Source organism: Anaeromicropila populeti (assembly GCF_900112775.1).
In the GTDB taxonomy this organism is placed as follows: domain Bacteria; phylum Bacillota; class Clostridia; order Lachnospirales; family Lachnospiraceae; genus Anaeromicropila_A; species Anaeromicropila_A populeti.
Genome location: NZ_FOYZ01000007.1, coordinates 49,445 through 164,787, shown reverse-complemented (window position 1 = coordinate 164,787; position 115,343 = coordinate 49,445). Strand labels below are relative to the sequence as shown.

The 115,343-nt window shown below is 37.0% G+C and carries 89 protein-coding genes, 2 tRNA genes and 1 pseudogene (1 of these 92 cut by a window edge); 75 read left to right on the top strand and 17 right to left on the bottom strand.

What is annotated here, in order from left to right:
- The 13 genes from BM305_RS10450 to asd form a co-directional block, all read left to right on the top strand.
- A protein-coding gene (locus BM305_RS10450) for an efflux RND transporter permease subunit (RefSeq protein ID WP_092560650.1) crosses the window boundary here: on the top strand, positions 1 to 1,087 show its final stretch. It extends 2,912 nt beyond the left edge of the window; only the last 1,087 of its 3,999 coding nucleotides appear in the window; its start codon lies beyond the left edge, outside the window; its stop codon occupies positions 1,085 to 1,087.
- Positions 1,080 to 1,739, top strand: a complete 660-nt coding sequence (locus BM305_RS10445) for a TetR/AcrR family transcriptional regulator (RefSeq protein ID WP_177214680.1) — start codon at positions 1,080 to 1,082, stop codon at positions 1,737 to 1,739. Before BM305_RS10450 ends, BM305_RS10445 begins: the two co-directional genes overlap by 8 nt.
- A gap of 67 nt (positions 1,740 to 1,806) precedes the next feature.
- The gene (locus BM305_RS10440) at positions 1,807 to 2,235 is read left to right on the top strand and encodes an NfeD family protein (RefSeq protein ID WP_092560648.1); all 429 of its coding nucleotides are present in this window, start codon (positions 1,807 to 1,809) and stop codon (positions 2,233 to 2,235) included.
- A 17-nt stretch (positions 2,236 to 2,252) separates the two neighbouring features.
- Positions 2,253 to 3,185, top strand: a complete 933-nt coding sequence (locus tag BM305_RS10435; protein ID WP_092560647.1) for an SPFH domain-containing protein — start codon at positions 2,253 to 2,255, stop codon at positions 3,183 to 3,185.
- Positions 3,186 to 3,370: 185 nt separating this feature from the next.
- Positions 3,371 to 4,306 (top strand): ornithine carbamoyltransferase, encoded by a 936-nt coding sequence (gene argF / locus BM305_RS10430; protein WP_092560646.1) that lies wholly within the window; start codon positions 3,371 to 3,373, stop codon positions 4,304 to 4,306.
- Between the two features lie 90 nt (positions 4,307 to 4,396).
- On the top strand, positions 4,397 to 5,761 hold the full coding sequence (locus BM305_RS10425) for a citrate/2-methylcitrate synthase (RefSeq protein WP_092560645.1): 1,365 nt from the start codon (positions 4,397 to 4,399) through the stop codon (positions 5,759 to 5,761).
- A 35-nt stretch (positions 5,762 to 5,796) separates the two neighbouring features.
- The gene (locus tag BM305_RS10420) at positions 5,797 to 6,777 is read left to right on the top strand and encodes a biotin--[acetyl-CoA-carboxylase] ligase (RefSeq protein ID WP_092560644.1); all 981 of its coding nucleotides are present in this window, start codon (positions 5,797 to 5,799) and stop codon (positions 6,775 to 6,777) included.
- 15 nt (positions 6,778 to 6,792) lie between these two features.
- Complete coding sequence (locus BM305_RS10415) at positions 6,793 to 7,146, top strand: DUF6145 family protein (protein WP_092560643.1); 354 nt, start codon at positions 6,793 to 6,795, stop codon at positions 7,144 to 7,146.
- A gap of 1 nt (position 7,147) precedes the next feature.
- Complete coding sequence (locus tag BM305_RS10410; RefSeq protein WP_092560642.1) at positions 7,148 to 7,459, top strand: Dabb family protein; 312 nt, start codon at positions 7,148 to 7,150, stop codon at positions 7,457 to 7,459.
- 48 nt (positions 7,460 to 7,507) lie between these two features.
- Complete coding sequence (locus tag BM305_RS10405) at positions 7,508 to 8,275, top strand: type III pantothenate kinase (RefSeq protein WP_092560641.1); 768 nt, start codon at positions 7,508 to 7,510, stop codon at positions 8,273 to 8,275.
- Positions 8,276 to 8,280: 5 nt separating this feature from the next.
- Entirely contained in the window at positions 8,281 to 9,261 is a 981-nt protein-coding gene (gene dusB, locus BM305_RS10400) for a tRNA dihydrouridine synthase DusB (protein ID WP_092560640.1), read from the top strand.
- Between the two features lie 47 nt (positions 9,262 to 9,308).
- Entirely contained in the window at positions 9,309 to 10,544 is a 1,236-nt protein-coding gene (locus BM305_RS10395) for a 6-phosphofructokinase (protein WP_092560702.1), read from the top strand.
- Between the two features lie 232 nt (positions 10,545 to 10,776).
- Entirely contained in the window at positions 10,777 to 11,862 is a 1,086-nt protein-coding gene (gene asd, locus BM305_RS10390; protein ID WP_092560639.1) for an aspartate-semialdehyde dehydrogenase, read from the top strand.
- Positions 11,863 to 11,934: 72 nt separating this feature from the next.
- On the opposite strand, the gene BM305_RS10385 is transcribed toward asd, so the two are convergent.
- The 4 genes from BM305_RS10385 to BM305_RS10370 all read right to left on the bottom strand — a co-directional run bounded on the left by BM305_RS10385 (position 11,935) and on the right by BM305_RS10370 (position 16,225).
- On the bottom strand, positions 11,935 to 12,720 hold the full coding sequence (locus tag BM305_RS10385) for a hypothetical protein (RefSeq protein WP_092560638.1): 786 nt from the start codon (positions 12,718 to 12,720) through the stop codon (positions 11,935 to 11,937).
- A gap of 195 nt (positions 12,721 to 12,915) precedes the next feature.
- A complete protein-coding gene (locus BM305_RS10380) occupies positions 12,916 to 14,181 on the bottom strand; it encodes an ammonium transporter (RefSeq protein WP_177214679.1) in 1,266 nt (421 codons plus the stop codon).
- A 158-nt stretch (positions 14,182 to 14,339) separates the two neighbouring features.
- On the bottom strand, positions 14,340 to 14,678 hold the full coding sequence (locus tag BM305_RS10375) for a P-II family nitrogen regulator (protein ID WP_092560637.1): 339 nt from the start codon (positions 14,676 to 14,678) through the stop codon (positions 14,340 to 14,342).
- Positions 14,679 to 14,917: 239 nt separating this feature from the next.
- Positions 14,918 to 16,225 (bottom strand): uracil-xanthine permease family protein, encoded by a 1,308-nt coding sequence (locus BM305_RS10370; RefSeq protein WP_092560636.1) that lies wholly within the window; start codon positions 16,223 to 16,225, stop codon positions 14,918 to 14,920.
- 303 nt (positions 16,226 to 16,528) lie between these two features.
- Between BM305_RS10370 and BM305_RS10365 the strand changes: the two genes are divergently transcribed.
- The 6 genes from BM305_RS10365 (at position 16,529) to BM305_RS10340 (ending at position 28,086) form a co-directional block, all read left to right on the top strand.
- Positions 16,529 to 18,967: a glycoside hydrolase family 94 protein gene (locus BM305_RS10365; protein WP_092560635.1), complete on the top strand. Its 2,439-nt coding sequence runs from the start codon at positions 16,529 to 16,531 to the stop codon at positions 18,965 to 18,967.
- Between the two features lie 199 nt (positions 18,968 to 19,166).
- Positions 19,167 to 23,420 carry a glycosyl hydrolase gene (locus BM305_RS10360; RefSeq protein WP_092560634.1) on the top strand — a complete coding sequence of 1,418 codons (4,254 nt, stop codon included), beginning with the start codon at positions 19,167 to 19,169 and terminating at the stop codon, positions 23,418 to 23,420.
- A 201-nt stretch (positions 23,421 to 23,621) separates the two neighbouring features.
- A complete protein-coding gene (locus BM305_RS10355; RefSeq protein WP_092560633.1) occupies positions 23,622 to 24,845 on the top strand; it encodes an ATP-binding protein in 1,224 nt (407 codons plus the stop codon).
- Positions 24,846 to 24,873: 28 nt separating this feature from the next.
- Positions 24,874 to 25,854 carry an aromatic acid exporter family protein gene (locus BM305_RS10350; RefSeq protein WP_177214678.1) on the top strand — a complete coding sequence of 327 codons (981 nt, stop codon included), beginning with the start codon at positions 24,874 to 24,876 and terminating at the stop codon, positions 25,852 to 25,854.
- Between the two features lie 94 nt (positions 25,855 to 25,948).
- Positions 25,949 to 27,352 carry an AAA family ATPase gene (locus tag BM305_RS10345; protein ID WP_092560631.1) on the top strand — a complete coding sequence of 468 codons (1,404 nt, stop codon included), beginning with the start codon at positions 25,949 to 25,951 and terminating at the stop codon, positions 27,350 to 27,352.
- A complete protein-coding gene (locus tag BM305_RS10340) occupies positions 27,349 to 28,086 on the top strand; it encodes a hypothetical protein (RefSeq protein ID WP_092560630.1) in 738 nt (245 codons plus the stop codon). Before BM305_RS10345 ends, BM305_RS10340 begins: the two co-directional genes overlap by 4 nt.
- A 97-nt stretch (positions 28,087 to 28,183) precedes the next feature.
- Here BM305_RS10340 and BM305_RS10335 read toward each other — a convergent pair whose 3' ends face one another.
- A complete protein-coding gene (locus tag BM305_RS10335; RefSeq protein ID WP_092560629.1) occupies positions 28,184 to 29,791 on the bottom strand; it encodes a CTP synthase in 1,608 nt (535 codons plus the stop codon).
- A 195-nt stretch (positions 29,792 to 29,986) separates the two neighbouring features.
- On the opposite strand from BM305_RS10335, the gene ftsH reads away from it, so the two are divergent.
- The 9 genes from ftsH to BM305_RS10290 all read left to right on the top strand — a co-directional run bounded on the left by ftsH (position 29,987) and on the right by BM305_RS10290 (position 39,788).
- A complete protein-coding gene (gene ftsH / locus BM305_RS10330) occupies positions 29,987 to 31,876 on the top strand; it encodes an ATP-dependent zinc metalloprotease FtsH (protein WP_092560628.1) in 1,890 nt (629 codons plus the stop codon).
- 76 nt (positions 31,877 to 31,952) lie between these two features.
- Positions 31,953 to 32,753, top strand: a complete 801-nt coding sequence (locus tag BM305_RS10325; protein WP_092560627.1) for a Cof-type HAD-IIB family hydrolase — start codon at positions 31,953 to 31,955, stop codon at positions 32,751 to 32,753.
- A 28-nt stretch (positions 32,754 to 32,781) separates the two neighbouring features.
- Positions 32,782 to 34,656, top strand: coding sequence for an excinuclease ABC subunit UvrC (gene uvrC, locus BM305_RS10320; protein ID WP_092560626.1), 1,875 nt, complete (start codon positions 32,782 to 32,784; stop codon positions 34,654 to 34,656).
- A gap of 92 nt (positions 34,657 to 34,748) precedes the next feature.
- Complete coding sequence (hprK, locus tag BM305_RS10315; protein ID WP_092560625.1) at positions 34,749 to 35,675, top strand: HPr(Ser) kinase/phosphatase; 927 nt, start codon at positions 34,749 to 34,751, stop codon at positions 35,673 to 35,675.
- Between the two features lie 32 nt (positions 35,676 to 35,707).
- Entirely contained in the window at positions 35,708 to 36,649 is a 942-nt protein-coding gene (locus BM305_RS10310) for an ROK family glucokinase (RefSeq protein WP_092560624.1), read from the top strand.
- Positions 36,650 to 36,704: 55 nt separating this feature from the next.
- The gene (gene murB, locus BM305_RS10305; protein WP_092560623.1) at positions 36,705 to 37,640 is read left to right on the top strand and encodes a UDP-N-acetylmuramate dehydrogenase; all 936 of its coding nucleotides are present in this window, start codon (positions 36,705 to 36,707) and stop codon (positions 37,638 to 37,640) included.
- A 26-nt stretch (positions 37,641 to 37,666) separates the two neighbouring features.
- A complete protein-coding gene (gene rapZ / locus BM305_RS10300) occupies positions 37,667 to 38,572 on the top strand; it encodes an RNase adapter RapZ (RefSeq protein ID WP_092560622.1) in 906 nt (301 codons plus the stop codon).
- Positions 38,573 to 38,574: 2 nt separating this feature from the next.
- Entirely contained in the window at positions 38,575 to 39,528 is a 954-nt protein-coding gene (whiA, locus tag BM305_RS10295; RefSeq protein WP_092560621.1) for a DNA-binding protein WhiA, read from the top strand.
- 5 nt (positions 39,529 to 39,533) lie between these two features.
- Entirely contained in the window at positions 39,534 to 39,788 is a 255-nt protein-coding gene (locus BM305_RS10290) for an HPr family phosphocarrier protein (RefSeq protein WP_092560620.1), read from the top strand.
- A gap of 75 nt (positions 39,789 to 39,863) precedes the next feature.
- On the opposite strand, the gene BM305_RS10285 is transcribed toward BM305_RS10290, so the two are convergent.
- A complete protein-coding gene (locus tag BM305_RS10285) occupies positions 39,864 to 40,745 on the bottom strand; it encodes a hypothetical protein (RefSeq protein ID WP_092560619.1) in 882 nt (293 codons plus the stop codon).
- A gap of 223 nt (positions 40,746 to 40,968) precedes the next feature.
- Between BM305_RS10285 and BM305_RS10280 the strand changes: the two genes are divergently transcribed.
- The 4 genes from BM305_RS10280 (at position 40,969) to BM305_RS10265 (ending at position 48,012) form a co-directional block, all read left to right on the top strand.
- Positions 40,969 to 41,583 (top strand): CpXC domain-containing protein, encoded by a 615-nt coding sequence (locus BM305_RS10280; protein WP_177214677.1) that lies wholly within the window; start codon positions 40,969 to 40,971, stop codon positions 41,581 to 41,583.
- Between the two features lie 46 nt (positions 41,584 to 41,629).
- Complete coding sequence (locus BM305_RS10275; RefSeq protein ID WP_092560617.1) at positions 41,630 to 45,112, top strand: DNA polymerase III subunit alpha; 3,483 nt, start codon at positions 41,630 to 41,632, stop codon at positions 45,110 to 45,112.
- A gap of 111 nt (positions 45,113 to 45,223) precedes the next feature.
- A complete protein-coding gene (gene pfkA / locus BM305_RS10270; RefSeq protein ID WP_092560616.1) occupies positions 45,224 to 46,198 on the top strand; it encodes a 6-phosphofructokinase in 975 nt (324 codons plus the stop codon).
- A gap of 80 nt (positions 46,199 to 46,278) precedes the next feature.
- Complete coding sequence (locus BM305_RS10265; RefSeq protein WP_092560615.1) at positions 46,279 to 48,012, top strand: ABC transporter ATP-binding protein; 1,734 nt, start codon at positions 46,279 to 46,281, stop codon at positions 48,010 to 48,012.
- Positions 48,013 to 48,070: 58 nt separating this feature from the next.
- Here the strand turns inward: BM305_RS10265 and BM305_RS10260 are convergent, their stop codons facing one another.
- From BM305_RS10260 to BM305_RS10245, 4 genes are all read right to left on the bottom strand, one after another.
- On the bottom strand, positions 48,071 to 48,634 hold the full coding sequence (locus tag BM305_RS10260) for a hypothetical protein (RefSeq protein ID WP_092560614.1): 564 nt from the start codon (positions 48,632 to 48,634) through the stop codon (positions 48,071 to 48,073).
- Positions 48,635 to 48,740: 106 nt separating this feature from the next.
- Positions 48,741 to 49,079: a P-II family nitrogen regulator gene (locus tag BM305_RS10255; protein WP_092560613.1), complete on the bottom strand. Its 339-nt coding sequence runs from the start codon at positions 49,077 to 49,079 to the stop codon at positions 48,741 to 48,743.
- Positions 49,080 to 49,109: 30 nt separating this feature from the next.
- Positions 49,110 to 50,351, bottom strand: a complete 1,242-nt coding sequence (locus BM305_RS10250; RefSeq protein ID WP_334292821.1) for an ammonium transporter — start codon at positions 50,349 to 50,351, stop codon at positions 49,110 to 49,112.
- 129 nt (positions 50,352 to 50,480) lie between these two features.
- Complete coding sequence (locus tag BM305_RS10245; RefSeq protein ID WP_092560611.1) at positions 50,481 to 51,917, bottom strand: L,D-transpeptidase family protein; 1,437 nt, start codon at positions 51,915 to 51,917, stop codon at positions 50,481 to 50,483.
- Between the two features lie 576 nt (positions 51,918 to 52,493).
- Here BM305_RS10245 and trpE point away from each other — a divergent pair.
- The 6 genes from trpE to trpA are packed head-to-tail and all read left to right on the top strand — an operon-like array spanning position 52,494 to position 57,960.
- Positions 52,494 to 53,912, top strand: coding sequence for an anthranilate synthase component I (trpE, locus tag BM305_RS10240; protein ID WP_092560610.1), 1,419 nt, complete (start codon positions 52,494 to 52,496; stop codon positions 53,910 to 53,912).
- Positions 53,913 to 53,928: 16 nt separating this feature from the next.
- Positions 53,929 to 54,498, top strand: a complete 570-nt coding sequence (locus BM305_RS10235) for an anthranilate synthase component II (RefSeq protein WP_092560609.1) — start codon at positions 53,929 to 53,931, stop codon at positions 54,496 to 54,498.
- A 14-nt stretch (positions 54,499 to 54,512) separates the two neighbouring features.
- Positions 54,513 to 55,319 carry an indole-3-glycerol phosphate synthase TrpC gene (gene trpC / locus BM305_RS10230; RefSeq protein WP_092560608.1) on the top strand — a complete coding sequence of 269 codons (807 nt, stop codon included), beginning with the start codon at positions 54,513 to 54,515 and terminating at the stop codon, positions 55,317 to 55,319.
- Entirely contained in the window at positions 55,303 to 55,938 is a 636-nt protein-coding gene (locus BM305_RS10225) for a phosphoribosylanthranilate isomerase (RefSeq protein WP_207649477.1), read from the top strand. Before trpC ends, BM305_RS10225 begins: the two co-directional genes overlap by 17 nt.
- Before the next feature lie 24 nt (positions 55,939 to 55,962).
- A complete protein-coding gene (trpB, locus tag BM305_RS10220) occupies positions 55,963 to 57,150 on the top strand; it encodes a tryptophan synthase subunit beta (RefSeq protein ID WP_092560607.1) in 1,188 nt (395 codons plus the stop codon).
- A gap of 21 nt (positions 57,151 to 57,171) precedes the next feature.
- A complete protein-coding gene (trpA, locus tag BM305_RS10215) occupies positions 57,172 to 57,960 on the top strand; it encodes a tryptophan synthase subunit alpha (RefSeq protein WP_092560606.1) in 789 nt (262 codons plus the stop codon).
- A 91-nt stretch (positions 57,961 to 58,051) separates the two neighbouring features.
- Here trpA and fabV read toward each other — a convergent pair whose 3' ends face one another.
- Positions 58,052 to 59,218 (bottom strand): enoyl-ACP reductase FabV, encoded by a 1,167-nt coding sequence (fabV, locus tag BM305_RS10210; RefSeq protein ID WP_092560605.1) that lies wholly within the window; start codon positions 59,216 to 59,218, stop codon positions 58,052 to 58,054.
- 281 nt (positions 59,219 to 59,499) lie between these two features.
- Here fabV and BM305_RS10205 point away from each other — a divergent pair, with 281 nt between their 5' ends.
- The 8 genes from BM305_RS10205 to rplT all read left to right on the top strand — a co-directional run bounded on the left by BM305_RS10205 (position 59,500) and on the right by rplT (position 67,309).
- On the top strand, positions 59,500 to 60,681 hold the full coding sequence (locus BM305_RS10205; protein ID WP_092560604.1) for a glycosyltransferase family 4 protein: 1,182 nt from the start codon (positions 59,500 to 59,502) through the stop codon (positions 60,679 to 60,681).
- The gene (locus BM305_RS10200) at positions 60,674 to 61,453 is read left to right on the top strand and encodes a YdcF family protein (protein ID WP_092560603.1); all 780 of its coding nucleotides are present in this window, start codon (positions 60,674 to 60,676) and stop codon (positions 61,451 to 61,453) included. The genes BM305_RS10205 and BM305_RS10200 overlap by 8 nt, the downstream gene beginning before the upstream one ends.
- Before the next feature lie 50 nt (positions 61,454 to 61,503).
- Positions 61,504 to 62,958 (top strand): LCP family protein, encoded by a 1,455-nt coding sequence (locus tag BM305_RS10195; RefSeq protein ID WP_092560602.1) that lies wholly within the window; start codon positions 61,504 to 61,506, stop codon positions 62,956 to 62,958.
- Between the two features lie 13 nt (positions 62,959 to 62,971).
- Complete coding sequence (locus BM305_RS10190; protein WP_092560601.1) at positions 62,972 to 63,469, top strand: GNAT family N-acetyltransferase; 498 nt, start codon at positions 62,972 to 62,974, stop codon at positions 63,467 to 63,469.
- A 402-nt stretch (positions 63,470 to 63,871) separates the two neighbouring features.
- Entirely contained in the window at positions 63,872 to 65,830 is a 1,959-nt protein-coding gene (thrS, locus tag BM305_RS10185; protein WP_092560600.1) for a threonine--tRNA ligase, read from the top strand.
- 360 nt (positions 65,831 to 66,190) lie between these two features.
- Positions 66,191 to 66,685: a translation initiation factor IF-3 gene (gene infC / locus BM305_RS10180; RefSeq protein ID WP_092560599.1), complete on the top strand. Its 495-nt coding sequence runs from the start codon at positions 66,191 to 66,193 to the stop codon at positions 66,683 to 66,685.
- Between the two features lie 43 nt (positions 66,686 to 66,728).
- The gene (gene rpmI, locus BM305_RS10175; protein WP_092560598.1) at positions 66,729 to 66,926 is read left to right on the top strand and encodes a 50S ribosomal protein L35; all 198 of its coding nucleotides are present in this window, start codon (positions 66,729 to 66,731) and stop codon (positions 66,924 to 66,926) included.
- A gap of 26 nt (positions 66,927 to 66,952) precedes the next feature.
- Positions 66,953 to 67,309 (top strand): 50S ribosomal protein L20, encoded by a 357-nt coding sequence (gene rplT, locus BM305_RS10170; protein ID WP_092560597.1) that lies wholly within the window; start codon positions 66,953 to 66,955, stop codon positions 67,307 to 67,309.
- 59 nt (positions 67,310 to 67,368) lie between these two features.
- Here rplT and BM305_RS10165 read toward each other — a convergent pair whose 3' ends face one another.
- Positions 67,369 to 67,587, bottom strand: a complete 219-nt coding sequence (locus BM305_RS10165; protein WP_092560596.1) for a hypothetical protein — start codon at positions 67,585 to 67,587, stop codon at positions 67,369 to 67,371.
- Between the two features lie 163 nt (positions 67,588 to 67,750).
- Here BM305_RS10165 and BM305_RS10160 point away from each other — a divergent pair.
- A tRNA-Asn gene (locus tag BM305_RS10160) sits at positions 67,751 to 67,822 on the top strand.
- A 151-nt stretch (positions 67,823 to 67,973) separates the two neighbouring features.
- A complete protein-coding gene (locus tag BM305_RS10155; protein ID WP_092560595.1) occupies positions 67,974 to 69,458 on the top strand; it encodes an FAD-dependent oxidoreductase in 1,485 nt (494 codons plus the stop codon).
- Positions 69,459 to 69,500: 42 nt separating this feature from the next.
- On the opposite strand, the gene BM305_RS10150 is transcribed toward BM305_RS10155, so the two are convergent.
- Positions 69,501 to 70,139: a leucine-rich repeat domain-containing protein gene (locus BM305_RS10150; protein ID WP_092560594.1), complete on the bottom strand. Its 639-nt coding sequence runs from the start codon at positions 70,137 to 70,139 to the stop codon at positions 69,501 to 69,503.
- A 220-nt stretch (positions 70,140 to 70,359) separates the two neighbouring features.
- Between BM305_RS10150 and BM305_RS10145 the strand changes: the two genes are divergently transcribed.
- A tRNA-Leu gene (locus tag BM305_RS10145) sits at positions 70,360 to 70,444 on the top strand.
- A 305-nt stretch (positions 70,445 to 70,749) separates the two neighbouring features.
- Entirely contained in the window at positions 70,750 to 71,205 is a 456-nt protein-coding gene (locus tag BM305_RS10140; RefSeq protein ID WP_092560593.1) for a GNAT family N-acetyltransferase, read from the top strand.
- A gap of 248 nt (positions 71,206 to 71,453) precedes the next feature.
- On the opposite strand, the gene BM305_RS19100 is transcribed toward BM305_RS10140, so the two are convergent.
- On the bottom strand, positions 71,454 to 71,603 hold the full coding sequence (locus tag BM305_RS19100; RefSeq protein ID WP_177214676.1) for a hypothetical protein: 150 nt from the start codon (positions 71,601 to 71,603) through the stop codon (positions 71,454 to 71,456).
- An 85-nt stretch (positions 71,604 to 71,688) separates the two neighbouring features.
- Positions 71,689 to 71,859 carry a DUF6774 domain-containing protein gene (locus tag BM305_RS19095; protein WP_177214675.1) on the bottom strand — a complete coding sequence of 57 codons (171 nt, stop codon included), beginning with the start codon at positions 71,857 to 71,859 and terminating at the stop codon, positions 71,689 to 71,691.
- 159 nt (positions 71,860 to 72,018) lie between these two features.
- Between BM305_RS19095 and BM305_RS10135 the strand changes: the two genes are divergently transcribed.
- The 9 genes from BM305_RS10135 (at position 72,019) to BM305_RS10100 (ending at position 93,118) form a co-directional block, all read left to right on the top strand.
- Positions 72,019 to 72,396, top strand: a complete 378-nt coding sequence (locus BM305_RS10135) for a hypothetical protein (RefSeq protein WP_092560592.1) — start codon at positions 72,019 to 72,021, stop codon at positions 72,394 to 72,396.
- A gap of 28 nt (positions 72,397 to 72,424) precedes the next feature.
- On the top strand, positions 72,425 to 75,310 hold the full coding sequence (locus BM305_RS10130; protein WP_092560591.1) for a flagellin N-terminal helical domain-containing protein: 2,886 nt from the start codon (positions 72,425 to 72,427) through the stop codon (positions 75,308 to 75,310).
- Positions 75,311 to 75,538: 228 nt separating this feature from the next.
- On the top strand, positions 75,539 to 75,709 hold the full coding sequence (locus BM305_RS19090) for a hypothetical protein (protein WP_177214674.1): 171 nt from the start codon (positions 75,539 to 75,541) through the stop codon (positions 75,707 to 75,709).
- A 17-nt stretch (positions 75,710 to 75,726) separates the two neighbouring features.
- Entirely contained in the window at positions 75,727 to 83,505 is a 7,779-nt protein-coding gene (locus BM305_RS10125) for a non-ribosomal peptide synthetase (protein ID WP_092560590.1), read from the top strand.
- On the top strand, positions 83,502 to 89,012 hold the full coding sequence (locus BM305_RS10120; protein WP_092560589.1) for a non-ribosomal peptide synthetase: 5,511 nt from the start codon (positions 83,502 to 83,504) through the stop codon (positions 89,010 to 89,012). The genes BM305_RS10125 and BM305_RS10120 overlap by 4 nt, the downstream gene beginning before the upstream one ends.
- A complete protein-coding gene (locus tag BM305_RS10115) occupies positions 89,009 to 89,962 on the top strand; it encodes a thioesterase domain-containing protein (RefSeq protein ID WP_092560588.1) in 954 nt (317 codons plus the stop codon). The genes BM305_RS10120 and BM305_RS10115 overlap by 4 nt, the downstream gene beginning before the upstream one ends.
- Complete coding sequence (locus tag BM305_RS10110; RefSeq protein WP_092560587.1) at positions 89,959 to 91,083, top strand: saccharopine dehydrogenase NADP-binding domain-containing protein; 1,125 nt, start codon at positions 89,959 to 89,961, stop codon at positions 91,081 to 91,083. Before BM305_RS10115 ends, BM305_RS10110 begins: the two co-directional genes overlap by 4 nt.
- A complete protein-coding gene (locus tag BM305_RS10105) occupies positions 91,080 to 92,174 on the top strand; it encodes a Gfo/Idh/MocA family oxidoreductase (RefSeq protein ID WP_092560586.1) in 1,095 nt (364 codons plus the stop codon). Before BM305_RS10110 ends, BM305_RS10105 begins: the two co-directional genes overlap by 4 nt.
- Positions 92,175 to 92,224: 50 nt before the next feature.
- Positions 92,225 to 93,118 (top strand): Fic family protein, encoded by an 894-nt coding sequence (locus BM305_RS10100; RefSeq protein ID WP_092560585.1) that lies wholly within the window; start codon positions 92,225 to 92,227, stop codon positions 93,116 to 93,118.
- A 34-nt stretch (positions 93,119 to 93,152) separates the two neighbouring features.
- On the opposite strand, the gene BM305_RS18795 is transcribed toward BM305_RS10100, so the two are convergent.
- Entirely contained in the window at positions 93,153 to 93,272 is a 120-nt protein-coding gene (locus BM305_RS18795; protein ID WP_143099159.1) for an AraC family transcriptional regulator, read from the bottom strand.
- 366 nt (positions 93,273 to 93,638) lie between these two features.
- Between BM305_RS18795 and BM305_RS10095 the strand changes: the two genes are divergently transcribed.
- The 3 genes and pseudogenes from BM305_RS10095 to BM305_RS10085 all read left to right on the top strand — a co-directional run bounded on the left by BM305_RS10095 (position 93,639) and on the right by BM305_RS10085 (position 97,831).
- Positions 93,639 to 94,658: a virulence RhuM family protein gene (locus BM305_RS10095; protein WP_092560699.1), complete on the top strand. Its 1,020-nt coding sequence runs from the start codon at positions 93,639 to 93,641 to the stop codon at positions 94,656 to 94,658.
- A gap of 51 nt (positions 94,659 to 94,709) precedes the next feature.
- A pseudogene (locus BM305_RS10090) lies at positions 94,710 to 94,859 on the top strand (M48 metallopeptidase family protein); the annotation flags it as partial.
- 209 nt (positions 94,860 to 95,068) lie between these two features.
- Positions 95,069 to 97,831 (top strand): reverse transcriptase domain-containing protein, encoded by a 2,763-nt coding sequence (locus BM305_RS10085; RefSeq protein WP_177214673.1) that lies wholly within the window; start codon positions 95,069 to 95,071, stop codon positions 97,829 to 97,831.
- Positions 97,832 to 97,886: 55 nt separating this feature from the next.
- Here BM305_RS10085 and BM305_RS10080 read toward each other — a convergent pair whose 3' ends face one another.
- The gene (locus tag BM305_RS10080; protein WP_092560582.1) at positions 97,887 to 98,867 is read right to left on the bottom strand and encodes a helix-turn-helix domain-containing protein; all 981 of its coding nucleotides are present in this window, start codon (positions 98,865 to 98,867) and stop codon (positions 97,887 to 97,889) included.
- A 213-nt stretch (positions 98,868 to 99,080) separates the two neighbouring features.
- Here BM305_RS10080 and BM305_RS10075 point away from each other — a divergent pair, with 213 nt between their 5' ends.
- From BM305_RS10075 to BM305_RS10015, 13 genes are all read left to right on the top strand, one after another.
- Positions 99,081 to 99,692: an MptD family putative ECF transporter S component gene (locus tag BM305_RS10075; protein WP_092560581.1), complete on the top strand. Its 612-nt coding sequence runs from the start codon at positions 99,081 to 99,083 to the stop codon at positions 99,690 to 99,692.
- 10 nt (positions 99,693 to 99,702) lie between these two features.
- Positions 99,703 to 100,407 (top strand): energy-coupling factor transporter transmembrane component T, encoded by a 705-nt coding sequence (locus tag BM305_RS10070; RefSeq protein WP_092560580.1) that lies wholly within the window; start codon positions 99,703 to 99,705, stop codon positions 100,405 to 100,407.
- Between the two features lie 15 nt (positions 100,408 to 100,422).
- On the top strand, positions 100,423 to 101,880 hold the full coding sequence (locus tag BM305_RS10065; RefSeq protein WP_092560579.1) for an ABC transporter ATP-binding protein: 1,458 nt from the start codon (positions 100,423 to 100,425) through the stop codon (positions 101,878 to 101,880).
- 14 nt (positions 101,881 to 101,894) lie between these two features.
- The gene (locus BM305_RS10060) at positions 101,895 to 102,896 is read left to right on the top strand and encodes a helix-turn-helix domain-containing protein (protein ID WP_092560578.1); all 1,002 of its coding nucleotides are present in this window, start codon (positions 101,895 to 101,897) and stop codon (positions 102,894 to 102,896) included.
- Positions 102,897 to 102,930: 34 nt separating this feature from the next.
- Positions 102,931 to 104,697, top strand: a complete 1,767-nt coding sequence (locus tag BM305_RS10055; protein WP_092560577.1) for an ABC transporter ATP-binding protein — start codon at positions 102,931 to 102,933, stop codon at positions 104,695 to 104,697.
- The gene (locus BM305_RS10050) at positions 104,687 to 106,396 is read left to right on the top strand and encodes an ABC transporter ATP-binding protein (protein ID WP_092560576.1); all 1,710 of its coding nucleotides are present in this window, start codon (positions 104,687 to 104,689) and stop codon (positions 106,394 to 106,396) included. The genes BM305_RS10055 and BM305_RS10050 overlap by 11 nt, the downstream gene beginning before the upstream one ends.
- A gap of 70 nt (positions 106,397 to 106,466) precedes the next feature.
- Positions 106,467 to 107,681: an FprA family A-type flavoprotein gene (locus BM305_RS10045; RefSeq protein WP_092560575.1), complete on the top strand. Its 1,215-nt coding sequence runs from the start codon at positions 106,467 to 106,469 to the stop codon at positions 107,679 to 107,681.
- 34 nt (positions 107,682 to 107,715) lie between these two features.
- Positions 107,716 to 107,877, top strand: coding sequence for a rubredoxin (gene rd, locus BM305_RS10040; protein WP_092560698.1), 162 nt, complete (start codon positions 107,716 to 107,718; stop codon positions 107,875 to 107,877).
- Between the two features lie 37 nt (positions 107,878 to 107,914).
- On the top strand, positions 107,915 to 108,523 hold the full coding sequence (locus BM305_RS10035; protein WP_092560574.1) for a flavin reductase: 609 nt from the start codon (positions 107,915 to 107,917) through the stop codon (positions 108,521 to 108,523).
- A gap of 31 nt (positions 108,524 to 108,554) precedes the next feature.
- Positions 108,555 to 109,094 carry a rubrerythrin gene (gene rbr / locus BM305_RS10030; RefSeq protein ID WP_092560573.1) on the top strand — a complete coding sequence of 180 codons (540 nt, stop codon included), beginning with the start codon at positions 108,555 to 108,557 and terminating at the stop codon, positions 109,092 to 109,094.
- A gap of 211 nt (positions 109,095 to 109,305) precedes the next feature.
- Positions 109,306 to 112,230, top strand: coding sequence for a salicylate synthase (locus tag BM305_RS10025; RefSeq protein WP_092560572.1), 2,925 nt, complete (start codon positions 109,306 to 109,308; stop codon positions 112,228 to 112,230).
- A 103-nt stretch (positions 112,231 to 112,333) separates the two neighbouring features.
- Positions 112,334 to 113,473, top strand: a complete 1,140-nt coding sequence (locus tag BM305_RS10020) for a C40 family peptidase (RefSeq protein ID WP_177214672.1) — start codon at positions 112,334 to 112,336, stop codon at positions 113,471 to 113,473.
- 350 nt (positions 113,474 to 113,823) lie between these two features.
- The coding region (locus BM305_RS10015; protein WP_092560570.1) for a glycosyl hydrolase at positions 113,824 to 115,343 on the top strand (1,520 nt) is incomplete at its 3' end.

Sequence of the window (115,343 nt, the reverse complement as noted above, 5' to 3'; positions counted from 1 at the left end):
ACTTCGTAGTATTGCAGAGGATGTGGCGGCAAAGCTGGCTACTATTAAAGGAACAGCAGATGTCAGCAGTGGATTAGAGGAGCCTGCGCCAGAACTTAGAATCGTGATTAACAAAGAAAAGGCAATGTTGAAAGGTTTGACAGTTGCACAGGCATATATGGAAATCCAGACAATGCTGGCAGATAGTGCGGAAGCAACGACCTTGAGTGTTGACGGAAACTCCTATTCTGTACTTGTAGATACGGATTTATCAAAAGAATTGGTTCGAGACGACATCCGTACCCATGAATTTGAAGTAACTGATGCTAAAGGAGAAAAGAAACTGGTAAAACTAAAGGATATTGCAGAAATTACGGATACTGTAGGATTTTCAGAAATTAACAGGGCTTCCCAGCAGAGGTATATTACAGTTTCTGCTGAAATAGCGGAAGGATATAATGTGGGGCTGGTTTCCAGAGAGGTTACAAAGGCATTTAAGGATTATAAAGTGCCATCAGGCTATGAAATAGAGTACAATGGTGAAAACGAAAATATTAATGATTCCCTGGGAGAACTGGGGAAAATGCTGTTGCTGGCAGTTGCTTTTATTTATTTAATAATGGTTGCCCAATTCCAGTCCTTAGGATCACCTTTTATTGTGTTATTTACTATTCCACTGGCATTTACAGGCGGATTCCTGGGCTTATGGATGACAGGAAATGAAATAAGTGTAATTGGTATGATTGGTTTCGTAATGCTTTCTGGTATTATTGTAAACAATGGTATTGTGTTAGTAGATTATACAAATCAGCTTAGACAAGAGGGGATTACAAAAAAAGAAGCTATTGTGGAAGCTTGTGTAACACGAATGCGTCCGGTACTAATGACAGCGCTTACTACAATTCTAGGTCTTTCTACAATGGCTGTGGGTGTAGGAATGGGCTCGGACATGATGCAGCCTATTGCAATTGTTACAATAGGGGGGCTGCTTTATGGAACAATAACAACATTGTTTGTAATTCCGGTGCTATATGATATCTTAAACAGAAAAGAGATGAAGGTTCTTCGTGAGCAGGATTTAGTATTATTGGAGGATGAAGATGAGTAAATCAGGTGAAATAGAAAATGCTCTGTATAATTTGCAGCAAAATTTACCTCCCAAAGTATTTATGATATTTGACGGTGTAATTGAAGTGTGTAATAAAAGACAGGATATAAAAAGTATTACCGTTGCAGAAATTGCCCAGGCCGCAGGAGTAGGAAAAGGAACGGTTTATGAGTATTTTGATACGAAAGAGGATCTTATCATTAAAGCGCTGACATATGATTTGATTGTAGGTCTGGAAAAATTACGTAAAGTAATTATAAATGGAGAATCTTTTCGCAATAAAATCGATTGTGGACTTAACTGGATTAAGGAAAACTTTGAAAAAAGATATGTACTGTTTCAGGCGGCATATCAGAACGGATACCGAAAAAAGGAACCCCAGGAGATTGGCAAATTATTTAAAATAGAGCTGGAAGGGCAGGTTTTAGAGTGTGGAGCGTATCAGGATATCATTGATAATGTAATGGAAGCAGGAATTGCAGAAAAGTTAATTCAAAAACCTGTAAATAAATTCATAAGTGACTCTGCTGTATTATATATTGTAATAAGCTATTCTAATTTTTTGCTCAATAAAGAAAAATATGCAGATACTACAGATGAAATGACAAAAAATTTTTTGTTTCATGCTTTTGTAAGAATATTAAATGAATAATTTGCTTGTAATAACTAATTATATGAAGTAAAATAAGGGTAGCATTTAAAAGATATGGGGTGATTATATGTATCTTTATATTTGGCTGATTGCACTAGCCGTCTTTATTATAGTTGAAATAGCAACACTTGGGCTGGCAACAGTGTGGTTTGCCTGTGGAGCATTGGCTGCAGTTGTTGTTACTCTTTTGGGAGGTAATATTTATGTACAGCTAATGGTGTTTATAGTTGTTTCCCTTGCTTCTCTGTTAACAGTAAGACCTTATGTAGCACGAAAGTTTAATTTAAAAAGGACAAAAACCAATGTAATGAGTCTGATAGGGCAGGATGCAAAGGTGACGGAGGATATAGACAATTTTGCTGAGAAGGGTGCCGCTATGATAAATGGGCTTGAATGGACAGCACGTTCTGAGACAAATCAGGTTATATCTACTGGAAGTAAGGTTGAGGTTGTTAAAGTAGAAGGTGTTAAATTAATTGTAAAAGTTAAAAAATAAATAAAGGAGGAAAAAATATGCCAGGAGCAGCATTAGTATCAGGTATTATTATTGCAGTAGTTATTTTACTTCTTATTACATCCTGTGTTAAGATTGTGCCACAGGCACACGCGTATATACTAGAGCGATTAGGAGGATATCAGGCAACTTGGGATGTGGGTATTCACTGGAAATGGCCTTTTGTAGACCGGGTATCTAAAAGGGTTTTATTGAAAGAGCAAGTAGTGGATTTTCCACCGCAGCCAGTTATTACAAAGGATAATGTAACCATGAGAATAGATACTGTTATTTATTTTCAAATTACGGATCCAAAGCTTTATACCTATGGGGTAGAGAATCCTATTATGGCAATTGAGAATCTGACAGCTACTACTTTAAGAAATATTATTGGTGACTTAGAGTTAGATGAAACATTAACATCCAGAGAGATTATTAATACAAAAATGAGAGTTTCTCTTGATACAGCAACAGATCCATGGGGAATTAAAGTGAACAGGGTTGAACTTAAAAATATTATTCCACCAGCTGCGATTCAAGATGCAATGGAGAAGCAGATGAAGGCAGAAAGAGAACGAAGAGAATCTATTTTGATTGCAGAAGGTGAGAAAAAGTCTACCGTATTGGTAGCAGAGGGTAAGAAACAATCCGCTATTTTGGAAGCAGAAGCAGAAAAAGAAGCAGCTATTCTTCGAGCAGAGGCAAAGAAAGAAGCCATGATTCGAGAGGCGGAGGGTGAAGCTGAGGCGATTTTAAAGGTTCAGCAGGCAAAAGCAGAGGGTATCCGTTATCTGAATGATGCTAATCCAGCCAAAGGTGTAATAGAATTAAAAGCTTTGGAGGCATTTGCAAAGGCAGCAGATGGAAAAGCAACCAAAATTATTATTCCTTCTGAAATTCAGGGGATGGTTGGTTTAGTTAAGTCACTTACTGAAGTTGGAAAGGATGACTAAGGTAAGCATAACTTGAGAATGCTTAGGTAAGGTACCTACTCTTAACGAAGTAGGTATCTTTTATGTTATAGATATTTAATAATATTTATTGGGCCTTATTTTTTAGTTTCACTTGACGAAATAATAAATTCAGAGTATTGTATAAATAGTATCATTATTGAATAAATATACAAGGAGTGGTATATATGAATTTAAAAGGCCGTAGTTTTTTAACCTTAAAGGATTTTACATCTGAAGAGATTGGGTATTTATTAGAGTTGGCAGCAGATTTAAAAGATAAGAAAAAGCATGGAATTACTGGAAACAGTTTAAAAGGGAAAAATATTGCATTAATTTTTGAAAAACCATCCACTAGAACGAGATGTTCTTTTACGGTTGGCTGTGTAGATGAAGGAGGATATCCAGAATATCTGGGAACCAACGATATACAATTAGGACATAAGGAAAGTGTTGAAGATACTGCGAGAGTTCTAGGAAGAATGTTTGACGGAATACAATTCAGAGGATTTAAGCAGGAGACAGTTGAGAAGCTTGCAAAATACAGTAAGGTTCCCGTGTGGAATGGTTTGACAGATGAGTATCATCCTACTCAGATTCTAGCAGATTTTCTAACTCTTAAGGAGCAGTTTGGAAAACTAGAAGGATTGAAATTAGTTTTTGTAGGAGATGGAAGAAATAACATGGCTAACAGTCTGATGATTGGTGCGTCCAAGCTGGGAATTGATTTTACAATCCTTGCTCCAGAGGCATTATGGCCATCAAATGAATTAGTTGCTCAATGTAAAGAGTATGCATTACAGTGGAATAGTAAAATAACAGTAACCAAGGATTTGCTTGCAGTAAAGGATGCAGATGCTATTTACACAGATGTCTGGTGCTCCATGGGAGAAGAAGACAAGGCAGCGGAGAGAATAGCAATGCTGAAGCCATACCAGGTAAATAAAGAGTTGTTTGAAATGACTGGTAAGGAAAGTACAGTTTTACTTCATTGTCTGCCAGCCGTAAAAGGGTATGAGGTTACAGAAGAGTTGTTTGAGAAGTTTGCAGATGTGATTTTTGACGAAGCTGAAAATCGGATGCATACAATTAAAGCGGTAATGGTAGCTACGTTAGGAAATTAAACTTTTGCTATGAGTAGTGTATCCCATGAAAAATCCGTGAACGGGAGTAATTTTGGAACTGGAAATCACCTATTTTGAAAGGAGAACTATATGTTACATGGCAGTGAAAAAAATTTAGAATTAATTAAGAAATATTCAGAACAGTGTATAACAAAATTTCATATTGATCCAGAACTTTATACGAAGTATGAGGTAAAGCGTGGACTTCGGGATATTAATGGAAAGGCTGTACTTGCAGGTCTTACAGATATTTCTGAGATACGTTCTTATACAATTGTAGATAGTGAAGTGGTTCCTTGCGAAGGAAAGCTCTTCTATCATGGAATTGATATAGAAGAAATTGTAGATGGATTTATAAAGGAAGATCGTTTTGGATTTGAAGAAACGTCGTATCTTCTGCTTTTCGGGAAATTACCAAATAAAGAAGAATTAGCAGTTTTTGAAGAATTATTGGCGGAATATCGGGAAGAGCTTCCTACCAGTTTTGTGCGTGATGTTATTATGAAAGCACCAAGTAAGGACATGATGAATACTTTGGCAAGAGGTGTGCTGACGCTTTATGCTTATGATGATGCCGCTGATGATACAAGTGTTGAAAATGTACTGAACCAGTGTCTGCATTTGATTGCATTATTTCCATTATTATCAGTATATGGTTATCAAGCGTATAGTCATTATCACGATGGAAATAGTTTGTTTATTCATGCTCCAATGAAGGAGTATTCCACTGCGGAGAATATTCTTCATATGCTGCGTCCTGACAGCAGCTTTACACCGCTGGAGGCAAAGATTCTTGATTTAGCTCTTGTTTTACACGCGGAGCATGGAGGTGGTAATAATTCAACCTTTACCACTCATGTGGTATCTTCGTCAGGGACAGATACGTATTCCGTTGTAGCAGCATCTCTTGGTTCCTTAAAAGGACCAAAGCATGGTGGTGCTAATATCAAAGTTGTTAAGATGTTTGAAGATATGAAGACTACAATAAAAAACTGGGAAGATGAAGATGAGGTAAAACAATACCTGTCCGATTTGTTAAATAAAAAGGCTTTTGATCATGCAGGGTTAATCTATGGCATGGGTCATGCAGTATACTCTATTTCCGATCCAAGAGCAAATGTTTTTAAAAAGTTTGTGGAAACTCTATCAAAGGAAAAAGGAATGGATCAGGAATTTGGACTTTATTCTATGGTAGAAAGACTGGCACCAGAGGTCATTGCCAAGGAACGTAAGATTTATAAGGGTGTTAGTGCAAATGTAGACTTTTATAGTGGATTTGTATATAATATGCTTGGTCTTCCAACAGAATTATTTACTCCGATTTTTGCAATTGCAAGAATTTCTGGATGGTCTGCCCATAGATTAGAGGAATTAATCAATGCAGGTAAAATAATCAGACCAGGATATAAGAGTGTAGCAAAGCATAAGAGTTATACAGGATTAGATGAAAGATAGATTCTATTTTATGTGGAAAGGCTATGTAAAGACGTATGAAAGAAAAAATTCTAAAGATGTTAACCAACACACAGGAATCAGTATCAGGACAACAGTTGTCTGACAGCCTGGGAGTTTCGAGAACTGCTGTCTGGAAGGTAATCAATCAGCTAAAGGCAGAGGGATATCAGATAGAGGCAGTTCCTAACAGAGGCTATAAAATTATAGAGTATCCGGATTTGATTACAGCTGAGGCTGTGAAATCATTACTTCAGACAAAAATATTTGGAAAAGAAGTACGTTTTTATGATGAAATAGATTCAACTAACATGGAAGCAAGACGCCATGCTGAAGCTCATGAGAGCCACGGCATGGTTATTCTTGCTGAGCAGCAAAATGCGGGAAAAGGAAGGCGTGGAAGGAATTGGGTTTCTCCTAAAGGAACAGGAATTTGGATGTCATTAATTTTAAAGCCGGAATTTGCTCCTGAGAAGGCATCCATGCTGACTCTGCTTGGTGCATTAGCTGGAGCAGAGGCAATTAAAGATTGTACAGGCTTAGACTGTAGGATTAAGTGGCCCAATGATTTAGTCGTGAATGGAAAAAAAGTATGTGGGATACTAACAGAAATGAGTTCTGAGATTGATTACATTCACTATGTTATAATCGGAATGGGGATTAATGTAAATGCAGATTTTTTTCCAGATGATATTTGTCATGTGGCAACTTCGTTAAAGCTTGAAGGCAAGCAAAATTATATGAGAAACCAGATTGCTGCAAAGATATTATTCTATTTGGAAAAACACTATGAAAAATTTTGTAATTATGGGGATTTGAGGGATTTTGTAAAAGAATACAATTTATTATTGATCAATAGAGGAAAAGAAGTTAAAATAATAGACAGCAATCATACATTTACTGGGGAAGCACTGGGAATTGATTCTGAAGGAAGGCTTTTGGTAAAGGATGCAGCAGGTCAGATTACAGAAGTGATGTCAGGCGAAGTGTCCGTAAGAGGATTATATGGATATGTGTAGGAAAGGGAACCAGCTATGAGTGATAACAGTAAGATATTATGTGCATCCAGCGCATATGAAGAGAAATTCTATTTAAATGAAGCATATGCAGGGCTGCCTGCCGCTATACAGGAAGAATTGAAAATAATGTGTGTTATGTTTACTTCAGATGTTGGTGGGATTTTAACCATGGAATTTGACGCGGAGGGAACACTAATCTTGTCTGTTACAGCAGATGAAGGTGACTTGTTATATGATGAAATTGGAAGTGGGTTAAAGATAAAGGAACTTCAGCGGACAAAGAGTGAATTTTTTGAAGCCCTTGAACTTTACTATAAAGCATTTATTTTGAAACAAGATATTACAGAAGTCCATAGAGAGGAGAAATAATATGGTTAGACATGTGGTTTTGTTTGAGTTTATGAAAGAAAGTGAAGGCAAATCTGCTATTGAAAACGCAGTAAAGGCAAAGGACAAGTTATTAGCACTGAAGGATAAGATTGATTGTCTGAAACGTATGGAAGTAGGGATTAATGACGGAGAGGCAGATGCTACAAATTATACGTTATGCTTGGTGTGTGACTTTGAAACCATAGATGATTTGCAGGTATATCAGAATCATCCGGAACACTTGGAGGTTGCAGCTTTTATAGCTAAGGTTAAGTTAAGCAGAGCCTGTGTAGATTATGAAGTGAATGAATAAATATAAGATATGGAATCAGGATAAGAAATAAGTAGAGGATGAAATGGTATGATACTTACTATTGACATAGGGAATACAAATATTACGTTTGGAATGTTTGAAGGCGAGAACCTGATTGGAACATTCCGTATGACAACAGATATACCCAGAACATCAGATGAATATGGAATTTTCATATGCGAAGCTTTAAAAGTAAAAGGATTAACATCAAAGGTTGAAGGAGTTGTTATTTCCAGCGTAGTTCCCAATATTATGTATTCCTTTGAAAGTGGGATAAAAAAATATTTAGGCGTAAACCCAGTAAAGGTTGGGGTTGGAACAAAGACAGGACTTCGAATTGTTACAGCACATCCTTCTGAAATAGGAGCAGACAGAATTGTGGATGCAGTTGCTGCGTATGAGATATATGGCGGACCAATTTTAGTGATTGATTATGGAACGGCAACCACCTACGATATTATTTCAGCAGATGGTGCGTTTTTGGCGGGTGTGACCAGTCCAGGAATTAAAATATCAGCCAATGCTCTTTGGAGAGAGACGGCAAAGCTTCCAGAGATTGAAATCAAGAAGCCAGAGTCCATTTTGGCTAAGGAGACTATAACAAGTATGCAGGCTGGATTAGTATATGGTTATATTGGACAGACAGAATATATTATCCGTAAGGTGAAAGAAGAGCTTGGACTGGAATATATGAAAGTAGTTGCTACAGGTGGTTTGGGTAAAATTATTGCAGATGAAACAGATGCAATTGAGATTTATGACCCAGATTTAACATTACATGGACTAAAAATAATTTATGATAAAAATAAAAGGTAATGACAATGAGTTTTAAGATTGGAAATGTGAATATTAATGGAACTTTAGTTCTTGGACCAATGGCAGGAGTAACAGACCTGCCATATCGTTTGTTATGCAAAGAAATGGGTGCTGACTTAATTTACACGGAGATGGTCAGTGCAAAAGGGATTTACTATAATAATAAAAATACTGGATTGCTGTTAGAGGTAGAGGAAAAGGAAAGACCTGTTGCATTGCAGTTTTTTGGAGCAGATCCAGATATAATGGGATCTATGGCGGCAAAAATAGAAGAACGTAATTTTGATATACTAGATATTAATATGGGCTGTCCAGTTCCTAAGGTTGTGAACAATGGAGAAGGTTCTGCACTTTTGAAAAACCACCAACTGGCTGGAAAGATTGTTTCTTCTGTCACCAAAGCCATTGAAAAGCCTGTTACCGTAAAAATACGAATTGGATTTGGAGAAAAGGACTGTAAAATTGTGGATTTGGCAAAGCGTCTAGAGGATAGCGGAGCGAAAGCAATTGGGGTGCATGGACGTACCAGGGAACAATACTATAGCGGAAAAGCGGACTGGGACAGTATTGCTGCGGTAAAAGAGGCGGTGTCAGTACCTGTGATTGGAAATGGAGATGTGGTGACTCCGGAGGATGCAAAGGCAATGCTAGAGCATACAGGATGTGACGGAGTTATGATTGCACGAGGAGCAAGGGGAAATCCGTGGATTTTTCAGCAAATAAAGCATTACTTTAAAACAGGAGAGCATCTGCAAAGACCGGATGGGAAGCAAGTGGTAGATATGATTTTGCGCCACGGGAAGTTGCAAGCAGAATTCAAAGGGGAATATGTAGGAATCAGAGAAATGCGTAAGCATGTGGCATGGTATACATCAGGATATAAAAATTCGGCAAAACTAAGAAGTAAAGTGAATGAGATTGAGACTTATGAGGATTTACAAGTGCTTATGAAAGCATTTTTGGATATGCAGATGGAATGGGATTAAGAAGTAAAAATGGATGTGTTATAAAGAGTGTAATGGAGGAAATGATAATGGAAGAAAGAAACCTGTTAGTTGGACAGTCTGGAGGACCTACGGTAGCAATAAATTCCAGTCTGGCAGGGGTAATTAGTTGTGCATTAAAAAGGGATGAAATTCATAAGATCTATGGGGCAAGAAACGGAATTAGCGGTTTACTTAAGGAAGAACTGGTTGAGCTTTCCCAGGTTTTTAAGGGAGAAGAAGGACTAGATCAGTTGAAGTATACACCGTCTATGTATTTGGGATCATGTCGTCATAAATTGAAACCATTTGATCAGGATCAGGAGACCTATCACAAAATTTTTCAGCTTTTTTTAAAGTATAATATTAAGTATTTTCTTTATATTGGTGGGAATGATAGTATGGATACGGTTGATAAGTTGTCCTGCTATGCAGAAAGCCAGAACTATGATATTAAAATTATGGGAATTCCAAAAACCATTGATAATGACTTAATGGAAATTGATCATACACCAGGGTTTGGATCAGCTGCTAAGTTTATTGCAACTTCAATTTTAGAGATGGCACATGATACCTCTATTTATAATATGGAAAGTGTGCTAATTGTTGAAATAATGGGACGTAATGCAGGCTGGCTGACTGCTGCCAGTGTGCTTGCAAGAACCACCTACAGCAGTGCACCTCACCTGATATATTTGCCAGAGTATTCATTTTCTACTGCTAGATTTGTGCAGGATGTGAAAGAACAGCTAAAGCAGAGGAAACAGGTAATTGTTGCAGTATCAGAGGGGATTAAAGATAAGGAGGGGATTTATATATCATCCCGCTCTATGGATCAGGATCAATTTGGCCATGTGATGCTTAGTGGGACAGGAAAATATTTGGAAAACCTAATTAAGGATACAATTGGATGCAAGGTGCGTTCCATTGAATTAAATGTATTACAGCGCTGTGCAAGTCATTTATCTTCAGAGACAGATCTTTCAGAAGCATTTCTACTAGGTGAAAAGGGTGTTTCCTTTGTTTTGGAAGGGAAAAACAGTCAGATGGTGACGATGAAAAGAGTTTCAAGTCAGCCATATGCCATCGAAATTGATACGGTGGCAGTGAATCAGGTTGCAAATTTTGAGCGAAAAATTCCGTTGAAATGGATTTCAGAAGATGGAAATAATGTGACAGAGGAAATGAGAGAATATTTAATGCCATTAATTGTTGGAGAAACAAAAATACCGTATTTAAATGGAATCCCACAATATATTTTTTGTAAGGAAAAATCAGAAATATAAAATAAAAGATTTAGTCGAAATATACAAAATCATTGTGTTATACTATATGACCTTATTCAAATGTAACAAAATTTAAGTTTTATGTATTTTTTATTTGCTTTTTTTAATAAAACAAGGTAATATACTTAACAGAAAGACAAATGTTCGCGAGAGAAAAACACATAAATATATTTGTTTGTAAACTGTTTATGGTTGACCGGAACGCAAAATTTTATGAGAAAGAGGTAGAATGATGAGTGACAAGTTAAGAGTTGGTATTTTAGGTGCAACTGGTATGGTAGGACAGCGTTTTATAGCGCTACTTGAGAATCACCCATGGTTTGAAGTTGTGACTCTTGCTGCAAGTCCAAGAAGTGCAGGAAAGACTTATGAAGAAGCGGTGGGAGACCGTTGGAAGATGACAACACCTATGCCAGAAGCGGTTAAAAAGATGGTTGTAAAAAATGTGAATGAAGTAGAAGCTGTTTGTGAAACAGTTGATTTTGTTTTTAGTGCAGTAGATATGACAAAGGATGAGATTAAGGCAATTGAAGAGGCTTATGCAAAAGCAGAAACACCTGTTGTTTCAAATAACAGTGCTCATAGATGGACACCAGACGTTCCAATGATTATACCAGAGGTAAATCCACAGCACAATGAGGTTATTCCTTATCAGAAGAAGCGTCTTGGAACAACAAGAGGATTTATTGCAGTAAAGCCTAATTGTTCTATTCAAAGTTATACACCAGCATTGGATGCATTAAAGGAATATGGTCCAAAGGTTGTGGTAGCAACAACTTATCAGGCAATTTCAGGAGCTGGAAAGAATTTTAAGGACTGGCCAGAGATGGAAGGTAATATTATTCCATTTATTGGTGGGGAAGAAGAAAAAAGTGAGCAGGAACCATTAAGAATCTGGGGACACATTGAAGACGGTGTTATTGTAAAAGCAGACGGACCTGTTATTACAACACAATGTATTCGTGTACCTGTTTTAAATGGCCATACAGCCGCTGTATTTGTAAGCTTTGAAAAGAAGCCTTCTAAGGAAGCTATCATTGAAGCATGGAAGAATTATAAGGGCTTACCACAAGAACTAGAACTTCCAAGTGCTCCAAAGCAGTTTCTTCACTATTTTGAAGAAGATAATCGCCCACAGGTGGCATTGGATGTGGATTATGAAAATGGTTTTGGTGTAACATTAGGACGACTTAGAGAAGATTCTGTATATGACTATAAGTTTATTGGTTTATCTCATAATACAGTGAGAGGGGCAGCAGGCGGTGCAGTGCTGTGCGCAGAATTACTAAAAGCTCAGGGATATATTTCTAAAAAATAATGAATAAAAAATAAAACCACAGTTAAATAAGACTGTGGTTTTTTCTTAGTGTGCAGGTTCTGTTAAGTCATTTTAATCTTCTGTTAAATCAAATAAATATCTTAAATATGCAATGGTGTTCTCCACATGCTGTGAGTTATAAGCAATTCCAATAACCGGATTTTCCACATAAGGAGAAAGAGACTGGTATTTTTCACATTTGGATAAATCAATTCCCATAATAAATTCTGTATCGGCATAATCTTCTACTGTTCCAGTTACAAAATACTCAGATAAAGCACTTTTTAAGTCTTCTGGTAAAATCACATCTAAGTCCTTAAATATGCCATTGTACGACATTGCAGCAAATTCCTCTGCTCCTACCGTAATGGTGTCTACTTGTTCAGCATACATATAAGTAGTAAGTTTTTCTTCACCAGAAAGAGCGGTTGAGTTATTGGTAAAATTAAAGTTATCATCAATTGTCACCCTCTGCTTTTTAGTGGAAATGTTCAAATACTCGCTAAATGCTGTTTCCAATTCCTTTAATTTTTCATCATCAATATCATCGTATAAAACAGCTCCATAATATACAGTGTCAATTTGTGGTCCAAACGTTTCCCATAGAACGTTACATAGAAAAGCAACGGCTATAACAGTGACAATTACTTTCAGTAAATAATAATCTTTAAAATACTGCCATTTTTGAGAACGATTCAATTCGTTCCATTTTTGCTTTTCTGAAACGGGTACATTACGCCTGGTATAGATGTCTGCGTCATCCTCTAAAGCAGTAGGCTTTTTAGAACTGTCCGGACTAGTCAGATCCTGCACTTCTGGTTTAGTATTCGTTGGTTCACTTGTACTATTTTTTGTCATTACCTTCTCATCCTTTATCTATCTTACATAAATACTTTAGTGAATAGTTTATCACATTTTAAAGTTTTATGAAATATAATTATTCTAAAAAAACTATAAAACAAAAGAATCCTTGTCAGACACAAGGATTCTTTTGTTAGATTAATTAAGGGTATTACAAAATATATGTCAAGTCATTAAGACTTATGAAACAACTTATTTTGAAGGGAAGTCAGTATATGCGGAACAACCATGTTCGTGAATATCAAGACCATCTTCTTCCTCTTGTGCGCTTACACGTAAGCCAATTGTCTTATTTATAATAGTAAAGATAATAAATGCAGCAACAAGGGTATAAGCACCAACAGAAGCAACACCAGCTAATTGTTTTAAGAATAATTCGCCACCGCCGTAGAATATACCTAAGCCAACTTCTTCACTTGTGGAGAAGAAACCTACTAATAAAGTTCCGATAATACCACAAGCCCAGTGAACACCAGTTGCACCAACAGGGTCATCAATTTTTAATACTTTATCTACGAATTCAATTACAAACACTACTGAAATACCACAAATCAGACCAATAGCAATTGCGCCCCAGTAGGAAACCACATCACAGCCAGCAGTAATACCAACAAGACCTGCAAGAGAACCGTTTAATGTCATGGAAACATCAGGTTTTCCATAACGAACCCATGTTAAAATTAATGTAGCAAGAGTTGCAGCAACAGCAGCTAAGTTTGTTGTCATGGCAATATCACCAAGTGTTGTTGTAGCAGCAGTTGTAGAACCACAGTTAAATCCAAACCAGCAGAACCATAAGATAAATACACCTAAAGCACCAATTGGAAGGTTGTGTCCTGGAATAGCCTGAGGCACTCCGTCTTTGTATTTTCCAATTCTAGGTCCAAGAATTTTGGCACCAACTAAGGCACACCATCCACCAAGAGCATGAACTGCTGTAGAACCAGCAAAATCATGGAAACCTAATTGGGATAACCATCCACCACCCCAAATCCAGTGACCTGTAATAGGGTAAATAAATACAGAGATGCATGCACTATATACGAGATAAGCTGAAAACTTAGTTCTTTCTGCCATGGAACCAGAAACGATAGTAGCAGCAGTTGCACAAAATACTGTTTGGAAAATCATATATACACCAATTGGCAATCCGTTAAACATACCAGCTTCATCAGCCAGTGAGGTTGGATTAAAGAATCCAGAACCACCAAGAAAACCACCTATAGAGTCACCAAACATTAAGCTAAACCCAATCATAAAGAAGAAAAGAGAACCCATAACAAAGTCCATCATGTTTTTCATAATAATGTTACCAGCATTTTTGGCCCTTGTAAAACCAGCCTCTACCATTGCGAAACCAGCCTGCATAAAGTATACTAAAACGGCAGCAAGCATAGTCCACACTATATTAATTAATAACGGCATATCTGCCAATGTCTGAAGATCTAAATTTTCCATAAAAAGTCCTCCTTTAGTTGTTATTTCCTAAAATTATTATGTTGATGTGTAACAAAAAAACGGAGCATAATGTTTGTGCAAACTGACAATCCATTATCTCCGTTGATAATTATTAAATAATTATATGATAATTTATATAAAATGATATTCGCAATTTTTTATAGAGCTTCTGTACCACGTTCGCCTGTACGAATACGAACAGCATCTTCTAAGTCATAAATAAAGATTTTTCCATCACCATAATTACCAGTGTTTATTTCATTCACAACTTTTGTAACAATTGTTTCAGCAATTGGGTTGTCAACAACTGTTTCAACTTTTACTTTTGGCAAGAGATTTACATTATATTCAGCACCTCTATATACTTGTTTATACCCTTTCTGATTACCATAACCCATAATATTGGTAATCATAATACCATTCGCCTTGCATTCATCTAAAATCATTTTTAGATCTTCAAGCTTTTCAGGCTTAATAATAATTTCGAGCTTTTTCATAAATATTACCTCCTCCTAGAATACTTTTTTTGTGATAAACTGGTAGAGAAACCAAAAGCACGAAGCAGCTTTTTGTGTCTCGTTATAAAAAAAAGACGCTTCCTCTTCAAGAAACGTCTTTGCTTTTGATGGTTCTATTATACATGAAATTCATTCAATGTCAATTAAAAAATTAAAAAAAATTATTCTTTCAATAAAAATAACAAATAGATTACTTAAGAAAATAAAATATTTGTGCATTATAACTGGTTCGTTTCTGCTGATTGAAATACATAATCGTTTCCAGGTAAAATAGCATTTAGTATGATTCCAGACAAGGCAGCAATAGCTAAACCAGACAGTGTGATAGTAACATCGAAAACTTGAAAACTAATACCGCCGACTTGGCTGAAACCTAATGCACAGACAAGAATTACTGCTGAAATAATTAAATTTCTGCTATTTGTATAATCCACCTTATTATCCACTATATTTCTGATTCCCACCGCAGAAATCATACCATAAAGGATCAGGGAAACACCTCCAATAATTGCAGTTGGAATAGAACGGATTAATTCACTGACAACTGGTGAGAAAGATAGAAGAATAGCAAAAACGGCAGCTATCTGCATAACCAATGGATCATAAACCTTAGTTAGGGCAAGTACACCAGTATTTTCGCCATAGGTAGTATTGGCAGGTCCCCCAAACAGGGCTGAAATACTGGTAGCCAGTCCGTCACCTAACAAGGTTCGGTGAAGACCTGGTTTTTCAATATAGTTTTTTCCTGTAGTAGCACCAATAGCTGAAATATCTCCAATGTGTTCCATCATAGTTGCCAAAGCAATAGGAACTATGGTAATAATTGCACTAATGTCAAATTTGGCAAACTGATTCATATGAAGTGGAAGGGCAATAAAATCTGCACTTTTTAAACTGGTAAAATCCACCTGGCGCATTAGCAGGGCAGCTAGATAAGAGATAAGTATCCCAAGCATAATAGGTACAATTTTTACCATTCCTTTTCCCCATATGTTACATATGATAATCACCACTAGAGCAATAATAGCAAGAGGCCAGTTTTTTTGACAGCTTGCAATGGCAGTTGGCGCTAAAATCAAACCGATGGAAATGATAATAGGTCCTGTGACAACAGGAGGGAAGAAACGCATTACTTTTTTAACTCCAAAAAGTTTAATAAATGCACTTAAAACTACATATACCAGTCCGGCCATAAATACACCCCCGCAAGCATAAGGAAGCATCTCGGTATTAGGAAGTTTGTCGTCAATTAATGGAGCAACCGCAGCATAGCCGCCAAGAAAAGCAAAAGAGGAACCTAAGAAAGCAGGAACCTTTCCTTTTGTAATTAAATGAAACAACAGAGTTCCGGCACCAGCCATAAATAAAGTGGTGGAAACACTAAGACCTGTGATAAGAGGAACCAGCACAGTAGCCCCAAACATAGCAAAAGCATGCTGTAAGCCTAAAATAAGAATTCGGGATACACCAAGCTTTTTAACGTCGAAGATAGGTTCTTCGCCAATTTTCATAGTTTTTTCTTTCATTAAGTAAGCCTCCAAAATCGTTTGTATAGTATGGTTTCCAATTTTTATAATGGTATAATGAAAAAAGAAATTTGTCAAGCAATTGAAAATAAACCAGAATGTTTCGAAAAGGGTTTAGTAAGAGTTTTAAATAAAAACTATAAAACTTGAACAACTATTTTTTTGCAAAATAGTCATAAATACTAATTGAAAATGGAATACAGGTATTATATAATATAGTTAATATAAATCACGAACAATTTTTTTCTCTAATATTTCCGAAAGTTTTCGTGGATACAATTTTTATTTTAAAGGAGAATAACAATGAAGTTTGGATATTTTGATGATGTTCGTAAAGAGTACGTAATTACGACTCCTACTACACCTTATCCTTGGATTAATTACTTAGGTTCTCAAGAGTTTTTTTCATTAATTTCAAACACTGCTGGTGGATATTCCTTTTACAAGGATGCGAAGTTAAGAAGAATCACTCGTTTTCGTTATAACAATGTTCCTTTAGACTTAGGCGGAGGACGTTACTATTATCTATATGACGAAGGGGATTTCTGGTCACCTGGTTTTTCACCTGCCAAGAAAGAACTTGATTCTTATGAATGCCGTCATGGTATGGGTTACACTATTATTAAGGGAAAGAGAAATGATGTTTCCACAGAAGTGACTTTTTTTGTACCTATGGATTTTAATGGTGAGGTGCATAAAGTTATTGTTAAAAATGAAGGTGAAAGTAAGAAGAATTTGAAATTATTTTCGTTTTTAGAGTGGTGCTTGTGGAATGCAGATGATGACGATCGTAACTTTCAAAGAAACTTTAGTACAGGTGAAGTAGAGGTAAAGGGTTCTGTTATTTATCATAAAACAGAATACAAAGAGAGAAGAAATCACTATGCATTTTTCTCTGTAAATGCCCCAATTGCAGGATTTGATTCCGATCGTGAAAGTTTTATTGGAACATATGGCGGATTTGATGCGCCAAAGGCAGTAGTAGCAGGTCAGTCAACTAACTCGGTAGCAGATGGCTGGTCACCATGTGCATCCCATTCAGTTGAAATTTCCCTGGAGCCAGGTGAAACAAAGGAACTTGTATTTATTTTAGGTTATGTAGAAAACCCAGTTGAGGACAAGTGGGAATCAAAAGGAGTTATTAATAAGAAGAAAGCAGAAGAGATGATTGCAAAATATGCAACAGTTGCTGATGCGGACAAAGGACTAGCAGAGTTAAAAGAAAGCTGGGAAAAATTACTGTCTAAATACATTTTAGAATCTGAGGATGATAAATTAAACAGACAGGTAAATATCTGGAACCAGTATCAATGTATGGTTACATTTAATTTATCCAGAAGTGCTTCTTATTTTGAATCAGGTGTAGGAAGGGGTATGGGCTTCCGCGATTCTAATCAGGATATTCTTGGATTTGTACATCAGATTCCAGATCGTGCAAGAGAGAGAATTATTGATTTGGCATCAACACAACTAGAAAGTGGTGGGGCATATCATCAATATCAGCCATTAACAAAACGTGGTAATGATGCAATTGGTGGTAATTTTAATGATGATCCACTTTGGCTTATTCTTGCAGTAGTTGCTTATGTGAAAGAAACAGGAGATTATAGTATTTTAGATGTTATGACTCCGTTTGACAATGATATGAGTAAGGCAACTCCACTTGCAGACCACTTAAAGAGATCATTTGATCATGTAATTAATAATCTGGGACCTCACGGCTTACCATTAATTGGACGAGCAGACTGGAACGATTGTTTAAATCTGAATTGTTTCTCAACTGAACCAGGGGAGTCCTTCCAGACAACAACTAGTAAGGATGGCAAGGTTGCAGAATCTGTTATGATTGCTGGTATGTTCACATACATTGGTGAGTTATACGCAAGATTGATGGAGAAAATCGGAAAACAGGAAGAGGCTGATCGTGCAGACAGCGAGGTTGCTAAGATGCGTCAGGTTATCATGAAGGACGGATGGGATGGCAAATGGTTTATTCGTGCTTATGATGATTTTGGTAAAAAAATTGGTAGTGATGAATGCGAAGAAGGAAAGATTTTTATTGAATCTCAAGGTTTCTGTGTAATGGGCAGCTGTGGTATAGAAGATGGAAAAGCCATTGAAGCATTAGATTCTGTAGAAGAAAAATTGGGTACAAAGTATGGATTGGTATTGAATAATCCTGCTTTTACAAAGTATGTTGTAGAATATGGTGAGATTTCTACTTATCCAGCAGGTTATAAAGAAAATGCAGGTATTTTCTGCCATAACAATGCTTGGATTATGTGTGCAGAAGCAGTAGTCGGACGCGGAGATAAGGCATTTGACTATTATACAAGAATTGCTCCAGCATATTTGGAAGATGTAAGTGATGTTCACAGAACAGAACCTTATGTATATCCACAAATGGTAGCTGGTAAAGATGCGAAGCGTTTTGGTGAGGCTAAAAATTCATGGCTGACAGGTACAGCGTCTTGGAACTTTATTGCCATTTCACAGTTCATTTTAGGAATTCAGCCAGATTATGATGGGTTGATGGTAAATCCAGCAATTCCTAAGGATTGGAATGGCTTTAAGGTAACAAGAGAATTTCGAGGGGATGTATTTAAAATAGAGATTCAAAATCCTAATCATGTTTCAAAAGGAGTTGTGAAAATGATTGTGGATGGTTCTGAGGTTGCAGGTAATGTTATTCCAGTTGTGGGAGACGGAAAAGAACATTCAGTAACAGTTATCATGGGATAATTAAATCAGAACAATGTAAAAAGAGCAGTTGTGATAAGACTTTGGAGGGTCTTATGTGACTGCTCTTTTTCTATAATTTCATAATACCATATTTTTGTTTACATAATGGTAAAACAGATAGGAAAGTATAATATTTTATGCTATGATTAAATGGTGCTAGGTATGCATACTTTTATCAAATTGAAAGGAAGGGAATTAAATGGTTAAATTGAGAAAAGGAGTTAAGAGGGGCTTGACCATTGCACTTTCTACGGCAATGGTTGTTCAGGGAACACAATATGCAGTGTGGAAAAATGCATATAAGGTATTAGCGGCAGAGACAGCATATTATACGTGCGGTTTTGATAACTACACAGGAGCGGTGTCTGTCAATGATAATATGATGCTGGCTGGAGAAGCCGCATTCACTAGTTCAACAGAATGGGGAACAGATAGTGTAGGATTTTCTTTGTCAACAGATAATCTGGGAGCAATTACCCTGGAGAAAAATGCGACAATGAAAGTTGATGTGATTTTACCAGCAGATGCAGCATTTCAGGGTACACTCAAGGTGCAGGGTGTAGCACAGATAGGCGATTCCTGGGTATGGACTCAATGCGATTTGATTCCGGAACTGACCTGGGATTCCTTTACGGACATGGGAGATGGATATTGTAAAGCAACTGTAACATTTCCATTTAGCCAGGCAACCTGCTATGGAGCTGATGAAGCAGTCAGCTATGCAGATTATACAGGGGGACAAAACATTCAAAAAGTTGTTTTAAACTTTATTGGATATGCATGTGATTTGAATTCAAATCTATATATAGATGATTTGGAATTTTCTGCGGAAGTTACACAAGAAGCAGATACATATTTTACATATAATTTTGACGGATATGATGGAGCATCTGAAGTAGCTGGAGATATGGCACTTTCAGCAGATGCAGCATTCACAAGTGCAACAGACTGGGGTGTGGATCAGATTTCCCATGAGTTATCAACGCCTTTTGCTGGTGTAACCTTAAAAAAGGGTTCTGACTATACATTTGATGTAATAGTGCCAGCGGATGCAGCATTTGAAGGAGTTATAAAGGCTCAGGGAGTATTCAAATTAGGTGATTCCTGGATGTGGACACAATGTGATGTAATACCAGAGCTTTCATGGAGCAGCTTTACAGACATGGGTAATGGCTACTGCAAAGCAACGGTTACATTTCCATTTAGCCAAGCGACCTGCTATGGAGCAGACGGATCATGCAGTATTGCTGATTACGACGGTTCTATGGAAATCAAATCCGCAGTAATTAATTTAATTGGTTACGCATGTAACTTAAATGGAACAGTTGCTATTGACAATCTTGCACTTACAGCTGAAAGTCAGCCAGAGGTTCCAGAGGTTGAGGACTTTGTACTAACGATGGATGATGTTTCTGGATTTACGGCAGGCAGCACTTCAGATGCATATTGCTATACGGGTACAATTTCTCTTGATCCAAGGACAATAGATGGAAATAATTTATTAGGTGTAGCATTGGACTATAGAGAAAATGTTACAGAGAGTTGGAGCGAACCTAAAATATTTTATAATTTTTCCAGTCCGCTGGATATGACAGGCTATAATCAGATTGTGATGGATGTTTATTATGATGAAGCAGCTAAGACTACAGGTTCTATGGCAATAAAATTATTCGCAAGCTGTTCCAATGGAGAGTCAATTGACCAAAATGCAAAAATTGAAGATACCGGAGTAATTGTGAATGGGTTTAAGAAGGGAAAAGTAACAATTGACCTGGTAGGTACAGAAGGAACGATTAGCAACTTTGTTCTGGGGATCGTTGGACAGAGTACTGACTATTATGGAAGTGTTTTATTAGATAATATTACATTTAAGCAGACAAAAGAGTCCGATGGATATGTAGATGCTACATTAACGGCTAGGACAGATGAGGCAGCGGTTCAGGTTACGGCAAATACCGTTACAGCAAATGGAGAAACTGTTTCCGTAAGTCCTTCTGTAAACCTGGCAGATGATAAAGCAGAAGATTATGTGGCTCAATTATATGCGTATTTGCAGGCGTATGGGGATACTTCCAGCGTAATGTTCGGCCACCAAAATGATACTAACAATAAAGCAGGAACAAAGGGCGCTGATTTTACGAGTTCTGATGTAAAAGACATTACAGGTTCCATTTCAGGTGTTGTGGGAGTTGATGCGTTATCTTTAACAGGAGCTGAATTAGGAAGCTGGGATATGACACAGAGTGAGCGTGTTGCATTGTGTGCACAATCTACTCGTGAGGCAGTCAATCAAGGTGCTATTATTACGTTATCAGCTCATATGCCAAACTTCAAGCTGATTAAAGACAGAGTGGAAAATCATGTAGAAGGATCTACCAATCAAAATGAAGTTGGATATTTATCAGATGGTTCTTATAATTTGTCAGGATATTCACCAAATACGCTAACAGGCAATGTTGTAGAAAATATTATGCCTGGTGGAGAGTATAATAAATATTATACAGCATACTTAGATTTAATAGCGGAGTATGCACAGGAATTGGCAAAGGATGATATTGCTGTTTTGTTCAGACCATTCCACGAAAACACAGGTGCATGGTTCTGGTGGGGCTCATCTTCTTGTGATGAAGAGGCATATAAACAACTATACCGCTATACAGTGGATTATCTGAGAGATACAAAAGAAGTTCATAACTTCCTTTATGTATATGGACCAAGCAGTGAAGCACAGTCAACAGCAGAGTATGAAGCTAGATATCCGGGGGATGATTATGTTGATATGGTCGGTTTTGATATGTACCATCAGAATCCAACTATGGATGACAGTTATTTCGCAAACTTTGCAAACGAACTTGATATAGTGGAAACCTTTGCTGTTGCACATAATAAATTGTTTGCCGTAACGGAAACAGGTGTGGCAAATGGCGAAGGAACTGCACTATTAAAATCAGGTAATCAGGTAATGGACTGGTATCAAAAGGTATTAGCAGCAGTCAAGGACACAAAAGCAAGCTATTTCCTTGTTTGGGCAAACTTTGGAGTGAACAGTGGTTTCTACACACCATTTGTAGTTTCGAAAGATGGTGATACACTGCATGGACATGAGATGTTGGACAGCTTTATTGATTTTTATAATCAGGACAGCACTGTGTTTGCAAAGCAGACAGGAGACTATAAACAAATTGAAACATCAATTGAACAGGATGATGTCAGTGGGTATATCATTTCTCCTTACTCTGGTAACAACGTAGATGATATAGATGGAACGACAGGTTATGAATTAAAAGCTCATATTGATGCTGCATTTACAGGTGTACCAGCCGCTACAGATGTACAGTTCAAAATTACCGCAGATAACACAGATGACATTATTGTAAATGCTGGGGCTGATGTACTGACTCAATTAAGTGCAGAAACAGGATTATACGAGACAACAGATGAGACAGTAAATGTTTCATACCAATTACCAGCAGAAGTAATTGCCCAGATGCCACATGCATTAGGAACAATTGAACTGTTGGTGAAGGGTGAGGTTGTTTCTGTAGTAAATGCAAAATTTAATATGCCTGAAATTGTGGAATCACCACTTTCTGTAGATAGTTTTGAATCATATTATGGATATAATGAGCAGATGAAGAGTGTATGGACACCACAAAAGGGTGCTGGAAATGTAAGTAATCCAATACTGACAAGTGAAGCAGGTACGTTTAAGGAAAGTGATGGAGAATTTGGTATTGCATTTAACTATACATTAGTAGAAAATGGGTATGCAGGAATGACAAGAACTCTTGGTACTTCTTGGGCAGATGCTAATGCAATTCAGTTCTGGACACTTCCAGATGGTAAAAACCAGAAGACTGTCATTCAAATCACAAGTGGAGGCAATGTATTTGAAGTATATTTGAATCTTTATGATGAGTATAAAGATTGTACATCACCTATTCTGGTTACAATACCATTTAGCGAATTTGTTGGCCGTGATGATAAAAATGCTGTATTTGATCCATCCTCCATTGACGGATTTGGTTTATGGGTAAATGCAGTTCCTAATGAAAATATTACTTTTCCATTGCAATCTACCATTTATTATGATGATATTACTGCGGTAAATACGGATGTAACAGAAATTACATTTGACATTCAAAAACCAAAGTTTACAATCAGCGCTTCCTATTCATCTGACTGGGGTGATGGTTGTGTCGTATCCGTTACCATTACAAATGTAAGTGGTGAAGACATTACTAATGGATGGACTGCTGCATTTGACTATAATCGACAAATAAGTGGAATATGGTGTGCTAATCTTGTTAGTCAGGATGCCAGTCATTATGTTATTTCAAATCCAGACTGGAATAAAGTTATTCGAGATGGAGAATCTGTTACATTTGGATTTCAGGCAGGAGCAGGAACTGCAAATGAACCAATCTTGAATGCGGTAGTAGCTGCAAAATAAACTGAATTAAAAATAATTTTTAGTATAAAATAAAAAGAGGAGGCTCTTTGCTGTAGGATAATAAAATTTAAATTTTGTATTCTTATGGCAGGGAGCTTTTTGAAAAAGTGCTAAAATTATTTTTGGTATTTGCTTTTAAGGTAGAATAGAATAAATGAAAATGTTCTATTATAACTATATAACATCATCAGGAGGATCGACATGATTCAGAGACCACATTATATGGACCTATTAGAAAAGCATTTTGACTCGCCACTTGTAAAGATGCTGGTTGGTATTAAGAGAACGGGAAAAAGCAGTGTTTTGGCACTTCTGGCAGACAGATTACAAGCAGGAGGAATTTTGCCAGATCATATTATTTCAATTAATTTTGAGGCTGACATTCAGTATATGGACAAAGACGCAGAAAGTCTGTTTCAGTATCTGATAAACAAGGCAGAGGAGCAGGAAGAAAAATACTATTTTTTATTAGATGAAATTCAGGAAGTTGAAGATTGGGAAAATGCTGTTTTTAGGCTTCAGGAAAATATAGATTGTGAGATATATGTAACACGTTCGACGGGGCAAATGAGGGTGTTGGAAGAATGGAGGGATAAATATGTGGAGATTCCGATTTATCCATTTTGTTTTTGGGAATATCTTGAATATTTAGAAGTGGACTGTGGGGAAAAGTACTGTGATTCAGATATGTTTTATGATTTATTTTTAAGATTTTTAAAGTATGGAGGGTTTCCAGGAGTTCATTGGATGAGTTCGGATGAAGAGTTAGTAAGCCAGCATTTAAAAGGTATTTATGCATATGTCATGTTAAAGGATGTAATTCAGAGAAACAAAATTCGGGATGCTGTTTTAATGGAAGAGATTGTCCGGTATCTGGTGCAGAATATCGGCAAAACAATGTCTGTGAAGAGTATTTGTGACTTTATGAAAAGTCAGGGGAAGAAGCTGGGAATGGATACGGTATACAGCTATGTAAAGGTACTGGAAGAAAGCTTTCTGTTTTATAAGGCCCCCAGATATGATATTAAGGGAGAACGGGTTTTGGAAACATTGGAAAGATATTTCTTGTGTGATGCAGGAATCAGTTATGGGGTTTTAGGATATCAGATATTGACAAGAGAAGCGCTACTTGAAAATGCAGTCTATTTAGAACTATTGCGGCGAGGATATAAGGTTTATGTTGGAAAATTTAATGCAAAGGAAATTGACTTTGTAGCAATGAAAGAAATGGAAAGAATTTATATACAAGTTGTGGATTTGCTGGATAGTGAAACAACAGTGGAAAAAGAACTGGCATCGTTAAAAGCTATTCGTGATAATTTTGTAAAACTGGTAATTTCCTTTGACAAAGAGCTTACTTTTAAAGTTGAGGGAATCAAATGGATAAACGCAGTTGATTTTTTAATGAATACTAATGATATGTGAAACAGAGTCAGATACACAAGGGGGAAGCATGATAAAGTATTTTAAGTTTCTAAAAATAGCAGTAGGGGCAACTTTAAGTATTCTGATTGCATATAAATGTAATTTGATATTTGCCCCATCGGCAGGGATCATAACACTTCTGACAATTCAGGATACAAAGAAGGAAACAATTTATCTTGTGCTAAAAAGAATGGGCGCCTTTCTCATCATGCTATTTCTTTGCAGCATTATTTTTTATGTGTTTGGATATCAAGGTGTTTCATTTGGAATTTTTATATTTCTCTTTATTCTTATATGTGATGTATTGAACGTACAGGATGCAATTGCAATGAATGCTGTTCTTGCCACGCATTTTCTGGCACAGGGCAATATGAAGGCTTCACTGATACAAAATGAGGTGGGGCTTCTTTTGGTTGGTGCAGGAATGGGTGTTATTCTTAATCTTTATAATCCAAGAAATATAAAAGATATCAGAAGAAGTCAAATGGAAATTGAAACAGCTTTTAAAGCTATTTTAGATAGAATGGCATTTTATGTGTTGCAGGTTGATAAAGGTAACTATACCGATGACTGCTTTATCCCATTGGAAAGGCTGATTCATACTGCAACAAAAAAGGCATTTGAAAATATGAATAACCATTTTTTTGCCGATACCAAATATTTTATTGAATATATGGAAATGCGGAAAAAACAAGTAGACATTTTGAAAAATATATATCAGCATATTTTAATGCTATCGGGTGTTCCATTGCAGGCAGAGGGAATCGCCCTTCTTCTGAAGCACATTGCAGAAAGTTTACACGAATCTAATAATGCGGCTGCTTTATTAGATGAACTGGCAAAGCTAAAAGCCTTTTATAAGCAAGATGAACTGCCAAAGAGCAGGATGGAATTTGAAAGCAGGGCAGTGCTGTTTCAAATATTGGCAGATTTAGAGCAGTTTTTAAGGAGAAAGAAGGAGTTTGTGGAACAATTAACAGAGAAGGAAAAAGAATGCTATTGGGGGTAATGTGAACAAAGTGTTAATTTTTTTAACAAATTCATGTTGTTTTCGTATAATAAAGTGATATAATAGTATTGGTTAAAATATTGGAGGTAGTATAATGGAAAGCAATTTTGTCAGATTACAAAAAATAAGTATAAATAATATAAAAAATGTTACAAATGGTACAATTGTTTTATCCAAATACAGCAAGAACAACGAATATAAAGGAGAAAATAGTATATTAGGAATATATGGACAAAATGGCTCAGGAAAAACGGCAGTTGTAGATGTTATGTATATGCTTAAAAATATTCTTGTGGGAGATACGTTACCACCTAATACCTATAAATATATAAAAAGTAGTAAAAATGAAGCGAGATTAGGATTTTGGTTTTACGTGGAAAGAGGAAGTGATAAGTATAATATAGAGTATTCTTTTGCAATTAAAAAGGAAGATAATAAAAGAATTGTTTTAACAGAAGAAAAGCTCTATGGTGCAGTCTGTAAAAGTGGTATATGGAAATCAAACAAAAAGATTTTGAGTTATGATGAAGATGATAGAGAGTTAGTTTTTAGACAAAAAGAGATAACGGATCTTTTAAAGTCTGATTTAGATAATTTTGTTCGTGTAAAGATGGCACAAGAGTTAGCCAATATATATGATGACAAAACAGGAATATCTCACAATAAATCTATTATATTTTCAAAAATTGTGGGAGAAGTATTTTCTAAAATAATAGAGTTGAAAGAAGTTTATGAGATAATAAATAGCCTAGTAGACTATGCAACTAAAGATTTAATTGTAATTCAAAATGAGGATCTGGGTTTAATAGATCTGAATTTATCTAAAATGGTATTTCATTTAAATATGAAAAAGGAATCTAGTCAATTAGTAGGGCAGTTATCAATAGATATTGAAAAAAAAGCTATTTTGTCCAAAGAGTTATTCATTGTATTTGAAAAAGTTGTTAATCAGACGAATGCAGTTATCAGTGCCTTAATTCCAGATTTAGTTTTACAAGTAAGTAATGTGGAAAATAAACTTTTGGATAATGGAGAGCCTGGCGTTAGCTTTGAACTTGCAACAAAAAGAAATGGAAGTCTAATACCTTTAGAATGTGAATCGGCTGGTATTAAGAAACTTATTTCAGTATGCAATGCAATAATAGCTTGTTATAATAGAGCATCTGTTTGTTTAATAATAGATGAATTGGATTCGGGTATTTTTGAATATTTATTAGGACAATTAATAGAAATAATGCAGGAATCAGCTCAAGGACAAATGATTTTTACTTCACATAATTTAAGACCATTAGAGGTATTGGACAACGAATCGTTAATATTTACAACAACAGATTCAGAAAATTGTTATGGTGGACTTAAATATATTAAAAATACTCAAAATAAAAGGTTATCATATTTAAGGGAAATCTATCTGGGAACAGAAGAACATTTTTACAAATCTACAAGTCAAGCAAAAATTAAACGAGCATTTAGAAAGTCTGGGAGGAATGAGGATTGAGGGAAAAGAAAATAGTTCTTTTTTTAGTGGAAGGAAAATCAGATGTAGAAGCTTTGGAGACTATTTTTGAAGTTATTTTTGAACATGAAAGGATTAAATTTGAAATAATAAAAACAGATATAACAGCAGACGAGAATATTGGGAAAAATAATATTGACTCAGTTATAATTAGCAAAATTGACAAGTTTTTAGAAAAGAATCCACAAGTAACGGCAAGTGATATTTTGCAGATCATTCAGCTAACAGATATGGATGGTGCTGGGGTTGCACCAGAAAAGGTATTAAAATCAAAGAATCAGGTAACGAGTTATACTTTGGACTTTATTTATGCAAAAGATAGAAATCGGATGATTGCTCGAAATATAAGAAAAAGAGATATTTTATCCTTTTTAATAAAAAAGACTTATATTATTAAGCAAATACCAAATAAAGAGAATGATGGTATAGTGTACAAATTAAATTATAGAATATATTACTTTTCCAGAAATTTGGAGCATGTTCTATATAATATAGTTGAGGAAGTTGATAAAAATAGAAAAGTACAGCTAGCAGAGCAGTTTTCAGATCAGTATATAGATAGAGAAAAGGAATTTATACTTTATATAAATAATCCAGAGATAAAGGTTTCTGGTGATTATGTGGCAACATGGAAATTTATAATGCAGGGTTGCCATTCGTTACATAGGAAAACAAATGTAGGGCTTATTTTTAAAGAATTCATATATGATGAATAAGTTGTTATGCTAATTTGTAATAGTAAAGAAACACACTTCAAACTAAAAATAAGGCTGCCATTTCATCTGGCAACCTTGTATTTTTAACATTCTAATTCTATTTTTCCATATGTTCAATGGAAGCACCAATAAATCCTTTAAACAGTGGATGTGGACGGTTAGGTCTGGACTTAAATTCTGGATGAGCCTGTGTGGCTACAAACCATGGGTGAGAGGATATTTCACACATCTCAACGATTCTGCCATTAGGAGACAGTCCAGATAACGTTAAACCACCTTTTTCTAAATCTTCACGATAATAATTATTTACCTCATAACGGTGTCTGTGGCGCTCAAATATTTCTTTTTTACCATATACTTCAAATGCCTTTGTACCTTCTTCCAGTATACATGGATAAGAACCTAGTCTTAAAGTACCACCAATATCTTCAATACCATCCTGTTCAGGCATTAAATGAATGACTGGGTGAGTTGTGCCAGGATCTAATTCAGCACTGTGTGCATCACGAAAACCAATTACATTCCTTGAAAATTCAACAATAGCAAGCTGCATTCCAAGGCAAAGTCCAAGATATGGAATTTTATTCTCACGGGCATATTGTATGGCTAATATTTTACCATCAATTCCCCTGTCACCAAATCCTCCAGGAACAAGAATACCATGAACATCCTGAAGAATAGAAGCAGCATTTTCAGCTGTTACTGTTTCAGAAGGAATCCATTTAATATTTACACTTGCATTATGAGCTACTGCACCATGCTTTAAAGATTCAACGACACTGATATAAGCATCATGTAATTGTGTATATTTACCAACAAGGGCAATTGTAACTTCTTTTTCAGGGTTCTTCAAAGCATGTACCATGTCCTCCCATTCGGCTAAATCAGGAGCAGGACAGTCTAGTTGCAGACATTCACATGCAATATCAGCTAAATGCTCCTGTTCCATGGCGAGTGGAGCTTCATATAAAGTTTCAACATCTAAATTTTGAATCACATGGTTAGAAGGCACATTACAGAATAAAGCAATTTTGTCTTTAATTCCTTGTGATAATCCTACCTCAGTACGGCAAACAATAATATCAGGCTGAATTCCCATTCCTTGAAGTTCTTTTACACTGGCTTGTGTTGGTTTTGTTTTGATTTCACCAGAAGCTTTTAAATATGGAATTAAAGTAACATGAATTAAAATAACATTTTTATGACCAACATCATGCTGAAACTGGCGAATAGATTCTAAAAATGGCTGGCTTTCAATATCACCAACTGTACCACCAACTTCGATAATTGCTATCTGGGTATCTTTACAGCCATCATTGCGATAAAAACGGCTTTTAATTTCATTCGTAATATGGGGGATTACTTGAACTGTACCACCACCAAAGTCACCTCTTCGTTCTTTAGACAAAACGGACCAGTAAATCTTACCTGTTGTAACATTGGACTGCTTGGTTAAGCTTTCATCAATAAAACGTTCATAATGGCCAAGATCTAAATCAGTTTCCGCACCATCATCCGTAACAAATACTTCTCCATGCTGTATTGGATTCATGGTACCAGGATCAATATTAATGTAAGGGTCAAATTTTTGCATCGTTACATTGTAACCACGCATTTTCAGTAATCGTCCTAATGAAGCAGCAGTGATACCTTTTCCTAATCCAGAAACTACGCCACCTGTTACAAAGACATATTTCACAGACATTTCTTTTCCTCCTTGGCTGTTTACCTATCTATAGTTATAATGGCTCTTTGTCAACATTAACTGTTCCATTATAACTCTTTGAAAATAAAAAATCTACCCATAAAAAATAAAAATTTTAGACAAAGTTAAGATAATAGCATATTGATTTATGGTAAAACTACCTTTATAATGGGTTTAGCGCAAAGGAGGTCGAATATGAATAACGGAAGCAATATAAATAGGAATACCAATAATAAAAATAATAATGACAAGAATAACAAGAACAGCAGAATGGGGATTTTTTTAGGCCTTATTATTACGTTATTAACCATTGTAGGGATTTCTTATATAAATGATCAAATCGAAAAGGAACGTTATGTTGAGGTGGAATATAGTGAGTTCCTCGATATGATAGATAAGGAAGAGATAAAGTCAGTTGTATTTGAGAGCAATCGAATTTTAATCAATCCAAAGAAGCAGGCAGAAAGTGCGTTTGGATTTGAAAAAACGTATTATACGGGAATAATTGGATTGGACAGAGAGGTTATTGCTAAGCTGGAAGAAAAAAATATTACGTTCCGTGCAGAGGTTCAAGATACGGGAACCAGTATCTTGGAATTTGTATTAGTGTATATTTTTCCAATAGCAATGCTTTGGGGAGTAGCATGGTTTTTATTCCGTATGGTTTCCAAAAGCAGCAGCGGAGTGATGGGAGTTGGCAAAAGCAATGCCAAGATTTATGTAGAAAAAGAAACAGGTGTTACTTTCAAAGACGTTGCTGGGCAGGATGAAGCAAAAGATTCGATAACTGAGCTGGTTGATTTTTTGCATAATCCAGGGAAATACACCAAAATAGGCGCGAAGCTGCCAAAAGGTGCATTGTTAGTTGGACCTCCTGGAACAGGTAAGACATTATTAGCAAAAGCAGTTGCTGGAGAAGCTAATGTGCCATTTTTTTCCTTATCAGGATCAAGCTTTGTTGAAATGTTTGTTGGTGTAGGTGCTTCTAGAGTAAGGGATTTATTTAAACAGGCACAGCAAATGGCACCTTGTATCGTTTTTATTGACGAAATCGATGCAATAGGAAAGAGCAGAGATTCCCATTCCGGAGGAGGAAATGATGAGAGAGAGCAGACATTAAACCAGTTATTAGCTGAAATGGATGGCTTTGATTCTTCAAAAGGTCTGGTTATTTTAGCAGCAACAAATCGTCCAGAGGTTTTAGATAAAGCATTATTGCGTCCGGGTCGATTTGACAGAAGAGTAATTGTAGATCGTCCTGATTTAAAGGGAAGGGTTGAAATACTGAAGGTACATGCAAAAAATGTATCGATGGATGATACCGTAGACTTAGATGCAATTGCTCTGGCAACATCAGGAGCGGTGGGCTCTGATTTGGCAAATATGATTAATGAAGCAGCGATTATGGCAGTAAAAGGCGGTAGAATGGCTGTATCACAAAACGATTTATTTGAAGCAGTAGAAGTTGTAATTGCTGGTAAAGAAAAGAAAGACAGAATATTGAGCAAAAAGGAAAAAGAAATTGTTGCCTATCATGAAGTGGGTCATGCATTAGTAACAGCTCTCCAGAAGGATACAGAGCCTGTTCAGAAGATTACAATTGTACCTAGAACAATGGGAACTTTAGGATATGTAATGCAGGCACCTGAGGAGGAGAAGTACTTAAAATCAAAAGAAGAAATGATGGCGGAAATCACCACCTTTTGTGCAGGAAGGGCAGCAGAAGAAATTAAATTTCATTCCGTCACAAGTGGGGCATCTAATGATATTGAAAGAGCAACTGCAATAGCCAGGGCTATGATAACCCATTATGGTATGTCAGAGAAGTTTGGTTTAGTTAGCTTAGAATCAATTGAAAGCAAGTACTTAGATGGCAGATCGGTTCGTACATGCAGTGAAGAAACTGCTACGGAAATAGATAAGGAAGTAATGCGCATTATTAATGAATGCTATGGTGAGGCAAAAAGAATGATCCTGGAAAATACAGAGGCTTTGGATAGAATTGCAGAGTACCTGTATGAGAAGGAAACTATTACAGGAAAACAATTTATGGAAATATTTAAGGGAATCAAAGAGGTAGATTGATTTGAGTAAAAAAGACCGTGCAATTGTGCGGTCTTTATTCTCGATCAACAGTGTTTTAAGAAAAGGAGAGATAAGGATGGCATACGAGATTTTAGTACTAGATATTGACGGAACATTGACAACATCTGAAAAGAAAGTTTCGGAAAGGACATTAAATGCGATTTTTCAGATTCAGGAGAGAGGACACAGAGTTGTACTGGCTTCTGGAAGACCTACACCAGGTATTCTGAATCTTGCAAAAATGTTAAAGCTGGATGAATACGGGGGTTTTATTCTGGCATATAATGGAGCAAAGGTATTAGATTGCAAATCAGGAAAAACTATATATGAAAAGACATTGCCAATGGAACTGTTACCAGAATTGTTTGAGGCAGCAAAGGAATACAAAGTAGGAATGCTGACCTATGACACAGAAGGAGTGATAGGATTTCATGTGGATGAATACATTGAATTGGAAGGGCGAATTAACCATCTATCAGTGAAAAGTGTGGACAACCTCATTAGCCACGTAGATAGCCCGGTAAATAAATGTATTATGACAGGGGATGGAATGTATCTGGCAGAGGTAGAAAAGAAAATGAAAGAGAGATTTGGTGACCGACTGAGCATTTTCCGTTCTGAGCCGTTTTTTTTGGAGATTATGCCAATGAATATTGATAAAGCCTATTCGTTAGAGCGGCTTTTGGAGCACCTGGGAATGACAAAAGAACAGATGATTAGCTGTGGAGACGGATTTAATGATTTGACAATGATTCAATATGCAGGTATGGGTGTGGCAATGGGAAATGCACAAGAAATTGTTAAGGAAGCAGCAGATTATATTACATTAACCAATGATAACGATGGAGTTGCCCATGTAATAGAAAAATTTATGTAAGATAAAATGAGCTGGCGGAGGATAGCAAATGTTTGATTTGGAAGAAGAATTGAAAAAACTGCCCAATAGTCCAGGGGTTTATCTAATGCATGATAAGCAAGATCAGATTATTTATGTTGGAAAAGCGGTCAACTTAAAAAACCGGGTACGCCAGTATTTTCAAGCAGGCCGGAATGTCACATCAAAAATTGAGCAGATGATTTCATTAATTGATCATTTTGAATATATTGTAACAGACTCTGAGTTGGAGGCACTGGTATTAGAATGCAATTTAATTAAGGAACACAGTCCCAAATATAACACGATGCTAAAGGACGGAAAGGGATATCCCTTTATAAAAGTTACTTTAGGAGAAGCTTATCCGAGAATTATGCTTGCTTATGAGATTGAGCGGACAAAAAAGGAAGAACGGAATAAGGTGAAGTATTTTGGACCATATACAAGCATGACTGCCGTAAAGGATATTATCGAACTAATCCGGAAAATATTCTGTGTCCGGACCTGCTCAAGAAATCTACCAAAAGATATTGGGAAGCAACGGCCTTGTCTATATTACGATATCCACCAATGCAAGGCTCCTTGTGCCGGGTATATCAGCAAGGAAGAGTATCGGAAAAATTTTGGTCAGGTACTGGATTTTTTGAATGGAAACTTTGGTGAAATATTGTCCATGCTGGAAGAGAAGATGAAAAATGCTTCTGAAAGAATGGAATATGAAGAAGCCGCAGAGTATCGTGATTTAATCAATAGTGTCAGACATATTGCTCAAAGGCAGAAGATTACAAGTTCTGAACTGGCAGATCGGGATATGGTAGGACTAGCAAGGACAAAAGATGAGGCAGTAGTGCAGGTTTTTTTTATTCGAAGTGGAAAATTAATAGGCAGAGAGCATTTCTATTTTAAAAATATTTCTGGAGAAACAAATGTAGAAATAATTACTGCTTTTATCAAACAGTTTTATGCAGGAACTCCGTATATTCCCAGGGAACTTTATATTCAAGAAGAGATTGAGGAAGGAGAGTTGCTGGCAGACTGGCTTACCACAAAAAAAGGGCAGAAGGTATTGATTAAGGTTCCTAAAAAAGGGGAGAAAGAACGGCTTGTTGAGCTGGCTATCAAGAATGCATCTATTGTTTTGCAAAAGGATGCAGAACGTATACAGAGAGAAGAGGCTAAAACAAAAGGAGCGTTAAAGCAGCTTGGAGACATATTGAACCTGATAGGATTAAATAGAATAGAATCCTTTGATATTTCCAATACAAATGGTTTTGAATCTGTTGGATCTATGGTGGTTTTTGAGAATGGAAAACCCAAAAGGGCAGATTACCGGAAGTTTAAGATTAAATCTGTAAAAGGACCAGATGATTATGCCAGTATGTATGAAGTTCTGACTCGCCGTCTGGCGCACGGTATTCGTGAGCGGGAAGAGTTAAGAAGGAATCATAAGGATGAATCATTAGGAAGTTTTACTAAGTTTCCAGAGCTCATACTTATGGATGGCGGAAGGGGTCAAGTAAATATTGCATTAAAGGTGTTAGATGAATTAAAATTAAATATTCCGGTTTGTGGTATGGTAAAGGATGATAACCATAGAACCAGAGGATTGTATTATAATAATGTTGAATTATCTATTACAGAAAATAGTGAAGTATTTCGATTAATCACCAGAATACAAGATGAAACTCATCGGTTCGCCATTGAATATCACCGCTCTTTACGGGGGAAAGCACAAGTAAAATCGGTGCTGGACGAAATCGAGGGTGTGGGAGAGGTACGCAGAAAAGCACTTCTAAGATATTTTAAATCAGTAGAGAAAATTCGGGAGGCTACGGTTTCGGAGCTGGCGGAAGTTCCATCCATGAACGAACAGGTGGCACAAAAGGTGTATCAGTTTTTTCACTAGATAAGTTCCTGTTATTGCGCAGCAAAAGGACATATGTTAGAATGGCTAAAGATGGATTTATAGAATGTATCAAGAAAGGAAGGATTTTATATATGTCATATACAGTTGATTTATCAAAAGTAATTGAAAAAATGAATTTGGAAAATTGTACTCCTGAGGTTGATATAGACGAAATTAAAGTATCACAATCTGATGTCAACAGACCTGCCTTACAGCTGGCTGGTTTTTTTGATTATTTTGATGCTAACCGGATTCAAATAATCGGTCAGGTTGAGTATACTTATATGCAGAAAATGGATAAAGACCATGGTGTAGCTATGATGGAACGAATTATGCAAGCAAAGGTTCCCTGCATAGTTATGTGTCGAAATTTAGACATTTCCCCTGAATTTGTAGAATTAAGTACCCGGTATGGTGTGCCTATTTTTAAAACCAGTAAGACAACCTCGTCCTTCATGGCAGAAGTAATCAGATGGCTGAAAGTTGAACTGGCTCCTCGAATATCCATTCATGGAGTATTGGTGGATGTATACGGAGAAGGATTACTAATCATGGGGGAAAGTGGAATTGGTAAAAGTGAGGCAGCATTGGAATTAATTAAACGTGGTCACCGTTTGGTTTCGGATGATGTTGTGGAGATAAAAAAAGTAAGCGATGAAACATTGATTGGTACTGCACCAGATATTACACGTCATTTTATTGAGTTGAGGGGTATTGGAATTATTGATGTAAAGACACTTTTTGGTGTGGAAAGTGTAAAAAATATTCAATCGATAGATTTAGTCATTAAGCTGGAGGAATGGAATAAGGAACAGGAATATGACCGTCTGGGACTAGAAGAGCAGTATACAGAATTTTTGGGAAATAAAGTAGTGTGTCATTCTATTCCTATTCGCCCAGGGCGTAATTTAGCCGTTATCTGTGAGTCCGCAGCAGTTAACTACAGACAGAAAAAGATGGGTTATAATGCAGCCAGAGAGCTTTATAACAGAGTAACAAATAACATAATGAAAAAATAAATAGAACGGTAGGTTTAGAAAGGTGGATTCGTATGGGAAAATACTGCATGGGAGTTGACGTAGGAGGTACTACAGTTAAAATTGGTTTATTTGATACAGAAGGCAATTTACAAGATAATTGGGAAATTGTTACTAGAAAGGATGAAGGAGGCTCCTATATTTTAAGTGATATTGCTGCCTCTCTTTTAGAAAAGTGGAATACCATGGGCATTCAGAAGGAAGATATAATTGGTATAGGTATTGGAATTCCAGGACCAATCAAAGAGGATGGTACAGTATTGAAATGTGCTAATCTTGGATGGGGAGTCTTTAATGTAGCAGATGAGGTGAGGAATCTGACAGGTATTGACAATGTAAAAGTTGGAAATGATGCAAATGTTGCTGCACTTGGAGAAATGTGGAAAGGCGGCGGAAAAGGTTACCAGGACATTGTAATGATTACATTAGGCACAGGAGTTGGTGGTGGTGTAATTATTGGTGGGAAAATTTTGACTGGGTCAAAGGGCGCTGCTGGAGAAATTGGACATATTACTGTTAATTATCAAGAAGAAGATACTTGTGGCTGTGGGAAACGAGGCTGTTTAGAGCAGTTTGCATCGGCAACTGGTATTGTGAAAGAAGCAAAACGTCTGTTAATTACTTCAGAAAAGCCATCTATGCTCCGAGAGGTTCAATATTTGTCAGCAAAGGCAATATTCGATTGTGCAAAAGAGGGTGATGAATTAGCAAATGTTCTTGTAGAACAATTAGGTTATTACCTTGGAATGGCTGCTTCTCATATTGCAGCAGTTGTAGATCCAGATGCCTTTGTCATTGGTGGCGGTGTATCCAGAGCAGGTGAAATCCTAACAACTGTTGTTAAAAAATATTATGAGCAGAACACAATGTTTGCATTAAAAAATAAAGAATTTCTTTTGGCAAAATTGGAAAATGACGCAGGCATTTTTGGTTGTGCAAAAATGGTGCTTGAATAAATATAGAATCATAGCATATATTAGGCTTATAAATGAATCATAGAAGAGGTAAAAAGTGTATCAGGAATTTGAAACAAAGTTGTCCCAGGTGATAGGAAAAAGTCAAATCAAAAAGGGCGAACCGTTATCAAAACACACGACGTTTAAAATAGGAGGACCTGCTGATTATTTTATTTCTCCCGAAAAGGAAGAATCGCTTAGTGAATTGATAAAAGTCTGTAATGAATATGAGATTCCTTTTTATGTAATTGGAAATGGGAGCAATCTGTTAGTTGGAGATAATGGCTTTCGTGGTGTAATAATCGAAATGCAGAATCAGTTTAGCAAGATTCAGATAGAACCATGGGAGGGAGCAACGAAAAGAATTACAGCTGGAGCTGGTATTATGTTGTCAAAGCTTTCTGGTGAAGCTGCTAGAAATGCTCTTACTGGGCTTGAGTTTGCAGCAGGTATACCTGGAACTCTTGGAGGAGCAGTTGCAATGAATGCAGGCGCTTATGATGGAGAAATAAAGGACTGTATTGTGAGTGCAAAAGTTATGACAAGACAAGGTGAGATACTAGTTTTAACCAGAGAACAGTTGGAACTGTCTTATAGGAAAAGCATCATTCAAAAGGAAGGCTACATTGTAATAGAGGCAGTTTTTTCTCTTAAAAATGGATATGAGTCAGCTATACGACAGAAGATGCAGGATTTTAATCAAAGACGTCGGGAAAAGCAGCCACTGGAATACCCTAGTGCAGGAAGTACTTTTAAGAGGCCAGAGGGGAATTTTGCGGGCAAGTTAATTATGGACGCAGGACTAAAAGGATTTCGAGTGGGAGATATGATGATATCGGATAAGCACTGTGGTTTTATGATTAACGTTGGCAATGGAACAGCTTATGATGCAGTGCAATTAATGAACAAGGTAGATATAATTGTATATGAGAAATTTGGTGTTCACTTAGAGCCAGAAGTAAGGTTAATTGGTGAATTTATAGAAAATTAGGTGTTGCAGAGAAGGTGAAACAAAGGATGAGGTTTGTCATAGTGTCGGGCATGTCTGGCGCGGGAAAAAGTTCAGTCTTAAAAATGTTAGAGGATGCAGGGTACTTTTGTGTAGATAATCTTCCTATTCCACTGATTCCAGTGTTGACAAAGCTGACAATTGGCGGAAGGAAAGAAGAGCAGGATGGGATGGCAATAGCGGAAGGACTACATGGAAAAGCTATATCTAAAGCAGCTCTTGGTGTGGATATCCGCAGCGGACAGGCATTAGAGGAATTGGACGAAATATTAAATCAATTAAAACAATTTGAAGTTAAGCCAGAAATTCTGTTTCTAGACTGTAATACAGAGGTACTGGTGAAACGTTATAAAGAAACAAGAAGAACGCATCCATTAATAAGTGCTGGAAGAATTGATGCAGGGATTGAACTGGAAAGAGAGAAGCTTGAGTTTTTAAAAACAAGAGCAGATTATATTATTGATACAAGCAGAATGTTGGTTCGCGATTTGAAAACAGAGATAGATAAAATTTTTGTAAAAGGCGAATCGTATCAGAACTTTTTTATCTCTATTGTTTCATTTGGCTTTAAGTACGGAATTCTGCAAGATGCAGATCTTGTATTTGATGTGAGATTTTTACCAAATCCTTATTATGTACCAGAATTAAAAAGAAAAACAGGTCAGGAGCAAGATGTATACGATTTTGTAATGAAATCAGAGCAAGCAGAGGTTTTTTTAAGCAAACTAGAGGATATGCTGAAGTTTCTTATTCCAAGTTATATTTTGGAAGGGAAGAACCAGCTAGTAGTTGGAATAGGCTGTACTGGTGGAAAACATCGTTCTGTTACAATTGCAAGAGCGATTGGTGATAAACTAGGTGAATATGGTTATGGGCTTAAGGTAGAACATAGAGATATTGCAAAGGATGTTTAGAAATGTCATTTTCGTTAAAGGTTAAAGAAGAAATATCAAGAGAAGTTCCTAGTGCCAGACATTGTTGTATAGCAGAGTTAGCTGCAATTATCAGTTTTTCTGGTGAGATTACAAATAGTAATACTGGAGGACATCAGATAAAAATTACAACAGAGAACTTGACAGTTGCTAGAAAATATTTTATTTTATTAAAGAATACATTTCATGTAAAAGCAGAGATTTCAGTAAAAAGAAATGTGGCATTAAGGAAAAATAACAGTTATTGTGTACTGGTAAGAACAAAGGCTGATGTTGAAAAAATACTTCTTGCTACAAAGCTGGTGGATGATTCAATCCGTGTATCAGAATCATTATTACCAAGTGTTCTGGTTGCTCAAAATACCTGCTGTAAGCGGGCATTTATCCGGGGTGCTTTTTTGGCATCAGGTTCAATCAGTGATCCTGCCAAGACTTATCATTTTGAAATAGTAACTATGTCTCCTGATAAAGCGGCAATGCTTAGTGAAATGATTCATTTTTTTGAAATTGACTCGAAAATTGTTGTAAGAAAGAAGTATTTTGTGGTATATATAAAAGAGGGGTCACAAATTGTTGATTTGTTGAATATCATGGAAGCACATGTGGCTCTTATGGACTTGGAAAATGTTAGAATTTTAAAGGAAATGCGTAACTCCATAAATCGTAAGGTAAATTGTGAAACAGCAAATATCAATAAAACAGTAATTGCAGCAACAAAGCAGATTGAGGACATTATATTTATACGTGATACCATTGGATTGAGTGAGTTGACAGAAGGACTTGAGGATGTGGCAACATTACGCATTGAACGTCCTGACATGTCATTAAAGGAATTAGGTGCAATGCTGAATCCACCTATAGGGAAGTCAGGTGTTAATCATAGGTTAAGAAAAATCAGTAAAATTGCTGATAGTTTGAGGGAACAGAAGGAGGAATAGGAAGTATGGTTACAAAGAAAATTACGATTAAGATTCCAACTGGTTTAGAAGCCAGACCAGTTGCAATACTTGTTCAAGTTGCCAGTCAATATGAAAGTGCTATTTATGTAGAATGTGAAGAAAAAAAGGTGAATGCTAAAAGTATTATGGGAATGATGAGTTTAGGCTTAGCAGCAGGTGAAGAAGTGATAGTTTCAGCATCTGGGGCAGATGAAGAAGAAGCCATGGAGAATATTGAGAAATATTTAAGCAGCAAATAGTAATCGGCTATGGTAAGTTAAAAAAGTCATCCAATAAAATACGGGATGACTTTTTTCGTTCATAGGGTATGTAAGTTAATCTGCATAGCAAAGTCCGTTAAAGCAGTCACCACCACTTACTTCGGTTCCATCCACAACCAGATTATTGGTATCAGAGCCTATTCTAATATATCCACTCTTTCTATCCACTAAGGTAGTAACATAGATCCAGTCAGAATCATCAGAAGCCGAAAACATTACAATTTCGCCAGGCTGTATGTCAAATGCAATGGATTGGTCATACCTTGATTTTGAAACAGGAATCTCAATATTAGCAGAAACCATTGTACCGACAGGATACATGCCTTTAGGTACTTCGGAAAAACCGATATACTCAAAATCACGCGTATCAGATGTCTGAAACATGGTGATGACATAGGTCGCTCTATGAAACCATGTCTGTAAGGTATTCCCACGTACAGTAGTAGAAAAAGTGTTATCTGAATTAATCTCAAATACGTCAGGAAGTCCTGCACAAACTCCGAGATAGGTAAGAACATGACCTATATAGCTATAAATATAGGTGGCATCATCGTTGCTGGGACCATATTCACCAATTAAAACAAATAAATCTTTACCGTATAAATTAGCAAGAAATATTTTTCCAGTCAGACCATAGCATGAGTTATCCAGAGTGTAATCACCTACAGTAAGAGAATAGCTTTCTTCGTCATCAGCTGGGACAAGAAGTTCAATGGTTTCGTCCTTGGAATCACCATCCAAATCTACAGAACTGCCTGAGGGAATCTCTACGATTTCACCTTGTAATGCTCTTTGGCGAAAGTCAGAGCCTTTGGATTCTGGTGTGGCAGACGGGGTACTGGAGGTGGGTGTAGTTTCGGCGTTTTTTTGTGGTGAACATCCAAATAGACAACATGAAATTAGAATTAAAAATAAAATATACGTTATTTTTCTCATAATATCCTCTCTTTCCTAAATTAATATATATAATTCAAAGTAACATATATGATAAAATAAAGTAATAAATATTTCTGACTAATATATTAAAAAAATCTTAACACGCAGGAGAACAGGCTTGCGATTTTACAAAAGATACACAGAAGAATTGACAGTAAAGTGTAAAAGGGATATGATTTTAGTACGAATAGTAAATGATAGCATGATAAATAAGAGGATAATTATGGATAATAAAGAGGAAATTGTACTAGTCTGCTCACAATGTGGCAGAAAAGAAGAATACAGTATCGTACATCGAATAGAACCAGTTCAAAAGGAAAAGGTGAAGGATATGTCCATTTTTCAGTGGAAATGTCCCCAGTGTGGAAAGGTTCAAAAACTGGTGTATCCCTGCTTTTATGTGGACAAGGATAAAAAGATTATTGTCCTTCTTCAGGGGCAGGGTGTGGAAACCATGCTGGATGAATCAGACTGGAAGCTGGATGGATATACAAAACGTATTTGCAGAACAATAGAAGAATTTTCAGAGAAAATTCGAGTTTTAGATTTAAGATTACAGGATAAAATAATAGAAATATTAAAACTGCTGTTATTTGCGCAGATTCATTTAAAGGAACCAGAACTGACGGACATCTTTTTCTATCAGATAGCAGAAGACGGCAGCTTTGAATTTACCATCAGGAAGGGAGATAGACCGGATGGCATAGCGGTTTCAGGGAAAATATATGAGGAGTTATGTGAAACAATTCCTGAGTATATAGATGAAGAGGAGATCGGGTTCTGCTGTATTGATTTGGACTGGGCAGGTTCTCAGATTGTAAAGGATCGGATTCAGTAAGTAAGCAAGGTAATGATATAATGAGATAAGAGAAAGGGGAACCGATATGAATTTCACACATTTACACGTACATACTGAGTACAGTCTGCTAGATGGTTCAAGTAAAATAAAGGAACTGATAACCCGCACGAAAGAGATTGGTATGGACAGCATTGCCATTACCGATCATGGTGTAATGTACGGTGTAATTGATTTTTATAAGGCAGCGAAAGCAGAAGGAATTAATCCTATTATTGGATGTGAAGTTTACGTGGCTCCAAATTCTCGTTTTGACCGTGAAGCAGGGCAAAGTGAAACAAGGTATAATCATCTTGTTCTTCTGGCAGAAAATAATCAAGGCTATAGCAATCTTATGAAAATTGTTTCAAAAGGTTTTACAGAGGGTTTTTATTATAAACCGCGAGTTGATTATGAGGTACTGGAACAATACCATGAAGGCATTATTGCTTTAAGTGCCTGTTTAGCTGGAGCAGTAGCAACCCAGCTGAGAAAAGGATTTTATGAAGAAGGGAAAAAAGAGGCAGTCCGGCTGAACAATTTATTTGGAGAGAATAATTTTTTCCTTGAACTACAAGATCATGGATTATCGGAACAGCAGGTGGTGAATCAGCAGTTAATACGTATGAGCCAGGAAACGGGAATAGGACTGGTTGCTACAAATGATATTCATTATATTTACGATAAAGATATGACACCCCACGATATTTTATTGTGCATTCAGACGCAGAAAAAGGTTTCAGATGAAAACAGGATGAAATATGAGGGTGGACAATTTTATTTAAAATCACCAGAGGAAATGCTGGAATTATTTCCATATGCAAAGGAAGCACTGGAGAACACATGGAAAATTTCCAGTAGATGTCATGTAGAAATTGAATTTGGTAATTATAAGCTTCCAAAATTTGATGTGCCAGAGGGCTATACAGCTTGGGAGTATTTAAGGAAGCAGTGTTTTGAGGGACTTTCCAGGCGTTATCAGAATCCAGATCATATACTAACAGAAAGACTGGAGTACGAATTAGAAACGATTCATAGTATGGGATTTGTGGATTATTTTCTTATTGTGTGGGACTTTATAAAGTATGCTAAGGATCATGGTATAATGGTAGGTCCAGGAAGAGGCTCCGCTGCGGGTAGTATTGTATCCTATTGCCTGGAAATTACGGATATTGACCCGATACGTTACAATCTTTTGTTTGAACGTTTTCTAAACCCTGAGCGGCTTACAATGCCAGATATCGATATTGACTTTTGTTTTGAAAGAAGGCAAGAGGTGATTGATTATGTAGTGCAAAAATATGGAAGTGACCGGGTGGTTCAAATTGTAACCTTTGGAACCATGGCAGCAAAGGCGGTAATTCGAGATGTAGGCAGAGCATTGGATTTGCCATATGCATATGTAGATTCGATTGCCAAAATGATTCCAACGGAGTTAGGAATTACAATTGAAAAAGCATTAAAGATAAATAAGGAATTAAAGCAGCTATATGATCAAGAAGACGAAGCAAAATATTTGATTGATATGTCTATGCGTTTAGAAGGGCTGCCACGTCATACTTCTATGCATGCAGCAGGAGTTGTAATCAGCAAAGAAGCAGTAGATGAATATGTACCTTTATCAAGAGCATCGGATAATACAATTACAACCCAGTTTACCATGACAACACTGGAAGAATTGGGACTTTTAAAAATGGATTTTCTTGGACTCAGAACTTTAACTGTTATTCAAAATGCAGTAAGGCTGATTAACAGAAAAATGCTGACTGACGGAAAAGAACTATCAGTTTATAATATTAATTATGATGACAAAAAGGTATTTGAACTGATTGGAACAGGCAGGACAGAAGGAATATTCCAGCTGGAAAGTGCAGGAATGAAAAGCTTTATGAAGGAGCTAAAGCCAGAAAGTATTGAAGACATTATAGCGGGTATTTCTTTATATCGTCCAGGTCCAATGGACTTTATACCAAAGTACATTAAAGGAAAAAACCAACAGGATACCATTGCTTATGATTGCCCAGAACTGGAGCCAATCTTATCGCCTACCTATGGCTGTATTGTTTATCAAGAACAGGTTATGCAGATTGTCCGGGATTTAGCGGGCTACAGTTATGGTAGAAGTGATTTGGTTCGTCGTGCTATGTCAAAGAAAAAAGCTTCTGTTATGGCGAAGGAACGTCAGAATTTTGTTTATGGAAATGAAGCAGAAGGTGTATTAGGCTGTGTAGTAAATGGAATATCAGAGGAAGTAGCTAACCGGATTTTCGATGAAATGACAGATTTTGCAAAATATGCATTTAATAAGTCTCATGCAGCAGCATATGCAGTAGTGTCTTATCAGACGGCATATCTAAAATATTATTTTCCAGTTGAATATATGGCGGCTCTTATGACTTCTGTAATCGATAATACCAGCAAGGTTTCTGAGTATATACTAACCTGCCGTCAGATGGGGATTCCCATTTTGCCGCCTGATATTAATGAAGGAGAAGCAGTTTTTTCCGTTTCAGGGAATGCAATCCGTTATGGCTTATCGGCAATCAAAGGTCTTGGGAAACCAGTAATTCATGCTATTGTAGAGGAGCGGGAGCAGAATGGTAAATTCACTTCATTAAAAGATGTAGTACTGCGTTTGTCAGGAAAAGAAGTGAATAAGAGGACAATGGAGAATTTTATTAAGGCAGGTGCACTGGATAGTTTAGAAGGAACTAGAAAGCAGAAGATGCAGGTGTATGTTCAGGTAATTGATTCTGTAAACCAGGAGAAGAAAAGCAGTATGACAGGCCAGATTTCCTTGTTTGATTTTGTAGGGAAGGAAGATGGTTTTGAAAATGAAATTGCTTTTCCTGATGTAGGAGAGTTTGAAAGGGAACAATTGCTTGCATTTGAAAAAGAAGTTTTAGGAATCTATGTAAGTGGACATCCGCTGGAAAAGTATGAAAGTGTGTGGACAAAAAATATAACGAAAACATCTGCCGATTTTGCTTTAGATGAAACGGGATATGTTAAAGTTCAGGACGGCAGTTTTGAAACAATTGGAGGTATGATGGTCTCCAAGACAATTAAGTCTACTAGAGATAATAATATGATGGCATTTGTTATGATAGAAGATTTGTTTGGAGCTGTTGAAGTAATATTGTTTCCAAGAGTATATGAAAAGTATAAAGAATATCTGACAGAGGATGAAAAGCTTTTTATAAAAGGGAAGGTTACAGTAGAAGAAGATAAGCCAGCCAAATTAATCGGACAGAAAATAATGAGGTTTGCCCAGATTCCCAAGGAAGTATGGATTCAATTTAAAAATAAGCAGGAATTTTTAGATAACGAGTACCATCTGTTGCAGATATTAAAACAGTTTCCAGGCAGTGAAGAGGTAATGATTTATTGCCGTGAGGAAAAAATTAAGAAGAAATTACCATTGCAATACGGCATTACTGTTGAAAATCAAGTACTGGATAGATTAAAAAATGACTTTTTTGACGAAAATATAAAAGTTGTTGAAAAGAGTATTGAAAATAATACAATTTAGAGGTAAAATGGTAAATGATTAATTTTTGCAGGGCATGTATTGTGATAAGTGAATTTTTTAACAATGATTTACTTATTTTTTACTATATATAATTCGTGTGGAGGTATAAAAATGACAAAGGAAATAAATACAATAGGTGTTTTGACAAGTGGTGGAGATGCACCAGGTATGAATGCAGCGATTCGTGCAGTTGTAAGAACAGCATTAGCGAATGGAAAAAAGGTGAAGGGTATCCGCAGAGGCTATAGTGGTCTGTTAGAAGAAGATATTTTCGATATGGACGCATATAGTGTGGCTGATATTATTGGAAGAGGCGGTACTATTCTTTACACAGCAAGATGTGCTGAATTCAGAACTGAGGAAGGGCAGAAAAAGGGTGCAGAAATCTGTGAAAAACACGGTATTGATGGATTAGTTGTAATTGGTGGAGATGGTTCCTTTCAAGGTGCCAGAAAACTGGCTAATTTAGGTATTAACACCATTGGCCTTCCAGGAACAATTGACCTTGACATTGCCTGTACGGAATATACCATTGGCTTTGACACAGCTGTTAATACAGCGATGGAAGCAATTGATAAAATCCGTGACACGTCTACTTCACATGAAAGATGTAGTGTTATTGAGGTAATGGGAAGAAATGCAGGATATATTGCATTATGGTGCGGTATAGCAAATGGAGCAGAGCAGATTTTAATTACCGAGCGATATGATTTCGACGAGCAGGCAATTATCAATAATATTATTGAAAAAAGAAATAAAGGAAAGAAGCACTATATTATTGTAAATGCGGAAGGAATTGGACGATCCGAAGAACTTGCGAAAAAGGTAGAAGCTGCTACAGGTATGGAAGCAAGAGCTACCATTATTGGACATATTCAGCGTGGCGGAAGTCCAACGTGTAAGGACAGGGTATATGCCTCTATGATGGGAGCAAGAGCAGTAGATTTATTATGTCAAGGTGCCTCAAACAGAGTGGTTGGATATAAAGAAGGCAGTTTTGTAGACTTTGATATTCAAGAAGCACTTTCAATGACAAAGGATATTGATCAGTACATGTATGATATGTCTAGGAAGTTATCTAGATAATTATTTTCTGAAGATAATGTGAGGGTCTATGACAGAGTAATATCTGTTGTAGGCCTTGTTTTTACTTGAAAGGATGAAAAATGAATAATAGAACAAAGAAGTTTTTTTCTTTTTATAAGCCATATATGGGATTGTTCCTATTAGATATGTTTTGTGCATTCATTGTGGCAGGCATAACATTAGTAAACCCATTAATTATTCGATATATTACCAATACAGTATTACCTGACTATAACAGTAATGACGCTGTTACCATCATAGCCAGGCTGGGACTGATTATGCTTGGACTTGCCGTAATTCAATTTGTCTGTAATTATTTTGTTACCTATAAAGGCCATATGATGGGTGCTTATATGGAATATGACATGAGAAATGAGTTATTTGAGCACTATCAAAAGTTGTCATTTAATTTCTATGATAATCAAAAGACAGGCCAGCTTATGTCAAGAATAACAAATGACTTATTTGATATTACAGAACTATGCCATCATGGACCAGAAGATGTAGTGATATCCTTTATCAAAATAACAGGCGCCTTTGTTATTTTATTAAATGTAAATCCGTGGCTTACACTGGTTGTATTTGCATTTATTCCTATTATGGTTTTGTTTGCAATGTTTATTCGAAAAAAGATGCATGCGGCCTTTAAGAGAAACAGAGAACGGGTAGCAGAAATAAATGCACAGGTAGAGGATAACTTATCAGGAATAAGGGTGGTGAAATCTTTTGCAAACGAAGAACTGGAAATAGAACATTTCAAAATGGGTAATGACAGATTTGTTAATAGTAAGAGAAGCAGTTATTTAAATATGGCAAATTTTCATGCAGGACTTGGTTTTTTTATTTCATTATTAAATATTGCTGTTATTATTGGAGGGGCTGCGTTCATTAGCAAGGATACCATTAACATGGCGGATTTGATTACATTTTTACTATATATTAATAACCTGATTGAACCAGTCCAAAAGTTAATAAATTTTACAGAACAATTTCAAAATGGAATTACGGGATTTAACCGGTTTATGGATATACTGGAGATTGAGCCTGATATTATAGATAGTAAGGGTGCCATCGAGTTAGTTAATCCCAAAGGGGATATTGAGTTTTCAGACGTAGCTTTTAAATATCAGGATACTATAAATGAAGTGTTCCGAAATATTAACTTAAAGGTAAAAGCAGGAGAATACATGGCTTTGGTTGGTTCTTCCGGTGTAGGAAAAACAACCATGTGCAGTTTAATTCCCAGATTTTACGAGACTACATCAGGTGAGATTAAAATAGATGGAATAAATATTCGGGATATTCAATTAAAATCACTAAGAAAAAATATAGGTGTTGTGCAGCAAGATGTTTATTTGTTTGCAGGTACTGTAATAGATAATATACGATATGGAAAGCTAGAAGCAACCAGGGAGCAGGTAATCGAGGCTGCAAAGAATGCCAATGCCCATGATTTTATAATGGAACTGCCAGATGGATATGATACGTATATAGGACAAAGGGGAATTAAGCTTTCAGGGGGCCAGAAGCAGCGCCTTAGTATCGCCAGGGTATTTTTAAAAGATCCGTCTATTCTGATTTTTGACGAAGCAACCTCTGCATTAGATAATGAAAGTGAAAAAATTGTTCAGGAGTCTTTAGAAAAGTTAGCTAAAAATAGAACGACGTTTGTGATAGCACATAGGTTAACCACAATACGTAATGCAAAACATATTATTGTATTGACCGAAGATGGAATTAAGGAGCAGGGAACACATGAAGAACTGCTGAAAAAAGGTGGCATTTACAGCAAACTATATACCATGACAAAATAGAATGACTTTTATTTTAAAGCAAGAAGACAGATTCAGCTTGACTGAATCTGTCTTCTTATTACATACTTGCTATATTCTCTTTATCTTGTTCTGTGCTGTCTGAAATCTCTTCGTCTAAGTCTATTACGGTAACATTTGTATCCTCTTCTGAATTTTTAACATGTGAAATGATGTCTTTTGCGCCATCTTTTACATCATAAGCAATTTTAGAAGCAGAATCCTTAACTTCGTCGGCAATAATAGAAGCAGAAATCCTCACATCATTTGCAATAATAGAGGCCGAATCTTTTACCTCGTCGGCAATTTTAGAGGCAGATTCTTTTACATCTCCAGCCACCTGGGAAGCTGCCTCTTTCACATTATCTGCTACTTGAGAAGCAGTTTCCTTCACATTATCCAAATTCAACGTAACATATTCTCTTTCAGCAGAAGCATTTGAAGAGTTTTTGTCTGAATCATTTGAGAGATTAGGATGTTCACCAAATTCATTATCATCGAAATCGTCAAAATCATCAAAATCAGTATCATTCCTTTTATGACCATTTTTCATAAAGTAATATATGCTGCCAGCAACAGCAACAAGAGAAAAAGCGGTAAATAGAAACTTAATGATTTTTTTCATGTACTCTACTTCCTTTCTATAATAATTATATCCTCAATTACCTATTATAATTCTACATAGAAAAAAATAAAAGTCAAACTTTTTTGAAAGTACATGATAAAAAATGTTACAGTGCTTTGTCACCGTGTTCTTTTGTACGGATTCTAATGCAGTCCAATACATCGGATATAAAAATCTTACCATCACCATACTCACCAGTTTCAGCAACAGAGGTGATAGTTTCAATAATTTCAGCTAGCCGCTCATCTGGTACAACAATACGAATTTCAACTTTGGATAAAGTATTCAGCATTATGGTATTTCCCTGAATGGATTCTGTAAATCCCATCTGCTTTCCGCAGCCAAGTACCTGATTAATAGTAAGACCGTTGAATTCCCTTTGAAGCAATGCTGTCTTTAATGGCTCCAGTTTCTCAGGACGAATGATGGCTTCAATTTTTTTCATGTAATCACCTTCTTTTCAATTTTTATTAGTTTAATCTAAACCTGTAAAAGCAGGGTATGCAGATTCACTGTGTTCTGTAATATCAAGTCCCTGTGCTTCTTCTTCAGGAGTAACACGAATACTCATAAATTTTTTCATAATAAATAGAATAACAAAGGTTGCAGCGCCTGCAAAAACCATAGTAATAACAATACTTATAATTTGTGCAACAAATAGCTTGGTTTCTCCAAAGAACAGACCATCCCATTTCGCTGTGCTGTTAATGGATCTCTGTGCAAATATGCCAGTTGCAATACCGCCCCAGACACCGCCGATTCCATGACATCCAAAAGCATCAAGTGCGTCATCATATCCAAACTTTTCCTTTATCTTTGTCATAGTAAAATAGCAGATCGGGCTGACTAATGCACCAATAATCATGGAAGCCCAAATGGATACAAACCCAGCACCTGGTGTAATTGCTACAAGACCAACAACTGCGCCTGTAGCTGTACCTAAAGCAGTAGGCTTTCCATGTATAATTCTTTCTAGAAGCATCCATGAAAGCATGGCTGTTGCTGCTGAAGTATTTGTAGTAAGAATGGCATGAACTGCTAAACCGTCTGCTGCTAAAGCACTTCCGCCATTAAATCCGAACCAGCCAAACCATAGAAGACCAGCACCGAGAATCACAAATGGAATGTTATGTGGCTTATAGGATACCATTCCGAATCCGCGTCTCTTTCCAAGCATAATACATGCAACAAGCCCTGAAATACCAGAACTGATATGCACTACGTTTCCGCCGGCAAAATCAATACAATTTAACTCTCTTATAAATCCACCATCGCCCCACACCATATGTGCTAAAGGATAGTATACAATGATAGACCATGCAGTGATAAAAATGAACAGTGCAGAAAACTTCATTCTTCCTGCTACAGCACCACATATAAGAGCAGGTGTGATAATAGCAAACATCATTTGAAATACAGCAAATAGGCTTTCTGGAAGTGTACTGGAGTAAGCAGGATTTGGTTCGGCACCAACTCCGTTAAAAAAAGCATTGCTTAAACTGCCAATGAATCCACCGTGATCGGTTCCAAAGGATAACGAATACCCAAACGCTACCCAGAGAATAGAGCCAACTCCGCAAATAAAGAAACAGGACATTAAGGTGTTCAAAGTATTTTTTCTTCTTTCCAGTCCAGAATAAAATAATGCTAATCCTGGAGTCATAAGAAAGACAAATGCTGAGCACATTATAATAAATGCGCTGTTTGCTAAACTAATTTCCATGATAATACATTCCCTTCTTAGGTTCTTTTTGTAAACAAAAAAAGGCGAATAACTTTATGTTATTAAAACATAATGGGTTATCGCCTTCGATATAACAAAAGTATACATATTTTTTCGGAAATGTCAATTATTTTTTTTGTTACTTAAATTACTTGTATTTTCTTCAGCAGTTTTTTTAATCAATTTACCGTTGTAGCAAACGACAGGAGTTCCCTTTTCAATGTTTTCAAATACAATCTTTGCAACCTTGGGAGGGAGGTTAACACAGCCGTGGGAGCCTTTTGTCTTATAAATGTCCCCGCCAAATTCATTACGCCAGCTGGCATCATGCATTCCAACATTGTAGTAAAAAGGCATCCAGTATTTTACTGCGGAACTATAATCCTCACCAACTAAAGTAGCCTCTCGTTCTTTGTAAGTAATCTGGTAAATTCCAGTTGGAGTACCTAGATTTTTGCTAATATTACCACTGACCAAATCGGAATCAATGACAAGGTTGCCTTCTTTATATACCCAAAGGTGCTGATTGGTAAGGTCAATCTCAACATAGCTGTTGCCAATATCGTTGGTTGCCCGTGAAACAGCCACTTGCTGATAGACAGGTTCTCTGGTTACACTTTTACCTTCTTTAATAATTTCAACAATAGCTTCTGTTTCCTGAGCTCGATTAATTAGCCACCCATAATCTCCGCCGCTGACTGTAAGCTGACTATTGTCATGAGCAATAAATTCTCTTTTTGAGCCAAAAGTATTATAGGTACGGGCAAGATAGTCTACATATTCCCTGACCTTCTCAAGGCTGAAATCCACATCAAAATCAGAGGTAACGTACATCCAGTCTTTAATAAAAACGCGGTCAAGTATTTCACTGCGGTCATCAAAGTCATAGGTAATTACCACATTCAGATAAGTGTTTAGTTTTTTGGTAAGCTGAAGTAACACAGGAGAATTCTGGGTATACTTTGGTACAGCATAAATATCAAGTTCCTCAAGAGATAAATGTTCTGCGCCGTCTTCCACAGCCTGTTTTACGCTTTGATATAAGGCATTCTCGGTAATGTAAGCACCAGTTTCCTCTGGAATGATAGTATACTCGGTGTCATTATAGTTAATATAAGCATCAACAGGTGGTATATTGTTTTTTTCCTGAAGAAAAACTAAATGATTCACCAAATCTGATAATAAGTCAGAATCATAGCCAGCTTCAATATGCATTTCCAGGTCATTCATTCCAAATAAGGCAATGGGCCACTTAAAAGGATTTTGGGTTTCCATAAGTCTTTCAATGGTTCCATCTGGTATATAATGATAATCAATATCTTCGGCACTTATGTAGTCGATCAGTCCATTCCGCCCTTCTATTGTAAGTTGATAAGTCTGAACAGTTTCATTAATGCTCCGTTCAACCTCATCAGCAGTTTTTCCACAGTAATTCACACCATTAATGACAGAACCAAAATAAAACCGTTCTTTGAAAAATAAGCTAATGCTAAAATAAATCACTAGAAAAATTAATATTATGCAAGTGATAATAATAATACGTTTTCTCTTTTTGTACACGCTATCTCCTCATTTCTAATACTGTCGTTTTAAGTATATCATTAGATTGCGTAATGTGCCAGTGATATTTTTATTAATAAAAGTAATTGACATACAAATAAAAGAATGATATCATTAAGTCAATAAAGATGAATAGAAAATCAGCGATCAAAAGTAGTACTTTCAGAAGGTACATTGCAGAGAGCCGGGAGGGTGGAAACCGGTATGGAAGTCTGTCAGGAATGGGTTTGGGAGATGCCAGGTGAACCGTGTAGAGCGTAAGTAGCTGTGGCCGTGTCCTCACGTTATAGAGGTAGATATCGATTTTTTCTGTATCGAAAAAGTTATCATATGAATTGGTGGCAGGTATTTTCCGGTTTGGAGAATACTTTTTTTGTGCTTTTTTATAGAATGCAGTTTAATTAACTAGAACTGCTGGGATAAAGAGCCAGTTCGTGATAGAAAGCAGGGTGGCACCACGATACGTTCGTCCCTAATAGTCTGTGTTATGCAGTCTATTAGGGACTTTTTTGTTTGTGGCAAAGTGTGTGTGTGGAACACACGATTTCTAATTGATTGAGAAAGAGAGGAGTTACTATGAGAAAATTAAGAGCATATCGAAAAACAGTCAGTATTGTAAACGAAACAACGATTGGGTTATATGAAGGATTTGTAGGAAACAAACTAGGTTTTTTACTAGAAAGTTACGATAAAAATAATGGCCGATACTCTATTTTTGGAAAAGAGCCAGCTGAAATCATTCATTCGGAAGGAAATCAGCTTGTAATTGAAAAGAGAGATGGCACAAAAGAAGTGAAGGAAGGAAATCCATTTCTTTTGTTGAAGGAATATTACAGCAATTTTCAGGTAACAAAAGATGATGGAGAACTAGCATTTATAGGCGGATTAGTTGGTAATATGGGTTATGATTTTGTACGTTATACAGAGGATATTCCAGATGATAATAGCGATGAGATTGGAATTGAAACGATTTATTTAATGTATACAAAAGAATTTTTTGTAATCGATCATGTGGCAGAAACATTGACAGCAGTCGTTTTGGAGGAGGATTCTGAAGCAGGAAGAGAGCTGGGGATGTCAATGGCTAAGGAACTTGTGGAAGCAGTAACGGAGGGTTATGAAGAAGTTAAACAGAAAGCGCAGACAGCACTGAGACTGGATGGGAAAATTATTAAAAAATCAGACACACTTGAAGAATACAGTCAAAAAGTGGAGAAGATAAAAGAGTATATTATCGAAGGACATATTTTTCAGACAGTACTTTCCCAAAGGTGGACAATCGAAACAGAACAAGAAGGATTTATTCTATATAAAGCGTTGAGGGAGCTGAACCCTTCTCCATATCTCTATTATTTCAATTTTGGCGGTTTTGAAGTCATTGGCAGTTCTCCTGAAATGTTAGTGAAGCAGCTGGAGAATAAGGTGTATACCTGTCCGATTGCAGGAACAAGAAAAAGAGGTGCAAATCCAGAAGAGGATGAACTTTTAAAGGATGATTTATTATCAGATGCAAAAGAAAGAGCTGAGCATGTTATGCTTGTAGATTTAGCAAGAAATGATATGGGACGTATTTCAGAGTTTGGAACAGTAAAAGTCACCCAGTTTATGAATGTGCAGAATTATTCCCATGTAATGCATATTGTGTCACTGGTCGAGGGAAGAAAAAAAGGCGAAAGCCATCCGTTGGATTTAGTTGCATCATTTCTGCCAGCTGGTACATTAAGTGGGGCACCAAAAATACGTGCAATGGAAATTATTGATGAACTTGAAAATACAAGACGTGGTTTATATGGCGGAGCAACAGGCTATTTATCCTTTGATGGAAATATGGATTTTTGCATCACAATACGAACTATGATAAAAAAAGGAAAAAATGTTTATTTACAGGCTGGAGCAGGGATTGTATTAGATTCTGTTCCACAGAATGAATACAATGAGTGCTGCAACAAGGTTATGGCACTTGCCAAAACACTGGTAACAGAAGATAATTTATAAGAAATGGGGGAAAAGCATGATTTTACTAATTGATAACTATGATTCTTTTACTTATAATTTATATCAATATATTGGAACCTTTGAACCAGACATTAAGGTTGTCCGGAATGATAAAATAACCATTGAAGAAATAGCAGACCTGGAGCCAGATCGGATTGTATTATCACCTGGACCAAAGAGCCCAAACGAAGCCGGAATTTGTATGGAGGTAGTAAAGGAATTCTATAATAAAATACCAATTATGGGAATTTGCCTCGGACATCAGTGTATTGGTGCAGCTTTTGGTGCGACGGTTTCTTATGCAAAAAGGGTGCTTCATGGAAAACAGTCCACAATTCATCATGATGGAGGCAGTATTTTTCAAGGGATTACCTCCCCAATTAAAATAGCAAGATATCATTCCCTGGCAGTTTTGGAAGATACATTGCCGGAGAGCCTGAATGTTATGGCAAAAACAGAGGATGGTGAGATTATGGCAATGCGTCATAAGGACTTTCCAGTTGTAGGGCTGCAATTTCATCCAGAGTCTATTTATACAGAGCATGGCAAAAGAATCGTAGAGAATTTTGTAAATGGCAGAATATAAGGTGAGGTGAAATTATGATTCTAGATGTAATTGTGGAAGATAAAAAAAAGCGTTTGGTACAGCATAAGGAAAAGATTGATGAGAAACAGATGAAGCAGCTTGCAATAAACACGAACAGAAAATCAATTTCTTTTCATAAGGCACTGGCAAAGAATGGGCTATCTATTATTGGTGAATTTAAAAAGGCATCACCAAGTATGGGAGTGATTGACAATAAATTGGATCTGACCGATCGGATTGACCAGTATAACCAGTCTGTAGATGCTATATCCTGTTTGACTGAGGAAGATCATTTCATGGGAAGTGTGGAGTACTTAAAGGAAATTCGTCAAATCTCCAGCCTTCCGATTATCCGTAAGGATTTTATTATTGATCCCTATCAGATTTATGAAGCAAAAGTAATTGGTGCCGATGCAGTTCTTTTAATTGCAGCTATTTTAACAGATGATCAAATGAAAGAGTTGTATGAACTTTCTAACCAGTTAGAATTAGATGTGTTGTTAGAGGTACATGATGAAGAGGAAATGCGAAGAGCGGTTTCTCTTGGTGCAAAAATTATTGGAATAAACAACCGGAATCTAAAAGATTTTACTATTACACTGGAAACAACAAAGAGACTTTCCCAACTTCTTAGTGAGGAATGTCAGGGAAACAGGCCAGTGCTGGTTTCGGAGAGTGGTGTTACGACAGCAGAAGACATTGAGTTTTTGAAAAAGTGTGATGTCAACGCACTGCTGATTGGCAGAGCATTTATGGAGGCGTTAAATCCAAAAGAGCTGGCATCTGAATGGAAGAATATTTATAATGGCGGGAGGTGTTAATCTGGAACCTCAAATTAAAATTTGTGGACTGGTAAATGACGAAGATGCTAGGCTGCTTGTAAAATATAAAATACAATATGCAGGTTTTGTGTTGTTTTATCCAAAAAGTAAGAGATGTGTTTCCATAGACCAGGCAAGGGAAATTATGAAGAATTTATCTCCTGAAATAAAGACGGTAGCGGTAACAGTAAGTCCTGCAAAGTCACAGATAGAAGAGATAGAACGAGCTGGCTTTGATTTGATTCAGATACATGGAACTATGGATATGGAAGGGCTGGAACATAGCTCTATTCCAATTTTACGTGCAGTTAATGTGGATACGCAAATCCAGATGGAAAAGTTTACAAAGCATATTGAGGATAAAATCAGCGGTTATGTGTTTGATGGAAAAAATCCAGGGAATGGAGAAAAATTCGACTGGGCATTACTTGATACAATTGTAAAACATAATAAAAAAATAATGCTGGCAGGTGGATTAAATGCGGATAATGTAAGAAGGGCCATTGAGACAGCATCACCGGATATTGTAGATGTCAGTTCAGGAGTTGAGAAGGATTGTGGTATTGGAAAAGAAGAAAGCAAAATAAAAGCATTTGTGAAAGCAGTCAGAAATCAATGAAAATAGATAGGAAGGTGTGAAAAAATGAGTAAATATTATGGCGAATTTGGTGGACAGTATGTGGCTGAATCACTAATGAACACATTGGAGGAACTAGATAAGGCGTTTGAAGAAGCAATTCAGGATCCAGAATTTTGGAAGGAATTTGATTATTACATGAAAGAGTATGTTGGAAGGGAGACGCCGTTATATTTTGCAAGCCGGCTGACCGAAAAATATGGACCAAAGATTTATTTAAAACGTGAAGATTTAAATCATACTGGTGCCCACAAGATTAATAATGTAATAGGTCAGATTTTATTAGCAAAGAGAATGGGAAAGAAAAAAGTAATTGCTGAAACGGGTGCAGGACAACATGGCGTAGCGACAGCAACAGGTGCAGCACTTTTTGATTTGGAATGTAAAGTATATATGGGTGAAGAGGACATAAGCCGTCAGGCACTCAATGTGTTGAGGATGGAAATGCTGGGTTCCCGTGTATTAAGTGTATCTTCCGGAAGTAAAACATTAAAAGATGCCACGAATGAGGCAATTCGTACCTGGGCTAAGGAAGCAGAAGATACCTTCTACGTAATCGGATCGGCAGTGGGACCTTATCCATATCCTAAAATTGTAAAAACCTTTCAAAGTATTATCAGCAAGGAGTCTAAGAAACAGATTTTAGAGAAGGAAGGAAGGCTTCCAGATTCCGTTATGGCGTGTGTGGGAGGTGGATCTAATTCCATTGGTATGTTTGCGGAGTTTATTGAGGATAAGGATGTAGAATTAGTTGGAGTAGAAGCAGCAGGACTTGGAATCGAAACAGGAAAGCATGCCAGTGCAATGGCTCTTGGTATTCCTGGAACATTACATGGAATGAGATCCTACTTGTTACAGGACGAGGACGGAAATGTGGAGCTGGCACATTCTATTTCAGCAGGATTAGATTATCCAGGTGTTGGACCAGAGCATGCTTATTTAAGAGACAGTGGAAGGGCAAGATATGTGTCAATTACAGATGATGAGGCGATGGAGGCATTGTTAGAATTATGTAAGCTGGAAGGTATTATTCCAGCAATCGAAAGTGCCCATGCATTAGCACATTGTTTTAAACAGGCAAAAGAAATGAAAAAGGATCAAATTATTGTGGTATGCTTATCAGGACGTGGAGATAAGGACTGTCATACCATACAAGAATATTTGACAGGCAATAAAGAAGCATTGAATAAATAAGAAATCTGGGAGGTGTGAAGAATGAATCGAATTGAAGCAAAATTAGCAGAGTTGAAATCAAAGAAGGAAAAAGCATTTATCACGTATATGACGGCAGGGCTTCCAGACATGGAAGGCTGTCAGAAAATTATTAAGGCACAAGAGGAAGCTGGAACTGATATTTTAGAATTAGGAATACCGTTTTCTGATCCAGTTGCAGATGGACCTGTTATTCAAGATGCGTCCTATCGCTCCATTTTAAAGGGAACCAATTTGACAAAAGTTTTTGATATGGTAAAGGAATTGAGAAACAGTTGTGAAATACCTATTGTATTTATGATGTATTATAATACAATACTACATTATGGAGTAGAAAAATTTGTAAACACCTGTTCGGAAATAGGGATAGACGGATTGATTATTCCGGATCTTCCATTTGAGGAACAAGGTGAGTTGAAACAGTATCTTGGAGATGAAAAAAGTCCAGTTTTAATTCAGCTTGTATCGCCAGTTTCCAAAGAAAGAGTTCCCATGCTTTTAAAGGATGCAAGAGGATTTGTTTACTGTGTTTCTTCTATGGGTGTTACTGGTCAAGCAAGTGGATTTCATAAAAATGTAGAAAATTATTTGGCAGAAGTTAAAAATCAGTCAGATATTCCAGTTATGATGGGATTTGGTATAAAAACTGCAAAGGATGTGGAAAATGTAAAACATACAATTGATGGTTGCATTGTAGGTTCTCATTTTATCCAGTTGATGGAAGATGCGGAATATAATATTGAGAAAATTAAAAATTATATTATAGAATTTAAAAAACAACTTAATGAGTAGATGTAAATGGAAAATCGCCTTCATTCGAAGGCGATTTTATAAAATATAATAAATTTGATAGGTTGGAAAGCAATATAAACTATGATGTCAGTTACATCATAGGCACATCCTGGGAGTAATCAATGTTTTCTAAATAAAATCCAAACATATTGTAAAAATCATCCCAATACCCAGTAGTGTCACCTAGTTCTTTTAAATTATCAGAACATACAATATCCCAGTTCCGTTTTACTTCTTCTTGAACGTCCAAACTCATTTCATAATCATCCATACGGATTAATCTATTATTATCAAGTATAATACCGTCATTTCCAAATATTTTTTCCTGGAACATACGCTGCATTTGTTCAATACAGCCTTCATGTAATCCCTTAGCTTTCATTACCTTGTATAAAAGGGCAATGTATAAAGGTACAATAGGGATTGCAGAGCTTGCTTGAGTAACAAGAGCTTTGTTCACAGAAACATATGCCTGAATACCGGTTTCTTGAAATTCTTTTGTAATTTCTTCAGCAGTTTTATGCAAGTGCCTCTTTGCCATACCAATCGTCCCATTAAAATAAATAGGATGTGTTACTTCTGGGCCAATATAACTATAAGCAATAGTAAGAGCGCCAGGTGCTAACACGCCAGCAGAAGATAAAGCAGTAATCCAGTCCTTCCAGTCCTCTCCACCCATAACCTTTTGTGTTGCAAGTACTTCCTCTTCAGAAGCAGGGTTAATGGTAACCTGATAAATGGTATCGTCAACTAAATTCCAGGATTTATTCGTATAGCTTTCAGAAGTTGTCTTTAAAGTTGAATGATATGTAACGCCGTCTGGAGCTGTTCTCCTTGGAGCTGCAATACTATATATCACCATATCAACTTGCCCAAGATCTTTACGAATTATATCAATTGCTTCCTGTTTCACATTAGGAGCAAAAGCATCGTTGTTAATTGTTCTAGCATACAAACCTTCTGCTGATGCCATAGATTCCAATGCTGCTGTGTTATACCAGCCAGGTGTAGCAGTTCGTTTTTCAGTTGCTGGCTTTTCAAACATAATACCAAGAGTTGAAGCCTGACATCCAAAAGCAGCAGTAATACGGGAAGACAAACCATATCCAGTAGAACAGCCGATTACAAGAACATTTTTAGGCCCTGCTATCTTTGAGTGTTCTTTTACATACTGTATTTGTCTGCTCACATTTTCTGCACAGCCAAGTGGATGAGCTGTAGTACATATAAAGCCTTTCACTTTAGGTTCTATAATCATCTTATTAACCTCACGCATATTTAATAATTGCAAACACAATATGCCAATTGGTGCTTGCGGCCAATTGGAAAATGCCATATAACCATATAAAACAGTATTTCTTTGGTTATCAAAATATATTTTATCACATAATTTATTTTAACACAACTCATATTCAAAAAAACTTAATAAAACTTTCTAGAATAACTACTTTACATTTTTTTAAAAATCTTCTATAGTATAGAAAGAGATAAAAAGGGTAGAAAGGGATATTTTGTTATATAATAGGAGAGACGAAGAAAATGAATATTGGTTTGTTTACTGATACCTACTATCCAGAACTGAATGGCGTAGCTGTATCCGTTTATGTATTAAAAAATGAACTGGAGAAGGCAGGGCATAATGTTTATGTATTTACAACCACCACTCCAGATGCGCCAGAAGCAGAAGAAAATGTATACAGGGTTCATAGCCTGCCGTGTATTTTAATAACAGAACGTAGAGTCGGGTTATTTTATCAGCATAAAATAGCATCTAAAATTAAGAAACTGGACTTAGATATTATTCATACACATACAGAATTTTCTCTTGGGATATTTGGACGTATTATGGCAAAGGAATTAAAACTTCCTCTTGTACATACATATCATACAATCTATGAGGACTATACGCACTATGTAGTGAAAAATAAATTATTGGCTCAGCGAGCAAGGGCATTTGCGAGAGTATTTACAAAGGCCTGCTGCAACACAGTAGAGCAGGTGATTGTTCCAACTCAGAAGGTGGAAGAACTTTTGCGGAATTACCATGTGAAAAGAAGAATTTCTATTGTACCTACAGGTATTGATTTAAGTAATTTTTGTAAAAATAAGTATTCAGAAGAAGTGATAAGACAGCTAAAAGCGGAATTAGGTATCCAGCTGGATGAAAAGATTATTTTATATATTGGGCGGATTTCCAAGGAGAAAAATCTGGAGGAATTATTAGCGTATATACCAGAGTATTTTAATAATAGAGAAAATGTTAAATTTGTAATTGTGGGAAATGGTCCCGAGATGGAGGCGGTTCAGGAACTGGTTGGAAATTATGAATGCAGGGAACGAATTTTGTTCCTTGGAGAAAGACCTTATGATGAAATTGTTAAATATTATGAATTGGGAGATGTATTTGTAAGTGCATCCACCAGTGAAACCCAGGGACTGACATTTATTGAAGCAATGGCAGTGGGATTGCCTGTGCTTGCAAGAAAAGATGAGTGTTTAGAAGGAATATTAAAGGATGGAGAGAATGGATACTTTTTTGAAGAAAAGAAAGAATTTTTGCAGGCATTAGATCATATTCTCTTTTCAGAAAACCAGTCTCAATTTGAAAATAATGCAGTTGTGACGGCTGAAAGATTTTCAACGAAACAGTATGCCGAAAGCATATTGTCTGTATATGGAGATGTATTGAAAAAAGAGCAGGTGTTTATTGGAAATGAATAAAAGAAGGTGCTTTAAGAACTTGAATATAATTAGTTTTCTATTTGGATTACTGGGAATTATTTCTTTTTTCTATTTTATTATTATTATTAGTTACGCAGGAATAAAAGCAGATTTTGCATTGTTTTGGGTGCTTTTGGGAAGTATGTGTTTTGTGGTAATGGGTATTCTAATGGTATTAAAGAAAGAACAGGTAATGGTACCGAAGCCTTTATTATACGGTGCGGAATTATTTATTTTGGCAGGATTAGCACTGTTTTTGTTTATTGAGGCTGTAATTATTTCAAGTGCCAGAAGTAAACCTAGTGAAAATGCAGATTATATGATTGTTTTGGGGGCACAAGTAAAAGGAAAAAGAGTTTCCAAAGCATTAAAATACAGATTGGATACTGCTATTGAGTATTTGGAGAAAAATGAGTTGACGAAGGTAATTGTTTCTGGTGGACAGGGTGAAGGAGAAGATATTTCAGAGGCCGAGGCAATGTTTCGATATTTGGTACAGAACGGGATTAGCCCAGAAAGAATTATAAAAGAAGATAAATCTAAAAATACGTACGAGAATATAACATTTAGCAAAGTATTTATTGAACCAGAAAAAACGACGATTATTGTAACAAATAGTTTTCATGTTTACCGAGGAATGGCACTTGCAAAAAAACAGAATTTTGGTACAATAGAGGGGTTGAATGCTCCGACAGACAAAATTCTATGTATTCATTATTATGTCAGAGAGGCGGTAGCAGTAGTGAAGGATAAGTTAGTAAGAAACATTTAATGTCAGACAGGGAAGGTTATGTTTGATGGAAAACATAGGTTGGTGCAGATATGGATGAAAAGAAAATGAAGGAAGATGACTGGCTGTCAGAGGTAAATTCAGATATTGCCAAGCAGGTAAGAGAAAACATGGTAAGAAACGAGAATGGTGATAATCTGGATAAGAAGGAAGAGAAAGAAGTAAAGGTAGAAGACAGCACTACAGGAGAAGTACGCTTTTTAGTTGGGCCGTTTGGGGATTCTGCTCAGGATATTCAGGAAGAAGAGCTTGAGGAGGATAATCTTTCAGAAGCAGAAAAGGTATCAGAAGGAAAAGATGAAAACCTTCAAGAAGAGGATGAGCCTTTTGAGGAATCAAAACCACCTAAAAAGAAGATGGGAAAAGGAATTAAGATTTTAATTGGCATATTTTCGTTTGTTTTGCTTTTGACAGCAGGGGCGGCGGTATTGGCAAATCATATGATAAATCGGATCAATTATGAAGATCCAACGCAGGTAACGCAGCAGCCGTCGGATTTGTCAGAGGAAGAGCTGGCTTTGAAACCTACTCCTACACCTCAGGTATTTCAGCCAGAGGTTGAGGATGAAGTAATAAACGTTTTACTAATTGGAGAAGAAGCTATGAACGATACCGTAGGACGATCCGACTCGATGATGATTGCTACAATTAATACGGCTCAGAAATCATTAAAGCTTACTTCGCTTATGCGAGATATTTATGTGGAGATTCCAGGTTATGCAAATAATAAGCTGAATGCTGCTTTTCATAACGGTGGGGGCGTTTTGCTAACAGAAACAGTGGAGCAGAATTTTGGAGTACAAATTGACGGATATATAAGAGTTGATTATTCGAATTTTGAAAATATTATTGATAAACTTGGTGGTGTTGAAATTGAACTTACGAATAATGAAGCTTATTATTTAAACACAACCAATTATATTTCAGATCCAGCTAATCGGTATGTAAAAGCTGGGCTTCAAACATTAAATGGTAATCAGGCACTGGGGTACTGCCGTGTCCGATATAGAACTACTTCAAATGGTGAGAGGGATGATTTCGGAAGAACTTATCGTCAGCGTGCGGTTCTTACGGCTATTTTTAATAAATATAAAACTAAAAATGTGGTTGAAATGGTGTCTATTGCCAATGATATGCTGGAATGTTTTACAACAAACCTAACTAAGACAGAGATTATTGAATATGTTAAGACAGTTGCAACTTTGGGAACGACAGAGCTGGAAACACTAAGAATTCCGTTGGATGATGCCTATTATGGAGAGTCTTATAATTGTGGTTCCGTTTTGGTCATGGATCAGGAAAAGAATATTGCAGCTTTGCGAGAGTTCCTTTATGGAGAAAAAGTAGCTGCTACAATGGAAGAAGATGAGTCTTCAGGACAGGCTCAGATGCAGGAAGTAGATGAGGTAAGTGAAGAAGACGAAACAACTGATCTATATGTAGCAAAAAGAGTAGATGAGTTAAGTCTAAGAGGGAGCACAGAGTAGGGAAGGCGAGGATATGGATATTATTTTTAAACCAGTTATTTTAGAGGACGAGATAAATAAGCTGGCAGAGATTGCAAACGAAGTGTGGCATGAGTTTTTTGTGTGTATTCTGTCTAAGGAACAGATTGATTATATGGTTGAAAAATTTCAGTCTGTTGCTGCAATCACAGATCAGATTCAAAATCAGGGGTACCAGTATTTTATATTTGAGGCAGAAGGGGAACAGATTGGATATACTGGTATTAAGAAGGAGGATAATAAACTTTTCTTAAGTAAGCTTTATTTGCGCAAGGATTTTCGTGGGAAAGGTTTTGCCAGAAAAGCATTTTCATTTTTGCAGAGAACAAGTGTAGAAATGGGCATGGAAGCAATCTGGCTGACAGTAAATAAATATAATGAGCACACCATTTCAGTTTATCAAAAATTAGGGTTTGAAATAATACGACAACAGGTTGCAGACATTGGAAGTGGTTTTGTAATGGATGATTATGTAATGGAAGTGGTATTGTAAGAGAAATGATTGGTATATTGACAAATGAGTTTAGGGTGATATAATGAACTTATGAAATAATAACACGTTGAAGAGAAGAGTAGGATGTGAAACAATACAGAGAGAGGCATAGCTGGTGTAAGTGCCTTATTGGGAAGCATTTGAAAACTACCTCTGAGTGGCCCTAATCCGGTCCGATGATTCCGTTATAATCAGAGAGCATGAATCAGAGTGAAGATTTCTGAGAGTGCTTGAAAATGAGAGCCCAGCTTATTTATAAATGATTATAAAGTTAAGTGGGAACAAGGGTGGAACCGCGACTATAACTATATAGCTCGTCCCTTTCGAAGAAAAGTCGAAGGGAACGGGCTTTTTTTCGATGTCTTAATACGTTCCTGAAAAATTGGAAGGGAGCAAAAAGAAATGAAGATTACTTTAAAAGACGGTTCTTTTAAAGAGTATGAGAACCCAATGTCAGTTTATGAAATTGCAAAAGATATTAGTGAAGGTCTTGCAAGGATGGCAACTGCCGGCGAAATGAACGGAGAGGTTGTAGATTTAAGGACGATGGTAGAGAAAGACTGTGAGTTAAGCATTTTGACATTTAATGATGATGCAGGTAAGGCAGCGTATCGTCATACCACTTCACATGTATTGGCAGAGGCAGTAAAGAGGTTATATCCCGAAGCAAAACTTGCCATTGGACCATCTATTGACACTGGTTTCTACTATGATTTTGACTGTGAATCATTTGACAGGGCAGCATTAGACAAAATAGAAGCAGAAATGAAGAAAATTATTAAGGAAGGTGCTGAGTTAGAGAGATTTACCCTTCCAAGGCAGGAAGCAATCCAGTTTATGAAAGATAGAAACGAACCATACAAGGTAGAACTGATTGAAGATTTGCCAGAGGATTCTGTAATTTCCTTTTACAAGCAAGGAGAATTTGTAGATTTATGTGCAGGCCCTCATTTATTAAGTACAAAAGGAATTAAGGCTATTAAGTTGATTTCTTCTTCTGGTGCTTATTGGAGAGGCAGTGAGAAAAATAAAATGCTGACTCGCGTTTATGGAACAGCATTTACAAAAAAGGCAGATCTGGATGCGTACCTGGAATATTTGGAAGATGTGAAAAAGCGGGATCACAATAAGCTGGGACGTGAAATGGAAATTTTTACAACGGTAGATGTGATTGGCCAGGGACTTCCTTTGATTATGCCAAAGGGTGCTAAGATTATGCAGACTCTTCAAAGATGGATTGAGGACGAAGAAGAAAGAAGAGGTTATGTAAGAACTAAAACTCCGTATATGGCAAAAAGTGACTTATATAAAATATCTGGACATTGGGATCACTACAAGGAAGGCATGTTTGTTTTCGGAGAAGAAGAAAAGGATAAAGAGGTTTATGCACTTCGTCCAATGACATGTCCATTTCAGTATTATATTTATAAAGCAAGCCAGAAAAGTTATCGTGATTTGCCAATCCGCTACGGTGAAACTTCTACTTTGTTCCGAAACGAAGAATCAGGCGAAATGCATGGACTCACTCGTGTTCGTCAGTTTACCATTACAGAGGCTCATATTATTATGACACCAGAACAGATTAGTGATGAGTTTAAAGGCTGTGTAGACTTGGCAATGTATTGCCTGAAGACACTAGGTCTGCATGAAGATGTAACTTACAGATTGTCAAAGTGGGATCCAAATAATACAGAAAAATATATCGGCTCTCCAGAGTATTGGGAGCTGAGTCAGGGAATGATGCGTGAATTCTTAAATGAGCTGGGAATTCCTTTTGTAGAAGCAGAAGGAGAAGCAGCTTTTTACGGTCCTAAGTTAGATATCCAGGCGAAAAATGTATATGGAAAAGAAGATACCATGATTACCATTCAGTTGGATCTTGCGCTGGCAGAACAATTTGATATGTATTATGTGGATGCTTCAGGAGAAAAGAAACGTCCATTTATTATTCATAGAACTAGTATGGGCTGCTATGAAAGAACCCTGGCATGGCTGATTGAAAAATATGCCGGATTGCTTCCAACATGGCTTTGTCCGGAACAGGTCAGAGTGCTGCCTATTTCTGAAAAATATCATGAGTACGCAGAAAAAGTAGAAGCAAAGCTGAAGGAAAATGGTGTTCTTTGTACGGTAGATGAAAGAGCAGAGAAAATCGGTTATAAGATTCGTGAAACTAGATTGGATCGTGTTCCTTATATGCTGGTTGTGGGGCAAAAGGAAGAGGAAGAAGGATTGGTTTCTGTCAGAAGCCGTTATTTGGGAGATGAAGGACAAAAGCCATTGGATCAGTTTATTGATGAAATTTGTAAGGAAATTCGTACCAGAGAAATTCGTGAAATTGAAGTGAAGGAAGAAAAATAAAAAGAGGGTTGACAGGTGCTCTGTTTCATGTTAGACTATTCATGTTGTGAAAATAAGAAGCAGAGTATCCACTCTCACCTTAGCGTTAAGAAGAACGACTTGGGTTATAATACAAGATGATGATGTTGGTATGACATTGTCTGCTAGCATATCTTTGATAAATGTGTGAACTTGTAACGTGGATGGCTTATGCTGTTCACGTTTTTTTATGTGACAGGAAATTGCTCCGCATTTCTTATCACATAAAAAAGCACCCTAAAAAACAGGGTGCAGGATGATGCACACGTGTGGAACACACACTTTGTTATGTAGCAATTAAATTTTAAAACCTTATGGAGGTGCAGGACTATTAGCGAATTAATGATTAATGAGCAGATCAGGGATAAGGAGATACGTCTGATTGGCGAAGAAGGCGAACAATTAGGAATTATGTCATCCAAGGATGCAATGAAACTGGCAAAAGAAGCAAATCTTGACTTGGTAAAGATTGCTCCACAAGCAAAACCACCCGTTTGTAAGATAATTGATTACGGTAAATACCGTTATGAATTGGCGAGAAAAGAAAAAGAAGCTAAAAAGAAGCAGAAAACAACCGATGTAAAAGAAATTCGTCTTTCTCCGAATATTGATGAAAATGACCTAAGCACAAAGGCAAATCAGGCTAGAAAGTTTTTAACTAAGGGAGATAAGGTTAAAGTAACACTTCGTTTCCGTGGTAGAGAGATGGCTCATATGGGCATGAGCAGGCAGATTCTGGATAAGTTTTTTGAACGTGTTGAGGATGTTGCAATGGTTGAGAAGCCGGCAAAGCTAGAAGGAAGAAGTATGATAATGTTTTTAACAGAAAAACGTTAACATAAATAGATTAGTAGTTTGGATTCAGTAAGGAGGAAATACTATGCCAAAATTAAAAACAAAAAGAGCGGCTGCAAAGCGCTTTAAAGTAACAGGAACTGGAAAATTAAAAAGAAGTAAGGCTTATAAGAGACATATCTTAACTAAAAAATCTTCTAAGACAAAGAGAAATTTAAGAAAAGCTGGTTTAGTTGATTCAACAAATGTTAAGACAATGAAGAAAGTATTACCATATCTATAATTTTGGTGATAAGGAGGGAATAAAAGATGGCAAGAATTAAAGGCGGTATGAACGCAAAAAAGAAACACAATAGAGTTTTAAAACTGGCTAAAGGTTATAGAGGAGCTAGATCAAAGCAATATAGAGTAGCAAAACAATCTGTTATGAGAGCATTAACAGAATCTTTTGCAGGTAGAAAGCAAAGAAAAAGACAATTTAGAAGATTATGGATTGCTCGTATCAATGCTGCTGCAAGAATGAATGGCCTTTCTTATAGCAAATTTATGTATGGTTTAAAATTAGCTAATATTGATATCAACAGAAAGATTTTAGCTGAGATGGCTATTAGCGATCCAACAGGCTTTAGTGAATTAACAGAAATTGCAAAGTCAAAAATTGCTTAGTTATAATAGAAGATAGAAAAAGTATTGCTTACCAGTGGCAGGCAATACTTTTTCTATTCTTATGAATTAAAATTATCCGAATCATCAGAGGATGCAGAATCACCTTTGCTGGAGAGTGGGTTATTTCTTTCTGCAAAGTAAGCATTGTTATTTGGATTTATTCCACTTGGAATGAAATGATCCGGTATACTGTTTTTTGGTCCATTGTGAATGGAGTCCTTTGAAGTGGATGGTGGTAGAGGTTTTTGGGTGTTTTGTTTGTTCTGAGCTGAATTCATAAAGTACCTCTTTTCATTTAATTATTACATAGAAGTGTCTTACAGGCACTAATTATGCAATACTAGTATGGTTGATTTTTGTAATTAGTATGCTTAAGTGAAGTAATATTTTATGGAATAGGTCTTGACATTTCAATAAAATGGTATTAAAATATCGATGTATTCCTCGATAGCTCAATGGTAGAGCACACGGCTGTTAACCGTGGGGTTGTTGGTTCGAGCCCAACTCGGGGAGTTTTTTAATGTGATTAGTTAATTCTTCTTTTTAAATCTGTAGTTGTAGGAACTTCTTTATTACTTTTTGGAAAAATCGTATAAAATCCATGAATAGCAAAATACATTTTTTAAAATACTAAAATATTATTGGCATTAAAAGGAGCAGGAAAATGGGTAATAGTATTTGGGAGGAACATATAAATTATAAAAAAAGAGGAAGTCTTTCCTATAACCTGAATACAGGTATAGTAGTAGTTGGAGGCGGATTGACGGGCATCTTGGCAGCATATTATTTACAGAAGGCAGGAGAAAAGGTTGTTGTATTAGAAGCTGAACAGATTGGAGGTGGCATTACCAAACACACGACAGCTAAGGTTACGGCTGCTCATAATCTGATTTATGACTATTTGATTCAGAAGTTTGGTTATCGAAAAGCAAAGCAGTATGCCGAGTCAAATATGAATGCAGTAAAAGAATATGCTCAACTAATTAAGGAGAAAGATATTTGCTGCGATATGGAACAAACCTCAAATTATGTATATACCCGCACTAATAACAAGATGATATACAAAGAATATGAAGCAATGCAAAAACTAAGTATGCCAGTAAACTTTACAGCAGATTTAGATTTGCCATTTTCAGTAGAGGGTGCCGTCGAGTTACCTAATCAGCTGCAAATACATCCTCTAAAATTTATTAATGCCATCGCAGAGGAACTGACAATATATGAAAATACAAAGGTCGTAAATTTTCTAAAGGATAATCTGCTTGAAGTGTATTCTTCGGATCGAAATAAATTGTTTCAAGTCTCAGGAAAGGATATTATTATGGCAACTCATTATCCAGTTCTCAATATACCAGGATTTTATTTTCTGAAAATGCATCAAGAAAGAGGTTATGTGTTAGGAATTCGTGAGACAAATGGAATTCAGAAGGGGATGTATATTGATGAGTCTAAGACTGGTTTTTCGTTTCGGAGGTATGGAGATTATATTTTGCTTGGAGGCTCTTGCCACAGAACGGGAGAAAATGAAGCAGGGGGCGCATATGAAAAGTTGTTTCAAGCTGCAAAATATTGGTATCCCCAAGGTGAAGCAGAGTATCAGTGGTCAAACCAGGATTGTATGTCATTGGACAGAGTCCCTTATATAGGAAGGTATTCAAATCTAACAAAGCATTTATATGTTGCAACAGGTTTTAATAAGTGGGGGATGAGTACGGCAATGCTTGCAGCACAGTATTTAAGGGAGCATATCGTAGGAAAAGAAAGAGGAAATTCGGTTTTTTCACCTAGACGACATTCCACAACTGCTGTTTCAGGACTGGAAAAGGAGATTAAAACAGTAACCAAAAACTTATGTCTGCAATTATTTTGCCTGCCCAAGAGAGCTACAGAGGATATAGGGATGGGATGCGGAGGAATTGTGACGTATAAAAATCAAAAAGTTGGTGTCTATAAGGATTATGATGGAACAGTATACAGCGTAGATACAAAGTGTCCTCACTTGGGCTGCATGCTTTCATGGAATCCAGATGAGTTATCATGGGACTGTCCCTGCCATGGTTCAAGGTTTGATTATAGAGGTCAGCTTATAGATAATCCCAGCGTAGTTAATACAGCTGTTTGCCAGGTGCATAAAAAAAATTCAGGGTAATATTCTGCGAACAAAATAGTACCCTGTAGTAAACAAAAATAATTAATGAGTCTGCTTTAGAAACTCTTCTTTTGGAATTTCAACTCCATCAATTGAAAGCAGGTCCAGTTCTTTTAACGTTCTGGTGATGGAATAATCAGTAATAGAATTATCTTCAAAATATAATTCTTTTAAATTGGTGAAATTTTGTAAAGGGGTAATGTCTTTTATACAGGTATGGGCAATTTCTAAGCAGGTCAGTGAGTTCAAATCTTTTAAAAAATCTATGTTATGAAACGATCTGCCAGAAAGGCTCAAGTCTTCCAATTTTGGAAGCAAAGAGAGAAATTCCAGGTTTTTAAAACAGGTGTTTTCAAGAGCCAATGTTTTTATATCAGGCAGATTTAATGGGGCAGCTTCATTATATGTACAGTTTGCCAATGATAATATTTCTAATTTGGAAAGGCACTTTAAGGAACTGTCATCTTTTAATTGAAAAAACCATCCTTTGGTACTGAAAATATAACATATTGTAATATTAGGGAAAAATTCTAAATCTTTTAATGACAGCTCCGTTTGTTTGACATCAATAAATAATGCCCGGATTTTTTCTAAGTCACTGGGGGTTAAGGGTAGTAATAGTTTGTGTGCGGCTCGTCTTGCGGCTTTTTTTATGCACTTTTCTTGAAAATGAACAGCCAATTTTATCCCTCCCTTGTTTAGCAACACATATGCAGTATACAGTACTTATCATACTAAAAAGAACAGTGTTTCGCAAGTAAAATCATATAAATTAAGTAATAAAGTTACGCAATTTTTGGGACTTTTTGAAGAAAACACAACATGGAAAATTTATTTTTTTGGTTGACATTTTCTTAAGATAATGATAGTATAATTAAGCATGATATTTCTTATTAAGTGAGCAGTCGTGGCGGAATTGGCATACGCGCTAGACTAAGGATCTAGTCTGGGTTAACTGGGTACGGGTTCAAGTCCCGTCGACTGCATGATATGGGAAAAAGGAATCAAACTCTCGGGGTTGGTTCTTTTTTTATGTGATAGTCGGCAAAAGCTATACGGTGCATGCTCTAACAGAATAATGTTTATTTTTGATTTTATAAGCTTGCGGTAAAAATTCATTCCTACAAGACAAATTTCTTTTCTGTTTTTTCGGTATTTTAAAGGATGTATTCCGTAAAGAGATGAAAAAGCTCTTGTAAAAACTTCATGTGATTCAAAGTTAGCATCCATTATCAGACTATAAATTTTATAGATGAGTTAATAAAAAACTAAACTTATCGGGAGGAATATTATGAGTATATACTTTGAATTGGCAAATGAAAATGATACGAATAAAATTATCAATGTTCAAAATCAGAGCTTCTATGACGATTATATCAAGTATGGAGAATGTCCAGCGTATAATGAAACAGAACAGGCTATGTTAAATCATATTCAAGAAGCAAGAGTATATAAAATACTTCGGGACAAAGAAATAATTGGAGACATTATTATTAGAAAAAGAGAGAACAACAACTTTTATCTTAGGGTATTAAGTGTTATTCCTGAATTCCAAAATTTAGGAGTCGGGCAAATGGCTTTAAAGTTTATTGAAAATGAATTTCCAGAAGCGTCTGAGTGGGAATTAATAACTCCATTCAAAAGTTATCGAAATCATCATTTCTATGAGAAAATGGGCTATGTAAAGATAGAAGAATATAGGCATTCAGATATTTTGACAATGTATAGATATAAGAAAAAGTGTTAAATCAAATAGGTATGTATTAATAGGAAGAAACTACAGTCTTAGGAGAATGCCCGTTTACTAATGCTGTGTGTCTTTTCTGTGGACGTAAAAAGCACCCTAAAAAACAGGGTGCAGGATGATGCGCACTTTTGGGGAAGAAATATTGTGGCTAATGGACAGCCACACACCCAAGGCGCTGCAAAGTATGTGTTCCATATAGTTGATTAAAATCACGAGAGTGTGTGGAATACACACTGTGTTTGAATTCTTTATTTAAATTTATGACCAGTGGAAGAAGAAGTATCACCACTTACAGAATTATTTGTAGAAGTATTCTTTTCAGTATTATTAATGACAGAATTTCCATTGCCCTTTCCTGAATTATTCTTATTCCCTGTGCTTGTTTGTTTTTTACTCATAATTGGCCTCCTTGTACAAAAATATTTTTACAAAGGTATTGTTAATAGAATTGACTAGAAGTATTCTTTGAATCAGATGCAGAAATTAAATTTCTGCATCTGATTCACAAATTTCTTTCTGTGTCAGTATTGTTGCCAGAGTATCGCCAAGCTGGGTTATTGCAGCAGCCAGAATAGCAACTTCTTCTTCGGTATAGCATTTTGAAATAGCGCAGGCAAGTGCTGTAATAAAAGTAACAAGTTCACATGAATTCATATCTAGCCACCTCCTTATAATACTATGAGAGTTGTTTGGAATTAAGTATATAAAGTTGTTACAGTTTTAATAAAAGAATATAGTAGCGGTATAAGATTTATAGAATAATAAGTCGATATATAAAGATAGAATCCAGATTGCAGGAAGAGAGGTAAAGAGATGGGTGAAATGTACAATGCAAATTGTTCTTGTGGGTTGGATATGACCTTTTCCATAGGAGAAGGACTAAATGCACATAATCGAAACTTTATTAATAAGTTGTTGAAAAAACAGGATGTCGAAACATTTAATGAGGCGTATGAAAGTGGTTTTGTAAAGCTTTTTAAAGTAGAAAATGTGCCATATTTGTGTGAAGACTGCAAGCGTTTTGGGACTACTTTTCGATTTACCTATGAATTACATTCAGGAGAAACAATTCAGCTTGTCGGAAAATGCAGCATGTGTAATAAGCCAGTTCGGATTTTAACAAAAGATACCATGCTTTGTCCACGTTGTGGACAAAAAATAAATATGGAGGAAGTTGGTCATTGGGACTAACTTATATACACATGGAGGTGTAAAATAAGTGGTTATTCAACATAATTTATCGGCAATGAATAGTGGCAGGCAAGTAGGGATAACAGCTGGCCAGCAACAGAAGTGTATTAGTAAATTGTCATCAGGTTATCGGATTAATCAAGCAGCGGATAATGCAGCAGGTTTATCCATATCTGAAAAGATGCGCGCCCAGATTCGGGGGCTGGATCGGGCATCCCAGAATATGCAAGACAGCATATCACTAATACAGACAGCGGAAGGTGCTTTGTCAGAGGTACAGAGCGTAGTACAAAGAATTCGGGAATTATCAGTACAGGCCTCTAATGATACAAACGTAACGGCAGACAGAACATCTATTCAAGATGAAATAACAGAACTTGTCGGCGAAGTAACTAGAATTTCAGAGCAGACAGAATTTAATGGAATGAAGCTTTTAAATGGCAATTTAGAAGCGAGTACGACTGCTGCTACCCCATTGGTTTCTTTGGCAAATCATCCTGAAGCATATAATTTGACACTGGCAGAAGCAGTGGATTCCATTGGAGAAAATGAAGTAGGACTGATTTTTACAGAGGAAAGCGATTATGTTACAACCCAGACCAATGCTGGAAGTAGTACATCAACAGCATATGGAACGGATATTATGGATACCTTGGAAACAGAAATTGTGCCACAGGCAGTACAGTCTCTTCTGGATACCTATTCAGGTGCACTGGGCTATTTAGCAGGGTCATCTGTTGGAATTGGATTAAAGCTGTATTCAGATACTACATCGACGTTAGCATACGTTTCTTGTGGAGCAACTGTAGGTGGTTCTGGTTCTACTTTATCATTTACATTAGCGGTAAATGTAAATTCGTTGAATTTTACTGCTGGGGAGTTAACAGATGACAGCAGAGAAGATCTGGAAGCTACCATTGCACATGAAATGGTACATGCATTCATGGATGAATCGGTGACAGCAGGTATGTTGGGGTATAATGGAAGTACATTTGTAACTGCATATCCAACATGGTTTAAGGAAGGTATGGCTCAGACAGCCTCAGGAGGTTCAGACTGGGTTAAATATGGATTAGGTATTACCGCTGCGGCTACAGATGCACAAATTCAGTCTGCATTCAGTGGGTTAACCACTAATACAAACGAAGCCAATTATGCAACAGGATATCTAGCGTGTATGTATCTGGGATATTTGGCAGGGGGAGGCGGAACCGTAAATGCTTCTACCATTGCAGCAGGTGATGATAAAATATTGCAATCCCTAGTGAGTGGTAAGTCATTGGATCAGACCATTGCGGATTATACCAAGTATTCAGGGTATACAGACTTTACAACAAATCTGCAAAATGATACGGAAGCGTACGATTTTGTCAGAAATTTAATGTCAGCAATAGGGACAGGCAGAGGCAGTATTATTACAGGAAATCTGGCAGAAACCAATATACTGGCAGATGCTTCAATTACAGATTTGGCTTTATTTAAATTGAACACCACTAATGATAGGGTGAAAAACCTATATCCTTCAGAAGTAAATGTGTTTTCAGGAGGTGCTACTACAGCAAGTGGTACAAAAGCAGTTGCCGAGGCGCCAGAAGCACCACCAGTGGGAGGAACCTCTGGACCGTCTAGTACAATAATAAATTTATCGGATTTATCCAATGTGGACTTTGCAAATATAAATGGGATTGAATATGATGCAGGAACCAACACAATTACCATCACAGGAGATGGTACATTTGCATTTACGGGAAGTAATGCGGGAACCAATGTTGTTGTAAATTCTGGCGTAAAGGCAAAGATAAGTGCTGAAAACATACAATGTCAGGAAATTATTTTAAATGCAGGTTCTACACTAACCTTGAGTGGAAATGCAGCAGCCAACCAAATATCTGGGGCAGGAACGCTGGTGAATACGGGAACTGCTAACATGAATATGCAGGGAATTAACGTAGTAAACAGCGGAACTATTACAGGTGATATTAATAGTACGGGAACAAATGGAATCAGTAATACAGGAACTATAAACGGAAATGCAGGCTGCGAAAGTGGCGGGGTGATAGAAAACTGGGGGAAAATCACAGGAACCAGTACGGGGAATGTAAAACATTATGCAAGCAGTTTTACAAGAAATATTATTCCGCCGTCAAAGGTAAGTGTAGGAGAAAACCTACAAGGCGGTGATGCACTTACTTCTACGGTTAGCGTAAATTACAATGGAACCAGCACAACTTTGACAGGTACCTGGGTTGTTACGGATAAGGATGGAAATGTTGTGGCAGATCCAGCCAGTATAACGATGCAGGAAGGAGACTCTTATTCCTATGCGTTAACATTTGATGGTTCTCCCTATGATATTTGTTTTGAAGCAAATACAAAGTCAGCACTAACGGAAGTTAGTATGGCACAGACACCAGATGGCGGGACGATTTCAGGCACAGGAGGGCAGCTTACTTATATTTATACGGTGTCACCTAATACAGTATCTGGCGGTCCCACAGCAGGAGGCGGAAGTGCAGCACAGGGAGGACTGAATTTGCAGATAGGTGCAAATCAGGGGCAGACAATGAACCTGAGCATTGAGGGCATGTCCTCCGCAGACTTGGGGCTGGATAAGGTTAAGACAGATACATTTCAAAATGCTCAGACCTCTATTACCCTTTGTGACAATGCAAATAAAAAGGTTTCCGAGGTGCGTTCCAGACTGGGGGCATATCAGAACCGGCTGGAACATGCGATTTCCAATACCGATAATACACATGAGAACCTTCAGGCGGCAGAAAGCAGAATACGGGATTTGGATATAGAACATGAAATGGTGCAGTATTCAATAAAGAGTATTTTACTTCAAAGTGGGCAAAGTATGCTTGCCCAGGCAAATCAGCAGGCAAACAGCATATTAAGTATATTACAATAAAATGAGAATGCCAGTTCAACGAGGACTGGCATTTTGCTGTATTCTTTCAATTCAAACTTTTAATTTGTTTTTCTAAAGGACATTCAAACAAGAATATTTCTCAATAAAAGTTACTGGTATTTTCTATCATGTATTCCATTGATTTAACTAAAATAAAAATGCAATAATATACAGTATAGAGTTAGCTGCAACTAACTAGTTGCAGTATTTTGAAAGGAGTTTGTAAAATTGGAATTTTCAGAAAATAATAAATCCAGTATGTGGATAATGGGAAAAGAAAAAGAGTACGCTAATGTTAATCTTATTTGTTTTCCTTTTTCAGGAGGGCATTTTTTTATAAAGGAGCAGGAAAAATTTGTTTTACAGGAAGTTTTACATATTTTATCAGAGTACAACTAGAAAAGAAAGGAATAAAAATGAATAGCAAAAATAAGGATGTAGTGTTTGAATATGAGCAAATAAAGGAGCAGATTAAGAGTGCACTATCGGTTTCAAGGGAATTTGCCGATAATCAAAATTTGCTTGAGCTGGGACTAAATTCGTTGCAGATCATGCGACTGGTAAGTAAGTGGAGAAAGGCAGGAGCAAAGGTTACATTTGCCCAGCTCATTGAAATGCCAACATTAGAAAACTGGTGCAGGCTAATAAATGAAAATCTCAGTAAAACATCGAAGGTTAAGAAGCCAGAACAAGAAAAGGAAGAGGATGAATACAAGCCATTTCCGTTAACAGATGTACAATATGCTTACTGGGTAGGAAGGAGAGACGATCAACCACTAGGTGGTGGTGGCTGCCATGCATATATTGAGTTTGATGGGGTAAAAGTAGAACCAGAAAAGTTAAAAGAGGCATGGAATCTATTGAGAAAGCATCATAAAATGTTGAGAATGAAGGTTCTTGAGGATGGACAGCAGGAAATTATGGAACAGACTTACTCAGAAGATATCAAGATCCATAATTTAAAAAATAAGAAAAAGGATGAGTTAGAAAAAGAATTAACGGACATACGAGAAAGCCTGTCACATAGACGTTTACAGGTGGAAATTGGCCAAGTGGCTGGGCTTGCGCTTAGTCTGCTTCCAGAAGAAAAAACAAGAATACACTTTGATATTGATTTGTTAGTGGCAGATGTGCAGAGCTTTCAAATTGTACTAAGGGATTTGACATCTGTATATGCAGGAAAGGAACTGTCGGAAGAATCAAAAAACTGGAACTTTGCAGAGTATTTGAAAAAACAAAAAGAGGAGGAAAAAGCAATTGTAGAAGGTGCAAAAGAATACTGGAGCAAAAGAATTTCCAGTCTGCCTATGGCACCTGAATTACCATTAAGTAAGCAGCCAGATAAAATAAAACGTCCTGTATTTCATAGAAGAATTACCTATTTAAACAGAGCAGAGTGGGAAGTTTTTCAAAATCATGCAGCAAGACATCAAGTGACGCCAGCAATGGTTTTACTGACCGCATATACTAAAGTATTAGAAAGATGGAGTTCAAATAAGCACTTTTTAATTAATATCCCGTTATTTAACCGGAATACTGATATAAAAGGAATGGAAGACGTAGTGGCGGATTTCACTACTTTGCTGTTACTGGAGGTAGATTGTAGAGAAGACAATACATTTGAGCAGATGTTGTACAAAATAAAGACGCAGTTTTATCAGGATATGGCTCATTCTTCCTATTCGGGGGTGCAGGTTCAGAGAGATATGGCAAAAATCCATGGAGGCCAGCAAAGCTTTGCACCTGTAGTATTTGCTTGTAATCTTGGAATGCCACTGATTAATGAAGAATTCAAAAATGTCTTAGGGAATTTTACCTATATGATTTCCCAGACACCTCAGGTTTGGATTGACTTTCAGACTTATGAAAGTGAAGACGGATTAATGCTTACCTGGGACGTTGTGGAAGAATTATTTCCAGAATATTTAATTGATGACATGTTTTCAGCATTTGAACGGCTGTTGCATTGGCTGGTTCAAGATAAGAGTGATTGGAGCAAGCAATACGATCTGCTTCCAGAGGCACAAAGAATTCGAAAGGAAAGGGAACGAGAAATAACACTGCCTTCCACATTAAGCTGCATTCATGAAGATTTTTTAGAAAATGCCTATAAGTATCCATCTGATGTAGCACTCATTGATAGTAAGGATGGAGCAAAAATATCTTATGGTGATTTGGAAAATAAAGTAAGTTCGTTAGCGGCATTTTTATTGAAACAGAACATTACAAACGGGGAAGCTGTGGCAATCAGCCTTCCAGCAGGGGTTCATCAGATTATTGCAGTACTGGGTACTTTGGCGGTGGGGAATTACTATATTCCAGTTAGTATACAACAGCCTTCTGACCGCAGACAGATAATTCATAATAAATTGAACATTCAATATGTTATTACAGATAGAGAGCATGGGCAAAAAATAGAGTGGCCAGATAATACAACCCTTCTTTATATAGAAGAAGCTCTTACATACAGTAGAACAGAAGAGTACCCAGACGTATCACCATTGTCTACCGCATATATTATATTAACATCAGGTTCCACAGGAGAGCCAAAAGGAGTAGAAATTAGTCATTTTGGGGCATGGAATACAATCAAGGATGTCAACCAGAAGTATCAGGTAAGTCATAAGGATCGTCTGCTAGCCGTATCTTCGTTGGATTTTGACTTATCCGTATATGATGTATTTGGCTGTCTTGGGGCTGGAGGAACACTTGTATTGCTGCCAGAGGAGGAACGAAAAAATGCAGGCTACTGGCTTCAGCAGATAAAGAAATATGAAGTTACTATATGGAATTCTGTTCCAGTTCTTTTGGACATGCTTCTGATTGCAGCAGAGGGAGAGAAAAACACCAGACTGCCTCTCAAAACAGTGATGTTGTCAGGAGACTGGATTGGACTAGATATACCAGAACGATTGGCAAATCTGACAGATAAGTGCCAGTTGGCTGCAATGGGGGGAGCAACAGAAGCATCTATCTGGTCAAATTATTTTACTGTTACTCTGCCACTTCCAGAAAACTGGGTTTCTATTCCTTATGGCAAACCATTATCCAATCAAGCATACAGGGTGGTGGATGATTTGGGAAGAGATTGTCCAGATTGGGTAAAAGGAGAACTCTGGATAGGTGGTGCTGGTGTGGCAAAAGGATATTTTGGGGACGAAATCCTTACACAACAGCGATTTGTAGTGGAGCATAATATCCGATGGTATAAGACAGGAGATATGGGGAGATTCTGGGCTGACGGTAACATGGAATTTCTTGGACGAAAGGATTATCAAGTAAAAATCAGAGGACACAGAATTGAATTAGGAGAAATCGAAGCAGCCATGAGACAGCATCCAGAGGTGCGTGAGGCGGTTGCAGTAGTGTCGGGAGATGATCAGGAAAATAAATATTTATCTGCATTTTTCGTACCAGAAGAAAAGGTAAACTCCACTTTATTTAAGCAGACAGAGGAAAATTCCGAGGAAACAGACAGAGTATGGGAACTAGTATGTCCAACGGAAGAAAAAATAGAGGAAGTTCTGGCGTGTGAAAAAGTACCAGTCGAGGACGCAGAAGCCTATTATAGCTATGCAGAAAGCATGTGTGTACAGCTTATGCATTCCACATTAATGGAATTAGGTGCCTTTGGCGAATTGGGAGAAATTTTATCAGCAGAAGGTATAGTAAAAAGGTGTGGAATAGACAAAAAATATAGCGGACTGGTGAAGCAGTGGCTGGATAGTCTGGCAAATGCCCAGATTCTTATTCCACAGGGGCAGGGGAAATATAGCTATAATCAGACCGATGAAAACAACGCAAAACAATGGAATAACCAGAGAGGAGAATTGATAACCTATTTTGAAAAAATCAGAGAAAAAAGCTGTGGCTTATTAAGAGGAGAAATTAATCCATTAGGGTTATTTTATGACAGGCATTTAAAAATAGCACCAACAAACCTTTTGGAAATTCTGCCAGGAAGCTTGTATGAAAATAAAATGTTACAGAATATGCTGGCTGCTGCCGTAAAAGCAAAAGGAAAAATCAGAATTCTGGAAATCGGAACGAGAAACAATACGGTTACAAAGTCGCTGTTAAGCTGTCTTCCAAAGGGAGAAATAGAATATACTTACATAGATCATTCTTTGTTTTTTATAGAAGAGGCAAAGGAAGAATTACAGGAATATTCATTTGTTCAGTACAGCTTGCTGGATTTGGAAAAAGACTTACACCAACAGGGCTTTGAACAGAATCAATACGACTGCATTCTTGGAATAAACTCTTTACATAGATGTAAAAACATAAATAAGGCAGTGGAACAGACAGCATCCCTGCTGGCTCCAGAAGGTTTGCTGTTTGTCGCCGAGCTTACGAGAAACAACAGTTTGCAAAAAATTACAGCAGGATTTCTGGAAGAGGAATGGAAGCCACTGTTATCAGAAGCAGACTGGATGGATAAATTAGAAAATGCAGGTTTTACTAATGTGACGGATGTTTTAGCACTTACAGAGAAAGCTGCCGCATACGGAAGACACCTTTTCATAGGACAAATAAAAAAACGATTAGATGTGGTAGAGGCAGAAAGCTTCATATCCTTTTTAAAGAATAAACTGCCAGAATATATGATACCAAAAATATATCATGCTCTAAAGAAAATACCAGTTACTGCAAATGGAAAAGTTGACAGAAAATCTCTTCAGGGCAGTCATAACAATAAGACTACAGTAAGAAGCAGGGTGCTGCCAGAAACGGATATTGAAAAAGCGTTGGCAAGGCAGTGGAAGGAATTGTTCGGAAGAGAAAGCATCGGCTTATACGACAATTATTTTGAACTGGGCGGTGATTCTTTAGTTGCCACAAAACTTCTTACAAGGGTCAGAAATGAATTTCAGGTGGAGATTTCTCTGGGGGCTATTTTTGAAAAACCTACCATAAAAGAATTGGCAGTCATAATTGAGAATGCAAAACTGGAAAAAGAAACTTTAAAGAAAAGAACTGCTAAGTTACCAAAAGTAATTCCAGAACCGCAAAATGAAAATCTTCCATTTCCATTGACAGAGGTTCAGTATGCATACTGGATTGGCAGAAGTGGAGTGTATGACTTGGGAAATGTGTCAACCCACTGTTATTTTGAACTGGACGGAGAAAATCTGGACTTGGATAAATTAAATGAGGCATGGCAAAGACTGATTCTCCACCATGGAATGATGAGAGCCATTATACTGCCAGATGGAACACAGAAGATTCTGAAAGAGGTACCAGAATACCGTATTGAAGTTATGGATATCAGAGGGGAGAAACAAACGGTTACAGAGAAAAGGTTAAAAGAAAAGCGTGAGAAAATGTCTCATCAGATGCTGTCTGCCGGGGAATGGCCGCTATTTGATATAAAGGCTTCCTGCTATGGTGAAAACAAAACCCGTCTGCATATCAGCTTTGACAATCTGGTCTTTGATGGGTGGAGTATGTTCCATGTTTTAAACGAATGGACAAGGCTGTATCGAAATGAACAGGAGGAATTAATTCCGTTGGAGCTGTCTTTTCGGGATTATGTCATTGCCTTAGAAAAAATGAAAGAAAGCAAATGGTATCAACAAGATGAGGAATATTGGTTTAGCAGACTGGATACACTTCCAGCGGCTCCGGAATTACCATTGGCAAAGGAGCCATCTACTCTTCAAAACCAGAAGTTCCACCGCAGAACAGGAAGATTATCAAAAAACCAGTGGGAAAAACTTAAAATGCGTGCCAAAGCCCTCGGAATAACACCATCAGGAATTTTATTGTCAGCCTATGCAGAGGTGCTTGGCATGTGGAGTAAAAATCAGCATTTTACAATTAACCTGACACAATTTACCCGAGTACCATTGCATTCAGAGGTAAATCGTTTGGTTGGAGATTTTACCACATTAACTTTACTAGAAGTTGACCAGAAAAAGGGAGAAACTTTTCAACAGCGTGCCAAGAATATTCAGCATCAGATATGGAGAGATATGGAACATCCGTATGTGGGAGGCGTGCAAATTCAACGGCAATTGGCAAAAAGAGAAAGCACTGGGGCAGGAGTAACAATGCCTGTAGTCTTTACAAGTGGGTTGGGAATTCACCAGTGGAAGGAAAATGCATGGCCTGGAGAACTGGTATACAACATTTCTCAGACACCACAGGTTTGGTTAGATCATCAGGTGATTGAACAAGAAGAAGAGTTGGTATTAATGTGGGATTCGGTAGATGAATTGTTTTATCCTGGAGTATTAGATGAAATGTTTAAAGCGTATAACTGCCTGTTGGAAAAGCTGTCTCAGGAGGAAGATGTATGGAAATCACCACAGTCTTGTCTGATCTCCGCTCCAATAAGCAGGGAGCGTCTGGAAGTAAATGAGACAGGTGAAGAAATCAGCAATGAGACGCTAGATGGGTTATTTTTGAAGGCTGTACGAAAATATCCAGAGAAAGCGGCGGTAATTTGTGGAGAAAGAATCCTAACGTATCAGGAAGTACTGGACAGGGCATATGAGATTAGCAGTCTGTTAAAAGAAAAGGGTGTCAGCCAAAATTCCCTGGTTGCCATCATTATGGAAAAGGGCTGGGAGCAAGTAGTGGCTGCAATGGGAATTTTACTTTCTGGAGCAGCGTATTTACCAGTGGATGCAAGAAATCCACAGGAAAGAAAAACAAAATTATTAGAGGACAGTGGGGCAACGGTTATTTTATCGCAATCCTGGTTAAAAGAAAAGGATGTGTTAGGAGAAGGCTTTTCATATATTTATGTAGATCAGATGGAAGGGGAACCAACAGCCGTACAGGAAATAAGAGCCAGTAATGAACCAGAAAATTTAGCATATGTAATTTATACATCAGGAACTACAGGAATGCCAAAGGGAGTCATGATAAGCCACAGAGGTGCAGTTAATACCATTTTAGATATAAACAGGCGTTTTCTCATAGGCACTGAAGACAGGGCACTGGCATTGTCCAATTTAAATTTTGATCTGTCTGTATATGATGTGTTTGGTATGTTGTCAGCAGGGGCAGCCACTGTAATACCTAAGGAAGAGGAAGTAAAAAATCCAGTATCCTGGAAGCAGTACCTAAGAGAGAAAGGGATTACCATCTGGAATACAGTCCCTGCCTTTATGCAGATTATGACCGATTATCTGATGGACACTGAGGGAATTGAGAAAACAGATTTACGATTAGTGCTATTAAGCGGTGACTGGATACCCGTTGATTTACCAGAGAAAATCAAAACGTATTTTGATAAAGCCAGGGTGATCAGTTTGGGAGGGGCCACGGAGGCTTCTATTTGGTCCAACTATTTTGAAGTTCAGAAAGTAGGCAAGAAATGGATAAGTATTCCGTATGGATATCCACTGACTAACCAGAGGTTTTACATTCTCAATTCACTGATGGAGGATTGTCCTGACTGGGTAACAGGAGAACTTTACATTGGAGGAGCCGGATTGGCAAAAGGATACTGGAAGGATGCTGCTATGACAAATCAAAAATTTGTAATCAGCCCAAAAACAGGTGAGCCGTTATATCGTACGGGAGACTTGGGACGTTACTGGCAAGATGGAACAATAGAGTTTTTAGGAAGAGAGGATTCTCAGGTGAAAATCAGGGGACACCGTATTGAGCTTGGAGAAATTGAAGCAGTCCTGCGTGAGCATCCAGCTATTCAAAATGTAGTCGTTGTTGCTGAACAAGAGAGACTTACTCTGTCCGCTGCTGTTACGATAAAAGATCAAGAATTAAAAGAATCCTTTGCAGATGGAGAGGAACTAAAGCAGTATTTACAAAAGCATCTGCCTGATTATTTTGTACCAGGAAAAATTTGCGTCTGGGATGAAATACCACTAAGTGCTAATGGAAAAATAGATAAAAAACCAGTGATAAAGCTTTTGGCAGAAGAAGAAAAGGAGCATGTAAACTATGTAGGGCCGCAGGATGAGCTGGAAAAAAGCATTGCAGAAATATGGGCAGAGGTTCTAGGTGTAGAAAAGGTGTCCAGGGAAGATGATTTCTTTTTACTGGGAGGCGATAGCCTGAGAGCAATGCGGGTAATTGGACTGCTGGATAGTAAAATGATTTTAAAGGGAAGAATTTCTATAAAGGAATTATTTGAGTACTCCAGATTTTCTGCACTGGCAGAAGAAATTAAAAAAATACAGTGGGAAGAAGATACCGATACAGAGGAGGGAATACTGTGATAATAGAAAAGATAATTGAGAAATATAGTGATTTGGGTGTTCAGTTCTGGAGTGAAAATGGGCAGCTGCGATTTCGGGCACCTGGGGGAGTAATGACCCAGGAGAGAAAGAAGGAACTTGGAGAATACAAGGAAAAGTTAATAGAATATTATGAAAAGCAGAATGCAAAAACCCCAACAGCAGATAAAGAAAATCAATACCAGCCCTTTGAGCTGACAGACATTCAGACTGCTTATTTAGTGGGGCGGAACAGTGTATATGAACATGGTAATGTAGGCTGTCACGCTTATGTGGAACTGACAATGCCTGTAATGGAGAAGGAGCGGCTAGAAACAGCCTGGCATCAGGTAATCAAACGCCATGATATGTTAAGAGCCATTGTAAGAAAAGAGGGGTATCAGCAGGTACTAGAAGAAGTAACTTTGCCTGAACTTGACTATCATGATCTAAAGGGATGTAGTGGAGAGGAAGTAGAAGCAGGAATAGAGGGGGTACGGAATCAACTCTCCCATAAGCAGTATCAGCCCGATCAGTGGCCGCTGTTTGACTTTGTTTTAACTACAACGGATCAAGAAAGTATTCTGCATTTTTCAATTGATATGTTGGTTGCAGATTTTGTCAGTATTAATATTATGTTAAACGAATTGGATCATTTTTATTATGAGCCAGAAACAGAATTACCAGAGCTGGAAATTTCCTTTCGTGATTTCATGCTGTTTCAGGAGGAACTAAAAGCAAGACCTTCTAATAAAATAAAACTAGAAAAGGATAGACAGTATTGGATGGAACGAATAGATCAACTTCCAGAGGGACCAGAACTGCCTGTAATAGAAAAGCCAGACAAAAAAGAGGTGCGATTTGTCCAATATAAAACCTGCCTGGAAAAAGAAAAATGGAGTGTTTTATGTGAGAATGCAAAGAAACTGAAAGTAACTCCTTCTGTTGTGATTTTGGCAGCGTATGCAGAAACAATTGGAAGGTGGTCAAAAATAAGTGAGTTTTCCATGAACTTAACTATCTTAAACCGTCCTGAGTTACATAATCAAATCAATTCTATAATTGGTGATTTTACAATGGTAGATGTGTTGGAAATTTCACCTGAAAAAGGCCAAACCTTTATCCAACAGGTAAAGGCAATACAAGAGCGATTGTGGAGTGATTTGGAGCATAGAGAGTTTTCTGGTATAGAGCTTCTTCGAGAAATGACTAGGCAGCGAAATAAAAATATCATAATTCCTGTTGTATATACAAGTACAATTGGTGTAAACGATAAGAATAAAAAGTATATGAGGGATGCAGAGCTTACTTATAAAATAAGCCAGACACCCCAAGTGTGGATTGATTGTCAAGCACTGGAGCAGGATGGAAGTTTACTGGTTAACTGGGATGTGAGGGAAGGAGTTTTTCCAGATGGAATGATAGAAGCAGCTTTTTCAGCTTTTGCAAAGGCTATTGAGGAGCTTGCATCAAACCAGGCATTATGGGAAAACAGATATGTGGTAGAGCTTCCAGAGCAGGTTCTTAAAATCAGAAAACAGGTAAATGATACAGCATGTCCCCTTTCAAAGGGATTGCTTCAGGATGGTTTCTTAAATCAGCTCAGACAACATCCTAACGCATATGCACTGATTAGTAAAGAGAACTCTTATACGTATAGAGAACTTGGAGATTATGCAGGAACGATTCAAAAGGCGCTATATAAGGCAGGGTGTCAAAAAGGTGATGTTACAGCAGTGATTCTGGAAAAGGGTGTATGGCAGATAGGAGCCATTTTGGGAATTCTGGTGGCAGGAGGAGTCTATCTTCCCATTGACGTATCACAGCCACGGGAGAGAACCCAGGGGATTATAAAGGAGTCTGGGGCGAAGTATGTGATAACAAATAAAGAGAGAGAAGGTGGTGTAACAGATACAGCAAGCTACATTTATGTGGAGCAGCTAGAGAAAAAAGAGGGAATAGAGTGGAATCGAGAAAAGACAGAACGATCAGAACCCGCATATGTAATTTATACATCAGGAAGCACAGGAAAACCTAAGGGAGTAGTCATTTCTCATGGGGCAGCATGGAATACAATAGAAGATATCAATCAGAAATTTCATATTAAAGAAAAAGATAAGGTGTTTGGATTGGCAAGCTGTGCATTTGATTTATCGGTCTATGATATTTTCGGTACGTTTCTGGCAGGTGCCACACTGGTGCTGCCAGATGAAGAACTTCGGAGAGTGCCAGGGCACTGGCTGGAACTGGTGTTAAAACATCAAGTCACTGTCTGGAATTCAGTTCCAGTTCAGATGCAGATGCTTATCAATTGTATGGAGGATAAGGCAGTAGAAAAAAAGCTTCCTTTCAAAGTGATTCTGCTTTCAGGAGACTGGATACCAGTTCCATTAGCAAGGACAATCCGAGAAAAGTATCCCGATACAGTTTTGATTAGTTTAGGAGGTGCAACGGAAGCCGCTATTTGGTCAATTTATCATAGCGTAGACAAAGTATCGGATAACGACAAAAGTATACCGTATGGGAAGCCAATAGCGAATCAACAGTTTTATATTTTAAATGAGCAGGGAAAATCTTGCCCAGACTGGGTCACTGGACACCTGTATATTGGAGGTGAGGGACTGGCATTAGGATATTTGCATGATGAGGATTTGACCAACTCTAAATTTATATATCATCCAGACACAAAGGAAAGGTTATACGATACAGGAGATATGGGACGATACTGGCCAGATGGAACAATTGAATTCTTAGGACGAGAGGATACACAGGTAAAAATACGGGGGCATCGAATCGAGATTAGTGAGATTGAAAGTGTATTGCAGAATCACCCAGATGTATCTATGGCAGCAGTTATGAAATATGGAAGTAGTCCTTTGGATTATAAGCTGGCTGGTTTTGTGCAGACCCAGAATCAACAGGAGCCAGATTATTATAGAGTAAATGATCAGGAGATTGTTCAGGTATGTAATCAGGCAATAGAAGAAAAGACAGCAAAAATAGAACCGTTTTTGCTAACAGAGTGGTTTCGTCTGGCAGACCAGACTACACTTTTAGATATCATGAGTACATTTTATGAAGCAGGACTTTTCACAAGCAGTACGGATCAGCATAGTGTATCAGAAATAATTAATACCATGCATATTATTCCTAAATATCATCAGCTTTTAAAAAGATGGTTAAAAGCACTTTGTGAAGATGGTTTTTTGAAAAAAGATGCAGCAACAGATTACTATGCTCTAGTGAGCCAGCCATATACAAAGGAACAGGCATTGGAAAGCCAGAGGGAATGGAGAAAGGTAGAAGATAAGCTGCAATATGGAGAAACATTGTTTCATTATATGAGGCAGTCCAGTGATCTATTGCCAGAGTTGCTAAATGGAGAGAAGGATCCTTTGGATTTGTTCTTCCCAAAAGGAAAGCTGGATGTAGCATTAGCCGCCTATCAAAATAATTTGGTCAATCATTGTTTAAATACGGTTGTTAAGGAAGGTCTTTTATGTTTTGTCAGACAGCAGCAGAAAGCAAAGGAAGACGGCCACCCAGTCAGAATATTAGAGGTGGGTGCTGGAGTAGGTGGAACCAGTGCAGAATTAATTCCGGCACTTGATAACAGTAAGGTAGAATATCATTTTACAGATATCTCAACCTTCTTCTTAAATGAAGCCAGAAACCGCTACGAAAAGTATCCGTGGGTAAGCTATGGTTTATATGACATTAATGAGGATAACTGGAAACAAGGTTTTACGTCCTCGTCCTGGGATGTGATTATTTGCGCCAATGTTCTGCATAATTCAAAAAATGCGCCTTCTGTACTGGAATCCTTAAAGGAACTGGTTGTACCAGGGGGAATGCTAATGATGATTGAAGCAACAGGAGACAATCATGCACTGTTAACCTCTATGGAGTTTAAAGATGGACTGCATGGCTTTACGGATTTGAGAGCAGGCAGTGATCAGGTGTTTATGGGAAGAGAACAGTGGGGCAGAATGTTTGCAGATGCGGGCATGGACTTGATTTATAGCTATCCTTGCCACAATGATAGTTTGGAGGCAGCAGGACAGGCTGTTTATATCAATAGATTAAATAAGGAAAAAGTGTCCTTAGAAGCAGATACACTAAAAACCTATCTTCAGTCTAAACTGCCCGAATATATGATTCCTGGAAGAATAGAAATTCTTTCAAAGCTTCCGCTAACTGAAAACGGAAAGGTGGACAGAAAAAGACTGCAAGAACGATTGGATAACACTCTTACGGATACCGTTATTTTGTCAGAACCGCCTAAGGATCAGCTGGAAGAAAGGATTGCAGACATCTGGTCAGAAATTCTGAATTTTAAAACGATAAATCGTAATGACAACTTTTTTGAAATTGGTGGAGACTCTCTATTAGTTGCACAGGTAGTTGCTAAAATGCAGAAAACATTAGAAGAGGCAAAATCAATGCTATGGGATAAGCTGATGCTGGAAATGCTGAAAACACCAACAGTTGCTGAAATTGCTGAAAAATTCAGGAATGGGAATACGGAAATTGAGGATACAGAGAAAAGTAAGGCGGAGAGAAAAAATCCACTTGTTATTTTCGCAGAGGGAAATACAGAGAAAAATGCTATGAAGGTTCTATTTCCAGGGGGAATTGGAACGCTTACTCAGTTTAATAACATTTTACCATACCTGTTAAATGATCCAGATAGAACAGAAACCATTGGAGGCTTTCAAATCGTGGAAGAGGAACAATGTTTAGAGGTGCCTTCTGAAACCTTTATTAGAAGTCTGGGACAGCAGTATGCGGAAATTCTTTTAGAAAAGAAAGCATCTTCTTATGAATTAATAGGATATTGTTTTGGGGGATTAGTAGCAGTGGAAACGGCTAGAAATTTACTAGAAGCAGGTGCTGAGGTAAAACAGGTTATTACAATTGATACCCTTCCCAACGAAACAATGCTGGATAGTGAAGTGCTAATGGAAAAATCCTTTAGCCAGTTTATTGGAGCAGATGCTTACCAAGCAGGACATGTAATAGAGGATAAACTGTTAAAGGAGGCGTTAGAGGAAATATCAGCAAAGCAAAAAGGATGGATTTCAACAGAAGCCATATGTTCTTTGACAGGCAGTTTGAAACCGGTAGCAGACTGTTATCAAAAGCTTTCTGAAAAGGAACACGAGGAACGGTTACAGGAGCTTGTGAAAACGGTAGATAAAATAAATGGAAAGGTATCCGAAACGGAGCTGAAAAACTTCGAGTTGCTGTATGATGTATTTCGCCATATATCAAAGGCAGTGTGGGAGTATACACCAGAGCCATTTGCAGGAGATGTCACAATCTTAAGCTGTAAGGACAGAGAAACGTCCTTCTTGCCTGAAATGAAAGAAAGAAGTGAAGATTTTCTGGGAAAAATGATTTTGGGAGATTTTAAGGTGATTGAAATTGAGGGAAATCACGCAACTTGTATTATGCCGCCTAATGTGGAAGGGTTGGTACAAATTTTAATGGGAGGAAAAGCGATATGAAGAAGGAGTCCTTTGTAGTTTTAGCAGAGGGAAAAAATTCATCTGAAAAAATGCAGGTGCTTTTTCCAGGAGGAATCGGTACATTGACTCAGTTTCAGCCACTACTTTCGATTTTGGAAAATCGTTTTGGCAGAGAGGAAGCAATAGCAGGCTTTCAAATAACAGATTACCCTGCATTTCTGGAGGAACCAGCAGAGCAGCTGATTGCAAATCTAGGACAAAAGTATGCAAAAGTGTTGCTTGAGAAGGAAGCCACATCTTATGAGTTAATTGGATATTGTTTTGGTGGTCTGGCAGCTATGGAGTGTGCCAGAAGACTAAAGGATGCAGGTAAAATGGTCAAACAAGTCATTACAATTGATACACTTCCAAATGAAACAATGCTAGACAGTGATTTGTTAATGGAACGTTCCCTTGGGCTTTTTCTAGGGTCAGATGCATACCAAGCTGGTCATACCGTTGGAGAGGAATTATTACGAGAAGCATTAGTGGATTTATCAGAGAAAAATCATGGCTTTATTACAACAGAAGCATTATGTGCTTTGAGAGAACCATTTGAGGAGGTTTCTGCCTGTTACAGAAAACTGGCAGAAAAATCACACGAAGAACGGTTAAAAGGATTAATGTTGACAGCTGCCACTTCTACAGGAAAAATTTCGGAGGAGGAATTACAGCAGATGGAACTAATGTTTCGGATTTTCAAGCATACAGCAAGAGCAGTATGGGAATATCAGCCTTGTGTTTACAATGGCGACGCATTGGTATTAAGCTGTGCAGATAAAACAACTTCTTTTTTGCCACCTATGAAAATAACAACAGAAGCATACATACGAAGTATGACAACAAGTAACTTTGTTGTTAGGACAGTGGAAGGAAATCATGGAACCTGTGTGATTCCGCCATATGTAAGTTCCCTGGCAGATGCTATTATGGGAGGAAGTAAGTTATGAGCAGTCCAGTAGTAGGCGTAGTAGGCTGTGGTGGTGCTGTAGGAAGACTTGTTTGTGAAAAGCTAAGTAAATCCTATTTTGTTCGGGGAGGGCAAAGAAGAAAGCTGGATGCAGTTGGCAAACATATTTCCTATGTGCAGGTTGATTTGTATGACAAAGAGTCGTTGAAAGCATTTTGCAAGGGATGTACTGTAATTGTAAATTGTGCAGGTCCCACCTATATGATAGGAGGTCTTGTGGCAGCAGTAGCCCAGAAGGCAGGAGCTGGTTATGTAGATGCCTTTGGTGCAGACTTTCTAGAAGCACAGCTCAAGCAGATGGAAATAGATGATAAGGGAAAATTTATTATTTCAGCGGGAAGTCTTCCAGGACTTTCCGGCCTGCTTCCTATTTGGCTGTCCAAACAAGGGTTTGATGCGGTGGAGAGTATGAGGGCATACTCGGGGGGAAGAGAGGCAGGAAGTAAAAATGGATGTGCGGATATCATTCTCAGCTCAATTGGAGGCTTTGGAATTCCAGATGCTTACTGGAATCAGGGACAAATTGTACGGGAAAAGATGGATAGAAACGAAAAAGAGTTTATACCAGGTTTTCCTGAAACGGTTTACAAACAAAGGTATTTTACACAGGAAATTACTCGGGTGGCTCATAGATTAGGGTTGAAAGAAGCCCAGTGGTTCAATGTAATGACAGATAAATGGATCAATGAGCTGATTTTGAAGGCGTGTGCCAGTCAAATGGTGGATTATTCAGAGTACAATCTGGAAAAAAGTGTTCAAGAAATAAATGAGGCAGCCGAAAAAGCGATAAAGGGAAAAGCAACATGGTACTCCATCATGATTGAAATGTATGGAACAGTAAATGGAAGGCAGATTGGAAAGCGGGTTGTAGTCCGAAGCAAGGATAGTATAGGAATTAGTGCTATGGTTGCAGTTTGTGCAGCAGAGGCTCTTGTTAAAAATGCTCTGGAAAATGGAACGCTCTGGGCATTTGAAATGTTAAATCCAGTTGAAGTGGTGAAAAGATTACAAGAGGAAAAGGTAATAACCAGTTTGGAGCTGATGGACATACCATTTGATGCAGAAAGTATGGAGGAAGCAGCAGAGGAAGGGGTATTATGATAAGAAACGAAAAACCATTAAGAGTCATTGTATGTGGAACTCAGTTTGGCAGGGTATATTTAAAAGGACTGGAAAGGCTAAAGGGCAAATATAAATTAGTTGGAATTTTTTCCAGAGGCAGTCAACAGGCAGTCAATTGTGCAAAACAATATAACGTTCCTCTGTTTACAGACATCAGCCAAATAACAAAAGAAGAAGTGGATATTGCTTGTGTGGTTATTCGTTCTACAGTTGTAGGAGGACAAGGTACAAAAATTGCCTCTCAACTTTTAGCAAAAGGAATTCATGTGATACAAGAGCATCCTGTACATTATAATGATTTAGTAAATTGTCTGAAAATTGCCAGAGAGTCTGGGTGTCACTATAAAATTAATACTTTTTATAAAGATATTGAGACAGGTCGCAATTTTATTTTGGCGGCCCGCAAAATTCTGGCGAAAAGCAAGCCTCTCTATATTGATGCGGCATGTAGTGTGCATGTACTGTTTCCGTTAATTGATATACTAGGCTTGGCAGTAGGTGGATTCCGTCCATGGTCTTTTCAAAAAGCAAGCATTTATTCGGAGGAGGATATGTTTTGCTCCTTGACAGGAAAAATAAAAGGGATTTCCACCAGCCTGCGGGTATTAAATCAAATTAATACAGAAGAGCCTGATAACAACACACATTTTCTGCACCGCATTATATTGGGAACAGATGCAGGAAGTCTTATGATGACAGATTCCCATGGTTCTGTAATCTGGAATCTTCGTATGCATGTTCCTCATAGTGCAGATGGAACACTGGATTTGTACGGGGAGGGTCGTATTTTGGACATTCCAGTGGCAGAATCGGTTATGCCTGTGAAGGAACTGACCTACCGTGATGTGTTTCAAACTGTTTGGGCAGAAGGTATTGAACATTCTTTACATGATTTTGGAGTGAAAATTGTCGAGAATCAAAAGGATAGTGCCTTGGCCCAGCATCAGCTTACGGCGTGCCAGGTATGGGGAGACATTGGTGAATTAATTGGATCGGCTCGTTCGGTAACGGAAAAGTACGTCATGCCTAGAAGGTTAAAGGAGTATGATAATGATATTGTTCCGAAATAATTGTTATTATTCCGATAAAGTGGTATAATACTGATATTGGAGGGATCATTATGTTTATGACTGTCAAACAAGCTTCTGAAAAATGGGGCATTTCGGATAGAAGAATAAGAACATTGTGTTCTGAGGGGAAAATACAAGGAGCATATCAAGAGGGGCGAGGGTGGAAAATCCCTATTGATGCTGTAAAACCTCCAGATGGAAGATATAAGTCAGCTGAAAGCCAACTTGATATGTTAGATAGGAAGAAAAAAGAACTTGACAGCAGACGTCCTTTGACTGAGGGCGAAGTGGAAAGGTTTACAGAACAGTTTGTTGTTGAATACATCTACAACTCAAATGCTATTGAGGGAAATACCCTTACACTTCGGGAAACAGCTATAGTTCTCAGAGGACTAACGATTGACAAAAAGCCACTTAAAGACCATATGGAAGCTGTCGGTCATAAGGAAGCCTTTGAATTTGTGAGCGAGCTTGTTAAGGAAAATGTACCAATAAGCGAAAGTATTATAAAACAGATTCACTTTCTTGTACTTGCAGATAAGAAAGATGATAGAGGTGTATATCGTCGTGTGCCAGTTCTCATCATGGGGGCAAAGCACGAACCTGTACAGCCTTATCTAATTGCACCGAAAATGGAACAGCTGCTGATTGATTATGCAGACAGCAAGGAGCATATTGTAACCAAGCTTGCTCGTTTTCATATTGAATTTGAGGGTATACATCCTTTTATTGACGGAAACGGAAGAACGGGACGTCTGCTTGTCAATCTTGAACTGATGAAGGCAGGTTTTCCTCCTATTGATATAAAATTCACCGACCGAATAGCATATTATAACGCTTTTGATGAATACCATACCAAGCATACTCTTTCGGTTATGGAAAAGATGTTTACAGGATATATCAATGAGCGTTTGGATCTGTATTTACAGATGCTTCATGATTAATGCGAACTGCATTAGAACTGGATAAATTATGAACTCAAAAACAATTCCCAGAACTGCTGGACAGCTTCCGATATTCCATTGGAAGCTGTCCAGTATTTTTGCGGAATAATTCTGAAAACCGGCTGGCACTAGTATAGCCGATGAACTGGGCAATCTGGCTTTATTTACAACGCAAGAAACAGCTTCACCACCTTGTCTTTAGCACTAGTTCCCACAAATCATATGTAGAATGTCGAAAGTTGATTGCCAATATGACAGTTTAGAGATATAATAATTGTAGTAAGGAAATCCAAATATTGGAGAGAAAATAAACATTGTAATCAGTACGCTTGCTGAAGCTAGTGAACTAAAAGGTGTAATTGATGTTGCTGATTTCAATAGTGATGTTTTGGGAACAGAGAAAGAAGCAGTTGATAAACTAACAGGGTTAGTTGCAATTTTTGAAAAACCTGAGCTGAATTTTGAAAAGAACAATGCAGGAATTATTAACGGGAAGGATTCGATTATTATAGGAGGGCGTATGGGAAATATAGAAAAATATAAAGCAGAAATATTACTCTATAGCTTGGACAATAGCAATGTGTATGTGGATGTTTATTTCAAAGATGAAACATTTTGGTTAACGCAGAAATCTATGGCAGAACTTTTTGATTGTTCTACGGACAATATTTCCTTACACTTGAAAAATATTTATAAAGAGGAAGAATTAGAAAAAAATTCAACTACCGAGAAATTCTCGGTAGTTCGAAAAGAAGGCAATCGAAATGTAAACAGAGAATTAGAATTTTATAGTTTGGATGCGATTATTGCAGTTGGGTACCGTGTGAATTCAAAAAAAGCAACACGTTTTCGCCAGTGGTCAACCAAAACTTTAAAAGAATATATTCAAAAAGGTTTTGTTTTAAATGATGAAATGCTGAAAAATGGTAAGCCGTTTGGCAAAGATTACTTTGATGAATTATTGGAAAAAATCAGAGAAATTCGTGCAAGTGAACGACGGGCTTATCAGAAAATTGCAGATATATTTGAACAGTGCAGCTATGACTATGATAAAAATAGTAATCTAACCAAAGAATTCTATGCCTTTGTTCAAAACAAACTGCATTATGCAATTACAGGAAAAACAGCAGCGGAACTCATTAGTGAAAGAGTAGATGCAGAACATCCAACTATGGGATTAACTACATGGAAAGATGCTCCTGATGGAAAGATTTTAAAGCGTGATGTGATTGTTGCCAAGAATTATTTGAATGAAAAAGAAATAAAAAAATTAAACCGTCTAGTGACTATGTTTATAGACTATGCTGAGTTAATGGCAGAAGATGAAGAATTAATGAGTATGCAGGATTGGCTAAATGAAACGGACAACTTCTTAAAAAATAACCGAAGAAATGTACTAGAAGGGAAGGGTGCGATATCGCATAAAGATGCATTGCAAAAAGTAGATGACGCATATCAGATTTTTCGAGTGAGGCAAGATAAAGAGTATATATCGGAATTTGACAAAGACATGGAAAAGTACTTAAAAGGTAAGGAGTAGAAGGGAGTTACTTATGAGTATTGGGGAAGTGGAAAAGAAAAGACACCAGAATGTTTGAATTATGTAATCGTTCATGAGCTAGTTCATCTATATGTAAAAAATCATAATGATGAGTTTAGGGCATATATGGATCAGTTTTATTCAAATTGGAAGGTAGTAAAGAAACAATTGAATGAACAGATGTTAGATTGGATGGAGTAGAGGTGAAACAGATGTTTGATAATTTGCAAAATGTACGTTATATGGTGGAAGGCTCTTACAAAAAACTCAAATCATATTATTATTATGATAAGACATTGTTGTATATAAAAATGAATATAGTTGAATTTGAAGCAGATGAGAAATTTAAAGATAAATTGGAAATGTTAGCGAAGAACTTATTCGAGGACAACCGCGAGTATTTTGAAGAATTGAAAAAGCAGGTAAAATTTTGTGTTTTGCCGAAAACATTTAAGAGTATTAACAGCGATACAGGGCTTATACGTGGAAATGTAGATAAGAATAAAAAAATTTCCAAGGTGAATTTTACAATAGAGTTACCTGTGGAATTGTTAATTCTAGATTTAATGTGGACTCTATTTGTAAAAAAAATATATACAGAACACCAGGGAGATTTCATCTATTCTCATGCAGGTCAATTTAAAAAAGGGGTTTTTAACAAGGAAGAGGATTTGATTGCAGGAATAGATTTTAAATCTAATCGTTGTTTCGAACCTTACTTTCAATGTTATACAAAGTGGAGAAATAAAGCAATAGATTCAGCCATGGAAACATGTAAAAATGAAAATACGGTTATGATTAGCTTAGATTTGAAAAGCTTTTATTATTATATAGACTTTGATTTTAGAGATTTTGCTAAATTATTTAATAATGATGAACGATACACCAAAATCGAATTTATTACATCAATAATAAGTGATATATATACTAAATATACAGAATTAGTTGTTAAGTACAAAAAAGGAATTAAGAAATCAGTGGGAAAGTCTGTATTCCCTATTGGTTTAATAAGTCCATTAATATTGAGGGATATAGCACTTGAGGGGGTTGACAATAGTATAAAAAAAGGTCTTTCTCCTAAGTATTATGGAAGATATGTAGATGATATGCTTATAGTTGTTGGAACTGGTCCAATAGAATATATATCAACGGAAGAAATAATTGAAAACATCCTAGTCAAGAAGCGAATATTAAATACCAAGAATACAAAGGGTGAATATGAATTTTTTGTAGAACCATCAGTCAAATTGCAAGGTGAAAAGGTCAATTGTTTTTATTTTGAAAGAGGTAAAGAAAATATTCTTCTTGATGTGTATTATAAAAAAATCAAAAGAAATTCAAGTGAAGCAAATCTATTACCAGACATAGATGTTTTAAGTGATTCATTTAATGGCAGAGCTTATACTATGAATTCTACTGATGATTCCATGAAAATAAGAAATCTTGAATTTATGGAAAGTGATAATTATAATGCAACATTATTCATTAATGGTTTAAAGAGAATTTTAAAAAATGCATCTTATGATAAACAGTATATGGTGAATTATTTAATAGATATAGTTAATTTTTATTCGGGAAGCCAGGCAGTTGAATTTTCAAATACGTGGAGAACAATTTTTGAATTATTAATTTTATGTAAAGACAAGGATAGGGCAAACACGTTTTATCTTAATGTCAAAAAAGAGATAGAAACTCTTTCGTTTGATTATATTGAAGAGGATGAAATATATTCAAAAAAGAAGCAGACAATATTAAATAAATTGAAACGTTCGTTATTGCTTAAACTAGATATTTCGATTGGGTTGGCTGTTGCATTGGATTATGACAGGGGAAAGTTGAAAAAGCATAAAATATTAGGTCGTAAGATAAGACAGGCAAATATGCTCAGTCATAATATGGTCTCATTTCCACTAATAAATTATTCTATGGATGATAGTATTAATGAAATTCCATTAATCAATATGAACTTAAATGCTATCTTATCAGATGTAACAATTAGAAAAAAAATATTTAAGTTAGATGATGAAAAAATATGCTGGTCACCAAGATTTATTCATTTACATGAGCTATATTTTTGCGTTTTTTACTTTACAATCGGAAGTAACAATAAGTTTGTGCGAGATGATAATGATTCAATATTTAACCGTTATGTAAGAATGAATTGTTTGAGTGAAAAAATACCAAATCCTATAATTTATGACGAAGAGAAAATTTTTGAAGAATTAAATATAGCTAGAAAAGATGTGGTTATAACTGAACAATGTGATAAGAAAAATACCAAGGTGGGCTTGGTAAATACAAAAATTAATGAGGATGAAGTTATTGATATATTATTACATCCGGCAAAGGGGATAACTGTTAATAAGAAACAGAGTTTATACAAAATTTTAAATGCTGCAAAAGAAGAAAAGGTAAAATATTTAGTATTTCCAGAATTTTATATGCCAGCATTATGGCTCAGCGATATTGGTAATTTTTCAAAACAATATGGAATCACAGTTGTTACAGGACTTCAATATATTGCTTGTAATGATAGAGTTTTTAATACCGTTTGTGTTATTGCAAGTACATGTGGAAAGACATACTTTAAAAATATGATTCCATTAATTAGAGAAAAAAATTATTATGCGCCAGAAGAAAGAATGGAATTAGCCGCGCTAGGATATGTTAGTAAAAATCCTTCCAAACCTACATATTATATGGTAAATAACGGAAAGGAAAAATTTAGTACAATTTTATGTTTTGAATTTACAGATATTGCTTCCAGATTGATAATGAAGGGTGAAGTGGATTTTCTGTGTGTGCCACAATTAAATAGGGATACAAACTATTTTTCTAGTATAGTGGAATCAGCTGCTAGAGATTTACATACTTTAGTTGTTCAAGCAAATACTTCAAAATATGGAGATTCAAGAGTGACGGGTCCATATAAAACTGATTTTAAAGACATTTTAAAGATAAAGGGTGGAGAAAATGACAGTCTTATTGTTGGAGAGCTAGAAGTAAAAGCGTTACAAAGGTTCCAAAATAGTTACTATGGTGATTTTGAAAAACAAGTAAAAAAATGTTTGGCTTGTACAAAGGTTCGTACAGTATCGGATCTATCAAAAAAATGTAGAAGTTGTTTGGATAAAAAAGGGAAAATCAAAGGGCTACCGCCGAACTGGAACTGAATATTATAAACTCCATTTAAAAACATAACCCTAGACTAAAAATTCTTCCAATCCCTCAAAAACAATTCCCAGAACTGCTGGACAGCTTCCGATATTCCATTGGAAGCTGTCCAGTATTTTTGCGGAATAATTCTGAAAACCGGCTGGCACTGGAGTAGCCAATAATCTGTGCAATCTGGCCGATACTCAAATCAGTATTGGTCAAAAGCTGCTCTGCCTGGCTAATGCGCCTGTGTTGTATGTATTCGGTAATGGTACATTTATTGACTGCTTTAAAAGTCGTCTTTAATTTCGTGGTTCCCATACAGGCAATCTGAGAAAGCTGTTCCAGCTTCAAATCCCCTGCAAAATGGTCATTCATATAAGCTGTCACAACCTCAATATTTCTTAAATCCTGATTAGAAACTTTGACCAAAGCTTTTTCACCCAAAAATCTGGCTTTCTCCACAACTAAAGAAACTGCTTCTGCCACCTTGCCCTCATAAAACAATCTGGCAGCCACCCCCGTACCACGAAAATTTCTAATTTGATTCAAAAGAAGCACCATTTCATGGAAATGAATGGCATCCCCCATATTTATTAAAGAATTTTTCACATCAATATATTCATCAGGAAACTTTTTCCGCAAGTAATCCTCATAGTATTCAGGTGTAATTTCAATTCCTACAGACTGAATGGGGATATTCTTATGAAATAAGGCCTTATAAGTGGTCTGGCATCCAATACAGCTTCTGACACGGCCAGCAGAGAGGCGCCTGTAAGGGTTCAGTTCTTCACCAGAAATGGAATGATAATAGGTAATGCTCAGATAGTCGGGAAGCTGACACTCTAAAATAAAATCTTCATAAAAGGTAAAGTCGTGTATGACGATAGAAAACAAGTTCTTTTCCAGATAGTACCAGAACTGGCCTGTTCCCATTTCCGGATTTAGCTGGTAGCGCATTTCCTTGCTATTTTGTTTTTCCATAGATTCAACGCATGAAAAGCCTCGTGAAATCAAAAGAGGATCATGCAGACTTGTGATAATATTTTTCATTAAGCACCTCCTAATACCACGATTGGGCAAAAAAGTATCACGATTAGACGAATGTTTCTGTAAGTGATTGCGAAACAAAATAGCGTGGTATATAATGAACCAGAATTAGTTAGCAGATACTAACTGTAGTATTAGACTAGCACGCAGCAGGTATCTTGTCAATAGCAACAGCCAAAATGGCGACAGAATGATTACATAAAGGAGGCATATGATATGTCAGGTATTTCACAAAAAAATAATAAAGGAATGACCATAAAGGATATGGTTACGACAGGTATTTTTGCTGCACTTTGTTTTGTGCTGATTATGCTTGGAGGAGCAGTGTTTGGAGTAAATCCTGTTTTAACTTTTGCAGTACCAATTGGAAGTGCTTTATTAGCAGGACCAGTATTTTTACTTTTAATTGCCAAAGTACCAAAGAATGGGCCACTTATTATAACAGGTATTGTAACAGGGGCAATCCTATTTGCAACAGGAATGCACTGGACTACCGATATTGGCTATATCCTAATGGGCATCGTTGCAAATTATATCGCAGCAGCTGGTGGTTTTAAAAAGATTAGACTAAACATTATTGCGTATATGGTATTTTCTTTAGCGGGAGTCGGACCATACGCAACTTTTTTCCTGGCAAGAGATACGTTTATGAGTTATATGATTAAAAAAGGTACCGAGCAGGACTATCTGGATACTATGACCAATACAGGACAGATGTGGATGCTTCCAGCCATTATTATTGGAACGCTGTTGGTGGCATTCATAAGTGGATTAATTGGAAAATGGCTCTTAAATAAACAATTTGAAAAAGCAGGAATAACTGTATAAGGGGGAAAATATGCAGAATAAAAAATCAAAAATATTTCATTCAGATCCCAGAACCAAATTATATATTCTGTTAATTTGTGCACTAGTAATTTCATTTTCCACTTCTATTTACTACGAATGTGGACTGGTAATGTTAATTTTATGTTTTGGTGTATTAAATAAAAAAATGCGTTACAGTTTTGGCATGGCAATGTTATATGTGCTATTGGTTAGTGTTTCTATTATGGGTGCGTTGTATTTATCAGGGACTCCAAGACTTATGCTTTCTGCATTCACCGATTTTATAGGAAAAATGTTTCCGTGTATTATGGCAGGTGGTATATTAGTTGGCACAACCCAGGTTAGTGAATTTATGGCAGCAATGAACTGTATGAAAATGCCAAAAAACATTGTAATTCCCATGACAGTAATGATTCGCTATATTCCTATGATAAGAGAAGACTGGGGATATATTAAAGATTCCATAAAAATGAGAGATGTGGCACCATCCCTCTCAGGTGTGCTGGTTCATCCAGGGCGTACAATAGAATGTGTTTACGTTCCCCTTGTGATATCTGCCTCAAAGGTAGCGGATGAATTATCCGCTGCAGCGGTTACAAGAGGAATTGAGACAGATAAGAAAAGAACCTGTTTAGAAGAAATCCATTTCAATTTCTTTGATGCAGTCTGCGCCATTGTATTTACTATGTATTTGCTTGGTACGATACTTGCGTAGGGGGAGGATAAAGCCTTGATTTCAATTAAAAATGTGACGTTTCAGTATGCAGGCAAACAAACAGGTGGAGTTTATAATATCAATATAGAAATTGCAAGAGGAGAGTGCGTTTTGTTTTGTGGACGTAGTGGATGCGGAAAAACGACTATTACCAGGCTGGTAAATGGATTGATTCCTTATTTTTATGAAGGAGAGCTGACAGGGGAGGTGCATGTGGATGGAATGAACATTTCAGAGACGCCGATGCACCTGATTGCTGAAAAAGTAGGCTCTGTTTTTCAAAATCCCCGTTCACAGTTTTTTAATACAGATACAGAAAGTGAAATTGCCTTTGGTATTGAAAACATGTCATGGTCAAAAAGTAAAATGAAAAGGCGCATTGAGGAAACTACCAAGGAACTGCGCATGGAAAAACTAAGAAAAAGAGGTATTATGGAGCTTTCCGGAGGTGAAAAGCAGAAGGTTGCTTTTGCCTCCATTTATGCTATGTCACCAGAGGTTTTTGTTTTAGATGAACCATCCTCTAATTTAGACGTAGATGCGATTGGGGATTTAAAGAATACCTTGTCCTTTTTAAAGAATGAGAACAAGACAATTTTAATATCAGAGCACAGATTGTATTACTTAAAAGACATTGTAGACCGGATTGTATACGTAGAAGATGGTGAAGTAAAAAATATTTATCAGAAAAAGGATTTTCTGGATATTCCAGTTTGGCAATGTGCTGGTATGGGGCTGCGGGCATTTGATTTGAATCAGGTTCAGCCAGATGGGATAACCCCAAAAAAGAATCTTCCATTATTAGAAATGAAAAATTTTAGTGTTTCCTATAAAAAGAAAAGGATACTGGAGCAGGTATCACTGTCTGCTGAGTACGGAGAAATCATTGGTATCGTTGGACAGAATGGAGCAGGGAAATCAACCTTCTCAAGGGCGCTTTGCGGACTTCATAAAAATCATGACGGGGAATGCTTCTGGAATGGAAAAAGAATGAATGACAGGCAACGGCTGAAGCTTTGCTATATGGTAATGCAGAATGTATCCTATCAGCTTTTTGCAGAAAGTGTGGATAAGGAATGTTCCTTTGGTATCAAGGAGCCAGATACATATTTGGTTTCCAAAACATTGACAGAGCTTGGGTTATATGAATATAAGGATAAACATCCAAACACCTTATCAGGAGGGCAGAAGCAGCGTCTGGCAGTTGCGGTCAGTATGATTTGCAAAAAAGAAATACTGATTTTTGATGAACCTACAAGTGGACTTGACTACGATAGTATGATACAGGTGTCCCATTTATTAAAGAAGCTGGCACAGATGAATAAAATTATTTATGTTGTTACCCATGACTATGAATTTCTGGCTTCTGCCTGTAACAGGGTACTTCATTTCAAAGACGGAAGGCTGGCAGATGACTATTCTGTTGATTCTGAGCATTTTCAGAAGCTGCAAAAAATGTTTATAAAAGAATAGATGGTGGTATTGTAATGAAAAAAATGGAAACAGCTCAGACCTTGTTTGGACAGCTAATCCAACAAGAAAGAATGGAAATGTCTGGAATTCTATACAGGCTTTCTCCTTCTATGGGAGAAGGACTTATGACGTGTTATCCGGTTCTTCCAGGAGTAGAAATTATTTTTAATGATATCCGGCTCCACCGCCCCATTTGCAAAACAGCTAAGGTGCAGGAGGACTGCATAGAGATTACCTATTGTCTGAAGGGTCATATCGAAATGCTTTTCAAAAACCAGACCTATACGTATATGACAGATGGGGATATTTCCATGTTTCATTGTAAGGCAGATGTAGTGTCTTGTGATTTTAGTGCAAAGCCATTTCAGGGAATTGTCATTATGCTTTATCTGCCAGATGTAATACAAAGTATGAATCAAATGCTGGGTACAAATGAGTTTCGTAGAGATATGTTTTTTCAAGCTGTTTTAATGGCAGACACCTGTAGAGTTAGTCATGCAAATGAAAGCGTAGAACATATTTTGAAGGAATTTTTTGTTTTGCCCAAAAAGCATCAATCCCATTTAATGAAGCTGAAGGTAATGGAATTGCTTTTGTATTTAATGACAGAGGAGGATTACCAAAATCATAAAATGATTTATTTTCCTAAGGATTCAGTCGAAAAAATTAAAAATGCAAGAAGAATACTTGTAAGTCACCTGGATCAGCATATTACCGTGAGGAAGCTATCAGATATAATAGGTATGAACAGTACGGATTTGGAAAAAGGATTTAAAAGAGTATATGGTGCTAGTGTATTTGCCTATAGCAGGTCTTATAAAATGCAGTGTGCCAAGGAACTGCTGTCAGATGGAGCAAAATCCGTTTTAGACATAGCGGCAGAGTGTGGATATGAGAATGGCAGCAAGTTTGCGAAGGCTTTTAAAGAAGCCTTTGGCATGACTCCGCTGCAATATAGAAAAACAATTTGCAATCGGGCTATTTGCGGTCAAATGGAGCAGAAATTAAAAAAATGATTGCGTACAATAGACAACGAAAGGAAGTGTTTTTATGAAACAAAAAATAGGAGATCAGTTGGCAACACTTTTGCAATGGGCAGGAAAGGATAAGTACTTCTTATATCTTTCTGTTTTGCTGTCATTCATTAGTGGGTTATGCACTATGGTTCCATATTATGGGGTGTATAAAATTATGGAGTATACCTACAGCAATACTTGTACAAAAGAGATTTTAATGAGATATGGATTTGTGATTGGAGCCGCTGTTGTAGTTAGGTTTTTTTTCTTTGGAATGTCAGGAGTTTCTTCTCATAAGGGTGCTTATAATGCGCTTTATAAAGTTCGCTGCATGGTAATTGATCATATGGCAAAGGTTCCATTAGGGAATTTAAGTGAACGGAATACAGGAGAAATAAAAACCGTTCTAAATGAAAATATTGAAAAGCTGGAGTTGTTTCTGGCACATCATTTACCAGAATTAGTGTATTATTGCGTTGGACCAGTTGCAGTATTTTTTTATTTATGTACTGTGAACTGGAAACTGGCAATTATCACATTGGTTCCCTTGATTCTGTCCTTTGTGGTAATGGGGGTTATGTTCCGTGGAACGGATCAGATGATGGAACGTGCTAACCGTTCCATTTCTAGTCTAAATGCGACCATGATTGAATATATAAGTGGGATGAAAGTCATAAAAGCCTATAGCATGGGCAGCCGTTCTTTTAAAAAGTATTCGGATGCTGTAGAAGATGAACATTCTGTGTGGGTGGAAATATCAAAGCGTATGGGGCCTCCTTATGCTGCATATGTCATTATTATTGAATGTGGTCTGCTCCTTATGGTTCCCATTGGGGGATATTGGTTTATGAAAGGGTCTGTTGGTGCCAGTACTTTTATTTTATTTGCTTTCATTGGTTCACTTTATCTTACGGAGCTTCGTCCGTTACAGGAACTTGGTTCCAACTTCGCTCAGGTACTAAACGGAGTGCGGAAGGTGGAGGAGATATTAAATATTCCCGCATATGAAGGTGGAAACGATTTTCCGAAAAAGCATGATATTGTTTTGAAAAATGTAACCTTTGCCTATGATGGGGAAACAAATATTTTACAAAACTGCAATCTGAAAATAAAGGATGGAGAAAAAATAGCTCTGGTAGGACGCTCTGGTGCAGGCAAAAGTACAATTGTTGAACTGATTGCACGTTTCTACGACGTACAGCAGGGAGCAATTGAAATTGGTGGGAAAAACGTAAAGGATATTGATTATGAAACTTTATTAAAAAATGTGTCCTTTGTCTTTCAAAAAACGTTTTTGACCAGGGACAGTGTACTGGAAAATATACGAATGGGCAGCAATGCTACATTAGAGCAGGTACGTTTTGCAGCAAAACAAGCACAAATTGATGATTTTATTATGGCATTGCCCAATGGATATGATACATTAGTAGGCAGTTTTGGCTCACGTTTTTCAGGCGGAGAAAAACAAAGAATTGCTATTGCAAGGGCTATTTTGAAAAATGCGCCTATTTTGATTTTAGACGAGGCAACCTCCGCAGCAGATCCTGAAAATCAAGTGGAAATTGATAAAGCCATTCATAATCTTTGCAAAGGTAAAACTGTAATTATTGTGGCACATCGGCTGGGCGTCGTACGACAGTGTGACCGGGTGGGAGTTGTGGAAAATCACACGATTACTTGTTTCGGAAGTCATAATATAGTGAAAGAGAAAAATGAGTATTACCACAAGGCATGGAACAATTATGAGGAGGCAAGGGGAATTTCCTATTCAGTAGAAGGAGGTGCAGCATATGAAGGCTAGAGAGGTTATGAAAAAAAATAAAAAATTTTATCTTTCCATTGGATTCAATGTAATAGAAGGTATTTTATCGGGCTGCAATTTTATGATACTTTACCGTACTATGCAGGCTTTGTGGGAAGATTCCATGAACGTAAAAAAATTAGTAACATTGACAGGAATATTGCTTCTGGTCTTTTTGGTACGCCTCGTAATTTTTACAACGGGATATACTCAGGGACAGATTGGGGGAGCAGGAGTTAGTAAAAATATTCGTATATTTCTAGGTGACAAAATGAAAAATATTTCATTATCAAGATTTTCCCAAAGCCAGACAGGCGAATATATCAACGTTGCAACAGCAGATGTTAATAATTACGAAACGATTTTAACACATAGGGCAGGAGATATTGTAAAAAATATTACACTGGTCACTATGGTAATTGTTTTTATTAGTGTAATATTCTGGAATGTAGGTTTGGTTTTGTTAATAGGAAGTTTGTTATTAATACCGACCCTGTGGCTTTCCTTCCGTTCTGTAAAAAAGTATGGAAATAAAAAAAATCAGATTTTATCAGATAATGTAAGTAATATAACAGAATACATTACAGGAATCCAGACCTTTCGTGCGTATGGAATCGGCGGTACAAAGAATAAAACCGTAATAAAATCTATGTATGCATACAGTGATATCAGCTATGTGTATGAAAAAATGGTAATTCCAATTGGAACAGGGTATAGTATTTTGGAATGGCTTTGTCTTCCCTTGGCAATTATGATTGGCGGAAGTGGATGGCTTACTGGTAATTTAAATGTGGTTGATTTCTTAATGGTAAGTATAATACCAGTGTTTTCTTGCAAATTAAATAGTACCATTTTTGTGGATCTAACTTCTTACAAAAACCTAATGATTTCTAAATTTCACGTTACCCAGGTAATAGATGAAAAAGAGGAAGAAAAAAACGAAAGGCCTTTTTCGCCAGCCAGCCACGACATCGAATTTGACCATGTCAGCTTTGCTTATCAAGAGAATGAGCCTGTCTTAAAGGAAGTTTCCTTTAAAGCAGAAAATCAAAAGCTTACAGCCTTAATTGGAGATTCTGGATCAGGAAAATCTACTATATTAAATTTGCTTTCAAAATATTATGAACCAATAGCAGGAGACATAAAAATAGGAGGTGTTTCTACAAAAGGAATTCATGCGGAAAAGGTGCTGGAGCATATTTCTATGGTGGATCAGGAGGTTTTTTTATTTAATGATACGATTAAAAATAATATTCGATATGCCAGACCTTCCGCTGCCGATACAGAAATTATAGAGGCATGCAGACTTGCCAATTGTGATGGATTCATTTCTAAAATGGAAAAAGGTTATGATACACCAGTGGGTGAAAATGGAAATCAGCTTTCTGGTGGGGAACGGCAGAGAATTTCTATTGCCAGAGCAATTTTAAAAGATAGCCCAGTTTTATTATTAGATGAGGCGACTGCATCGCTGGATATTGAAAATGAGCTGGCGGTTAAAGAAGCAATTCGTAATCTGCTAAAAGCGAAAAAGACGGTTATTATGATTGCACATACCCTTTCCATTGTACAGAAGGCAAATCAGATATTGGTGCTTTCCAATGGTAAAATTGTAGAACAGGGCAATCATGAAGAACTGCTTTGTAAAAAAGGAAAATACAGCTTAATGTGGAGCGCCGAAGAAAAAATTGCAATTTAGATATTGTTTTTTTCTTAACATACTATATACTATAAGATGAAACAATTAACTAAATGATGGGAGGTCAAAAATGAAGTGCGTTAGAAAAGTAACGGAAGATATTTTTTGGGTAGGTGCAAGTGACAGGCGTCTCGCTTTGTTTGAAAACATATTTCCGATTCCAAGAGGAGTATCCTATAATGCCTATTTATTGTTGGATGAAAAGAATGTTTTATTTGATACCGTTGATTTTGCTGTAAGCAGACAGTTTATAGAGAATTTAAAGGGCTTATTAGGAGAAAAAACCATTGACTATTTAATTGTAAATCATATGGAGCCTGATCATGGAGCGACCTTGCAGGAAATTGCAAGTATTTACCCTGATATGAAGATTGTAGGGAATGCCAAGACCGTTCAAATGATAAAACAGTTTTTTGATTTTGATATAGATTCTCGTTCTGTAGTGATAAAGGAAGCAGATACCTTATCCACAGGAAAGCATACCTTGCAGTTTTATATGGCACCGATGGTACACTGGCCAGAGGTTATGGTTACTTATGATATGGAAAGTAAAATTCTATTTTCAGCAGATGCATTTGGAACATTTGGGGCATTGAATGGAAATATTTTTAATGATGAAATTTTATTTGAGCAGGACTGGATGGATGATGCCAGAAGATACTATATGAACATAGTTGGAAAATATGGCGCACAGGTGCAGGCACTGCTGAAAAAGGCGGCCAATCTGGATATTGCAATAATTTGTCCGCTGCATGGACCAGTTTGGAGAAGTAATGTGGAATATTTTATTAATAAATATGATCAATGGAGCCGTTATGAACCAGAAGAAAATACGGTTATGATTGCCTATGCGTCTATGTATGGCGATACGGAGCAGGCGGTAAACATATTGGCAGCAGAACTTGCAGAGGAAGGGGTTAAAAATATCAGAATGTATGATATTTCTAATACAGATGTATCAGAGCTGGTATCAGAGGCTTTCCGTTGCAGTCATCTTGTGCTTGCAGCACCAACGTATAATGGCGGTGTCTATCCGGTTATGGAGACATTTCTGTTGGATCTAAAGGCACATAATTTTCAGAATAGAACAGTAGCATTAATTGAAAATGGTTCATGGGCACCAGCTGCTTATAAAAATATGAAGCAGATTTTAGAGGAAATGAAGAATATAGAAATGTTTGAAAAACCGCTTTCTATTAAATCAGCTTTAAAAGAGTCCCAGATGGACGAGCTGGTTGATTTAAAGAATAGAATACTTGTTTCTTTGAAAGGAAACAATGAATAGCAGGTAAAAAAATAAGGAAAGAAGGTAAATGAATATGAAAAAATATGTATGTACAGTTTGTGGTTATGAATATGATCCAGAGGCAGGCGATCCAGATAGCGGAATTGCAGCAGGAACAGCTTTTGAAGATATACCAGAAGACTGGGTTTGCCCTGTTTGTGGAGTGGGAAAAGATCAGTTCGAAGTTCAGGAATAGGACTGGTAAAAGTATTACGTTATAAGAGGAGGTAAGTATGAATCAACAGGCAATGTACAAGATAGGATATGGACTATATGTGCTGACAGCTTGTGAAGCTGGCAAGGATAATGGATGTGTGGTTAACACAGTGATGCAGGTAACAACAACACCTAATCGTGTTATGGTGGCCGTTAATAAGCAGAATCTTACACATGACATGATACAAAATACGGGAGTATTTAATGTTTCAGCACTTACTACTTCTGTGCCATTTGAAGTTTTTAAGCATTTCGGTTTTCAAAGTGGAAAAACAGTGGACAAGTTTGAAGGCTATGAGGATAAAAGCAGAAGTGAAAATGGTATATTATATTTAACGAAGGATACAAATGCTTATATTTCCTGTAAAGTAGTATCGTCCATGGACTTAGGCACTCATACACTTTTTCTGGCAGATGTCACAGACGCAGATGTATTATCTGAGGGGGAATCTGTAACCTACGCTTATTATCAGCAGTTCATAAAACCAGCACCAGCCCCAGCGAAAAAGAAGGGATACCGTTGTAAAATATGCGGTTATGTTTATGAAGGGGATGAACTGCCTGAAGATTTTATTTGTCCAATCTGTAAGCATGGAGCAGCAGATTTTGAGAAAATTGAGGACTAACAGAATAAAGCAGTGAAAGGATGGTTGAGAAATGGAACTAAAGGGAACGAAGACAGAAGCAAATCTTATGGCGGCATTTGCTGGAGAATCACAGGCACGCAATAAGTATACCTATTATGCTTCAAAGGCAAAGAAAGATGGCTACGTTCAAATAGCAGCATTGTTTGAAGAGACAGCAGCCAACGAAAAGGAACATGCTAAAATATGGTTTAAGTTATTACATGGTGGTTCCATTCCAGATACGATTGCAAACTTAAAGGATGCAGCCGATGGTGAGAATTATGAATGGACAGATATGTATGCTTCATTCGCCAAGGTAGCCAGAGAGGAAGGCTTTGAGGATATAGCAGCTCTTTTTGAAGGAGTTGCCAAAATCGAGAAGGAGCATGAGGAACGCTACAGAAAGCTTCTTGCAAGCGTAGAAGGCGGTTATGTTTTCTCAAAGGACAATGACGTGATGTGGCAGTGCTCCAATTGTGGGCACATTGAATTTGGAAAGCAGGCACCAGATGTCTGTCCAGTTTGCGCACATCCTAAGGCGTATTTCCAGATAAAAGCAGAAAATTATTAATAAAATAATAGATAATAATAAAAAACAGGCTGGCGGGTACAGCCTGTTTTTTATGAACCAATGATTAAAATTATCAAAAACCACCTATTGAGAAAAAACAGTTAGTTACAGACTTGCAGAACAGACAAGAAAAAAATTAAAATAGTCTTTAGTTAGCTACAACTAACTAAAGAAATATTATAAGCCGGTTTGTATGCAAGGAGGAAAATATATGAGTACAATGGATGAGTATGGAAACTTTGCCAAGAGGTATGAAGATGCTGGGTATTGGGAAAAAACCAATTTTGGAGATCAGTTAAACCAATGGTCGCAAAAGTATAAAGAAAGAGTTGCTATTGTAGAAGGCGATAGAACAATTACATATGAAGAATTAAATGAGAAAGCGGATGAAATGGCATATGGATTTGTACAAATGGGCATAAAAAAGGGAGAACGTGTTATTGTGCAGCTACCTAATAGAATTTCATTTATGACGGTCTTTTTTGCATTGTCAAGGGTGGGAGCAATTCCTGTTTTTGTATTGCCAGCCCATCGTGAGGCTGAAATAACAAAAATTATTGAGCTGGCAAAGCCGGTTGCCTATATTATTCCAGATGAGTATATGGGATTTCAATATGTTGAAATGGCAAAAACAATCGTTGATAAAACAGAAACCGTCAAATATTTAATTGTGGACGGAAATGTGGATGGTTGCTATAAACTTTCCGATATCAAGGGGATAAAGACAGCATTAGTGGCACCATCTCATCGTGACATAGCCGTCCTGCTTTTATCAGGAGGTACAACAGGAATTCCTAAATTAATACCGAGAACCCAGACGGATTATTGGTATAATGTAAAGATGGCAGCCGGAGCCAGTAGCTTGAACGAAAGCAGTGTGTACCTGGCGGTATTGCCGATTGCCCACAATTTTGCATTTGGAAATCCAGGAGTGTTGGGAACACTTTCTGTAGGTGGAAAGGTGGTAATGAGTTACAGCACAAGTCCAGATGAAGTGTTTCCTCTTATTGAAAAGGAAAAGGTTACGATTACGGCGCTGGTTCCATCCTTGGTCAGCTTATACTTGGAAGTATTGGAGTGGGATGATGAAAACGATTTATCCAGCCTGGCATTACTTCAGGTAGGAGGCGCATTATTAGAAGAAACCATTGCAAGACGTATACATACAGAAATGAAATGTAAGCTTCAAAATGTATTTGGCACAGCAGAAGGATTAATATGTTTTACATCTCCTGAGGACACAGAGGACATCGTTTGTACCTGCCAGGGAAAACCCATATCAGATGCAGATGAAATAAAAATTGTGGATGAAATGGGAAATGATGTACAGCAGGGTGAGTATGGGGAACTGTTGGCAAGAGGTCCCTATACAATCAGGGGGTACTATCGGGCGCCAGAAGTAAATAAAAGCTGTTTTACAGAGGATGGATTTTATTATACAGGAGACAGGGCGAGAATTACAAGGGAAGGAAATCTACAGATGGGAGGAAGAGTCAGGGAGCAGATTAATAGGGCAGGTGAAAAAATCATGCCCGCAGAGGTGGAAGGCTTTTTATGTACCCATGATGAAATTCAGGAGGCAGTGGTAATTGGCATTCCGGATAAAAATTTAGGACATCGCAGCTGTGCATTTCTAATAACCAGAAATCAGGATCTTACAATAGATGAGGTACATAACTATCTAAGGAATATGGGGGTTGCACAATATAAAATGCCTGATCAATTAAGCTGTATTGATGCATGGCCTCTCACAAAGCTGGGAAAAATTGATAAGAAAAAACTGGAGGAATCGGCAATGGATGTATGCTATTTTGAAGAACAGCTGGAGGCAGATGTGGATGCTCATTTTTTAATGGTACAGGTTTGTGAGCAAAGCAATTATGATAATTTTGTAGTCTATGAAAATAATGGAGAACTTTCAGCTGGGTTTGGAATTTACGCAATGCTAAAATCAACACCAGAGCAAACCATACTCTCTATGGAAAAAGAAGAAATTATTTTGGAAAATAATGATTTAAGTATTTCTGTGGAAAAGGCATTTTCATGTGTAAAAATAAAGGGCTGGCGCGCCTATGGAATTGCAAATTTTGGACTGGCATATTATAACTATCATTTGCCGTTACAGGCAGAGGAGGATTGTCTGCTAAAAATGTTTATACCAAAATCAGAGGTAAGAATCTGTAATGGGAAAATTCTGCTCCGTTCATTGCAAAAAGAGGAGTTACAGACTTTGTCCAATTTGTTAAAAGAACTTATAAATGGAACAGATGATGGCAAGCAGCTGAAACAACGAGTTGCAAAGGAAAAAATGGAGCTTCCTTATATTTTTACAGAAAAAAAAGACTATTACAAAGACATTGTAACAAAGGGTGTTAGAGAAATTCAGGACACAAAGTATAATAAAATTATTTTATCAAGAAAGCTTTCTCTACAAGAACGTTTGGATATGGCAGCCAGCTATATTGCAGGGCGCAGAGTGAATACGCCAGCAAGATCTTATTTTATCAAATTAGAGGGGATTGAAGTAATTGGTTTTAGCCCTGAAACAGTTGCAGAAGTAGATGAAAATGGATATGTCAGTACATTTCCCCTTGCAGGAACCCGTGCTATGAAGGAAAATCGTGAAGAAACACAAAAATTGAAAGAAGAATTACTTAGAGATTCTAAGGAAATTTCAGAGCATGCTGTCTCTGTAAAGCTGGCATATGAAGAATTAGAGCGTGTGTGTGAGGAAAACAGTGTGGTTGTGACAGATTTTATGTCTGTTTTAGAAAGGGGAACGGTACAGCATTTGGCATCCAGACTAAAAGGGAAATTGAGAAAAGACTGTAATTCATGGCACGCATTTAATTCCTTGTTTCCAGCAGTTACGGCTTCTGGTATTCCAAAAAGAGAGTCTATTGAGGCAATCGGACGTTTAGAAGAGGAACCAAGAAATTTATATAGTGGAAGTGTTATTACATATGACTACAACGGTGTGTTGGATGCAGCACTTGTATTACGTACTGTATTTCAAAATAAAGAGAATGCGTGGCTTCGGGCTGGGGCAGGCATTGTAGAGATGTCAACGGCTGAAAGAGAATTTGAAGAAACCTGTGAGAAGCTCAGTAGTGTATCAAAACAATTAGTTTGCTAATTTTTACAAATTGACAGTATTAGAATCCTCTGCTATAATTTTAATACAGTTGTTAACAAATCTGTAACAATTGTAATAAAGATGTAACATGTAAAGGATGACTATGAAAAGAAAAAATATTCTAAAAATCGTATTTTGTTTGGCAACACCATTTTTTATAAACATAACAGCAAGTGCAAGTATAACCAGTTTCACGAATACTACGATTACAAGCAATGAAGGTTTGCCTATAAATGTAATGTCAGCAGAAGCATTTAGTCAGACAGTTGTGGATTTGACAGATAGCTTTGTACAGATTTCACCATATGCAAATCTTGCAGTTTCTATAGCAGCGGATTATGTAAACATTAGAAAAGAGCCTGATATGGAGGGAGAGATTGTTGGAAAGCTGTATGAAGGATGTGCAGCAACGGTAGAACTTGTAGATGACGGATGGGTAAAGATAACATCCGGAGACGTGAAGGGGTATATTGCCAAGGAGTACTTAGCAATTGGACAGGAAGCAGAACCATTACTAGATGAGTATGCAACCAAAATTGCAACAGTGAACACTCAGACACTGAAGGTTAGAGAGAAGGCAGATGAGTCGTCAAAATGTCTGACTTTAGTTCCAGAAGGAACAGTTTACCACGTACTGGAAGAAAAAGAGAACTGGGTGAAAATTGAGGCAGAAGGGCAAAAGGGGTATGTGGCAAAGGAATATGTGCTACTAACCTATGAATTTGAATATGCCATTTCTATTGAAGAAGAGCAGGCAAGAATTGCTGAAGAACAGGCGGCAAAATTGGCAGAGCAACAAGCCCAATTGGGAGAACAAGAAACAGACGTGATCCAGACAGAGGGAGGCACTGCCATAAAACAGACCTATGGAGAAGCATATTCTTCGGTAGGTTCTGACATTGCTGCTTATGCAATGCAATTTGTTGGAAATCCATATGTATGGGGCGGAACCAGTCTGACTAACGGTGCAGACTGCTCAGGCTTTATCCAGTCGATATATCGTAATTTTGGATATACTATTCCAAGAACGTCCCGCCAGCAGGTTTATGCTGGTTCAGGAGTTAGTGTGAGCCAGCTTCAGGCAGGTGATTTGTTGTTTTATACAAGAAATGGTACAGTAAATCACGTGGCGATGTATATTGGTGGAGGCAAGGTGGTTCATGCCAGTAATCCAGAGGATGGAATTAAGATATCAAATTATAACTATAGGACTATTTATGCGGTAAGAAGAATAATAGGATAAGAAAAAAGAGAATTTTTGGGGTAAACCTGGAAGTTCTCTTTTTTTGTTAAACTAAAATATTGGTTTGTTTGTGTATGTGTTTTACTTTATAATTAACAAAATAGTTTAACTGGAAATCAACTGTAAAAAGATGAACCTAATTAATGAAAGTTTATTTTGCTTAAAATTAAAGTGTAATAAATATGAATTAAGTTATAAAAATAAATCCAAACTATTATAGAGTTAATGAAGTTAACTGAAATTTACCTAACATGATATACTAAAAAAAACTACACGATACGAAAAATCAAGATTTCTCACCTGATTTGTATTATAATATAACTATAATAAAAATTAGGAGGAGTTCAAGAATGAAAAATATGAAGCGAAAAACATTTTCATTAGTTCTTACGCTTGCTTTACTTGTAACGATGTTATCAGGTTATGTACCTGGTGCCAAAGTTCAGGCGGCAGGTGTGCGCTATGAAGCAGAGGATGCTTATATTTCTGGTGCTGAAGTTGCCAGCACAGAGTCAGGCTATTCAGGAACAGGTTACTTAGACGGTTTAAAAGATACAGGATCTTATATTGAATTTACGGTAAATGCTGCAACAGCAGGCCGTTATAAGTTAGATCTTGGATTTTGTGCAAAGTATGGATATAAGGAAGAAACAGTTACAGTAAACGGTAGTCAGTCATTCAATGCTATTTTAGATGAAAATGCTGCATTTGAACAGAAGACAATTGGTACTGTAAAATTAGCAGCTGGTGAAAACAAAATTCGTATCACCAGATGTTGGGGCTGGGTATTAATTGACTACTTAGAAATATCATTAGCAGATGATTTAAATATCCCAACTAATATTCCAGATACTTTAATTAACCCAAATGCTACTGCTGCAACACAAAAGTTGATGACTTATTTAACAAGTATTTATGGTAAAAATATTTTGTCTGGACAGTTTGCTTATACAACAAGATACACTGAAATTGATACAATTTACAATAAGACTGGAAAATATCCAGCTGTAATTGGTTTGGATTTCAGCGATTATTCACCAAGCCGTGTTGCTCTAGGATGTAATCCTGGACAAGATACCGAAAAAGCAATTGACTGGTGGAATAATGGCGGTCTTGTAACTTTCTGCTGGCACTGGCAGTCACCAATTGGCGCTTCTACAGATGACAGTAAGAAGTGGGGCGGTTTCTACACTGCAAACACTACATATGACCTTTCTGTTGCTATGGCAGATCATACATCACAAGAGTATACAACTTTGATTCGTGATATTGATGCAATTGCAGTTCAGCTTAAAAAATTACAAGATGCAGGAGTTCCTATTTTGTGGAGACCATTACATGAAGCTAGCGGCGGATGGTTCTGGTGGGGAGCAAAAGGAGCAGGTCCTTACATTGAACTGTGGAAATTAATGTATGACAGACTGACAAATTATCATGGATTAAACAACTTAATCTGGGTATGGAACGGACAGTCAGCTGATTGGTATCCAGGTGATGAATATGTAGATATTATCGGTGAAGATATCTATGCAAGTAAGCAGGACTACAGCTCACAAGCAAATGGTTTCTTAAAAGCATTAGCTTATACAAGCACTCCAAAGATTATTACTTTATCTGAAAATGGTGTATTAATTGATCCAGACCAGTTAATGGAAGATAAGATTCCATGGAGCTGGAACAATACTTGGGGTGGAGAATTCGTAGTTCCTTATGTAGGTTCTTATGATTACACAGAAACATATACCTCATTAGATATGTTAAAGAAATATTATACACATGAATATGTACTTACCAGAGATGAATTACCTGCATCATTATTTACAAATGATCCAGTGGTAACACCAACACCAGTGGTAACACCAACACCAGT

Excerpts from the sequence above, each read along its gene's own strand:
- BM305_RS10445 (WP_177214680.1), top strand. The coding sequence starts at position 1,080 with ATGAGTAAATCAGGTGAAATAGAAAATGCTCTGTATAATTTGCAGCAA.
- BM305_RS10440 (WP_092560648.1), top strand. The coding sequence starts at position 1,807 with ATGTATCTTTATATTTGGCTGATTGCACTAGCCGTCTTTATTATAGTT.
- BM305_RS10435 (WP_092560647.1), top strand. The coding sequence starts at position 2,253 with ATGCCAGGAGCAGCATTAGTATCAGGTATTATTATTGCAGTAGTTATT.
- argF (WP_092560646.1), top strand. The coding sequence starts at position 3,371 with ATGAATTTAAAAGGCCGTAGTTTTTTAACCTTAAAGGATTTTACATCT.
- BM305_RS10425 (WP_092560645.1), top strand. The coding sequence starts at position 4,397 with ATGTTACATGGCAGTGAAAAAAATTTAGAATTAATTAAGAAATATTCA.
- BM305_RS10420 (WP_092560644.1), top strand. The coding sequence starts at position 5,797 with ATGAAAGAAAAAATTCTAAAGATGTTAACCAACACACAGGAATCAGTA.
- BM305_RS10415 (WP_092560643.1), top strand. The coding sequence starts at position 6,793 with ATGAGTGATAACAGTAAGATATTATGTGCATCCAGCGCATATGAAGAG.
- BM305_RS10410 (WP_092560642.1), top strand. The coding sequence starts at position 7,148 with ATGGTTAGACATGTGGTTTTGTTTGAGTTTATGAAAGAAAGTGAAGGC.
- BM305_RS10405 (WP_092560641.1), top strand. The coding sequence starts at position 7,508 with ATGATACTTACTATTGACATAGGGAATACAAATATTACGTTTGGAATG.
- dusB (WP_092560640.1), top strand. The coding sequence starts at position 8,281 with ATGAGTTTTAAGATTGGAAATGTGAATATTAATGGAACTTTAGTTCTT.
- BM305_RS10395 (WP_092560702.1), top strand. The coding sequence starts at position 9,309 with ATGGAAGAAAGAAACCTGTTAGTTGGACAGTCTGGAGGACCTACGGTA.
- asd (WP_092560639.1), top strand. The coding sequence starts at position 10,777 with ATGAGTGACAAGTTAAGAGTTGGTATTTTAGGTGCAACTGGTATGGTA.
- BM305_RS10385 (WP_092560638.1), bottom strand. The coding sequence starts at position 12,720 with ATGACAAAAAATAGTACAAGTGAACCAACGAATACTAAACCAGAAGTG.
- BM305_RS10380 (WP_177214679.1), bottom strand. The coding sequence starts at position 14,181 with ATGGAAAATTTAGATCTTCAGACATTGGCAGATATGCCGTTATTAATT.
- BM305_RS10375 (WP_092560637.1), bottom strand. The coding sequence starts at position 14,678 with ATGAAAAAGCTCGAAATTATTATTAAGCCTGAAAAGCTTGAAGATCTA.
- BM305_RS10370 (WP_092560636.1), bottom strand. The coding sequence starts at position 16,225 with ATGAAAGAAAAAACTATGAAAATTGGCGAAGAACCTATCTTCGACGTT.
- BM305_RS10365 (WP_092560635.1), top strand. The coding sequence starts at position 16,529 with ATGAAGTTTGGATATTTTGATGATGTTCGTAAAGAGTACGTAATTACG.
- BM305_RS10360 (WP_092560634.1), top strand. The coding sequence starts at position 19,167 with ATGGTTAAATTGAGAAAAGGAGTTAAGAGGGGCTTGACCATTGCACTT.
- BM305_RS10355 (WP_092560633.1), top strand. The coding sequence starts at position 23,622 with ATGATTCAGAGACCACATTATATGGACCTATTAGAAAAGCATTTTGAC.
- BM305_RS10350 (WP_177214678.1), top strand. The coding sequence starts at position 24,874 with ATGATAAAGTATTTTAAGTTTCTAAAAATAGCAGTAGGGGCAACTTTA.
- BM305_RS10345 (WP_092560631.1), top strand. The coding sequence starts at position 25,949 with ATGGAAAGCAATTTTGTCAGATTACAAAAAATAAGTATAAATAATATA.
- BM305_RS10335 (WP_092560629.1), bottom strand. The coding sequence starts at position 29,791 with ATGTCTGTGAAATATGTCTTTGTAACAGGTGGCGTAGTTTCTGGATTA.
- ftsH (WP_092560628.1), top strand. The coding sequence starts at position 29,987 with ATGAATAACGGAAGCAATATAAATAGGAATACCAATAATAAAAATAAT.
- BM305_RS10325 (WP_092560627.1), top strand. The coding sequence starts at position 31,953 with ATGGCATACGAGATTTTAGTACTAGATATTGACGGAACATTGACAACA.
- uvrC (WP_092560626.1), top strand. The coding sequence starts at position 32,782 with ATGTTTGATTTGGAAGAAGAATTGAAAAAACTGCCCAATAGTCCAGGG.
- hprK (WP_092560625.1), top strand. The coding sequence starts at position 34,749 with ATGTCATATACAGTTGATTTATCAAAAGTAATTGAAAAAATGAATTTG.
- BM305_RS10310 (WP_092560624.1), top strand. The coding sequence starts at position 35,708 with ATGGGAAAATACTGCATGGGAGTTGACGTAGGAGGTACTACAGTTAAA.
- rapZ (WP_092560622.1), top strand. The coding sequence starts at position 37,667 with ATGAGGTTTGTCATAGTGTCGGGCATGTCTGGCGCGGGAAAAAGTTCA.
- whiA (WP_092560621.1), top strand. The coding sequence starts at position 38,575 with ATGTCATTTTCGTTAAAGGTTAAAGAAGAAATATCAAGAGAAGTTCCT.
- BM305_RS10290 (WP_092560620.1), top strand. The coding sequence starts at position 39,534 with ATGGTTACAAAGAAAATTACGATTAAGATTCCAACTGGTTTAGAAGCC.
- BM305_RS10285 (WP_092560619.1), bottom strand. The coding sequence starts at position 40,745 with ATGAGAAAAATAACGTATATTTTATTTTTAATTCTAATTTCATGTTGT.
- BM305_RS10280 (WP_177214677.1), top strand. The coding sequence starts at position 40,969 with ATGGATAATAAAGAGGAAATTGTACTAGTCTGCTCACAATGTGGCAGA.
- BM305_RS10275 (WP_092560617.1), top strand. The coding sequence starts at position 41,630 with ATGAATTTCACACATTTACACGTACATACTGAGTACAGTCTGCTAGAT.
- pfkA (WP_092560616.1), top strand. The coding sequence starts at position 45,224 with ATGACAAAGGAAATAAATACAATAGGTGTTTTGACAAGTGGTGGAGAT.
- BM305_RS10265 (WP_092560615.1), top strand. The coding sequence starts at position 46,279 with ATGAATAATAGAACAAAGAAGTTTTTTTCTTTTTATAAGCCATATATG.
- BM305_RS10260 (WP_092560614.1), bottom strand. The coding sequence starts at position 48,634 with ATGAAAAAAATCATTAAGTTTCTATTTACCGCTTTTTCTCTTGTTGCT.
- BM305_RS10255 (WP_092560613.1), bottom strand. The coding sequence starts at position 49,079 with ATGAAAAAAATTGAAGCCATCATTCGTCCTGAGAAACTGGAGCCATTA.
- trpE (WP_092560610.1), top strand. The coding sequence starts at position 52,494 with ATGAGAAAATTAAGAGCATATCGAAAAACAGTCAGTATTGTAAACGAA.
- BM305_RS10235 (WP_092560609.1), top strand. The coding sequence starts at position 53,929 with ATGATTTTACTAATTGATAACTATGATTCTTTTACTTATAATTTATAT.
- trpC (WP_092560608.1), top strand. The coding sequence starts at position 54,513 with ATGATTCTAGATGTAATTGTGGAAGATAAAAAAAAGCGTTTGGTACAG.
- BM305_RS10225 (WP_207649477.1), top strand. The coding sequence starts at position 55,303 with ATGGCGGGAGGTGTTAATCTGGAACCTCAAATTAAAATTTGTGGACTG.
- trpB (WP_092560607.1), top strand. The coding sequence starts at position 55,963 with ATGAGTAAATATTATGGCGAATTTGGTGGACAGTATGTGGCTGAATCA.
- trpA (WP_092560606.1), top strand. The coding sequence starts at position 57,172 with ATGAATCGAATTGAAGCAAAATTAGCAGAGTTGAAATCAAAGAAGGAA.
- fabV (WP_092560605.1), bottom strand. The coding sequence starts at position 59,218 with ATGATTATAGAACCTAAAGTGAAAGGCTTTATATGTACTACAGCTCAT.
- BM305_RS10205 (WP_092560604.1), top strand. The coding sequence starts at position 59,500 with ATGAATATTGGTTTGTTTACTGATACCTACTATCCAGAACTGAATGGC.
- BM305_RS10200 (WP_092560603.1), top strand. The coding sequence starts at position 60,674 with ATGAATAAAAGAAGGTGCTTTAAGAACTTGAATATAATTAGTTTTCTA.
- BM305_RS10195 (WP_092560602.1), top strand. The coding sequence starts at position 61,504 with ATGGATGAAAAGAAAATGAAGGAAGATGACTGGCTGTCAGAGGTAAAT.
- BM305_RS10190 (WP_092560601.1), top strand. The coding sequence starts at position 62,972 with ATGGATATTATTTTTAAACCAGTTATTTTAGAGGACGAGATAAATAAG.
- thrS (WP_092560600.1), top strand. The coding sequence starts at position 63,872 with ATGAAGATTACTTTAAAAGACGGTTCTTTTAAAGAGTATGAGAACCCA.
- infC (WP_092560599.1), top strand. The coding sequence starts at position 66,191 with ATGATTAATGAGCAGATCAGGGATAAGGAGATACGTCTGATTGGCGAA.
- rpmI (WP_092560598.1), top strand. The coding sequence starts at position 66,729 with ATGCCAAAATTAAAAACAAAAAGAGCGGCTGCAAAGCGCTTTAAAGTA.
- rplT (WP_092560597.1), top strand. The coding sequence starts at position 66,953 with ATGGCAAGAATTAAAGGCGGTATGAACGCAAAAAAGAAACACAATAGA.
- BM305_RS10165 (WP_092560596.1), bottom strand. The coding sequence starts at position 67,587 with ATGAATTCAGCTCAGAACAAACAAAACACCCAAAAACCTCTACCACCA.
- BM305_RS10155 (WP_092560595.1), top strand. The coding sequence starts at position 67,974 with ATGGGTAATAGTATTTGGGAGGAACATATAAATTATAAAAAAAGAGGA.
- BM305_RS10140 (WP_092560593.1), top strand. The coding sequence starts at position 70,750 with ATGAGTATATACTTTGAATTGGCAAATGAAAATGATACGAATAAAATT.
- BM305_RS19100 (WP_177214676.1), bottom strand. The coding sequence starts at position 71,603 with ATGAGTAAAAAACAAACAAGCACAGGGAATAAGAATAATTCAGGAAAG.
- BM305_RS19095 (WP_177214675.1), bottom strand. The coding sequence starts at position 71,859 with ATGAATTCATGTGAACTTGTTACTTTTATTACAGCACTTGCCTGCGCT.
- BM305_RS10135 (WP_092560592.1), top strand. The coding sequence starts at position 72,019 with ATGGGTGAAATGTACAATGCAAATTGTTCTTGTGGGTTGGATATGACC.
- BM305_RS10125 (WP_092560590.1), top strand. The coding sequence starts at position 75,727 with ATGAATAGCAAAAATAAGGATGTAGTGTTTGAATATGAGCAAATAAAG.
- BM305_RS10115 (WP_092560588.1), top strand. The coding sequence starts at position 89,009 with ATGAAGAAGGAGTCCTTTGTAGTTTTAGCAGAGGGAAAAAATTCATCT.
- BM305_RS10110 (WP_092560587.1), top strand. The coding sequence starts at position 89,959 with ATGAGCAGTCCAGTAGTAGGCGTAGTAGGCTGTGGTGGTGCTGTAGGA.
- BM305_RS10105 (WP_092560586.1), top strand. The coding sequence starts at position 91,080 with ATGATAAGAAACGAAAAACCATTAAGAGTCATTGTATGTGGAACTCAG.
- BM305_RS10100 (WP_092560585.1), top strand. The coding sequence starts at position 92,225 with ATGTTTATGACTGTCAAACAAGCTTCTGAAAAATGGGGCATTTCGGAT.
- BM305_RS10095 (WP_092560699.1), top strand. The coding sequence starts at position 93,639 with ATGGGAAATATAGAAAAATATAAAGCAGAAATATTACTCTATAGCTTG.
- BM305_RS10080 (WP_092560582.1), bottom strand. The coding sequence starts at position 98,867 with ATGAAAAATATTATCACAAGTCTGCATGATCCTCTTTTGATTTCACGA.
- BM305_RS10075 (WP_092560581.1), top strand. The coding sequence starts at position 99,081 with ATGTCAGGTATTTCACAAAAAAATAATAAAGGAATGACCATAAAGGAT.
- BM305_RS10070 (WP_092560580.1), top strand. The coding sequence starts at position 99,703 with ATGCAGAATAAAAAATCAAAAATATTTCATTCAGATCCCAGAACCAAA.
- BM305_RS10060 (WP_092560578.1), top strand. The coding sequence starts at position 101,895 with ATGAAAAAAATGGAAACAGCTCAGACCTTGTTTGGACAGCTAATCCAA.
- BM305_RS10055 (WP_092560577.1), top strand. The coding sequence starts at position 102,931 with ATGAAACAAAAAATAGGAGATCAGTTGGCAACACTTTTGCAATGGGCA.
- BM305_RS10050 (WP_092560576.1), top strand. The coding sequence starts at position 104,687 with ATGAAGGCTAGAGAGGTTATGAAAAAAAATAAAAAATTTTATCTTTCC.
- BM305_RS10045 (WP_092560575.1), top strand. The coding sequence starts at position 106,467 with ATGAAGTGCGTTAGAAAAGTAACGGAAGATATTTTTTGGGTAGGTGCA.
- rd (WP_092560698.1), top strand. The coding sequence starts at position 107,716 with ATGAAAAAATATGTATGTACAGTTTGTGGTTATGAATATGATCCAGAG.
- BM305_RS10035 (WP_092560574.1), top strand. The coding sequence starts at position 107,915 with ATGAATCAACAGGCAATGTACAAGATAGGATATGGACTATATGTGCTG.
- rbr (WP_092560573.1), top strand. The coding sequence starts at position 108,555 with ATGGAACTAAAGGGAACGAAGACAGAAGCAAATCTTATGGCGGCATTT.
- BM305_RS10025 (WP_092560572.1), top strand. The coding sequence starts at position 109,306 with ATGAGTACAATGGATGAGTATGGAAACTTTGCCAAGAGGTATGAAGAT.
- BM305_RS10020 (WP_177214672.1), top strand. The coding sequence starts at position 112,334 with ATGAAAAGAAAAAATATTCTAAAAATCGTATTTTGTTTGGCAACACCA.